The sequence below is a fragment of the Achromobacter sp. RTa genome, from assembly GCF_000757485.1.
Lineage (GTDB): Bacteria > Pseudomonadota > Gammaproteobacteria > Burkholderiales > Burkholderiaceae_B > Achromobacter.
Genome location: NZ_JPYO01000042.1, coordinates 721,844 through 833,532, shown reverse-complemented (window position 1 = coordinate 833,532; position 111,689 = coordinate 721,844). Strand labels below are relative to the sequence as shown.

The window sequence follows — 111,689 nt, the reverse complement described above, 5'->3', positions numbered from 1 at the left end:
GGGGCGGTGAGCCGCGACAGTTCGCGCCTGAATTTCACGCCTTTCCTGCGCGCCGATGTCGTGGCCATCGCGCATCGCGACCACCCCTTGGCGGACCGGGACGTGGTCGCCGTGGGCGAGATTCCGCCCGAGACCTACGTCAAGCCCTTGTGGTCCGACTACGTCGTCGCGCAGGGCGATATCGCGGATTCGCTCATCCTGCGTTCCGGCATGCGGGCGCACATGTCGCTCGTGCCGGGCACCGTCCGCGCCGTGAAAGGCATCAGCCTGGTGAACGCGCTGTCCGCATGGGACATCGCGGCCGCCTACCCCGACCTGGTGGTGCGGCCGCTCGCGTCGCGCCAGTGGTTCGATTTCCTGCTCATCACGCGCCGGGAGGCGCAAAACCAGGACCTGGCCGAGCGGCTGCTGGACGCGCTGCGCGCCACCGCCCAGGAGCGGCGCAGCGGCATCTACGCCCAGGCCATCGAGCTGCTGGGCTAGGGCCAGGGTCAGTCCGCCGGGGGCTGCCAGGGCAGGGATTGCAGATCGCCGTCGATGCTGATCGCCTGCCCGCTGACCATCGCCCCGAACGGGCTGGCCAGAAACAGCGCCATGTTCGCGATGTCCGCCGCCCGCACGAACTGCCGCAGGCTGACGCCGGACAGCTCCAGCCGGGTTTCTTCGTCGACGGTCAGGCCCATGTTCTTTGCCCGTGCCTCGATAACCCGTTCGATCCGTGGGCCCGCGACCAGCCCCGGCAGCAGCGCGTTGACGCGTATGCCATAGCCGCCCAGTTCCACCGCCAGCGAGCGCGTCAGGCCCACGACGCCCCATTTGGTCGCGGCATACGGAGTGCGCATCGGCACGCCCATGCGGCCCGCCACCGAGCTGATGTTGATGATGCTGCCGCCGCCGGAGGCGCGCAGCGCCGGCAGCGCGTGCCGCACCGTGTGGAATTGCGAGGCCAGGTTGATGTCCAGCGTCGCGTCCAGTTCCTGCGGCGCGATGTCGGCGATGCCAGCGGTGGGGCCGGCGATGCCGGCGTTGTTCACCAGCACGTCCAGCCCGCCCAGGTGCGCCAGCGCTTCCTCCATATAGCGGTCGAGTTCCTCGCGCCGGCTCACGTCGGCCCGCGATTTCGGATGAGGGCAGGACGCCAGCGCCTGCTCGTCCACGTCGCAGATATGCACGCGGGCGCCGCGTTCCGCGAATGCGGCGGCGATCGCCGCGCCGATGCCGGCCGCGCCCGCCGTCACGATGGCGCGCTTGCCGGAAAGGTCCACGGGCAGCGCGGAAATATCGCCCGGGATGTGGCTCTTCATGGTCATGCCTATTCCTTCGTGTGTCGCGGGTACCGCGGGGTCAGGGTTTCATCAGGCGGCAGGCCGATTCCTGGGGCGAGGTGTAGATCTGGTCGCCAGGCACGCGCGCCACGAGCTTGTAGTAATCCCACGGGCCCTTCGATTCCGACGGCTTCTTGACCTGCATCAGGAACATGTCGTGCACCATCAACCCGTCGGCGCGGATCTTGCCGTCCTTGGCGAAGAAGTCGTTCACGGGGTTGGCCTTCAGCCACTTCATGATCGTGTCGCCATCGGTGCTGTTGGTGGCCGCGACCGCCTTCAGGTAGGTCGACGTTGCGGAATAGTCACCGGCCTGCAGCATGGACGGCTTTTTCTTCATGCGCTCTTCGAAGCGCGCCGCCCACTGCCGCGAGGGTTCGTCCTGGTCCCAGTACCAGGCCGTCGTCAGGTACATGTCCTGGGCGGCCTGCAAGCCCAGCGCATGGACGTCCGTGATGATCACCAGCAGGCCCGCGATCTTCATCGCCGGCGTCAGGCCGAACTCGGCGGCCGCCTTCACCGCGTTGCTGGTATCGCTGGCGGAATTCGCCAGGCCCAGCACCGAGGCGCCCGAAGCCTGCGCCTGCAGGATGAACGAGGAGAAATCCGCGGCGTTCAGCGGGTGCCGGACCCGGCCCTTCACATTGCCGCCGTCAGCCTGCACCACCGCCGACGCGTCGCGCTCCAGCGCGTGGCCGAATGCATGGTCCACCGTCAGGAAATACCAGTCCTTGTTGCCTTCCTTCATCATGGCCCGCGCCGTGCCCCGGGCGAGCGACACCGTGTCGTACACGTAATGCACTGTATACGGCGTGCACTGCGCGTTGGTCAGCTCGGAGGCGCCGGCGCTGACGACGAAGAACGGCGTTTTCTTCTCTTCGGCCACTTTGGCCATTGCGAGCGCGGCCGCGGAGTTCGCGCCGGCGATCAGCATGTTCACGCCTTTCTGGTCCAGCCATTCCCGCGCGCGCGAAGAAGCGATGTCGGCGCGGTTCTGGTGGTCGGCCACCAGCACTTCCACCTTCTTGCCCGCCACCACGCCGCCCAGGTCCGCCACGGCCATCTTGATCGCCTCGGCGCCGCCGGGGCCGTCCGCGTCCGCCGACAGCCCCGACATGTCTGTGATGAAGCCGATCCGGATGACGCCGTCGTCGGCCTGCGCGGGCCCCGCGATTCCGAACAGAGCGGCCAATGCGGTCGCGCATAGTGTCTTTTTCATGTTTGGTCTCCCCACTGGGTGATGTTTTTCGTCAGAACGCGACGTTGTCGCGGCCCTTGAGTTGCAGCGTTTCGCGCGCGTCGTCGGGCGTGGCGACCTGCAGCGACAGGTCCTCCAGGATCCGCCGTATCCGCCGAACCTGGTCGGCGTTCGACCGCGCCAGCTCGCCCGGGCCGTCCCACAGCGAATCCTCCAGCCCCACGCGCACGTTGCCGCCCATGGTAGCGGCCATCGTCGCCAGCGGCGTCTGCTTGCGGCCGGCGGCCAGCACCGACCAGATGTAGTCGTCTCCGAACAGCCTGTCCGCCGTGCGCTTCATCATCATCACGTCTTCCGGGTGCGTGCCGATCCCGCCGCGTATGCCGAATACCGACTGGATCAGGAAGGGCGGCTTCAGCAGCTTGCGGTCCACGAAGTGCGCCGCCGTGTACAGGTGGCCGATGTCGTAGCACTCGATCTCGAAGCGCGTGCCGTTGTCGCTGCACGAGGTCAGGATGTTCTCGATGTCCTTGAACGTGTTCTTGAAGATCAGGTCGCTGCTGCCTTCGAGATAGGGGCGTTCCCAGGCGTGCTTGAATTCCTTGAAGCGTTCCAGCAGTTCGTACATGCCGAAATTCATGGATCCCATGTTCAGGGACGCCACTTCGGGCTTGAACTGCAGCGCCGGCGCCATGCGGTCGGCCAGCGGCAGCACCGGCGAGCCGCCCGTCGTGATGTTGATCACCACGTCCGAGGCCTGTTTGATGCGCGGCAGGAATTGCGCGTAAAGCGCGGGGTCCTGTGTGGGCTGCCCCGTGTCGGGCTTGCGCGCATGCAAGTGCACGATGGCGGCGCCCGCCGCGGCGGCATCCAGCGCGGACTGGGCGATTTCGTCGGGCGTTACGGGAAGATGGGGCGACATGGACGGCGTGTGGACCGAACCGGTGATCGCGCAGGTGATGATGACCTTCCTGGGTTTTTTCATGGGGCTTGGGCGCGCGCCGCGCACGCGGATCTATGGGTTTTCGTGGCCCCGGTCGTCTCCTCCGGGCGTGGCTCATTCTGTCGCAGGCCCTCGGCCCCTGTCACCTGAACAGAAATAATCAATTGATAGGGTTTCCGGTGCTGCGGTGCAGCGAAAAACGGCCGGCCGCGGCCGATCGGCGCCGCCGGCCCGGCACGGCTGCAATACAATCTTTGCAAGGTCGAAACGCGGTTTCGACGACCTGACCGGATTACGCGGAACCCGCCTCTCATGCTTGATCGTCCGACTTCCCGCTTCTCGCGGGCCATGCCGCCCGCGCGCGGCCAGATTCGCCACCCCGGGACGCCATCATGAGCTACGTGCTGGCGGTGGACCTGGGCGGCACGCGGTTCCGCGCCGCGCTGGTGGACGGCAGCGGCGGCATCGCCCATGCCTGCTTCATCGATAGCCCGGCGGGCGCGGCGGCCCGCCCCGGCTGGGACGAGATCGACCCGGATGCCTGGTGGCGCGGCCTGCGTACGCTGGCCGACACGCTGGCCGCGCAGGCCGGCCCCGCGTTCGGCGCGGTCGAGGCCGTCGCGATCTGCGGCGTGACGCGCACGCAGGTGTTCCTCGATGCCCAGGGCTTGCCCATCCGGCCGGCTATCACCTGGCGCGATACCCGCGCCGCCGCGGACGTGGGCGCCTGGCTGGCGTCCATGCCGGCCTCCCATTCCGAACATGGCCATATCAACGCCTTCCACCCCTGGGCCCGCGTGGCGTGGCTGCTGCGTGCCGAGCCGCAGCACGCGGCTCGCGTGCGCGCGGTGCTGGAGCCCAAGGACTACCTGAATTTCCGCCTGACCGGCCGCGCGGCCAGCGACACGGTGTCGATGGCCCGGCTGGCTGCCGCCGCCGCCGCGTGCGAGAACGGACCGGACCTGTTGACCGCCGTGGGCGCCGACCCGGCCTGGGTGCCGCCCCTGCTGGATCCGCTGGCCGTCGTCGGGCCCGTGCAGGCCGGCTTGCCGGGCGCTCTGGCCCGGCTGGCGGGGCGCCCGGTGGTGGCCTGCGCCAACGACACCTGGGCGGCGGTGGCGGGCCTGGGCGCCTTGCGTCCGGGCTATGCCTACAACATCTCGGGCACGACCGAGGTTTTCGGCGCCGTGGGCGCCGAGCCGGTGCAGGCGCAGGGCCTGATGACGGTGGACTGGGGCGGCGGCCATCACCAGATCGGCGGGCCGGGCCAGAACGGCGCCGACACGGTCGCCTGGCTGCTGCCCCTGCTGGGCCGCCTGGGCGATGAAGGCATGGCGGGGGTCGGCGAGGCCATGGACGCTTTGCTGGACGCGCCGCGCGATCCGCAGCCAGCCCTGTTCCTGCCTTACCTGCAGGGCGAGCGCGTGCCGTACTGGGATCCGCACTTGCGCGGAGCCTTCCTGGGGCTGAACCGCCGCCATGGCCCGGGCGACCTGGCCTGGGCCGTGCTGGAGGGCGTGGCCTTTCTGAACCGCATCGTGCTGGAACGCGCCGAGGCCGCCCTGGGCAGCCCGGTAGGAGAAATCCGCTTCGGCGGCGGCGCCGCGTCCAACGCGCAGTGGTGCCAGGTCAAGGCGGACATCTGCGAGCGCGCCCTGGTCGTCGGGCAGGCCGAACAGCCCGGCGTGCTGGGCGCGGCGGTCGCCGCCTGGACGGGCCTGGGGCGCTACGACAGCTTCGCGGCCGCGCAGGAGCGGTTGGTGCGCGTGGCGCAGCGCTACGAGCCTCAGCCCGACCGGTCTCGCGCTTATCGCCGCATGTACGCCCAATTCCGCGCGGCCGAAGCCGCGCTGGCGCCGGTGTCGCGGGCGCTTGCCGGCATCAGCATGTAGCGAGGGCGGTCCCCGCCCGGCGCACCGGGGTATAAACTACGACGCCATCAGCACGGGCCATGGGCCCGGCGTCCGCATGCCGGCGACGGCATCCGCACAATAATCAAACGCAGCAAGGGTTGAGTCGATGCGCGGCATCCTGGAAAAGTACGGCACGGCAATAGCGGGACTGGTCCTGGTCGGTTTCTTCGCATTGGCCGCGCCGAATTTCGCGGCGCCCAACAACCTTTTGAACATCGCCAAGGAAACCAGCTTCCTGGCCATCATCGCGCTCGGCTTCACCCTCGCGCTGGTCACGGCCGAGCTGGACCTGTCGGTGGCCGACGTGGCCAGCCTGGCCGCCGTCGTTACCGGCGCGCTGGTCCACACCGGCCAGCCCGTGCTGCTCGCTGTCGGCGCGGGGCTGGGCGTGGGGCTGCTCTGCGGCCTGGTCAACGGCATCGCCGTGACGCGGCTGCGGGTTCCCTCGCTGATCGCCACGCTGGGCATGGCCGCCATGGCGCGCGGCTTCGCCTTCATGCTGACCGACGGCGTGTCCTACGTGGGCCGTTGGCCCGGGGCGTTCACGGACCTCGCCCGCGGCAAGCCTTTCGGAATTTCCGCCCTGGTGCTGTGGATGCTTGGCGCGGTGCTGCTCGCCTTCTTCCTCGTCAAAGGGACCCGCACCGGCGCCCGCATGACCGCCACCGGCGAAGCCGGCGAGTCCGCCCGCCTGGCCGGCATCAATATCCGCGCAATGAAAAGCATCGGCCTGGCCCTGTCCGGGCTTTGCGCCGGCCTGGCCGCCATCCTGCTCACGTCCAGCCTGTCGTCCGCGGCGCCCAATATGGCCGGCGACTACTTCCTGTATGCGATCGCGGCGGTGCTGCTGGGCATGACCATGTTCAACCCCGGCCACGCCAATATCCCGGGCACGCTCGTCGCCGCGCTGATCCTGAAAGTGCTGGGCAACGGCCTGGTGCTGATGGGCGCGCCGTACTACGTGCAGGACATCGTGCTGGGCTTCATCATCATCGCGTCCGTCGCGGTGTCATCGGCCGTGCTGAAGAAAGCGGCCTTCAAATTCTGATCGGAAGGGGAGAGATCCATGCGTAAATCCTTGATGCGCCACTTGCTGTTGGCCGCGTTTTCCGTGCAGGCGCTGGCCATGGGCGCCGCCGCACATGCCTTCGACGTCGGCGTCGTCGCTTTCCAGATGTCTTCGGAAACCCATGCCCGCGTGGCCAACGCCGCGGCCGAAGCCGCCCGCGCCAAGGGCTGGACGGTCACCCAGCTGAACGCCGAGGGTTCGCTTCCCAAGCTGGCCGAACAGCTGGACACCCTGGTCAACAAGAAGGTCGACGCCATCGTCATCGCCATGGGCAAGCCCGTCGAAACCGACGCCCAGCTGCAGGCCGCCAAAGAGAAGGGCATACCCGTGGTCGGCGTGATGTCCGGCGCCAGCCCCCACATGCTGTTCGACGTGGAAGTCAACGAATACGCCACCGGCGCCCAGTCCGTGCTGTACCTGCTTGGCAAGATGGGCTACCAGGGCAATATCCTGTCGGCCCGCTTCGACGGCAACTCGGGCACCCGCATCCGCGGCAAGATGCTGGATGCGGTGCTGACCGAGAATACCGCCGTCAAGGACCTGGCCAAGTTCAGCATGGCCCGCACGCAAAGCTGGCGCGACGACGTGCGCAACGGTATGCAGGCCCTGTTCCTGCGCCACCAAGGCCAGTTCAAGGGCGTCTGGGCCTCGTTCGACGGCCAGGCCTACGTCATCGACGACCTGCTGCAGGCGCAGGGCCTGAAGAAGGGCGACATCACCCTGGTGTCCGTCGACGGCAGCCCGGAAACCTACCGCCGCATTGCCGATCCCGACAGTCTCGTCACCGCCACCATGATGATTCCCTTCGAGCAGATGGGCGCCAAGGCCATCGACTCCATCGACCGCATCGTCGTCAAGAAGGAGCCCAAGGAAACCGTCGTCGCCGGCCCTTATCTCTTCATGGACTCGGTATTGGTCGACGCCAGCAACGTCCAGAAATTCCTGCAACCCGCCAAGTAAGAGCCAGCAGCCATGTCCGCCGCGTTGTCGCTACGCCAGATCAAGAAATCCTATGGCGCCGTCGAGGCCCTGAAAGGCATAGACCTGGACGTGCCGCAGGGCAAGGTCATGGCCATCTGCGGCGACAATGGCGCGGGCAAGTCCACGCTGATCCGCATCATCTCCGGCGCGCAGGAACCCAGCGCCGGCGCGCTCAGCCTGCACGGCAAGTCGGTCGTGTTCGGCTCGCCCCACGACGCCCTGGTGCAAGGCATCGCGACCATCTACCAGGACCTGGCCCTGGCCCCGCGCCTGTCTATCTGGGAAAACATCTTCATGGGCGCCGAACTGGTGCGCCGCGTGGGTCCGCTCAGCATCCTGGACAAGCGCCGCATGGCCCAGGACGCGCGCGGCTACCTGCAGCGCCTGTCCGTGCCCATCGACGATATGGACCGTCCCGTCGAGCGCATGTCCGGCGGCCAGCGCCAGGCCGTCGCCATCGCCCGCGCCCTGCGCTGGGACGCCCGCGTCGTCATCATGGACGAACCCACGGCCGCGCTGGGCGTCAAGGAGACCGCGCTGGTGCTGAATCTGGTGCGCAAGCTGCGCGAAGAAGGCCGCACGGTCATCCTCATCAGCCACAACATGGCGGACGTGGTGGCGCTTGCCGATCGCGTGGCGATCCTGAAAAGCGGCGAGAAGGTGATCGAGCGCGAAGTGGCGGGGCTGGATGCCGACGCGCTGGCGCACATGGTGATGACGGGCAGGGAATAGGCTGTTGGCGCATCGCTCATGAAAAAGCCGCCGCCAGGGTAGACGTGGCGGCGGCTTTTTTCATGTGGCGGCGGAGTCAGACCGGGGCTTCGTCTGCGTTGTAGCTGAACAGCCATTCATAGCGTTCACGCACGCGAGTTTCGTTCCACTCGCGGTCCACGTAATCGGCGGCGCCCTGCGCGTGCGCCAAGGCCGGATTGTGGAAGCGCCGGGCGTTTTCGGCCGAGCCGCGCACCACGCGCGATGCCCGTTCAACGCGCGCCGCTTCGTAGCGCTTGAAGGCCTGTGGAATATCGCCCGGATGCGCCGCCAGAGCGCGCGCCAGTACGTAGCCATCCTCGATCGCCATCGCCGCGCCCGAGGCCAGCATGGGCAAGGTGGGGTGGCAGGCGTCGCCCAGCAGCGTTACGCGGCCCTGCGACCACACGGGCAGCGGCTCGCGCAACATCAGCGCCCATTTGTAAGGTTGGTCCAGGGCGTGTATCAGCGTTTGCACATCCTCGTGCCAGCCCGCGAAATCCCGCGCGCATTCTTCTACACTGCCGCGCTCGGTCCAGGACTCGACCTGCCAATCGTCGCGCTCCAGGATGCCGACGAAATTCACCAGCTTCCCATGCCGCAGGGGATAGTGGATCACATGCGCGCCGGGGCCCACCCAGTTGCACGCATAGGGCTCGCGCAGGTGCGCGGGCAGTTTCTCGGCCGGGATCACGCCGCGCCAGGCGACGGTTCCGGAAAACGCTGCCGCGTCGGCGCCGAACAGTGCGGCGCGTACACATGAGTGCACGCCGTCGGCCCCGATGAGCGCGGTGCCGTCGATGCGTTCGCCGGATTCCAGCACCGCCGCGACGCCATGGTCGTCCTGCGTGAACTGCGTCACTTTAGCGTCCAGCGAGATGGCTTCCGGATCATTGGCTTGCACAGCCCGCGCCAGGATCCGGTGCAGGTCGGCGCGATAAATCGTCAGATAGGGGTAGCCATAACGCGCCACGGACTCCGCGCCCAGATCGAAGAGCGGCCAGGTACGTCCGCTGGACCACAGCCGGATGCGCTTGCCCGCGGTGGGGCGTGCCACGTCCATCAACGCGTCTTCCAGGCCCAGCTGGTAGAGCACGCGGTTGGCGTTGGCGCTGAGCTGGATGCCCGCGCCGACTTCGCGCAGCTCCTGCGCCTGCTCCAGCACGCGCACGCGCAGGCCGCGCCGCTGCAAGGCCAGCGCGGCGGTCAGCCCACCCAGGCCGGCGCCCGCGATGAGATATATAGGTGTGGATGTCGATGTATGGGACATAGTGCTGCGTCGAGATGAGTTAGTCCGGCTTGATGCCGGCTTGTTTGACGACCTGGGTCCATTTGGCCAGATCGGTCCGGATCGATTGCGCGAATTGCTCCGGCGTGTCGCCGACCGGCTCCAGGCCCAGATCCGCAAGTTGGCGTTTGACCTCGGGATCGCGCGCGGCCGCAGCCAGCGCTTTGGTCAGGCGGTCGATAGCCGGTTGCGGCGTATTGGCCGGGGCGAGCAGGCCGAACCAGGAATACGCTTCGAAAGGTTTGCCCAGCACTTCCGCCACCGTGGGCACATCCGGAAGCCGCTGGTAGCGCTGCGCGCCGGTGACGGCATAGGCACGCAGCTTGTTCGCCGTGATCTGCGGATACAACAGCGTCACCGTGTCAAACAGCAGATCCACCTGGCCGCCCAGCACGTCGCTCAAGGCCGGCGCGCCGCCGCGATAAGGAATGTGCAGGATGTCTACGCCGGCGCTGCGATCGAACAGCTCGGCGGTCAGATGGCCGACGGACCCGGTGCCCGCGGACGCCACCGTCAACGATTGACGCCGCGCCAGGTCCAATAGCGACTTGAGGTCCGTGCTTGGGAGGGCGGGACGGCTCACCAGGATCAGCGGACCGCGTACCGCCATGCCGATAGGCGTGAACGAGCTGATGGGGTCATAGTCCAGCTTGGGATACAGCGCCGGCGCAACCACTATGCTGCTGGTGCCGCCCCACAACAGCGTGTAGCCATCGGGCTGCTCGCGCGTTACCGACGTAGTGCCGACCGAGCCGCCCGCGCCCGCCCGGTTCTCCACAATGACGGGCTGGCCCAACTGCTCGGACATCGTCTTGCCGAACAGGCGCGCGCTTGTGTCGGTAGGGCCGCCTGGCGGAAACGGCACCACCAGCTTGATGGGTTTGTCGGGAAAGCCGGTCTGGGTTGCGAAGGCGGGGGCGACTGCCGTGCACGCAATACTGAATGCGGCGGCAAACCGCAGGGGAAAACGGAACATGCTTGTCTCCTGAAGGGCAAGTGCGCTTTTGTTGTGAGCCTTTTCGCTTGGAAGGCTGCGCATTCCGCAATTGCAACGCAAACGGATAAACAAGTAAAACTACGATATCTTGTTCATTAACAAAGACTTGTTATGAGTTTTCTGCTAGGTCACGTATGAACTGCTCTTTACGCCAATTGCGCGGCTTCCTGGCCGTCGCTGAGCACGCCAGCTTCACCAAAGCCGCCACCCAGCTGCATCTGACGCAGGCGGGGCTGAGCGCGATGGTGCGCCAGTTCGAACAAAGCATCGGCAGCCGCCTGTTCGAACGCAGCACCCGGGCCGTGCTCCTGACGGAAGCGGGCCGTACCTTGCTGCCCGTGGCCCAGCGCATGGTCGATGAATTAGGCGGCACCCTACGCCAGCTGGCCGCCGCCAGCGCGTCGCAGACGCGCGTGCTTCGTGTGGGCGTCACGCCACTCATTGCCAGCAGCATCCTGCCGCAAGTGTTGCGCGCTTGCTCCGTGGCGCAGCCGGACTGGCGTGTGGAGGTGGCAGACATGGACCGCAGCCTGATCCAGCAGGGTGTGGAAGACGGCACTCTGGACGCGGGCTTCGGCGCCTTCTTCCAGAAAACAGCAGGCCTGCGTCGCCGCCAGTTGTTCCCGGCCGAATTGGTGCTCGCGCAATCGGCAGAATATGCTGCCAAGCCCCCCCGCGCTCCATTGCCATGGCAGCGCGTGGATTCCCTCAGCCTTATTGTTCTGCCCGCCAGCAACCCTATCCAGCAACTGATAGACCGGCATGTCCCGCGTTTGCCCGACAGCGCGGCAAGCCCGCCGCGCCGCGTCTACAGCCATCTGGAGACCATACTGGCCATGGTCGAGGCCGGGCTGGGCCAGGCCGTCGTGCCCTCGTTCGCCGCGCTGACAGGCACGCGCTGGCGGGTTCACCTCAGGGCGCTGGCCCCCCGCGTTGCCCTGGACTATGCCATCGTCACGCGCAGCGGCCGCCGCGACAGCGCCGGACTGGCCGCGTTCGTGGATAGTCTGCGGATCGCTGCACAGGTCGGCGGCTCATGAAAAAAAGCCGCCGCCAGGTTTATCTGGCGGCGGCCTTTTTTTGCGTGCAGCTACAGAACTCAGTCCTTGCGGCTGGTCACTTCGACCAGGTGGTAGCCGAACTGCGTCTTGACCGGGCCCTGGACCACGCCGACCGGGGCGCTGAACACCACGGTGTCGAATTCCTTGACCATCTGGCCCGGGCCGAAGGTGCCCAGGTTGCCGCCGTCGCGGCTGGACGGGCAGCTGGAGTTTTCCTTGGCCAGCTGGGCGAAGTCGGCGCCGCCCTCGATGGCGGCCTTGAGTTCGTTGGCCTTGGCTTCGGTGGAGACGAGGATGTGACGGGCGGAGGCTTGTGCCATGTAGGGCTCCTTGCGGACTTGATAAGGGGAGGGGAGAGTAACGCATTCAGCGGGAGAGCGCTGTGACCGCTAGGGTAACCTGCGTCTGTAAGTCCGTTGATGACGATTACGTATCCCTTCAATACAAGTGGGAACAGGTATCCCTAGATATCCCGCCCGTCAATCGGCCATTTGGGCCGTTGCGCGCGCCGGTAGGGCAGAGTGCGTAGATCGAGCGCCGCAGAGCCCGGCGCATCCGCGTAGATGATGTGCCGGGCCACCTGCGAAAAGGCCGCATGGAAGTGTTGCGCCGACTTGACCACGATCAGCGCCTTTTCGTCGAGCCGACAGCCCAGTTGGGTGAACACGTCCGTATGCAGGGCCTGAGCGCGTACGCTGATCAGCACGATTTCGATGCCGTCCGCCTCGACCAGCGCCGCATTTCCCACGGCGGCGGGAGAGCCGGAAAGCCCCGTCATGATCATGTCCGGAACCAGGGCCTTTACGGCGCAGGGCAGATCGATGGGCTCGCCCGACATGGGCCCGATCTTGCCGCCGATGCGCAGAGGCAGGCGCGCGCCCACGCCCGCGCTGAAAGCGACGCGCACGGCAACGGGATCCCACAGCGGGCCCACGGCCACGTCCTGGATGCCGCGTTCGTGCAAACGCCGCAGCATGAAGGTGGCGTCGCCCGCGCCGCCGCCGCCGGGATTGTCGGCCGCGTCCGCGATAACCACGGGCGTCACGCCGCAGGCCAGCGCCTGGTCTATGGCCTGGTCCATATCCGGGCAGGCCGGCGTGAGGCACTCACGCATGCCGATCAATTCGTCGGCGAGGCGCCGGGCGAGGGACTGGGCGACGCCCGCGTCCCCGTCGGCGTAGACCAGCAGCTTGGTGCCCATGTTGGGCACGTCGCCCCAGGGAAAGCCGTGCATCAGCGAGATGGAGAGAATGCCATCTTTGCCCTCCAGCGCGCTCAGCCGGTCGATATAGCTGCGCGCCGGCTCTTGCGGAGTACGTATCGTGACGACCATCTCGCAGTCGACGACCGCGGCCACGGGCGCGATGCGCCGTTCGACGATCGCCGCGCAGAAGTCCACCAGTTCCAGCGCGCGCTCGCGGATGTCGGTATGGGGATATTCCTTATAGGCCACCAGCATGTTGGCGTTGGACACCATGGCGTCCGACAGATGGCAATGCGGGTCCAGTTCGGCGCCCACCGCCACATCGGGGCCGACGATTGCGCGCACGCGGGCGAGCAGGTCGCCTTCGCAGTCCTCATAGCCGTCGGCCACCATCGCGCCATGCAGGCCCAGCACCACCATGTCCACCGGCAGCGCCTGGCGCAGGTCGCGCAGCAATTCGTCGCGCAGCGTTTCGTAGGCGTGGCGGGTGGTGATGCCGCTGGGCTGGGCGCCGGCGGCCATGCCTTCGATCACGGTCCAGCCGTGTTGCGCGCCGCGCTGGCGCGCCGCCCACAGCGGTCCGCTGAAGATCGTCATCTCGGGAGGATGGGTGCCCGCGGGGTAGTAGCCCCGGTCGGCGAAATCCTCCAACGAGGTGGGCAGCGGAGCGAAGGTATTGGTTTCAGTGGAAAGCGAACCGGTAAAAACGCGCATGGTGTCAAAGCCTAGTCCGCGGTGGCGCCGGACGCCTTGACCACTTCGGCGTACTTCGTGATTTCCGCCGCCACGTGCTGACGCAGTTCTTCAGGCGTGCCGCCGCCCGGCGTCGCCACCATGCCGGCGAGTTTCTCCTGGGTGTCCTTCTCTTCCAGGATCGCGTTGACTTCCTTGTTCAGCTTTTCCACGATGCCTGCCGGGGTGCCGGCGGGCGCGAACAGCGCATACCAGGACGTCATTTCATAGCCCTTGACCCCGCTGGCGTCGATGGTGGGGATTTCCGGCGCGAAGGGCTGCGTGCTGGCGCTGGTGACGCCCAGCGCGCGCAGCTTGCCGCCCTTGATGAGCGGCATGACCGAGGGCGCGGTATCGAACATCACCTGGATCCGACCCGCCATCAGGTCGGTGAGGGCCGGCGCGCTGCCCTTGTACTGGACGTGTTCCATCTCCACGCCCGTCATCATCTTGAACAGTTCGGCCGACAGGCGCGTCGACGAACCGGCACCTGACGACGCGAAGAAGATGCCCTTGGGATTCGCCTTGGCATAGCTGATGAACTCCTGCACCGACTTCGCCGGCACGGTGTTGTTCACCACCATGACGTTGGGAAAGCGGGTCAGCAGCGCCACGGGCGTGAAGTCCTTCTGGAAGTCGAAGGACAGTTCCTTGTACAGCGACACGTTGATGGTGCTGGCGTTCGAACCCAGCAGAATGGTGTAGCCATCGTTGGGCGAGCGCGCCACCGTGGCGGCCGCGATATTGCTGGCGGCGCCCGGACGGTTCTCAACCACGAACGTCTGGCCCAGTTTCTCCGACAGGCGGCCGGCGACCAGCCTGGCCACGGCATCGGACGAGCCGCCCGGCGCATAGCCGACGACGATCTTGACGGGCTTGCTCGGGTAGGCGGCGTCCTGCGAGGCAAACGCGGCCTGTTGACACAATACGCTCAGGGTTGCAGTTGCGAGGATTGAAGCGAAGGGTTTCATGCTTTAAGGCTCGAAATGGGCGTTACCTCGCATTGCCGCCGATGCCGGCATCTCGCCATCGACCGCAACCGAGCGGATTTGAAGTACGCGCATTATTCGCAATCGGCGGGCCGCAAATCAATGTAAGCTCATGGGAATTTTGTTGCCTAAAAGGCAACGTTTTTTTAAAAATCACGAAAACCGAAAATGGGAATGGGCATGGACGGGGGGTTGAGCGCGCGGCGCTTGCGGTATTTCTTCGAAGCGGTCACGACCGGATCGGTGCGCGGGGCGGCAGAGCGCCTGGGTGTCGAGCCGTCCATCGTCAGCAGGCAGATCCAATTGCTTGAAAAGGAACTCGGCGTGGCGCTGCTGGAGCGCAAGGGGCGGGGCATCGTACCCACCGACATGGCCGCCATCGTCATGGACCATTGCCGTGACCGCCAAGCCAGCGAACAGGCCCTGCGGGCCCGGCTCGACGAAGTGAACGGCCTGCAGCGCGGCGATATCCAGATCGTGGCCAGCGAAGGCTTTGTGGATATTCTGATGAGCGGCGTGGTGGATGAATTCTGCCGCCGGCACCCACGCGTCCGAGTGTCGCTGAAGGTGGCCGGCGCTTCCGATGCGGTGCGCGCCGTGGTGCATGACGACGCGCACATCGGGGTGGTCTTCGGCGCGCCCGCCGATCCGGGCATACAGGTGGTCCATGCGCGCACGCATCCGCTATGCGTGATAGCCTGGCCCGACCATCCGCTGGCGCGCCTGCGCAAGCGCCCCGCGCTGAAGGACGTGGCGCGCTACCCGGTCGCGCTGATGGGGCCGGGCTTCGGCCTGCGTCAGCTGATCGAAATGGCGGAATTGTCGGAGAACATCGTGCTGGCTCCCAGCTTCGTCGCCAACTCGGTGTTGACGCTCAAGCGCTATGTGGAGAGCCGTCTGGGGCTGACCTTCACGTCGGCGAATTCCGTGGTGAAGGAAGTCGCCCGGGGCGAGCTGGTGGCGCTGCGCACCGCCAATCCCATCTTCGAGGCAGCGCAGACGCGCCTGATCGTGCGGGCCAACCGGCCGCTGACCAGCGCGGTGCGCGGCATGCTGGAGCGGATCCAGGCGTCGCCGTTGTTCCAGGGCGAGAAGCCCTGATGGACGATGCCCGGACCGCGCCGTCCGCCTACCGCACCGGCCAGCCGTACATCAGGCCGCCGTCGCGATACGAGGCGTTCAGGCCGCGGGGCAGCTTAAGAGGGCTGCTGGGGCCCAGGTTGCGTTCGAAGCTTTCGCCGTAATTGCCGATCTGCTTGATGATGTTGTAGGCCCACTTGTCGTCCACGCCCAGGTTCTTGCCCATGCCCGGGGTCGTGCCCAGGATGCGCTGGATGTTGGGGTTGGTGCTCTTGAGCATTTCATCGACGTTCTTGGACGTAATGCCGTATTCCTCGGCTTCCAGCATGACGTTCAGCGTCCAGCGGACCACGTTGAACCATTGTTCGTCGCCCTGGCGGACCATCGGGCCCAGCGGTTCCTTGGAGAAGTCCTCCGGCAGGATGTCGTATTTTTCCGGATTTTCCAGGCCGCTGCGGGCGGCGGCCAGTTGCGACTTGTCGCCGGTGAAGGCGTCGCAGCGGCCGACGGCGAAGGCGCGGATGATTTCATCCATGCGGTCGACGACGATGGGCTTGAATGTGATGTTGTTCGAACGGAACCAGTCCGCGAGGTTCAGCTCCGTGGTGGTGCCGGGCTGGACGCAGACCGTGGCGCCGTCCAGTTCCTTGGCGCTTTTGATGTTCAGGGACTTGTTCACCATGATGCCCTGGCTATCGTAGTAATTCACCCCCACGCCGATGAGGCCCAGGGTGGTGTCGCGCGTCAGCGTGAGCGTCGTATTGCGCGGAAGCACGTCGACTTCGCCCGATTGCAGGGCGGTGAAGCGCTGCAAGGCGCTGATGGCCATGATCTTGGCTTTGGAGGCGTCGCCGAACATGGTGACAGCCAATGCGCGGCACAGGTCCACGTCCAGGCCCATCCAGCCGCCCTTGCTGTCGTTCACTGAGAATCCCGCCACGCCGGTGGAAACGCCGCACTGGACGAAACCTTTGTTCTTTACGCTATCGAACGTCACGCCCGCGTTGGCGGTCCACGACGAAATAAATAACGCGGTGCCTGCCGCAACCAGTTTCAATGCTTTCATGATGTCTCCGCGCGGTCGGCGCAATACTGTAGGGTGTCCGTCGCCCGGTAGGCGCAGGTGCGCGGAATGGTAGCCATCGGCCATGGGTGGGAATATCAGGGAATTCCCGTTAAATTCGCCCATCGGAATTTACTGGGCGCGAGGCGAAAATTGCCTGCAAGGTTGAACCATGAAACAAGACCACGACCCGAATAGCGGCGGCAGCAATGATCCGTGGTATTCGTCTGCCTTCGCGAAGAGCCGGCTCCTGGCCGTATGGCGGGACCTGATCCGCGTCAATTCCAGCGACCGGCCCTGGGAAATGCCCCTGGCCGCCGCCCTGTCGTCCGGCCTGCCCCTGATGGTCGGGGCCTACTTCGGGCGCATGGACTACGGGCTGATGTCCAGCCTGGGCGGCATGGTGTTCCTGAGCCTGCCCAATTCTTCGCTGCAGCATCGGATGATGATGCTGCTGGCGGCCTCCTTCGGCATGGTTGCGTGCTATGCCGTGGGCGCGCTGACGCAGTTCTGGCCCGCCGTGATGATCGCGGCGCTCACCCTGATCGCCATGGTGGTGAACATGATCTGCCGATGCTACAGGCTGGGCCCGCCGGGCAGCCTGTTCTTCATCATGGCGACGGCGATCGCGGCCTACACGCCGGGCCGCGTGGAGGACGTTCCCCTGCGAGTGGGCATGGTGGCGTTGGGCTCGCTGGTAGCCTGCCTGGTCGCTTTTGCGTATTCCCTGCACATGACGCGTGTGGCCCCGCCTCCGCCTGAAACCCAGCCGCCCAAGCCCACCTTCGATTTCGTCGTCTACGACTCGGTGATCATTGGCCTGTTCGTAGGCGTTTCCCTGCTGGTGGCCGAACTGCTGCAATTGCAGCGTCCCTACTGGGTGCCCGTCAGCTGCCTCGCGATCATCCAGGGCGCGAGCCTGCGGGCCGCCTGGAGCCGGCAGATGCACCGCATCCTGGGCACGGCCGTGGGCCTGGTCGTGGCGTGGGCCTTGCTCAGCCTGCCGCTGAACGTCTGGACCCTGAGCCTCGTGATGATGGCGCTGTCGTTCGGGATCGAAACACTGGTCGTGCGGCACTATGCCAGCGCGGTGGTGCTGATCACGCCCCTGACGATCTTCCTCGCCGAAGCCCCGCACCTGGGGCAGGGCTACCCAGCGGCCGTCATCGAAGCGCGATTCCTGGATACGGTGACCGGCGCGTTCATCGGCGCCCTGGGCGCGGTGCTCTTGCACAACCAGCGCATCCGACCCCTGCTTTCGCGCTGGATGCGGGCCGTGTTGCCCAGGCGCGTGAATTAAAGCGTGAGGCGGCGATTTTCGAACGAAATCGTAGCCTCATACGCTTATTTCCCACTGGCCGCCCGTTGCTGTTGCAGTTGTTGGGCGCGCAGTATGGCTTCAGCCTGGATTGAAATTTGTTCCTCTCGCGCAGCGTCATAGGCGGCGATGGTGTCGTTCCGGTTTGCTTTTGCCCCGCGAAAGGCGATCCACGAAAACGCGCCGACATAGAAAATCGACATCACTAAACCCGCCCAGCTCTGGAACTGGCCAGTGGTGAAGGCTCTTTTTCCTTCTGCATAGCCCAGTGCGATGAAGAGCAGGATGACGAAGTAAATGAACTTCTGAGAGCGAGCACCGATTTTGCGAAGGCCAAGATAGATCGCCATATAGATCAGCGGCAGGGCGACGACGTTTGCCACTATCGCGGTCGTCGACTGGGCATTCTTGGGCAGTTGTTCGACCAGCCATTGAATTGCGAAAGCAGGCACCAGGAGGAGTATCAGATATATCAGCGCTCTTCCTGCCCAATGCCAGACAAGCGGATACATGGTGATAGTGCTGCGATCGTTTCGCATCATCGCGTCCTTGTAGAGGTGGTCAATACTCTTTGAGGAAAATATCAGGCTAGAATTTTCGAGCGAAATTGTAGTCTCACACTTTATCCCGGCGGTATGGAAAAGTCCGATATCGAATTGCCCGGCAAGCACGACTGGGTGCAGCGCGCGTCTTCCACCCGCAACGTAGAGCGCATCGAGGCCTACTTCGGCGGGCATGGCTACGACATGCACCGGCACGATACCTATGGCATCGGCCGCACCCTGGCGGGCGTGCAGAGCTTCCACTACCGCAGCGGCATGGCGCACAGCCTGCCCGGCGGCACGATCGTGCTGCATCCCGACGAGCCCCACGATGGGCATGCGGGAACGGACGCGGGCTTCCGCTACCGCATGGCCTACATCGAGCCCGCGCTCATCCAGCGCGTGCTGGGCGGCAAACCGCTGCCCTTCATCCCAGGCGGCCTGTCGGCGGACCCGCGCCTCTACGCGGCCTCCGATGCCTTGCTGCGGTCCCTGGACAGCCCGGACCCGCTGGAAGAAGACGACGCGATCTACGAGCTCGCGCATGCGCTGGCCACAGCGGGGGGCGTTCGTCGCGGGCGGCAGGCCGTGGATTACCGGGCCGCCGAGCTGGCGCGGGCCTGCCTGCTGGACCGGCTGGAGCATCCCGTCACGCTCAGCGAACTGGAACAGGCCAGCGGGCGCGATCGCTGGCGCCTGTCGCGCGATTTCCGCGTGCTATATGGAACCAGCCCCTATCGCTACCTGACGATGCGGCGGCTGAGCAGGTGCGCCGCCTGGCCGCGGCGGGCCAACCCCTGGCCCGGGCGGCGGTGTGGGCCGGTTTCACCGACCAAAGCCACATGACCCGGCATTTCCGCCGGGCTTACGGGCATTCCCCGGGCCGCTGGCTGCGCGCCCTGAAGGGCGGGCCAAGCGCCGCTTGAGCTTGCACGATCGTACAAGACCTGGCGGGCGGATCGCGGGACACTATGCGCATACGCCAAGCACAAGGAACCGATCATGCCGATCCATCAATCCACAGCCTCCGCGCAACGCGCCCAGCACCCGATCAACTTCGGGCAGAAGCTCTCCCTGATCACCGACCATTGGCAGCCGCGCGTCGTCGCCGAGATGAACGACTACCAGTTCAAGCTCGTCAAGATCTCGGGCGATTTCGTCATGCACTCGCATGCCGATACCGACGAAACCTTCATCGTGCTGCATGGCCAGCTGCGCATCGATTTCCAGGACGGCCATGTGCTGGTCAATCCCGGCGAGATGTACGTCGTGCCCAAGGGCGTGGAACACAAGCCCTACGCGGCGCAGGAAGTGCAGATGCTGCTGATCGAACCGCGAGGGGTCGTCAATACCGGCGACCAGGGCGGGGAGCGGACGGCTCCGAACGATGTGTGGATCTGAAGGGAAGGGGGAAAGCCCTTCCGTCAGGCGGCCTTCGATCTGTTGGCTAAGGCCGCCTCGTCGAAGCGCGGCGTCGGCGCAAAGGCCGTCCGGCGCTTCGCGCTTCCGGGCGCTTCAGACCGGCAGCAGCGCCGCCAGCAGCGGCCTGCCATAAGGCGAGCCCAGTATCAGGAACGCCGTCACGTTCGCGCCAACCGTCGCCCAGAACACCGCCCGGAAAACCGGCTTGACGGACTTGTGCCTCAGCCATTCCTGGGCGATCAAGGCGCCGGGCCAGCCTCCGGCCAGCGCTAGCAGATGCAGGGTCTTCTCGGAAATCCTCCACCGATCGGCCCGGGCCGCGGCTTTGTCGGCGGCGTAGACCGCAAAGGTCAGCACGCTCAGCGCCAGATAGCCCAAGCCCACGGCGATCGGCACCCGCCACAGCATGGCCGTCAACGCATATAGGGCGATGAACGCAGGCACCAGCCAGATCAGCCCGCGATGCCGCCGCCCCGCGCCCCGCGAGGGCGTTTTCCGCACCGCTTGAAGCCTGCTCAAAGCCGCTCGACCAGGCGCAGGACCTCGCCCAGCGATTGCAGCGACCCATTGCCCTGCGCCTGCGTCGCGCGCCGGTCGAGGTGATAGCCATGCATGCCGAACTCCCGCGGACCGGCCATGTCGGCGTCCGGCGTGTCGCCAACCATAAGGACCTCATGGGGTTGGCAGGCCAGGCCATCGCACAAATATTGATAGATCGCCGGCTGCGGTTTCACCGCCCCGGCTTCATACGACCACGCGCAGAACTCCGGCTGCACGGGCAGCAACGTCAGCACGGGCGGCCCGTAGGGCGCGGCCAGGTTGGAGCAGAGCGCAACCTTGATGCCCTTGTCTTTCAAAGCGGCCAGGGTGGGCGCGGCGTCCTCGAAGAGCTTGATGGACTGGATTTCATCGCGCAGGTCCGCTTCCAGCGCGCGCAGCTCGTTCTCGCCGACCATGCCTCCGAACAGGCGGGCCGCCTGCCTCAGGTCGAGGGGGCTGCTCATCGCCCGCGCGCCGTCGTCGCTTTGCCGGGGTCGGCCCGCCTGGCTCAGCAGCCGGACCAGCTTCCGGAAAGGGCGAGCCGGCCGCTCGATGCGGACCAATGTCCCGAATACGTCAAACGCCACGGCCTTGATCGCCATTGGGCCTCCTGTGTCAGAAACGCGCTGCAGCGTTCGAGGATGGGAACCGGCTGCATCGTGATCAGATTCTAACGGCAGGCATGCAGCGAGCGGCTACCATGGGCCGATGAACCCCGTACCCCCAATCCCCATCCAGGCCGGCCAGGCGCTGGCCATCATGCAGCATCATTTGGGCGATACGCTCGTCGCCTGCTACCTGCACGGTTCCGCCCTGAGCGGCGGCTTGCGGCCGCAAAGCGATGTGGACGTGCTGGCCATCGTCGACAGGCCGCTCGCCCGCACCGCCCGCGGCCCGCTGGTCCGCGAACTGATGACGATATCCGCCTATCCCGCGCGTTCCGGCGCGCTGAGGCCGCTGGAAGTCATGGTCTTCTGCCTGCGGGATCTCGACCCCTTGCCTTACCCCGCGCGCAGCGAATTCCTTTTTGGCGAATGGCTGCGCGCCGAGTTCGAAGCGGGCGGCGTCCCCTTGCCCGTCGCCGATCCGGAATTGACCATCGTGCTGGCGCAGGCGCGGCAACAGGCGTTGTCTTTATTCGGCCCCGACCCGCAGCGCCTTCTTCCCTCCGTTCCGGCGCAAGACCTCTCTCGCGCCATGGCCGACGCGCTGCCGGCGCTGATGGCCTCCCTGGAAGGAGACGAGCGCAACGTGCTGCTGACCCTGGCCCGCATGTGGCGCACAGCCCGCACCGGAGAAATCGTCTCCAAGGACGAAGCCGCCGCGTGGGCCGCCGCGCTTATGCCGGCCCCGGCCGCCCGGCTTATGCAAGCGGCGCGCTCGGCCTACCTGGAGGGCGGGAACGAGGACTGGACCGCTCGCCGAGAAGAAGCCGCGTGTGTCGCGCGGGAGTTGCGCGCGGAGGTGGAAAGGGCATTGCCTCGGGATGTTGAGTGAGGCGCCGCGGAGCGTAACGGACCGTCGCCCAGGCGCGACTCGAATGAACGAGCCACCCGGAGGTGGCTTGGATTGCGCTGGCTAGCCTTGGTATTCGAGATGGATCAGCGGATAGGGCCTGCCTTGATCGTCCAGCGGCGAGCGTCCCGTGCGCTTGAAACCCATCTTTTCATAGAAACCGATGGCCTGGGCATTCTGCTCGTTGACGTCGGTGGTCATCCGGGGATGCAGCGCAAGACCATGACGAACCAGCGCCGCGCCGATTCCGGTGCCGCGGCCGTCCGGATCGACGAACAGCGCCTGCATGTGGCCGTTGTCGATGAGCATGAAGGCCATGGGATAGTCTTTGCCATCCACGGCAAGCCAGAGCGGCACCTGGGGCAGGAAGCCGCACACCATCTCGTCGATAGCCTGGCGGTCTTGCGGGGTTAGGAAGTCATGGGTGGCGTCAACCGCGGCTCGCCAGATTTCAACGGCGCGCGCGCCTTCGCCAGGGCGGGAAGGTCTGATTTTGATCATCCGCGCATAATATACCGAATGGAATCCAGTTCTCGCAGCCTGCGCTGGCGCGGGGCCGTTCCCTTGCGCGGCTTGGCGAGATTATTCGGTCTTCGACGAGGAGAAAGAATATGCTCACTATCCTGCGTGCCATCCATTCGGATATTACGAAGCTTCAGGTGGAAGCCATCGTCAACGCTGCGAACTCCTCATTGCTAGGCGGAGGCGGAGTCGATGGCGCCATACATCGCGCCGCAGGCCCCGAGCTGTTGCAGGAGTGCAGGGGGCTGGGTGGCTGCAAAACCGGCGATGCGAAGGTGACCAAGGGCTACCGGCTTCCTGCTCGATACGTCATCCATACTGTGGGCCCGGTATGGAGGGGCGGAGACAGAGGAGAGCCGGAGTTACTGTCCAGTTGCTATCGCAGTTGCATGGAGTTGGCGGAGGAGAACGCGGTTGCTTCGATTGCGTTTCCCAGTATCAGCACCGGGATATATGGCTATCCCATCGAATTGGCGGCAGAGGTGGCCGTCAAGAGCGTTCGCGAAAGCCTGTCCAGGGACTCGCCGGTTCAGGAGGTGGTTTTCTGTTGTTTTTCAGCGGAAGACCTTGCCCGGTATGAGCAGGTGTTGAATGGGTCGGTTGCTTGAGTCGAATTAGCTGACGTACGACAGCCGCGGCGGCGGCACCCGTTGCTGTACCAGGCCAACCCGCTCGACCACCTTCTCGCACGACGCTTCCAGGTGGAGCCTCAGCGCCTCTTGCGCTTGCGTCAGGCTTCCCTGTTCCAGCGCCTCGATGATTTCCAGGTGTTCCTGCATGAACGGATCGAGATTCGGCATGGGCGCCGCCGCGCCCAGCACGTGCTTGCTGAGCGTGAGAATGCAGCGGGTTCGCTGCAGGCTTTCGAGAATGCTGTCGTTGGGGCAGTGGCTTAGCAGTTCGACGTGGAGGTCGTGCTCCATGCCGTCCAGCGCTGCGCGCGTGAGCCTGGGATACCGGGACTTGGCTTTGCGCAGCCGTTCCGCCATGCCGGCAAGCTCCTTGGGCAGAATCTTGCGGGCGGCGCCCGCCAGCGCTGCGGGCTCCAGCAGCCAGCGCAGCTCATAGAGATTGCGGATGCGGCGTTCGTCCAGCGGGGTCACGGTCCAGCGCTGCCGGTCGTCCTTGCCTACCAGCCCCAGGCCCTCCAGCCGTAGCAGCACGTCGCGCGCGGCGGTTCGGCCTGCCCCAAAGTGCCGCGCCAGTTCGACCTCGTTGAGTCGATAGGAACCGAATACCGACAGATGCACGACGTCATGCTCGACGGCGTGATAGATGTTCTCCCAGCCTTGCGGCTTGCGCACCGGTTCCGAAGCGGCTTCCAGGCCCAGCATGTCGGCGGACAAGGGGAGACGAACCGGGGAGTTGCTATCGGCGTCGCCACCCGCGAGAAGACCCCGACCGTCAAAGCGCCTCGCCAGCCCCTCCGCTTCCAGTTCGCGCAGCGCCTGGCGTACAGGACTGCGCGTCACGCCCAGCAGCTCGGCCAGCGGTCCTTCAAGCAGGACGATGCCTTGCGGAAGCGTGCCCGTGGCCAAGGCGGCGCGCAGCAGGTCTGCGACTCGGGCATAGAGAGGAGTCCGGGAATTGGCCCCGGGAGGGGACGTTTCAAGAGAGGCGGCGGTCGGATTCTGCTTCACGGTGGCGAACGATTGTGTATCTGCTCACATCGTACGGTAGTCCGTCCCCGTCAGGTTCGACGCTAGGGAAAACGCGAATGGCTGTTGCCGGCAAAGTTCGTTTACTTTGGTTTTTGTCGGCATTGTTCATTTACGCGAGACAGCCGCAATTCCCTTTCGTCACGACACCATGGCCTACGACTTCGATTTCAGCTTCCTGCCTACGCACTGGGATGTACTGCTCGCCGGGGCCTGGTCTACGGTGCGCATGTCCCTCGCCACCATCGTCCTGGGGTTTGCGCTTGGCGCCATTCTGGCGGTGCTGCGCACGCACGGCCCGAACTGGGCGCGGCGGGCCGTCACCGCATATGTGGATGTGATCCGCAATACGCCCCTGGTGATCCAGGCGTTCTGGCTGTTCTTCGGTCTGGCGTCCTTGCAGATTCGCGTGCCGGCGATCGCGGCCGCGGTAATCGCGCTGACGATCAACGTTTCGGCCTATACGACCGAGATCATGCGCGCCGGCATCGAATCAATCCCCCGCGGCCAGATCGAGGCGGCATCCTGTCTGGGAATGAGCCGCTGGAAAGTCCTGCGCCTGGTGATCCTGCCGCAGGCCGTGGAACGCATGTACCCGGCGCTCGCCAGCCAATTCGTGCTGATGATGCTGGCGACCTCGATCATGTCGCAGATATCCGTAGAGGAACTGACCTCCGCCGGTTACGGCGTCCAGTCGGAGACCTTTCGCGGTTTCGAGATCTACCTGGTGGTCGCCGCGGTCTACCTGGTCATGTCCTGGTTGCTGCGCCTGCTGATGGCTGGCCTGGCGCAACTGGCTTTCAGCCGTCGCCGCCGTCTCGGCACCTCTCTGTAAATCCTCCTCTTTCTCCCTCCAAGGAGCAGGCGATGCTCGGCATTTCCCTCGAACAACTGCAGTTCATCCTGCGGGGCGCTGGCTGGACTTTGCTGCTTTCGTCCATGGGCTTTCTGGGCGGGGCGGTGGTGGGCCTGCCACTGGCGCTTGCCCGCAGCCGTGGCGGGCGCCTGCTGAGGGTGATGACGGGCGGCCTTATCCAACTGGTGCAGGGCATTCCGTTGCCCGTGCTGATGTTCCTTTGCTACTTCGGCATCAGCATCGCTGGATACGACTTGCCGAGCTTGGTGGCTGCCGGGCTGGCGATGACCGCGTATTCCGCCGCGTTTCTCGCGGAAATCTGGAAGGCTTGTATCCAGGCGGTCTCGAAGACCCAATGGGAAGCGGCCGAATGCCTGGCGCTGCGCCCGCTCCAGCGCGTGTGGTACGTCGTGCTGCCCCAGGCCGCGCGAATCGCCGTCGCGCCCACGGTCGGCTTCCTGGTGCAGATCGTCAAGAACTCCTCGTATGCAGTGGTCATCGGTTTCTTCGACCTGACCTATTCGGCACGGGTGGTGAACAACTCGACGTTCGAACCCTTCGCGGTGTTCAGCATCGCGGCCGTTCTCTATTTCGCCATCTGCTACCCCCTGTCGGTGCTGTCGTACCGATTGGAAAAGCGCCTGAAGCGCGCATAGGCGCACATCAAAAAAACAAACAGAGGAGACCGGTCTCATGGACGAGATCATTTGCTTCAAGCAGGTCAACAAGTCCTTCGGCGATGTGCAGGTGCTGAAGGGCGTCAGCTTCTCGGTCGGGCGTGGGCAGGTGGTCGCCCTGATCGGCCGCAGCGGCTCGGGCAAGACCACGGCATTGCGCTGCATCAACGGGCTGGAGGAGATCCAGGGCGGCCAGTTGCAGGTCTGTGGCCGGTCCCTGGAGCGGGGTAATGTCGACCTGCTGGCGCTGCGCCAGGAGGTGGGTATCGTCTTCCAGGCCTACAACCTGTTCCCTCATCTGACGGTGCTGCAGAACATCACGCTTGCGCCGCGCAAGGTCAAGGGAATCGCGGCGTCCGAGGCCGAGGCTCTGGCCATGCAGATGCTGGGCAAGGTCGGGCTGCAGGACCGCGCCCATTACTACCCGGAGCAGCTTTCCGGCGGACAGCAGCAACGCGTTGCCATTGCCCGGTCGCTGGCGATGCAACCGAAGCTGATGCTGTTCGATGAAGTCACGTCGGCGCTGGATCCGGAGCTGACCGGCGAGGTGCTGCGCGTTATCGAAGACCTGGCCAGCGACGGCATGACCATGGTCCTAGTCACTCATGAAATGGCCTTCGCCAAGTCGGTCGCCAATCAGATCCTGTTCATGCACCAGGGCGTCGTCTGGGAGGAGGGCGATGGCCAGATGCTGTGCCAACCGCGTACCGCCGAATTGCAGCAGTTCGTCGCCAACGGCCTGTAGCCGCCCTGAAGCGGGCCGCGGACCACTCATTGCACCACCAAAAAACTCTTGGGAGACTCCCTATGAAAGCCTTGCCCCGTTTCCTCGCCGCTTTTGCGGCGTCTCTCCTGCTGGCTGCGCCTTTCGCCGCCCGGTCCAATACCCTGGAAGCGATCAAACAGCGCAACAAGATCATCGTGGCCGTCGACATCAGCGCGCCGCCATACGGCATGCTGGATGGGCAAGCGCGCCAGACGGGCTCCGACGTCGAGGCGGCCCAATTGCTCGCCAAGGACCTGGGCGTCGCGCTGGAGATCGTTCCGGTCAACGGTCCCAACCGCGTCCCGTTCCTGCTGAGCCGCAAGGTGGACGTGGTGCTGGCCTCCTTCTCCATTACCGAGGAGCGCAAGAAGGTCGTTGCGTACTCCGCGCCGTATGGGGTGGTTCCGGTACTTGTCGCCGGGCCCGGTTCGGCCTCGGTCGCCAGCTTCAACGATCTTGCCGGCAAGACGATCGCTGTCACGCGCGGAACCACCAGCGACCAGGAACTCACCCGGGGCCTGAAAGACATCCCCGGTGCGCAGATCGTCCGCTACGAGGATGACGCCACGACGAACACCGCGGTCGCCACCGGCCAGCAGGACTTCCTGGTTGGCGCGCCAAGTGTGCTGCCGGCCATCAAGAAAGCCAATCCTGCGCGCGACATCGTGCCCAAGTTCATCGCGAAGTCGTATCCCTACGCCGTGGGCCTGCGCAAGAACGAACCCGAACTGAAGGAGTGGCTCGACGGCTGGGTCGAGACCAACCTGAAGAACGGCAAGTTCAACGAGATCTACCAGCGTTACTTCGGCATGCCCTTGCCCGCCGAAATGCAACGCTGACCGCCAAGGAGAATCCCATGCTCAGCAACCATGCGGGAAACCTGCAGCCATCAAGAGGTACGGCGCGAGTGATCCGGCTGCACCCGCAAGACGATGTGGTCGTCGTGCTGGACCAGATGATCGCCGGCACGCCGGTGGCCAGCGAAGGCCTGACCGTGGCGGGCCTGATCCCGCCCGGCCACAAGATGGCGACCCGCAGCATCGCGCAGGGGGAGGCCGTGCGCCGCTACGGCCAGATCATCGGCTTCGCCACCCAGCCTATCCGCCCCGGACAGCACGTGCATACGCACAACCTGTCCATCGGAGATTTTGCGCGCGACTACGCCCATGGCGCCGACGCCCGTCCCACTGTCATGGCCGCCGAGCCCGCCACATTCCAGGGTATTGTCCGGGCCGACGGCAGGGTCGCCACACGCAACTACATCGGCATCCTGACCAGCGTCAATTGCTCGGCCACGGTCGCTCGCGCCATCGCCGACCATTTCCGCCGCGACATTCATCCGCAAGCGCTGGCCGACTACCCCAACGTCGACGGCGTCGTGGCCCTCACGCACCACAGCGGCTGCGCCATGGACGCCGCAGGCGACGGCCTGAAGATGCTTCAGCGTACCCTGGGCGGATACGCAACCCATCCCAATTTCGCCAGCCTGCTCATCATCGGCCTGGGCTGCGAGACCAACCAGATCCCCGGCCTGCTCGCCACCCAGGGATTGAGCGACGGCCCCAACCTGCATACCTTCACCATCCAAGACACCGGAGGCACCACGCGCACGATCGCCCGCGGCATCGAACTCATCCGCGAGATGCTGCCTCAGGCCAACGCCGTCTCGCGGCAATCCGTAGCCGCCAGCCACCTGCGCATCGGCCTGCAATGCGGCGGCTCGGACGGCTACTCCGGCATTTCGGCGAACCCGGTGCTGGGCGCGGCCGTGGACCTGCTTGTGCGGCACGGCGGCACCGCCATCCTGTCGGAAACGCCGGAAATCTACGGCGCCGAGCATCTGCTGACCCGGCGCGCACAAACTCCCGATATCGGCCGCAAGCTGGTCGAGCGCATTCGCTGGTGGGAGGAATACTGCGCCCGCAACGGCGCCTCGATGGACAACAACCCCTCGTCCGGCAACAAGGCGGGCGGCCTCACCACGGTGCTGGAGAAGTCCCTGGGCGGCATCGCCAAGGCAGGCTCCACCAACCTGATGGAGGTGTACCAATATGCCGAGCCGGTGCGGGCGCGCGGCCTGGTCTTCATGGACACGCCTGGCTATGACCCCGTGTCGGCCACCGGCCAGGTGGCAGGCGGCGCGAATCTCATCTGCTTCACCACCGGCCGCGGCTCGGCCTACGGCTGCGCACCCGCGCCCTCGTTCAAACTGGCCACCAACACCGCGCTCTGGCAGCGGCAGGCCGACGATATGGACCTGGACTGCGGTGGCGTGCTGGACGGCTCGCGCAGCATTGCCGAACTTGGCGAAGTGTTGTTCCGGCGCTTGCTCGAAACCGCCTCCGGCAAGCAGTCGCGCAGCGAGCTTCACGGCTACGGACAGCAAGAATTCGTTCCCTGGCAGATCAGCGTCATTACCTGATCTGCCCACTTCCATTGCTCACGGAGGAGCCTCATGGCCCGACACAAGAACCCTCGCCATCGCGGCATCTATCCCGTCGTTCCGACGATCTTCAAAGAGGACGGCTCCCTCGATCTCGAGGGGCAGCGGCGCTGCGTCAACTTCATGCTCGATTCGGGCGCCGACGGGGTGTGCGTCCTGGCGAACTACTCGGAACAGTTCCTGCTGGCCGACGACGAGCGCGAAGTCCTGACCCGCCACGTACTGGAAACAGTCGGCGGGCGCGTTCCCGTGATCGTGACGACCAGCCACTTCAGTTCCCGGCTATGCATCGAACGCAGCCGCCGCGCCCAGGAGATGGGCGCGGCCATGGTGATGGTGATGCCGCCCTATCACGGCGCAACTTTCCGCGTGGGCGAGGCCCAGATCCACGAGTTCTACGCGCGCCTGTCCGACGCATTGGGTATCCCCATCATGATCCAGGATGCGCCGGCGGCCGGAACCCCCATGTCGCCGGCATTTCTTGCCCGTATGGCCCGGGAGATCGAGCACGTCTCGTACTTCAAGATGGAGACGGCGGGCGCCGCAGGCAAGCTGCGCGAACTCATCGAACTCGGCGGTGACGCCGTCGAAGGCCCGTGGGATGGCGAAGAGGGCATTACGCTGCTCGCGGACCTCGACGCGGGCGCCACCGGCTCGATGACGGGCGGCGGCTTCGTCGACGGCATCAAGCCCATCATCGAAGCCCACCGCGACGGCGACCATGACCGGGCCTTCGCCCAATACCAGGCCTGGCTGCCCCTGATCAACTACGAAAACAGGCAGGCCGGCTTTCTGGCGGCCAAAGCGCTGATGAAGGAAGGAGGCGTCATCGACTGCGATGCCCCGCGGCATCCATGGCCGTCCCTGCATCCCGAAACCCGCAAGGGGTTGCTGGAGACCGCCCGCCGGCTGGATCCGCTGGTGTTGCGCTGGGGGAGATGACGGGGGCGGTCGGGGGCAGTTCTGGAAAGGTGCCGGGCTACAGAATCCAGTAATTAAAAATGTAGTCTGGCATCTTTTCTGTGCCGTCATGCGGAGTAATCGCTGCACAAATCCGTGGTGGCGACGCTGGTGGAAAATTTTCGGGATCATGCGTTCCAAGCACGGCATACAACATCAAAAGCGCCGTTCAACGCACGCGAGGAGATCCCGAAGAAAGGCGCCGGATTACAACTTCACTCGTTAAGTTTATAGTCTGACGCCTTTCACCATTTTGCGTGGCCGCCGCACAGCGGCCGATCAAGGAGGAGACAAACATGACAATGCTATCCGGCGCCAAGCTGGGCAGGGCGGTACTGGGGATGACGCTGGCTGCCGTGGCGTTTGCTGCATCGGTTCCCAACGCGCACGCGGACGACTATCCTTCGCAGCCGATCAAGCTGATCGTGCCCTTTGCCGCCGGAGGCGGCAATGACGGGATAGCGCGTCTCCTCGGACAGGTGCTGTCCGAAGGCCTGAAGCAGCCCGTGGTGGTGGAGAACCGCCCAGGCGCGGGCGGCAAGCTGGGCGTGGAGCAGGGCCTGAGGGCAGCGCCCGACGGCTACACCCTGATCTTGATTTCCAATAGCTATTCCGTCAATCCCAGCCTGTACAAGCTGCCGTTCGATCCGGTGGAAGACATGACGCCGATCGGCATGATCGCGCGCGCGCCATTCTTCGTGTCCGTCAATCCCAGCGTGCCGGTGGACACCCTGGGCGAACTGGTGGCCTTGGCCAAGAAGAAACCGGGCGGGCTGACCTATGCTTCGTCGGGCACGGGCGGGATATCGCATCTGGCGATGGAAGCCTTCTTGAAGACGGCCGGTATTTCCATGGTCCACATACCCTACAAGGGATCCGCACCAGCTCTGACGGACACTGTCTCAGGCCAGGTCAATGCGATGCTGACCACGGCGGGCTCGACGCTGCCCTACCGCGAGGACAAGCGCCTGAAAGTGCTGGCCGTGACCTTGCCGCAGCGCGTGTCCTCGGCGCCGGATATCCCGACGGTGCGCGAGGCCGGCGTGCCGTACGACGTAACGGTGTGGTACGGCATCATCGCACCCAAGGGCGTGCCGCCGCAGGTGCAGGCCAAGCTCAACGCCGCGATCAATGCGGCCGTCGTGACGCCCGAAATGGCCGACCGTCTCAAGGTAACCGGGGAAGAAGCCGCGCCAGGCAGCCCGCAGGCTTTTCGCGATCAGATCGTCAAGGAGATTTCTTTGTGGGGCGATGTGGTGCGCGAAGCGGGTGTGACTGTTAATTGACCGATTTTGCCGCTTGGGTTTGCGCCGAGGCGGCGAAGGGGTATCAGTGAACGCGTGCTGATGAGGCCGCGCGAGGCTGTGTACAGGACTGAAGACCGTCTAGGTGGTCTGTGCCAAGGTCGAGAAAAAAGCCGTTGACGGCGAACGTCAACGGCTTTTTGAATTCTGGTGCCCGGGGCCGGAATCGAACCGGCACGCCTTGCGGCGGGGGATTTTGAGTCGGTGAGTTACAGTGTTTCTACCGGGAAATGGGGCGAATTCTAGCGTAGGTTGAAATAAGTAAAACCAGTTTCAAATCAGTAGGTTAGCGTATCTTAGCTGAATTGGTGAAAGCTGGTCGCTGTACCTGTGCTGTACCGAAACTTAGGTACAGTACTTAAGTGGTTCGGCGATTAGTGCCCCATGGCTACGGCTCTGTGCGTCGCCTGGATGCCGGGATGTGCGTCTTTCCGGAGGAGCCATATAGAATAGCCAATGGTGGTTCTTTAAGCTATACAATACAAATTGTGACTTTAAGTTTGTGTTGGTAGTCCTGCCCGTCTTGTTGCTTTGATATTGCGCTCTAGTACTGTGCTTCCCACTGAAAGCCAAATCATCATGGTCGGACGGAGACTTACATGCGCCGAGGGATATAAAAATGACAAGGATAAGCAAGCCGTTGCTTCGGGTAAACCAATGGCTACAGACATGGGATATTGCGACTTGGGGAGGAAATCGCCCCCGGCCACCAGCGCATTTCTACGTCGGATCGCTTTCACTGAAAACGCTCCGAGCCCTCAGCGGCGTCCAACCCCGAACAGTCGAGGATCGGCGAGCCAGCAAAGTTGCTGGTTATCAACGTACGCATGATGAGGACAGGCTGGCGAAGATCGGCCGCTATCTTGAGTATGGATTTCCCTTGTCGACTGGAGCTGGGCTAGACCCACACATGCACACGGAGTTGGTGAACCCGGGTTGGTTGCCAACCAGCATTCTTGTCAATGTCCTTGGACCCAACGAGGTGCGATCTCGAAAGGGCAAAGAAAGAACCGTCGCAACTGACGATATAGTCAGCATTTCTGGTGATGGAACACATTACGAACTGAATTTCTCTGCTTCGAATGTAGATCCATCCCAGGCATTGCCGCCCCTAGAAATAGTCGACGGGCAGCATCGCTTGCTCGCTACGGACCTTATTTCCTTGCCAGACGATTATGAAGTGCCGGTCGTCATATTCGATAACTTACCCCTCACGTGGCAAGCCTATTTGTTCTGGGTTATTAACGTCGAGCCCAAACGCATCAATACAAGTTTGGCATTTGATTTGTACCCGGAGCTTCGGGATCAAGAATGGCTCAAAAGAGGCGAGTCAATCAAGATTTATCAAGAGCATCGATCTCAAGAGTTAGTCGAGGTCCTTTGGCGAAACCCATCTAGCCCCTGGAAAGATCGCATTGAGCTTTTCGGCAAGCGTGTAGATGGGCATGTTTCGAACGCTGCGGCGATTAGATCATTAATGGCGACGTTCGTACGGACTTGGGCGAAAGGGAATGATGCGGATGCCGACCCGGAAGATATTACTAAACTTGGTGGACTGTTCGGCTCGATCGACAAAAACGGAAATCGCTACATTATTCGTTGGAGACGGCCGGAACAAGCTGCATTCCTCATACTTTGCTGGAATGCCGTGCGCACAGCCGCTGCATCATCAAAGGCAGCTTGGAAGCGCTTATTAGGCGAGAATGGAGGAAAATCGGGGGACGATTTGGCGGCCTACGCGTTTGAGGGCCCATATACCCTTTTGGCGACTGATCAAGGCTTTCGTGCAATCAGCTTTGCCTACAATGCACTTGCGCAGTTGGTGTATGACAGAATCGGATTGCTAGAAATTGAAGGGTCTGAGGAAGAATCCGAGCCCGCTGATGAATTCGTTGCAAAGGCGCTGGAACAACTTGAGTCAAACCGAAGCCTCACGACTTTTGTCAGTGAAGTGGCTGTCGCATTAGTCGATGGGGTGGACTGGAGAACTAGCGCCGCCCCCGGCATTGCTGAGCAAGACAAAGTTGTACAAGGTCAATATCGCGGAAGTAGTGGTTACAAAGCACTGAATAAGGCAGCTTTGACAGCCGCTTCAATGTCCAAAGATGTTAATGTTCGCGATGCTGCTACTCGCGCTCTTGCTATTTTGGGTTGGAGCAATGAGTAGTCGACATCGCCGCAAGCGCGGTAATCACGCTAAACAGACTCCGTCTCAGAATCGGCAGCCACAGGGTGCGACGGCGACAGCGCCGCCTAGTCCGATCCCCGCCGATTTGTGCGCTCCGAGTTTAATACAGAGTAGCTACGCGAGCTTCCAAAGAGTAGCGTCGACTTTTGGAGCTCCGCTATTGCTAGCGACAGAGCCGCATACAACCCCAACGTCTCTCGCCGTAGACGCCCTTGTGCATTTGACTGAAGGTTGGAGGTTTTTGTCCGCTGCGCTATCGTCAATGCTGGGCAACGCCCCCGCACAGGCAGTCCACTTTGCATACTATGCCGAACTACGTGCCGCTATATCCCTGCTGTCGTCCCACGGCATGCGCATCAGTAACGGAGACAACAGTTATTTGGAGCGTAGCGGAGCATCAAAAGTGCCTTCTTGGCGGGCGATGCGAACGCACAGCGTGGTGTGGAAGCTTTGGGAGGCTTGGGCTAAGACCCCTGCAGCTGAGGCGCTATTACTGGATCAGTTAAAGATCCTTCCATCTATCACGATTGGAGATCTCAAAGCGTCTGTCGGTAGGGTCGCCGCGAACCCTACGTTAACTCGTTGGGCGCTTGATCTGTCCATGGGTAAGGAACATGAGGCCCGCAATAAGGCAAGTTATGAGACGCCAACGGCTAGGACTGCGCTGCATCCGATGCAAGCTGCTGACTTTGAATTTGTACGTGACTTGTGGGCGTTAGCCGAGCCTACCGGCTTCGGCTTGAGATTCGAGCAGGAGCTTGTCAGATATTTGGTCCATGCGGAGTTAAATGACGAAACCGTTGTGGCGGATGAAGCAGCTAGAACTGCTTGGTTGCAACGTCTGATTGGTGACCTTGAGAAATCAACAGGTACCCCGCGCATGACACTTGAATCTTTCTTTAATGGTGAGTCGTCGTCTTCGTCAATTTTTCAACTGGCGTTCGCTCCTGATTTGAATCCGTCAAATATGGTGGCTCGCGCATTCTTCTTGCTCCGCTTAGCAACACTTATGCCAAATGGTGCGCTTGCTAGCTATCCATCGACACCGGCTAAAGAATGGCTTAAGGATTGGTTGGAGCATGTGGGGCTTTTCGATCCCACCGACGGTGGGAGACCTGAAGACAAATGGATGGATTTCGAACATCTTAGTCAACTTCCTGTTCCCCCAATGCCGTTACCCGCACAATTGACTGCTACGCCTTCACGTAGTACGGATACTCACCTGCTGGCCAGAGCAGATGCGATGCTTGCATGGAGTACTAGTCTTTGAAATACATGGGTTCGAAGCGAGCAATGCTCGGAAATGGCTTAGGCGACGTTTTAGAGGATATGGTGGGGCGGCACAGGCGTTTTGTAGATCTCTTCACAGGCTCTGCATCAGTTGCTTGGCACGTAGCGCAACGCTATCCGATAGCGACTTTCGCATTCGATCTACAGCGATACAGTGCGGTGCTCGCTGCCGCAGTGGTGCAACGAAATAATCCAGTTAATCCGGTCAGACTTTGGAATGACTGGGTCCGTCGAGCGACTCCAAAATTTGAAGCATTCTGCGCGCCAGATGCTACAGTCGTTAACGCAGCTTTTGTGATAAAGGCTCGTAAATGGGCATGCCAGTTTGATCAAACCAGTTTAGTGCATGCCTATGCCGGGCACTACTATAGTCCCGTCCAAGCATGTTGGATTCAGGCGCTTAGGGATACTGTTCCCACAAAATCGCCGAATCGGGAAGTGTGTCTTGCGGCACTTGTAATGGCTGCTAGTAAGTGCGCAGCATCTCCCGGCCACACTGCACAACCTTTTCAACCCACTGACACCGCGATCAAATATTTGGAGATAAGCTGGCATCGCAATTTTTGTGCAGATGTGCAAGCAGCTCTTGCTCAGCTTGCTCCTATTCATGCTCGAGTGTCTGGCAAGTCAGACGTGGGTGATGCCAACGAGATAGCTTCTCAATTGCAACCCGGCGATCTTGTTTTTATAGACCCGCCTTACTCGGCTGTTCAATATAGTCGCTTTTATCATGTGCTCGAGGCGATTGCCGTTGGCGCTACAAGCCCGGTGTTTGGCGTGGGCCGCTATCCCCCTCTTCATGAGCGCCCTAGTTCGAAGTACAGCCAGAAAACAACTGCTAAGCTGGCAATACAGGATCTTCTTGTAACGTTAGCCGCGCGAGAAGTATCGGCGATCATCACGTTCCCAGACCACGAATGTTCGAATGGCGTTGACGCAGATATGATCAAAAACTATGCGTCAGAAATTTTTGAGGCGAGAACTCAAATCGTTTCTAGTGTGTTCAGTACCTTGGGTGGTCCGGCTTTGAGCGGGCAAGGTCCTCGACTCGCACGCTTGAATGCCGACGAAATGATCTTGTGTCTTGAGCCGAGATAGAGTGATTCCGTGAGCTTCCTCAGGATTAAACGCATCTCGATAGCATGATTGTGCAATACAAATACCGGCGACAGCCTATCCTGCACTAGTCCCCAAATCCTAAATTTCTTCGTCATGACGAAGACTTTGGGAGCGCTAATGCGTCAGCGCGCGGCTGCACAAACTCTTGCAGGCTTATCTGACCATCGACGAAACGCTGAGCGTGGGCCTCATCTGCTTCACTGAGCGAGAAACCTTCTAGACCGACGGAGGCCCGCGCATAGTTAACTGCCGATTGCCGGCGGCTGCGTTCGGTATCCGATATGGTTTTGCGGGGCTGTTGTCTGCATTTACCCTTGCCAGCCATGGTGTCTCCTTGCCGTAGGTAACTCGATCTTACAAGAAGTATGGGTAATTTGGTTTAGGTACGCGCAGCCACAGAGGTGGTGCGCTGAAATTGTCTTGTTTTACCTGCTATGGACGCCAATATCGGCTGCGTACTGGCCGTAGTTTCCAAAGAGGCTTTGCCTCTCTGGACTCTCCACCCTCGCCGGCGGGAGCCTCGGGAGCAGGGGGTTGCGGGCCTTTGGCCCGGAACTCCTGCCCCCGGCATAGCGTGGGGCGCTCCTGCCGCGTCAAGGGGCCGTGTCCTCGCCCTGTGGGCTGCGGGCCGCACCAACCCCTTGACCCGTCATCCGCTTGACAGCACCGCTACTGACGTCGTTTGGCCGGAAGAGGCGTCAAGGGCGGGACCGGAAGCCGCAGCCCGAAGCGCAGCGTAGGGAACGGGTGAGGATCCCGGGCGAAGCCTTTACCCTTGATGCCTCTGGAAGCTATGCAGCCTGTCGGCCGGGGGGAGGAACAAGGCGAAGCCGCTGGGCCTGCCCCCGCGGCCAGTCCGGCAAGAACGGACGCGGGATGCAACCGAAGGGGTTGCCCAAGCGTAGCGCGGAGATATGTGCGGTCATAATTGAAAAGGCCTCGCTGATGGCGAGGCCGATGCGGACGCAACATGCACATCACTTACCGTTGACGGAGCCGCCCGTTGCCGGTCCCCAGTTCTTGCCCATGTTCTGCAAGACGTGTTGCCGATAGGCTGGGTTCCACATGGTGTTGCCTGCAATCATGTGGTTGGTTCGGCCAGCAGTAACCATCATGCCCGACTGCATATCGCGGCGAGTCGTCTTGGGATTCACCACGTTGCCAATACCCTGCGCCATGCTCCTGAATGTCACCGCGTCAAAGGCGATGCCACCAGCCAATCTCGCTCCTAAGCCGCTCGTTTTTCTCTGCGCGAAGAAGATGATCAAGGCAAGAACGATGATCTGCACAAACGAACTGATGGGATTGTCCGTGGTCGTGCTTATTACCCTGTCGAATAGCGCCTTAAATAACGCCACGCCGACAGATACGACAACCATTGTGATGGCAATTTCAAGGATGTAGGCCAGCGCCTGCTCAAACCATTTATCGAACCATTTTGCGGTGACCGGAAACATTAACGCCGCGATAAACAGTGGTCCGAGACCAAGCATTATTCCGAGACCGAGCTTTGCCATGATGATGGTCGCGGCCGCAGGCAAATGAATAAGAAACACTGCAATGGCCATCATGAGAGCATTCAGGGCATCCCAGAACATATGACCTAGTTCGTAGAACTCGCGCTTTGCGACTTTGCCTAGCATGTCGTAAGCCACGTTAAGCCCTTTGTCCGCCGAGTTATCCAGCACCTGATAAATGCTTGTCGCTTGAGCGTTAGACGTGGACATGATGTCGGCGAGACCCGTCTCCAGGCCTTGAATGGCCGACACAACAGTGGCGGTGTAAGAATCAGCCGTCATGCAGAATGCCGTGATGATGAGGATCTTCATGCACTGTTTGATGAAGGTCTGAAACGGAGCTTCAACCGCGCCCGTGCTGATGGCGTAGCCAGTCAAGGTGATGTACAGCGTAACGCCGGTCAGCATCAGCATTTGAAAGCCGAGGATGACGTTTGAAGCGGTTTCCGATACGAAGGTGTTCAGCATCGCATCGACGCTGCTGCCTATCCACTGGAATAAGGCGAATCCCATGTTATTGACCTCCCTTGAGCGGATTGATCGGTGTCAGGTCGAAATAGCCCCGCTTGTCGACAGCCAGATGGTTTGCCGCTGTCTTGGCGTTGATGCAGTTGGCGGATTCGGCGAACTCGCCAGGACTGGCTTCGCACTTCGCGATCATCGCGTTGCGTTCGGGGGCATGCGCCTTGTACCAATCGACGGTTTGAACGGGGGTGTTTTCGCCGCAAGCTGCCAGCGCGAGCGCGATGAAGAAAGGGAAGAGGATGTTTTTCATTTGTGTGCCTCACGTGCGTTGATGATGTCGAGTGCGTGGGCCACTTCGGCGGCCTCAATGATGCGTAACGCTACAAGGGTTCGCACGACGCTTTCGCGCATGCCGCCCCATGTCGGCTGTGTGAAGCGATTTGGCGCGTTTGTCCAAACGATGCCGATGCACGCAATGGATGTGACGGCAGACAGGATGATGTTCATCCAAGGCGGCAACGGTTCTTCATCAATGAACGGCAGCGTGAATCCAAACCAGCCCATAGCCGCGTAGTAGGCAGTGAAAGCAGCCATACCGATAGCCACGACATCAAGGGTTCTCATCAGCGGCGCACGCCGCAAAAGCTCTCGGAAATACTCGGGACTCAGGCGGCGAGCGCAAGCCCAGAAGCGATAGATGGCAAGGCATAGCGTTACCACTGGAACGAGTGTGATTGCGTAGAACGGAGCCATGATGTTCTCCTTAGCGTGCAAGCGGGTTGAAGACTTGAAGAATGGGGTAGCCCCGTTGATCAACAATCTTTGCGTTGATCTCCTTCCGCCGTTGCTGCTGTAGGCGGTCTTCGGCTGCCGCGACCATCTGGTACATCTGTAGCTTGGTCTGCTCGTTCTGAATCATGGCCTGCTCGGCTGCGATGCGGCCTTGCAGTTCGGCAATGGCTTTCGGGTCCTGCGTTTGGTTGATCTGCTGCATCAGCAGGTCGATTTGACTGAGGCGGTTTTTCGCCGCGTCGTAGGCATCGAGCGCAAAGGCTTTGTCTTGCGCGCCTTTGACGGCTTGCGCTTCGCAATTGGTGCGCTGCTCTGTCGAGGAAAAGCCGGTGCATGCGTCATACACCTTGTTGTTGTGGTATATGGCTTCAGCGCGCCCGCTCAGGCCGGCATAGCCGCCTGATTTCACGCTGTCATAGACGTCTTGCCAGTCTTGCGGCAGGTAGTCACGCAGCTGCGGGTTGTTGAACAGTTCTCCCATGCCGCGCGCGCCAGTGACCGCAGCGTATTGCTGCTTCATCTGGTCGATCTGGCTGACCATCTGGTCGTACTGCATCTTCCACTTCGCCATCGTTTCGATCTGGTTTTCCACGCTCTTGGCGATGGAAGCGCCATCTGTCACGGGGATTTGTGCGAAGGCGGCCGACGACGCGGCAATGCCGAGGGCCAGAATGCAAGAGGCTGATAGTTTCTTCATGTTCGCCACTCCTGAGAGGTTGAGGGCGAACGTAGGACCGTGCTGTCCGGTCTGTCGGTCTGTTCAGGGACCGTGCCCAGTACGACAAAGCGTTCTTGGGGCGACTAAACGGCCGATCTGCTCTCGGCGGTCGGAACCCTTCTTTTCGGGTCGGCACCCGGTACGCTAGGCGTCCTTGGGGCGGTGCAACGTTCGTTGTGGTTAAAGGTACAACCGAAGTTGATTGTACTTACGGTTAATGCAAAGTAGTTTCCGACTACGGCCACCACATGCGACGGTCAATGATGATGCGGTCCGACAGGTACGAGATGTTCGCCAGTTCCGCCAGGGCCATTTCTACGGTTCGGAACCGGTACGGTCGGCCTTTGTCGTCCATGACGGGGTGCTCTGTAGTGCCGTCCTGCACGGCCAAGGCAAAGCCCGTCCAGTAGTGCGCATACAGAATGACCTGCACATCACCGGTGCGCGCTGGATCATCGCAGTAGTCTTGCAGCGCGTCGTAGCGTAAAGCCATCTTATGGTCCTTCTTGCGCAATCAATCAACGGCTCAGGTCGCCTTTGCCTGGGTGGTTGGTCTTGTCCTGTTGCTGGGTATCCTTGGTCACTTCTGTGCTGCGCTGGCTACGCTGTGGGACCTGTAGCGTCCTGTCCTGCGAGGGATCAAGGAAACGGACAATTTCCAGGGCAAGCGATTTGTCCTCTATGTCACCAGTGGCCAAGGCTTTCGCAATGTGCCCGTAGCCATTCCTGATGGCACGTGAAACGCCGGAAAGCCCGCGTTGTTCCCGCTCGGCCGCTTTGGTGCTCTTGCCACGCTTGGCGGCATGTCGCGTCGCCTGCTTGACCGTAGTCTGCGTGTTAGACCGTGCCCTACGCGGTGTGGCATTGGCCTCGATGCCTTGTTCACGCAGTGCCTCGGCGAAGCGCTCCCTCCAGCGTTGCAGGTCCGCTTTTCGTGGATTGAGCCGGCTGCCGTCGAGACCCAGCGCCTTAACGCAAAGGTGGCCGTGGGGATGGGCTTCATCGTCATGGATGGCGAAGACATACGCGTGGTTGGCGCCGAACTCCGTTTTCGCGAATGCACGGATAGCGTCATTGACTGCGCGTCGGTCGGTGCCGGGTGGCATGGACAGCACGATGTTGAACGTTTCGCGGCGCAAGCCGTTATCCGGCAACCCGTACTGACCGCTTTTCCATTCGTCGCGAACGTCCTGCACTGCCTCACGGCCAAGGATCATTTCACCGTCTTCGTTCTCCAACGCTACCAGGCCGTTGCGCGATATGTAGTCGAGGTGCGCTTTCACCTGCGCGATGCCTTTGCCGCCGCCGGAGATCTTCACCATGACTTCGGGCGCTTTGCGAGTGGTCAACATCAACTTGTCACGGACCCGAGCGCTGCCGGTCAACAGCAGAGGCTTAGAGGGTGGCGAAGTGCGTGATCGCGTCACCGTGCGCTTTACGCCTAGGCTGATGACGGGCTTGGTATAGATGCGTTCACCCCAGTCCTTCAAAATTCCATCAATGACCAGACTCATTCCAGCCTCCAGCGGTCAATGTTGGCGCGCATGATGTCTGCCACCCGCGCGGTGTGGGTTTTGATATGACGGGTCAGTGTGTCGATACGCTCAGCGGTCACCACCGTCTCCAGCGCGCGTCCCGCGTTCATATGCCGGGCGATCTGGTTCAGGTTGCGGCCGATGGCCAGCAGCCGTGAATTCGATTCGCCCAGCGTCCGTAGCTCTGTCATGCCGAACTGTGGTTCTCCGCTGAGATTGGCCCGTATCAGGTGGATGACCCAGCGATTGGCGGACATGCCCTGCTGCAAGGCCAGTGCCTCGATACGGGCGTATTCCGTCTCAGTCAGGCGGAGTTCCAGGCGGCGACGCGAAGTATCGGGATGCTCATGTGTTGATGGAGTGGGCGAACCGGCTGTTGTTGAACCGTTGAGTAATCGAACGATGACCTGTCTCAGTGCGTCGCTGGGGGTGCTGCCCTGGCGGACGCAGAACACCTGCCAACGCCGCTTCAGATCGCTATCTAGTCGAACACTTAGTGTGGCCTTGTTGTTTTTCATTTTGGCGTCCTCGCGTGCATGCTCAACTTGGCCTTCAGGTCCTGAAGCCGGGCTAGCGATTCAGCTTTGCTGAGCGGTACAGATTCCGATGTGGGCGACATATCCCGAGCCGCGGTCAGACGTTCCCTTCTGGTTGCGATCGGGATGCCAGCAGCCGGCACGAATCCGCCTGTGCGGTGGCGGTCAACAAGTCCTTTGAGGTAAGCGACCTTCGTTGTTCTGATGGTGCCCGGTTTCTTGATTGCACCTTCCAGTTCGTCAAGCAAAGCCTGGGCGCTTTCGGCGGGAATGTTGGCGATCAGATTCTGTATCGACATCCTTTCAGCAGGAGCCAGCGAGCTAGGATATTGCAAGCCGTTGCTGGTTCCCGTTGTAGTAGTAGTGTTATAGATAGAGTTAGTGTTAGTAGTAGTGTTACCCGGCCCCCTATTCATACCGTTTGGGTAGGGTGTGCATAGGGTATCGGGTTCGCTAACTCCTTGATTAATAAGCGCGTCGTGTGGGGCGCTGTGAATCGATGATTGGCTATCGCTAGGGTCGGCATAGGCTGTCGATACCCTATCGCTAGGAGAAGCCAGTGCACTGGCTACCGTATCTCGCAGCGGGTCGTCGGCCGGCAGTCGATTGATGAGGTCGTCCACATAGTCGTTGCGCCAGCGTTCGGGAAGGGCTTCGATCTGTTGGAATGTCTTCTTCCTGAGTGTGGATGCGACAGCCATCTTGGCGGAGTTGTGATCCCACCAGGCCTTCACCCAGACGTAGTTCGCGTCTGCGTCGAAATAGATAAGGTCGGCGTCGACAAGCCGGCGGATCACGTTTATCAGTTGAGACTCGACATCCCAACCCATCTCCGAGGCTGCAACGCGCAGGACGATTTCATACGCGCCGATGACGTTGCTGAATGGCGAGGTCAGGAAGTAGAACAATGCATAGCGATCTTCGACCGTGCAGCCTGACAGGCGATTTGAGCGCCATATCTGGTCGTTGATGGTTCTTTGTCGACTCATGCGCGAGGCCCTCGCGTAGCGGCCTCTGCGGGCGTGACTTCGCCGTCTGCCGGCTGTTCCAGACTCAGCGCTTCCGTGACCTGCAACGTCCGAAAATAAACGCGGCGACCGACCCGCAGCATGGCTGGCTTCAGCTTGCGCGAAAAATCGGTATCGGTATAAAGCGCAACGCGGACGCCATCGGGAGATCGGCCTAGCAAGGTGGCAACGTCAACGATGCTCATCAACGGCCCAAACCGTCCCAACAGATATTCTCCAGTAGTCATTCATATGCCTCACAAGTTCACCGTAGGTGAGGCCAGTCTTTACTGTGAAGGAATGAATGTCAAAGGCCAAAATAGCGCGTCTGCGAAAACCAAAATTTGGCATCGTCAAGTGCCAAGATAAGGCATATTGGTTTTTTTCGATGCAGCGATCAAGCGAAATAAATCTGTAAATCAAAGGCTTAGAAATGGTCAGAGACAGAGCTTGATTTGGGCCTCTGAAACCTCTACGGGAAAAGAAAAAAATTGTGAAAAATTGCCAGCGATGTGGGCGTGATCAAACTATTGGCTAGTATCCGAGGTTGATGACATCAGGAGCAGTGAATCGGGGATCACGCTACCTTGGAGAGCCAAGTATCATGATGGGCATGTAGGTCGAGTCGCTAGGAAGTTATATGGAACTTAGAAATGACGCCCGGTAATGCTCGAGTCCGGCGCTTTCAATTGAATGCAAACGGCCGTGATTTTGCGGTGGGTGATATCCACGGTCATTTTGGTCGGCTTGAGGTCGCGCTGGCTGCCGTAAAGTTTTCGCCAGAAAAGGACCGATTGTTTTCCGTAGGCGACCTTGTGGACCGAGGCCCTGAATCGGCCGATGTTCTGAAATGGTTGGAGCGCCCGTGGTTTCACGCGATCTGCGGGAATCACGACCTGATGACGTGGCGACGGGCGATGGGCGATCCGATTCCGGACGTCGATCACCGCGCCCACGGCGGTGGATGGTTGGACGCCTGCGCTGGCGATATTCGTGAACGCATTGCGACCAGCTTGAGCGCCTTGCCGCTGGCTATCGAGGTGGAAACGCCGAGGGGCGTGGTCGGTATGGTTCACGCCGACTTCCCCTATGACGATTGGCAGGCTATTCATGGCGCTACTTTCAGCCCGGAGGATGAGGATGCCTGCCTATGGTCCGTAGACCGCTATCAAATGCAGTATTCCCAGCCTGTCCGCAATGTACGTGCGGTGGTCCATGGACATATGACGCTACGCAAGCCTGCGCAGCTTGGCAACGTTTACTACATCGATACAGGTGGATGGCAGGACACAGGGAGGTTTACGTTGCTGGACTTGCATACGCTTAAGTCGTGGCCGCGCTAATTCCATTCTCCTACCTCTGAATACATGGCACAGCCTTTAAAGGCCCGACATACGGGCAGATGAGAGAAGTGATCAGACAGGGCACAAGAAAAGGATCATCGCCTATTTCCGGAGAAGGTTTCGCGCGTGACGTTTTCGAGATTGCGCAATAGCAGCCAGCGCGAGGAGCTGATGATCTTGCGCGCCTCTCGGTCGCCGCGTAGGTGGGGATGATTCGCTCAGGAAGACATAAGGCCGAGTTCGGCCAAAAGCGGCCGGTCGTTACGCCTTCCTCCCAACAGCTGTCATTGGCTCGCTAACCAATCCCTTGAGCATAGTGCGAAACAGACGCATACTCGCTTTCCTGTCTATATCCAGTGAGTCAGCGAGCATGTGTGCGGCAGAAACCTGTGCAAAACTCGATGCAGGCTGGTTACTTTAAACATTACTCTTTCCGAATATGGTTACTCCGAGAGCCCTCGTTAGCAGCATTACATCCTCGATTGATGAAGATTTTCGTGTCAATCACCTCAAGCTGTGCTTTCTCTGGTACGAAGAAATTCTCATTGAAACCCTTGGGAAATTTGATGAGCGACGCTTTTACGCAAAGCTGCTCGGAAAAGAGTCGGACAACAGAAAAATTTCTCATACACTTTCCGACATAATTGTTCCGTTGGAAAAACGGGTGCAAAAGGACGTGATAGGCGACGTGCTAAGTCGAAGCGGGCCCGGCTACCCCCGCTGGGGCGATGAGTACGAAAACTATACGTACCCCGAGCCCGAAAATGGTGAGCAATTTGCACACAACCAACTACTTCAGCACATAGCAAATGAGCGTGGGTTTGAACGATTTGAGGACGGGTACGACATTGAACAAGCCGAAGGTAGGGCAAGAGCTGCGGTAGATGCGGTTCTCCTTTGGGAGCGCGTCAATAATGAGCTGCCATGTATGCTCCAAACCAATGGCGATGAGAAGCTTGCCATGGTATCTGCCCAGCAGTTCTCAGCAGGCGAAAACGGGTCACCCAATCCATTTATCCTCTTCGATACAGAAATTCCATGTCTTGAAAGCGTAAGCTGGGAGCAAATTATTCAGTTCAGAAAAAACGGCTCTCTGAAATCTCTGCGAGATAAGTTCGGCGACTCTTTTAGAATGGCGGGAGGCAATCTCGACCAGGCCAAGGTGTTATTTGATCAAACTGAGCAAGATGCCCTCACTCGATTGTTGACAGCTCAAGGCCGAGGCCAGTAAGGGTGGCAGTTGAGTCCATTCTTGCGAACATCCCTGGCTTAACAGTGAATCCATTTAGCGTACTTTTCGGGCTGCGCGATACTGTAAAATCGATCACGAAAGGGAACGATCATGGCTGGTTGTACCTTCTCAGGGACATCAGAAAATCAGCATCCGACATCAAAAAATAATATTCCACAATTGATTTCCGCGGACCGCCAAAAAATCGCACTTTGTGGCGTCCGCCGAATTTACATGTTATTGATCGCCTGCTTTTCGAAGTTCGCTATTCCCGCTTCGGGCCATTCCGCCGACCCCCAACCACCTCGCAGATCGGCGTAGAATGAAAGAAAAGGCCCTTCACTCAGGGTGAAGGGCCTTTCGTTTTACAGCTTGCTCAGGGTTATTATCCTCGCTTGAACAGCCGCTCGTGCATCCATCCATCGTTGGTCAGGATGACAGCCGCCTTACCCTGTATATCTCCCTGAGTCTGTTCCGCAAAATTCTTGTAATTGGCACGCATGCCTTCCGATTTGGCCCAGTCATCTGCGCCCTCTACCTTGTAGCGGTAGTTCACCTGCGACAGCTTTACGCCCATCATGTCGCTGGGTTCAGTGAAGTTGTTCACCTCCACAACGGTGTACTTGCCGGTGCAGAAGGCATCTTGCCCAGCCATCGTATTGGCACCATTGGCGACGAGGAATTTCTTGCCGGTGTCAGTGATTTGGTACTCGGTGGCCGGCTCCATCTTGTTGCCAAACATGGCTTTGACTTCGGTGTCTCGCTTCGTCAGCAGTCCGGCATCGACCAGCGCGTCGGCGCGCTTCTTGCTCTGACCGCCCAGCATGTCTTGATTCGCTAGGGTGAACGGCAAGCCCTTTGCAGGAATCGCAGCGCACAGGCCCTTCTGAGTGTCCAGGTATGCCTGTATGGCCTTGCTGAAGTTGCTCTTGTTGGCGTCCTTGGCGCTGCCGCACGCGGCAAGGGTAAGGGCAAGGCTGCTGATGGCGACGATCTTGATAGCGGTATGCAAAACTAGCTTCCTCCGTAGGTTAAGACAATCGGTTATTCATTATGGCAACGCTATGGAGCGATTATGCGTTGTTCTCTGTTTGGGAGTCGGCCTCACTCCGTTGTTTAGAAGTGGAGGGCGCGCGACCCGCGAGGCGGTCCAGCTTCTGCACCAGGTCTTCGGCCCGCAGGTGTGTATAGCGCTTGAGCATCTGCATCGACTTGTGGCCGCTGATGGCCGACACCTCCTGATCGCTCAAGCCGGCTTCCACGAACCGGCTGACAGCCTCGTGCCGCAGGTCGTGAAAGCGGAAGTCTTCAAGGCCCGCTGCTCGCTTGGCATCGGTCCATGCTTTGTCGAACAGGTAGGGGCGTCGTATGCCATCCCGGCCGGGTTCGCCGAAGAACACCAATTCGGTTTCGGCCGGGCGCACTGGGTTGGCAAGCGCCTCGGTGAACACGCGCGTTGCCTCGGCAGTCAGCGGGACGGTGCGGGGCGAAGAGTTCTTGGTGTGCTCCAGCCGCACGACGCGCCGCTCGATGTCCACTTGCCGAATGCGTAGCGTCGCAATCTCGGACAGCCGCATGCCGGTCTGGACGGCAATGCGGACGATCCATCCGAACATCGGGTTCGAGTGCTTATCCACGGCTTGCAGCAGGCGGTTCTGTTCATCCGGGGTCAATCGCCGGTTGCGGCCTGAGCCGGGGGCCGGGCGGCGGATGTTGGACACTGGATTGAAGGGCAGGCCGATGCCCCATTCTTTGATCGCGACGGTGAACAGGTGGCCCAGCAGTGCCAGTTCCAAGCGTACCGTGTTGTTACTGCGAGGCCGTAGCTTGCCATTCTTGTCCGGGTCGCCGGCCAGTCGCATGTCGCGGAACTGCGCCACGATCTCGGCGTTCAAGGCGGCCAGCGAGTACTTGCCAAGATGCCGGATGATGACCTGCGCCTTCTTGTGCTCGCCGGTTTGGGTCGAGGCCCGCTTGGTGGGCGTGACTTCCTTGAGGTAGCGGGTCAGCGCCGCTTCGACGGTCATGCGCTCGGCCGGCGCCCGCTGGATATATACGCCGCGCACCATTTCGTCTTCGGTACGGCGCGCCCAGTCTTCGGCATCCCGCTTGGTGCGGAACGTCTTGGCCGTGGCCGGCCAGCCAGTCTTGCGAATGAGGGCTTTCCAAGTGCCCGAGGACGTCTTAACAATCGTAGCCATGAGTACTCCGTATGAGGCTAGCGCCGCATCACTGTACCGAAACTGTACCTGACCACAATTTTAGGAAAATCCCCCGGTGCGGGGCTTGTACTGCGAAACCTTCTAATGGCTTGAATTACCAGAAGATTTGGGGATGGTGCCCGGGGCCGGAATCGAACCGGCACGCCTTGCGGCGGGGGATTTTGAGTCCCCTGCGTCTACCAATTTCACCACCCGGGCAGGCTGGTCGCGGACACGTCCAGATGACGGTCGCGGGAGAAGCGAAGACGGCGATTATATGCGGTCTGGGAAAAATTGTCAGGCAAGGGGCGGATCCGCCCCTTGCCGGGCCGGGGCTTACTTCTTCTCGGGCAGGAACCAGTTCATGACCAGCGCGCAGATGCCGCCGGTGGCCACGCCGGATTCCAGCACGTTCTTCACGGCGTGGGGCAGGTGCGAGAGGATTTCCGGCACTTGCGAGACGCCCAGGCCCAGGGCCAGGGAGACGGCGATGATGAGGAGCGCGCGGCGGTCGAGCTGGATGCCGGCCAGGATGTTGATGCCGGACGCGGCGACCGCGCCGAACATGACCATGGCGGCGCCGCCCAGCACGGGTTCGGGCACGGCCTGCAGGATGCCGGCGACGGGCGGGAAGAGGCCCAGCACGATCAGCATGCCGGCGATCCAGATGCCGACGTGGCGGCTGGCGATGCCGGTCAGCTGGATCACGCCGTTGTTCTGCGCGAAGACGGAGCTGGGGAAGGTGTTGAAGACGCCGGCCAGGAGGGAGTTGGCGCCGTTGACCAGAACGCCGCCCTTGATGCGCTGCATCCAGAGGGGGCCTTCGACGGGCTCTTTGGAGACCTTGCTGGTGGCGGTGACGTCGCCGATGGCTTCCAGCGAGGTGACCAGGTAGATGATCAGCATGGGCACGAACAGCGACCACGAGAAACCCAGGCCGAAGTGCAGCGGGGTGGGGATCTGGAACAGCGAGGCTTCGCGGGCGCCGGTGAAGTCCAGGCGGCCCATGTAGGCGGCGGCGATGTAGCCGACGGCCAGGGCGAGGACCAGGGCGGTGCTGCGGACCCAGACGACGGGCACGCGGTTCAGCAGAATGATGGTGCCCAGCACCAGGCCGGACAGGGTCAGGTTCTCGGCGCTGGCGAAGGTGCCGTTGCCCATGGCGCTGTAGCCGCCGCCCATGCTGATGAGGCCGACCTTGATCAGGGTCAGGCCGATGAGCAGCACGACGATGCCGGTGACCAGCGGGGTGATCAGGCGCTTGACGAAGGGCAGGATGCGGCTGATGCCCATCTCGATGAAGGATCCGGCGATGACGACGCCGAAGATCGCGGCCATCACGGTCTCGACCGGAGTGCCTTGCTTGACCATGACGGAGCCGCCGGCGATCAGCGGGCCGACGAAGTTGAAGCTGGTGCCTTGCACGATCAGCAGGCCGGCGCCCAGGGGGCCGAAGCGCTTGCACTGGACGTAGGTGGCGATGCCGGAGATGACCAGCGACATGGAGACGATCAGCGTGGTGTCGCGGCTGGAGACGTCCAGGGCCTGGCAGATGAGCAGGCCGGGGGTGACGATGGGGACCAGGATGGCCAGCAGATGCTGCAGGGCGGCGACGAAGGCGACGGGTGGGGCGGGGCGGTCGTCGGGGCCGTAGACCAGGTCGTAGCTGGGTTCGTCGGCGTCGGAGGCGCCGCGGGGAGCGGGTTGGGTGAGGGAGGCGGGTTGCATGGCGGAATGGCCGGCCGGGGCGGGATGGGAGAGGAAAGTGCGGGATTTTAGCGGGGAAGGCCCCGCGCGTCCCAGGCGGCGCTCCGGCGGCCGCCGCGTGCTAGTTAGAATCCCGTGTCGCCAACAACGGGCCCGCCGGACCCCACGCCATGCAAAAACGCGCCAAATGGATAGTGATCGCGCTGGTTCTGATCTTCTCCGCGCTGCCGCTGGTCCTGCTGTTCTGGCTGATGGACGGCGACGATTTTTCTGCCGTCGATCGCGGGCGGTCCTACGGCAGCAGCATCTACAAGAACTATCAGGGCGGCGTCTACGCCGCCGTCCCCAGCAACGGTTATTACCGTGTGGCGGAGGCCGACGCGGCCAGTTTCGAGGCGTTCGATACGGGGGCTTTCGATGGCAGGCAGGCGGCCAGGGACCGGCGCAATGTGTATTGCGGCAACCGGATCCTGCCGGACATGAAGCCGGCGTCGGCGCGCTACCTGGGCAATAGCCATTTCACGGACGGCGCCGTCACCTATTATTGTTCGATGCACAGCGTGCTCAACCGGGAGCTGGGCAGGCTGGACGAGTTCTGGCAGAAGGTCCTGTTCCGGGCGGACGCCGGCCCCAAGCCGCAGACCTACCTGTATCCGTTCACGGCCTTGCCGGCCAGCGCCCGGCCGTACCGGCCGCTGCTGGATCGCGACCTGGTCACGGATGGGGCGCGCGTGTTCTACCGGGGCCGGGAAATGGCGCAGGCGGATCCGGCCTCGCTGCGCCGCCTGCCGGCGGGCCGGGACGGCGATGTGCGGGCCAGCGATGACTTTTTCGCCGATGGCCGCAGCGTCTATTTCCACGAGCAGCTGCTGCCGCTGTCGGACGATCCCGCGCTATATACCTTCATGGTGGGAGATCTGTACCGCCAGCCCTATCTCCATGACCCGCGCGACGGCATGGTGTACGTGGGCGCGCAGCCCTTCGACGCGGCGCATGCGCCGTACCGCTTGCTGAGCGAGCAGGGCCGGCATGTGTACCAGGCGCTGTTCCGCGGCAAGGACGGCATGTATTTCTACAACACGCAGACGCGTCAGGTTGAACGGGCCGGCGACGATCCCTACGCCTCGGGAACGTACACCGCGCTGTCGCCGTACGTGTACACGGACGGCAGGCAGGTGCTGTTCCTGCAGGCCAGGGAAGTCTGGGCCCGCTCCTCGAGGGGCAGCGGCGGCGGGCTGGTTTCCCGTTCTACGCTGATCAACCGGCTGGAAGGCGCGCCGGGCGGGGAATGGCAACAGCGCGGCGTGGTTTATCACAACTTCGGCACGGTCTGGCAGAAGGGCGATGCGCTCTATTACCTCGATGAACTGGGCCCATCGCAACTGGTCTTCCACCCGGTCTACAGGATTCTGGACCGCGCCGCGGCGGACTTCCTGCTGCGTTCGCAAGAGACGCGGCAGATCACCACCGCCGATATCCGCAAGCTGATCCGGGACGGCAAGCTGGCGGCGCCGCAGAGCGAGACCGTGCTGGAAGCCAAGACGCGCTACCGCAAGATTTTCTCGATCTTCTGAGACGGGGGCGGGAATTCGGGAGCGCATCGGGCGGGGCTTGTCGGCCGGGCCTTGAAATGCGCGCGATTGGCCCCCACATCAGTAGGGTTTCCCGGCGGCCGCGCGGGCTGAACGTCCCGGTCGCGGTTAATTGTCCCTAATTTATTTACCTAGCCACGTAGAACCATGAGCCAAACCGCCACGCCTTCCACGTCCGAAACCCTGGGATTCCAGGCCGAGGTGAAGCAGCTGCTGCACCTGATGATCCATTCGCTGTACAGCAACAAGGAAATCTTCCTGCGCGAGCTGGTGTCGAACGCGTCGGACGCCTGCGACAAGCTGCGCTTCGAAGCCATCGACAGTCCGGAGCTGCTCGGCGGCGACGGAGAGCTGGCCATCACCGTCAGCTACGACAAGGCCGCCCGCACGATCACGATCTCGGACAACGGCATCGGCCTGTCGCGCGAAGAAGCGGTGGCCAACCTGGGCACCATCGCCCGCTCCGGCACCCGCGAATTCTTCTCGCAGTTGACGGGCGACAAGCAGAAGGATGCGCAGCTGATCGGCCAGTTCGGGGTGGGTTTCTATTCCTCGTTCATCGTGGCCGACAAGGTCACGGTGGTAAGCCGCCGGGCCGGCGCCGCCGACGCGATCCAGTGGGAATCGGACGGCCAGGGCGAATTCACGATCGCCGCGGCCGAGAAGGCCACGCGGGGCACCGACGTGACGCTGCACCTGCGCGCCGACGAAGATGAGCTGCTCAACGGCTGGAAGCTGCGCGAGATCCTGCGCCGCTATTCCGACCACATCTCCCTGCCCATCCGCATGGCCAAGGAAGAGTGGGACCAGGAAAAGGGCGAGCAGGTCAAGACGGACGAACTGGAAACGGTGAACCAGGCCAACGCGCTGTGGGCCCGCAGCAAGTCCGACGTCACGGAAGAGCAGTACCGCGAGTTCTACAAGACGGTTTCGCATGACTACGACGATCCGCTCGCGTGGACGCACAACCGCGTGGAAGGCCGCAGCGAATACACCCAGCTGCTGTACGTGCCCAAGCATGCGCCGATGGACCTCTGGGACCGCGACGGCCGCCGCGGCGTGAAGCTGTACGTGAAGCGCGTCTTCATCATGGACGACGCCGATCAGCTGCTGCCTTCCTACCTGCGTTTCGTGCGCGGCGTGATCGATTCGGCGGACCTGCCGCTGAACGTGTCGCGCGAGATCCTGCAGGAAAGCCGCGACGTGCGCGCGATCCGCGAAGGCTCGGCCAAGCGCATCCTGTCGCTGCTGGAAGACATGGCCGAGAACAAGGCGGAAGACTACGCCACGTTCTGGTCGGAATTCGGCCAGGTGCTGAAGGAAGGCGCGGGCGAAGACCACGCCAACCTGGAACGCATCGCCAAGCTGATGCGCTTCGCGTCCACGAACACCGGCGACCAGGCCCAGACCGTGTCCTTCGCCGATTACGTGTCGCGCATGAAGGAAGGCCAGGACAAGATCTACTACGTCACGGCGGACACCTTCGCCGCGGCCAGCAACAGCCCGCACCTGGAGATCTTCCGCAAGAAGGGCATCGAAGTGCTGCTGCTGTCGGACCGCGTAGACGAATGGATGCTGTCCTACCTGCGCGAATTCGACGGCAAGTCGCTGGTGTCGGTGGCCAAGGGCGGTCTGGACCTGGCCGAGCTGGCCGACGAGGAAGAAAAGAAGCACCAGGCCGAAGTGGCCGAGGACTTCAAGCCGCTGGTCGAGCGCCTGCAGAAGACGCTGGAAGAGCAGGTCAAGGAAGTGCGCGTGACGCTGCGCCTGGTGGATTCGCCGGCTTGCGTGGTGGTGGGCCAGAACGAACTGAGCCCGCACCTGCTGCGCATGCTGAAGGCCGCCGGCCAGGAAGCGCCCAACGTGAAGCCCGTGCTCGAGATCAACCCCGAGCATCCGCTGCTGGCGCGCATCCGCGCGGCCGAGGACGGCGAGTTCGACCAATGGGCCCGCCTGCTGCTGGACCAGGCCCTGCTCGCCGAAGGCGCGCAGATCGCCGACCCGGCCGCGTTCGTGAAGCGCCTGAATGCGCTGCTGTTGAAGTAAGCGGCAAGCAGCCGGCACGCAAGAGCCCCTGGCATGGCGCCAGGGGCTTTTGTTTTTTTCGCCGCCTTCGCGCGAGGCGATGGCGCCTGGAAAAAATAAACAGGGGCTTATGCGGGCGCAGGCGTTAACCTTCGGGCTGACGCCTTGTCGGACCTTGCCGAGCCTTCCATGCCCCACACCCGCGCACCCATTGCAGAACTCAAGATCGGTTTCATCGGCGCGGGCCGCCTGGGCCGCGCCCTGGCGTGGAGCCTGGATGCGGCCGGCTGCCGGGTGCATGCGGTGGCCAGCCGCGGCGCCGCGCGCGCGGCCGAGCTGGCGGCGCCGATTGCGCATTGCGCCCAGTATCCGGCGCAGCGGCTTGCCGACGAATGCGACCTAGTGTTCATTACCACGCCCGACGGCGCCATCCAGGCGACCGCGGACGGGCTCCAATGGCGCGAGGGCCAGGGCGTCGTGCACTGCAGCGGCGCCACGGAAGTCTCGGCGCTGGCCAAAGCCGCCGCCGACGGCGCCATGATTGGCGGCTTCCATCCCATGCAGACGTTCGCCGACCCGGCCGCGGCAGCCAAGTCCCTGCCGGGCTCCACGATCACGATAGAAGCGCAAGGCGAGCTCAGCCGCATCCTGCTGGGGCTGGTCGAGCGCCTGGGCTGCACCGCCAACCAGCTGCCTCCGGGCATGCGGGCCAGGTACCATGCCGCGGCGGGGTATGCCTCGCAGTACATCAACGTGGTGCTGGGCGAGGCCGTGCGCATCTGGCAGTCGTGGGGCGCGACCGAGGCGCAGGCCCTGCCGGCGCTTGTGCCCATGGTGCGGGGCACGCTGGCCTCCATCGAGGCCGCGGGGCTGGCCAAGGGCATGCCGGGCCCGGTATCGCGCGGCGACGCGGGCACCGTCGAGAAGCACGTGGCCGCCCTGGGCGAGCTGGACGGCGATACGGCGCGGCTCTATCGCGAACTGTGCCTGCGCAGCGTGTCGCTGGCGCTTGCCGCGGGCGGGATCGACGCGGACAAGGCCGCTCGCATCGAAGCCATCCTGCGCGCGCCCCAGGCCTAGCCCGGGCCGGACGCGTCCAGCCGCCGGGTTGCCGGCAAGCCATCGCCGTTTGCCATAGCGGCCCGAGAATTTACGATGCCATCCGCGATGCGAATTGCGCGATTATTGCTGCCACGGTAGCGGCCGGCCGCCTGCGGCGGCCAGCCTCTTCCGCCATAAGAATCCCGCGGGCCATGCGGGGCATGGAGAGAGACATGACACATCGCGCATTCATGGAGGCGCGGCGCCAGGTCGTGCGCGGCCTGGCCCTGGCGCCTTGGATGACCGGCGCCATCGCCGGTTCGCTTGCCGCGGGGGCAGCCCGGGCCAGCACCGGCGGTGCCGGCAACTTTCCTTCCCATCCGCTGACGTTCATCGTGCCCTGGGCCGCGGGCGGCGGCGGGGACATCGTCGTGCGCATGCTGACTTCCAAGCTGAGCGACCGGGTGCGCCAGCCCATCGTCGTGGAGAACCGCGGCGGCGCCACCGGCACGATAGGCAGCGCCCAGGCGGCGCGCAGCAAGCCCGACGGCTATACCGTGGTGTATGCCACCGCGGACTCGCACTTCATCTTTCCGCAGCTGTACAAGCAGTCTCCCTACGATGCGCTGCGGGATTTTTCGCCGGTGGCGCCTATCGGCTATTTCCAGTTCGGGCTGGCCGTGCATCCGTCCATTCCGGCGCGCAACGCGCAGGAGTTCCTGGCGCTGGTCCGCAAGTCTCCGCGCAAGTACACCTATGGCACCTGGGGCATCGGCAGCACGGCGCAGCTGGTGATGGAGAACTTCAAGGCCGAGAATGGGCTGGAGATCCTGCACGTGCCGTATCAGGGCACCGCGCCGGAGCTGCTGGGGCTGGCCTCCGGGCAGGTCGACGCCGCCATCCTGCCCATGCAGATTACCGACGGTTATGTGAAAGAGGGCAAGATCCGGATGCTGGGCCTGGGCTCGCCCGAGCGCTACGCCACCTTGCCGGACCTGCCCACGCTCAAGGAGCAGGGGATGGACCTGGACCTGCGCAGCGCCGTGGGCCTGCTGGGCCCGGCCAACATTCCCGCGCCCATCCTGGCGCGCCTGAACGACGAGCTCGGCAACGTGATGCGCGACGCCACCGTCCAGGAGAACCTGCGCACGCAGTACATCGTGCCCCAGATCATGAAGACCGAGGAATACCGCGCCTTCCTGCAAAGCGAATACCAGCGCTGGGGCGGCATCGTGCGCAACTCCCGCGTCCAGATCGAGTAGAGCGGGCCGTTGCGCGCCGCGGAGGACCGCGGCACCCGTTCACCTGGAGAATCCATCGACATGACAGTCCTGCAGCAGCCCCTGCCGCTCATCGGCAATCATCTGAACCGGCCCGAATCGGTGATCGCGCTTGCCGACGGGCGCCTCTATGCCTGCGACCGCCAGCGCGGCGTGGTGCGCGTGGACCGGGACCCGGACGGCCAGCCGGCGGTGCAATGGCCGGCAGACGAATTCGTGGCCAACGGCATTGCGCTGCTGGATGACGGCAGCTTCCTGATCGCCAACGTCGGCCCGCGCGGCGGCGCTTGGAAGCTGGTCGCGCCCGGCCAGCTCGAACCCTTCCTGACCGAGGAGCAGGGCCTGCCGCGCTCGCCGCTCAACTTCCTGTTCCCGGACGAGCATGGCAACGTCTGGCTGTCGCTGTGCACGCAGCGGGAGCCGCGCAGCCTGGCCTTCCATACGGAGAATGCCGACGCCATGATCGGCGTGATGCGTCCGGGCGGCAGCCGCGTCGAGATCGTGGCGCGTGGGCTGGGCTTCAGCAATGAGTTACGGGTGGATCCGACGGGCCGCTGGCTGTACGTGAACGAGACCATCGCCCGCCGCATGTCGCGCTTTGAAATCCTGCCTGGCCCCACCCTGGGCAAGCAGGAGCTTGTGTGCGAATTCGGGCGCGGCACCTGGCCGGATGGCCTGGAGTTCGACGAGGAGGGCGGCATCTGGCTGACCAGCGTCGTCAGCAACCGAGTGCTGCAGGTGGACCGGCACGGCCATTGCACCGTCCACATCGAAGATTGCGACGACGGCGCCATCGACGCGGCGGAACGGGCCTTCGCCGCCAACGCGTTCGGCTTCGAGGAAATCAGCACTGGCAAGCACTACGGCTTGCGCAATATTTCCAGCATCGCGTTTGGCGGGCCGGACTTGCGCACGGCCTACCTGGGCAGCCTTTTCAATACGGGAATTTCAGTCTGGCAGGCGCCCGTGGCGGGGGCGAAACCGCTGCATTGGAATGTGGGCAAGACCGTGCTGGATTGAGCTTCCAAGAGAGAAGGAAATATTACCGATCGGTAACTATTTGGCTTGGCAGCAGATGCCGGATATTAATTATTCCCGATCGGTAATTTTTTTGGGCGATATGGCGATTTATTCGCTTAGAATTACCGAACGGTAATTCTGGAGGCGCCCATGGCCGCGAACGATATTCCCGCCGCTCTCGCAGGCGAATCCGGTGTGACTATCCGCAGCTCGGCCCAGCTGGGAGCGCTGGTGAAGGAGGTCCGGCGCTCTCAGGGCCTGTTGCAGGCGGATCTGGCTGGCCTGTCTGGCACGGGCAATCGTTATGTGGTGGATCTGGAGCGTGGCAAGCCGACACTGCAGCTGCAGAAGGTGTTGGACATGCTGGATCTGCTGGGCCTGGAAGTGCGGGTGGTGCCCAAGCGCGCGAGCCTGTCATGAACGCTGCCGATGGGCTGGACATTTATCACGCCGACCGCAAGGTCGGCCGCTTGTTCGACGAGCGGCCCTTGCGCTTCGTCTACGACGATGCCTGGCTGGGCCTGCCCGGCGCGCATGCTATCTCGCCGTCGATGCCAATGCGTAGCGGTGATCACGTGGGCGGGGCCGTCCATGCCTTTTTTGAAAACTTGTTGCCCGAAGGGCAGGTCCGTAAGTTCCTGCAGGCCAGCCGTCATGCCACGACCGTGTTCGGGCTGTTGCGCAGTGTGGGGGGCGATACTGCCAGCGGTTTGACCATATTGCCGCAGGGCGAGCGGCCAGCACCGGCGCGCTATCAGCCTACCACCTGGCAGGAAATCGCGGCTCGCCTAAAGGATGCGGCGGTGCCGGCGCTGGTCGCGGAGAACGCGGACGGAGCGCGGATATCCCTGGCGGGCGCCCAGGACAAGCTGCTGTTGATGGTAATGCCGGATGGGTCGCCTGCGCTGCCCGAGGGGACGTCGCCATCCTCGCACATCCTGAAGCCGGACATACGGGGTTTCGACAAGGTCTGGTCGTCGGCTCTCAATGAAACCCTGGTGATGCTGTTGGCGGACAGACTGGGCCTGGGCGTGGCGCAGGCCAGTTATCAGCGCGACACGCGAGCCTGCCTTATCCGGCGCTATGACCGCGCATTCGACGATACGGGCGGTTTGTTGCGCATGCATCAGTTGGACTTATGCCAGCTGGCCGGTAAACCATCCGACGTGAAATACGAATCGGACGGCGGCCCGTCACTGGCTCAGTGCCGCGAATTGCTGGGCAGGATGGGAGTCGGCGCTGCGGATTTGAAGCGATTGCTGCAATGGGTGCTGTTCAATCTGTGCGTGGGCAACAACGATAGCCATGCCAAGAATCTGTCCGTATTGCAGATGCCTGGAGGCCACTACCGTTTGGCGCCCTTCTACGACTTGATGTGCACCTCGATCTACCCAGGGTTGGCCCGCAATTTTGCCTTGTCGATCGGTGGGCAGGCGAGGCCGGGCGCCATCGGACCGGAGCAGTTGGAGACGATGGCGCGAGAGCTGGGTTTTGCTTGGCGATATATCAACGCGGTGGGCGAGGCGCTGACGAATGAGCTGCCCGCGGCGTTGGAACAGGTGCAGGCGGCGCTGTTGGAGCAGGTCGCCGCCGGCACGGAGCGCGCATTGGTGGAGCGCCTGGGTATGTTGATTCGGAAAAACACCCAAAGGCTCGCGAAGCGCTGGGGCTGGAACCCTTAAGCGCCGCTCCGTATCACCACCGCGTCCAGCGCCAGCGCGCCCTGGCCCTCGGGCAGCGCCAGCAAGGGATTGATTTCCACCGAACTGAAATCGGCGCGTCGCGCATCGGCGAAGCGCGAGAGGGCGGCCAGCGCATCGGCCAGCGCGCCGATGTCGCAGGGCGGCGCGCCGCGCGCGCCTTGCAGCAGCGCATATCCCTTGATCTCGCGGATCATCGCCAGGGCTTCGTCGCGGCCGAAAGGCGCCAGGCGGAAGCTCACGTCCTTCAATACCTCGACGAAGACGCCGCCCAGCCCGAACATCACCACCGGCCCGAAGACTGGATCGCAATGCACGCCTGCGATGCATTCCACGCCCTTGGGCGCCATGGGCGCGACCAGCACGCCGTCGATGCGGGCCTGGGGGCAGCGCCTGCGCACCGCATCCATGATGTCCGCATGCGCGCGCCGCAGCGGGTCTTCGCCAGCGACGTTGAGCTTGACGCCGCCCACGTCGCTCTTGTGCACGATGTCGGGCGACACCACTTTCAGCGCCACGGGGCAGCCCAGGGCCGTAGCGGCCCGCACCGCTGCGCCGGCATCGGCGGCAAGCGTGCAGGGCGTGGCGGGAAGCCCGGCATGGCGCAGCAGCTCCATGGCCTGGACTTCGTTGTAGGCGTCCAGCAGGGGCGGGGCGCCGTCTGGCGAGGCTGAGGGAGCGATAGCGCTGGCGTCCATATCCGCGCGGTCCGCCAGGCTGGCCACGGCGCCGATGGTGCGGATGGCGGCGCTGGGGTCCGGGAAGACCAGGCAGCCCAGGCGTTCCAGTTCGCGGCGGCGCGCGGGCGGAAACAGGGCGCTGATGGCCAGCGGCACGCCGGGGTGGCGGGCCTGCATCTCGCGCGCGAAGGCCTCGAAGGTGGGCCACAGCGTTTCGGACGAACCGGCGGCGGCCAGGAATACCGCCAGCGCGTCGTAGCGGCCATCCGCCAGCATGTCGTCGGCGGTCGTCAGCAGCAGCCCGGGTTCCGAGACGGCCTGGCCCGTGACGTCCACGGGATTGCGTCCGCTGGCGAAGGGCACGCGCTCCAGCAGGCGCTCCTGGGCGGAGGCGGCGGGTTCCGGCAGGGCCAGCCCGGCGTCCTGGGCCTCGTCGGCCATCAGCGCGCCCACGCCGCCCGAGATCGTGAAGATGCCCAGGCGCCTGCCGGCGGGAGGGCGCTTCCAGGTGTCCAACGCGTAACCCAGGTTGAAGAAGTCCTCGATGCTGCGGGCGCGCAGGGCGCCGTATTGGCGGAACAGAGCGTCATAGACGGCATCGTCGCCGGCCAGCGCTGCGGTGTGCGAGGCGGCGGCCTGCGCCCCGGCCTGGGTGCGCCCGATCTTCGTGACGACGACGGGCTTGCCGGCGGCGCGCGCCGCGGCCAGGGCGCGGCGCAGCTTGGCGCCGTCGCGGCAGCCTTCCATGTAGGCCATGATGACGCGCGTGTCCGCGTCGTGAGCCAGCCATTCGATGCAGTCCGCGACGTCGATGTCGGCCTCGTTCCCCGTGCTGATCCAGTGCGACAGCCCCAGGCCGCGGTCGCGGGCCATGCTGTAGGCATAGGCGCCGAACGCGCCGCTTTGCGACACCATGCCGATGCCGCCCGGGGGCACGATGCCGTTGGCGGGCGCTGGCGAGAACGTGGCGTAGACCTTGCGCCGCACGTTCATGAAGCCCAGGCAGTTGGGGCCCAGCAGGCGGATGCCGCGTTCGCGGGCAATGGCGCAGAGCCGTTCCTGCTGCGCGGCGCCGGCCGCGCCCGTTTCCGAGAAGCCCGAGGTGAAGACCACCGCCGCGCCGACCTGGCCGGGGCGCGCGCGCTCCAGCGCCTGCGCGGCATGGGCGGCGGGCACCGCCAGGATGGCCAGGTCTATGTTCCCGTCCAGGGCATCCAGGGACGGCACGGCGGCCAGGCCCTGGATGGCTTCGGCGCGCGGGTTGACGGGAACGATGCGGCCTTCGTAGCCGTGCTGGCGCAGCAGCGTGACGGGCATGGCGCCGATCTTGCCCGGCGTGGCGGAGGCGCCCACGATGGCGATGCCTTGCGGGTCGAAGAGGCGGGACAGGGAGGAGTCGGGAAGCTGGGTCATGATGCGGGCAAGAAGGTTCAGGAAAAGCGCGCCACGCTGCGGCCGATGCTGCCGCGTTCCAGCATGGAGGCCAGCGCCTGGGGCAAGTCGGAGGGTTCGATGACGTGGGAAATCAGGTCCAGCCGCGCGGGGCGGTATTCGGCGGCCAGCTTGTTCCATACCAGGCGGCGCAGCGGCATGGGGCTGTTGGCGTTGATGCCCAGCAGCTTGACGCCGCGCAGGATGAAGGGGATGACGGAGGACGGCAGCTCCGCGCCGCCGGCGTTGCCGAAGGCCGCGGCCACGCCGTCCGGACGCAGGCTCGCCAGCGCATGGGCCAGCAGCTTGCCGCCCACCGAATCGACGACGCCGGCCCAGCGGGCGCTCATCAGCGGCTTGATGGCGGCCGACGGGTCGGGCGGCGCGATCACTTCCTGCGCGCCCAACGACCGCAGATAGCCTTCCGCCTCCGGCTTGCCGGACATGGCGCACACGCGGTATCCACGCTGGCTCAGGATGTCGATGGCGATGCCTGCGACGCCGCCCGTCGCGCCGGTGACCAGCACCTCGCCTTGCTCCGGCGTCAGCCCGCAATGCTCCATCCAGTGCAGCGACAGCGCGGCCGTGTAGCCGGCCGCGCCCAGCACCGCTGCGTCGCGCAGGCCGATGCCGGCGGGCAGGGGCAGCACCCAGTCGCGCGGGACCCGCGCGTATTCGGCATAGCCGCCGTCGCAGTCCACGCCGATGCCGAAGCCGTGCACGACGACCTCCTGCCCCGGCGCCAGTGCCGGGTCGGCGGAATGCACCACGGTGCCCGAGAGATCGATGCCGCCAATGCGCGGGTACGCGCGGATGATGCCGCCACGGCCGGCCTGGGCCAGCGCATCCTTGTAGTTGAGGCCGGCGTAGGCCACCTTGATGAGCGTGTCGCCCTCGGACAGCTCGTCCGCGCGCAAGGTCTCGAAGCGGCCCTGCGGAGGCGCGTCCGCCGCGCCGGCGTGCAGGCGGTAGGCCTGGAAAGTGGGGTTATCCATCGTGGTCTCCTTTGGAGTCTCAAGCACGCGCCAGCAGCCGGCGCGCCAAGGTGGCGCGATGCAGCTCATTGGCGCCGTCGTAGATGCGGAAGGGGCGCATTTCCTGCCAGACCATGGCCACGGGCGTGTCGTCCGAAAGCCCAGACGCGCCCATCATCTGCACGGCCCGGTCCGCCACGCGGTTCACGGCCTCGGACACGAAGACCTTGGCCATGGCGCTGTGCTGCTTCACGGGCAGACCCTCATCCATGCGGCCGGCGCAGTCCAGCGTCATGAGGCGGCTGGCGTGCAGATCGATGTGGGAATCGGCCACCATCGCCTGGATCTGCTGCAGGTCCGCCAGCCGCGAGCCGAATGAATCACGCTTCACGACATAGGCTTGCGCGGTTTCCAGGGCGCGGCGGGCGCGGCCGATGTAGCGCATGCAATGGGACAGGCGGGCGGGCTCCAGCCGCAGTTGCGCATATTCGAGGCCGCGGCCGGGTTCGCCCAGCACGGCGTCGTCGCCGAGCTCGCAGCCTTCCAGCAGGATCTCGGCGTGGCCGCCGATCTGGTAGCCGGTGACCATGCCGATATCGCGCACGACGCGGTAGCCCGGCGTGTCGGCAGGCACCAGGAACAGGGTGGCGCCTTCTTCCGTCCGCGCCAGCACCAGCGCGAAATCCGCGCCCACGCCGCCGCTGATGAACTGCTTGTGCCCATTCAGTATCCATCGGCCGCCGTGGCGCCCGGCGCGCGTTTGCAGCATGGAGGGATCGGAGCCCGCGCCGGGGGCGGGCTCGGTCATGGCGAAGCAGGCGCGTTGCTCGCCGCGCACCAGCGGCGCCAGGAAGCGCTGCTGCTGGGCGGGGCTGGCCAGCCGCAGCAGCGTCAGCATGTTGGGCTGGTCGGGCGCGGCGCAGTTCAGCGCGGCCGGCCCCAGGAAGCCGCGTCCGGCCTCTTCCAGCATCTGGGCCAGCGCGCGCCATCCCAGCCCCAGCCCGCCCCATTCCCGGGGCAGCTGCGGCGCGTACAGACCGGCGTCGCGGGCCTGCGCGCGCAGCCGGGCCACGCAACGGTCCAGCGCGGCCACGTCGCGCGCAATGGCGGGAGATTCCGCGGGTATGGCGACGTCATCCACGAAGCGGCGCATGCGTTCGCACAGTTCCGGGACGTCGGCGGTGTCTTGCTGCTTGCGATCCATGGCTTATTCCTCGATCTTCACGCCGGCCTGTTTCACCACGGCGCGCCAGCGGTCGGTTTCTTGCGCGATGTGCTGGCCGAAGGCTTCGGGCGTGCCGCCCGTGGGCTGCATCCCCAGGCCGGTGAAATAGCTGCGCACCTCGGGGTCGGCCAGCACGGCGTTGACCTGGCGGTTCAACAGGGCGATGACATCCTTCGGCGTGCCGGCCGGCGCCATGACGCCCCACCAGGACGAGGCCGACAGCGGCACGCCCAGCTCCGCCAGCGTGGGCACGTCGGGCAGCTCGGGGTTGCGCGCCTGCGCGGCGATGGCGACGGCGCGCAGCCGGCCCGCCTTGACCTGCGCGTACACCGGCGGCAGGTTGTCGAAGCTCATCTGGACCTGGCCGCCTACCAGCGCGGTGGCGGCTTCGCTGCTGCCCTTGTAGGGGATGTGCCGCAGCGCGATGCCCGTCCGGTGCGAGAACTGTTCGCCCGCCAGGTGCGGAATGCTGCCAGTGCCGGCGGTGGCGAACGTCAGGCCCTGCTGCTGGGCCGCGGCGCGTTTCAGATCGTCCAGCGTGCGCCAGGGGCTGGCGGCCGGCAGCAGCAGGTAGACCGGCACGTCGGTCGCCCAGACCACGGGGGCCAGGTCGCGCTTCACGTCGTAGGGCAGCTTGGAGTACAGCACGCTGTTGGTCGCCAGGTTGGCCGTGCCCATCAGCAGGGTATAGCCGTCGGGAGCGGCGGACGCGACATAGGCGGTGCCGATCTGCGTGGCGCCGCCGGGCTTGTTCTCCACCACCACGGGCTGGCCGAGCAGCGGAGCGAGCTTGCGGGCGATCATGCGTGCCGCGGTGTCGGTGCCGCCGCCCGCGGCATAGGGCACGATCAGGCGGACCGGCTTGTCGGGATAGGCGGCGGCCGCCGTGCCGGCCATCCCGGCCAGGGCAAGCGCGCACAGGGCGCGCAGTGTACGGATGAAGGAATGCATGGCTGTCTCCCGGCTTGCGCCTATTGGATGCGGGTGCCGGTGGACTGCACCAGCTTGCCCCACCAGGCGGTTTCATCCGCGATCTGCTTGGCGAACTCGGCCGGGGAGCTGCCCAGCGGTTCGGCGCCCAGTTCCTGGAAGCGGGCGCGCAGCGTCGGGTCTTGCAACGCCTTGACCACTGCCGCATGCAGCCGCTCGATGACCGCGGCGTCGGTGCCGGCGGGCGCCATCAAGCCCTTCCATGCCATCACCACGAAGCCCTTCTGGCCCGCTTCGTCGAAGGTGGGGATGTCGGGCGCGGCAGTGGCGCGCTGGTCGCTGGGCACGGCCAGCGCGCGCAGGCTGCCGGCCTTGACCTGCGGCAGCAGCGCAGGCATGTTGTCGATCATGAAGTCGATATGGCCGGCCACCAGGTCGGTGATGGCGGGCCCCGTGCCCTTGTACGGCACGTGTTCCGCCTGCAGCCCGGCCTGCTGCTTGAGCAGTTCGCCGGCCAGCTGCGCGGGCGAGCCGTTGCCCGGCGATCCGAAAGACAGCTTGCCGGGATGGCTGCGCGCGTATTGCAGGAACTCCTGCAGGTTCTTCACCGGCATGGATTTCGTTACCACCATCAGGTTGTGCTCGCGCTCCAGGCAGCTGATGGGCGCCAGGTCCTTGGCCGGATTGAACGGCATATTGGCGTACAGGCTGGGATTGATGACGGTGGGGCCCGCCGCCGCCAGAAGCAGCGTGTAGCCGTCGGGCGCGGCCCGGGCCACGAAGTCCCCGCCGATGTTGCCGCCGGCGCCGGGCTTGTTCTCCACGATGACGGGCTGGCCCAGGATCGGATGCAGCGCTTCGGCGAGCAGCCGTCCGAGGATGTCCGTGGAGCCGCCCGGGGCGAACGGAACGATCAGCCTTACGGGCTTGTCGGGATAGGCGGCCGCGGCCTGGGGCGGCAGCGCGGCGCAGGCGAACGCGGCGGCCATGGCCGCGATCCATTTAGGCAGGTGCTTGTGCAGCATGGAACTCTCCTTTGGTCTGGCGGGCCGCCGGCTTCTCGCGGCTGCGGTCCCGGTGTGTCCGGCCTAGCGGCCGGGCGTGTAGCCCGCCTGGGTCAGCGTATGGCGGGCAATGGTCAACTGGTGGATCTGGCTGGTGCCCTCGTACAGGCGGAACAGGCGCACGTCGCGGTAGAAGCGTTCGATGCCGTGGTCGGCGATGTAGCCGTAGCCGCCGTGCATCTGCACGCAGCGGTCCGCCACGCGGCCGCACATCTCCGACGAGAAGTACTTGCAGATCGACGCGTTCAGCGTCACGTCGCGGCCTTCGTCGCGTTCGCGGGCGGTCTGCAACACCAGCGCGCGGGCCGCCTGGATTTCGGTCTGGCAATCGGCCAGCATGGCCTGGATCAGCTGGAAATCCATCAGCGGCTTGCCGAATTGCTGGCGTTCGGCCACGAAGCGCAGCGTGTCGTCCAGCATGCGGATCGCCGGGCCGATGCACAGCGCCGCCAGATGGATGCGCTGCTTGTTCAAAACCTTCATGGCGGTCTTGAAGCCCATGCCCTCGCTGCCGCCGATGATGTTCGCGGCCGGCACGCGGCAATCCTGGAAATGCACGGCGGACACGGGCGATCCGGCCTGGCCCATCTTGTCGTAGGGCTGCCCGGTGGACAGCCCGGGCGTTTCGCGTTCCACGATGAAGGCGGTGATGCCCTTGGCGCCCGGCGCGTCGGGATCGGTGCGCGCCATGACCGTGAAGAGGCCGGCCAGCGGCGCGTTCGTGATGAAGCACTTCTCGCCGTTCAGCACGTAGTGGCCGCCGTCGCGCACGGCGGTCGTGCGCAGCGCGGTGGCGTCGGACCCGGCCTGCGGCTCGGTCAGCGCGAAGCAGCCGGTCAGTTCGCCGGAGGCCAGCCGCGGCAGGTAGCGGGCCTTCTGTTCATCGGTGCCGTCGGCCACCAGCGCCTCGGACCCGATGCCGGTATTGGTGCCGACCCGGGCGCGGAACGCCACCGAGCATTGCGACAGTTCCATGGCGGCCAGGACCAGCTCCTCGGTCGTCATGCCCGCGCCGCCATACTGCTCCGGGATCGAATAGCCGAACAGGCCCTGGGCGGCCATGTCGGCCACCAGATCCTGCGGCACCTCGTCCAATCGGGCGACCTCGGCCTCGCGCGGCGCCAGCCGTTCGCGCACGTAGCGGCGCAGCGAGTCGAGGAATTGGGGGAATCCGTTGGGGTCCCTGATCATGGCTAGTCTCCGTGTCATGGGGCGCCGAGCCGTTCTTGTCCGCGGTGGCGCCGTGTTGAATCCAGGCTAGCAAAAGGCCGGCGGATGCGAGACAAATGTTTCTATATCTTGAACGCCGCTTGCGCGTGGCGGGCGGCTCCTGCTCTATCATCGGCGGGACGGGCCGCGCTTTCCGGCGGCCCCGCCACCAGGAGCGCGACCATGACCTCCAGCCCGGGCCAGCGCCATGCCGACCCCGCCTTCGCCACCACGCTGGCGCATGGGCTGTCCGTGCTGCAGGCGTTCCGCCACGGCGAGCCCGCGCTCAGCAACCGCGAACTGGCGGACCGCACCGGCCTGTCCAAGGCCACCATCTCCCGGCTCACCACCACGCTGATGCAGCGCGGCCTGTTGCGCTACGACGGCGGCCTGCGCCGTTACCGCCTTGGGCCGGCCGTGCTGTCGCTGAGCTATCCGCTGCTGGCCAGCATCAAGGTCCGCCAGCTGGCGCGCCCGCTGATGAAGCGCCTGGCCGACGCGGCGGGCGGGTCCGCGTCGCTGGGGATGCACCACGGGCTGAACATGGTCTATCTGGAGACCTGCCGCGGACACGACGCCGTGTCTTTCCGGCCCGACATCGGCGCCTTGCTGCCCTTGCTGCCGTCCGCCATGGGCCGCGCCTGGCTGGCGCAAGGCGCCGGCGGCGAGGCCGAGCCCGTGCTGGAAACCTTGCGGCGGCAGGACCCGGCGGCCTGGCGCCGCTACGCGCCGGACTGGGAGCAGGCGCGGCGCGATTACGCCGAATACGGGTATTGCGTCGGGCAGGGCGATTGGCATTCTGACGTGCATGCGGTTGCGGTGCCCATGCGCTTGCGGGTCGACGGCCAGGCGCTGGTTTTCAATTGCGGCGTGCCGGTGGCGCGGCTGCGCCCCGGCGACCTGCGCGGCCGCATCGCGCCGCGCCTGCTGACTCTGGCCGCGCGCGTCGAGAAAATGATGGAGCGCGGCGATGGGGCATGAGCGCGACCGTGAATTCACCACCACGCTGGCGCGCGGCATCGATATCCTGGCCTGCTTCCGGGCGGACCGGCCCGTGCTGGCCAACAAGGATTTCGCGCAGCAGACCGGCCTGTCGCGCAGCGCCGTGGCCCGCCTGACCCACACCTTGGTCGAGCTGGGTTTCCTGCAGCGCGAAGGCGAGCCCGCCCGCTACCGCCTGGGCGCGTCGGTGCTGGCGTTGAGTTATCCCTTGCTGGCCAGCATGCAGATCCGCCAGTTGGCGCGCCCGCTGATGAAGCAGCTTGCCGATCATGCGCGCGGCGCGGTGTCGCTGGTGGTGCGCGACCGCCTGCAAATGGTGTACGTGGAAACGGCCCGGTCGAACGAGGCCCTGCAGACCCGCCCCGATATCGGCGCCTCGCTGCCCCTGTTGTCCAGCGCCGCCGGCAAGGCCTGGCTGGCCCGGGCTTCCGACGAGGAGCGCGCGGCGGTGCTGAACCAGTTGCGCGTTGCCGATCCCGCCCACTACGAAGCCCATTTCCCCACGCTGGCCGCGGCCCGCCGCGACCTGGAGCGCAAGGGCTATTGCGGCAACAACCAGCAATGGCGTCCCGACGCCTACGGCTTCGCCGCCCCGCTGGGCCGGCCTCACCAGTCGCTGCTTTACGTCTTCAACTGCGGCGTGCCGGCCAATGACGGGCCCTACCGCGAGCGGGCGGCCGACATCGGCCCCAGGCTGGTCGCGCTGGCCCGCGAGACGGAACGGCTGTTGGGATATTCGTGACTCCAAGTCAAAAGTGTTTCGCTGGTTTACCCCTATTTCCGCAAGGATGGACGCGGCATACTGGCCGCCTGTCTTCCGACCGGGCCCTTCCCAAGCGCCAGCCTCTCTTGCGGGCGCGCCCCTGAACCCCCGGTCGGCGCTTTCGAACCGAGGAATCCGCATGAACCCCCAAGATACTCAACCGGTGAAGGCCGGCCTGCCATTGCTGGCGCTCGCCGTCGGCGCGTTCGGCATCGGCGTGACCGAGTTTTCCCCCATGGGCCTGTTGCCCGTCATCGCCGAGGGCGTGAACGTCTCCATTCCCAGCGCCGGCATGCTGATCAGCGCCTACGCGATCGGCGTGATGGTCGGCGCGCCTCTGATGACCCTGGCTTTCTCGCGCTGGTCCAAGCGCAAGGCGCTGATCCTGCTGATGGCCATTTTCACCATCGGCAACCTGCTGTCCGCGCTGTCGCCCAACTACACGACGCTGCTGCTGGCCCGCCTGGTGACCAGCCTGAACCACGGCGCGTTCTTCGGACTGGGCTCGCTGGTCGCCGCCAGCGTGGTGCCGCGCCACAAGCAGGCGAGCGCGGTGGCGACGATGTTCATGGGCCTGACCATCGCCAACGTGGGCGGGGTGCCCGCCGCCACCTGGCTGGGGCAGGCGATCGGCTGGCGCATGTCGTTCGTCGCCACCGCCGGGCTGGGCCTGATCGCCATGCTGGCGCTGTGGCGGGCCCTGCCGGCGGGCGAAGCCGGGCGCCGTCCCAACGTGGGCCACGAACTGGCCGTGCTGAAGAGCCCGGTCGTGCTGATGGCCTTGCTGACGACCGTCCTGGGCGCGGGCGCCATGTTCACGCTCTATACCTACATCGCTCCGACGCTGGCCGAAATCACGGGCGCGTCGCCCGCCTTCATCACCGGCATGCTGGTACTGGTGGGCCTGGGCTTCACGCTGGGCAATGGGCTGGGCGGACGCATGGCCGACCGCTCGCTGGACGGCACGCTGATCGCCTTCCTGGTGCTGGTCATCGCCGATCTGCTGGCCTTTCCCTGGGTCGCGGCCACGCCGGCCGGCGCGGCGGTTTCCCTGCTGATCTTCGGCGTGGCGACCTTCGCGGTGGTGCCCCCGCTGCAGATGGGCGTGATGCGCGCCGCCAAGGACGCGCCCGGCCTGGCGTCTTCGGTGAACGTGGGCGCCTTCAACCTGGGCAACGCGGTGGGCGCGGCCGCGGGCGGCGCGGTGATCTCCGCCGGCCTGGGCTACGCCGCCGTACCGATCGCCGGCGCCGTCATCGCCACGGCCGGCCTGGCCCTGGTGCTGCTGCAGCGGGCCGGCAACGTCCGCCGCCGGAAGGTGGCCATGCAAGGGTGCTGAGCGTCGACTGTCCTTCGGTCCGAGATTTTTCGCTCGTAGCGGGTAAGTCAGGTTTTCCCTAGGTTGTCGTCATCGCCGCCATGTCTATTCTTGTATATACAAGACGGAATGGCGGCGATGCTGCGTATTGCCGCCGTATTTCTCGCCGCCTCCGGACGGCGGGCATGCGGATGGCGTCGTGCCAACGATCAGAATGGGAGAAACCGTGGAAAGAATGGCGGCAGCAGTCGCAGTCGGAGGAATCGAGGCAGCCTCCGGCCGTAAGGGAGGCAACCGCCGGGTGATCGTCGGTGCCAGTCTGGGTAACGGCCTCGAGATCTTCGATTTCACGGTCTACAGTTTCTTCGCCACCGTGATCGGCAAGCTGTATTTTCCCAGCGACACGGCCTATGGTTCGCTGCTGATGGCGGTGGCCGTATTCGGCGTGGGCTTCGTCATGCGGCCGCTGGGCAGCATGGTGCTGGGAGCATACGCGGACCGCAAGGGAAGAAAGGCCGCCATGCTGGCCACCATCATGCTGATGGGGTTGGGCACCGCGTTGATCGCGTTCGCTCCCACCCATGAGCAGATCGGCGTTTGGGCTCCCATACTGATCATCGCGGGGCGCCTGTTGCAAGGTTTTTCGGCGGGCGGAGAGGTAGGCGCGGCAACAACGCTATTGCTGGAATCGGCTGGCGCCAACCAACGCGGGGCGTTCGTGAGCTGGCAGGCCATCAGCCAGGGGATTGCCGCCTTGCTGGGCGCTTCGCTGGGCCTGCTGCTGACCTCCGTCCTGTCGGAAGACGCGCTGTATTCCTGGGGCTGGCGGGTGCCGTTCATCCTGGGCTTGCTGATCGTGCCGGTCGGCGTCTATATCCGGCGCCACATCGAAGAAACCCATGTCGGGAGCGACAGCGCCGCTGCGAAACAGGCGCCCGTCCGTGAGATGTTGACCCGCCACGCGAGCGATCTCGTGCTAGGCATTCTGATGATCATGTCGGGCACGGTAATGGTGTACATCGTGCTCTTCTACATGCCGACATACATGATGCAAACCCATCACGTCGCGGCGCCCACGGCGTATCTGCTCAACTGTCTGGCGGCCGCCGTGCAGATTGTTGCCGTCTATCTGTCCGGCAAATACGTCGATCGCTTCAAGCGTAGCAAACGGGCCATGCTGTTCTCCATCGTGGCGGGCATGGCGCTGTCCTACCCCACGTTCTGGATGCTCGGCGTTCCGGGCCATTTATGGCTGGCCGTGGCCTTCCGGATGCTGCTCATCGTGGCGATCGGCATCAACATGCTGACCAGCACCATGCTCATCGTCGAGGCGCTGCCCCGAAGCGTGCGGGCCACGGGCGTCTCGATGATCTATTCGTTCGGCGTCACGATCTTCGGCGGCTCGGCGCAGGTCGTCGTCACGTGGTTGCTGAAGGCGACTGGCAACCCGATGGCGCCCGCTTGGTACCTCATCGGCATGCTCGCGGCCAGCCTGGCCGCCACCTGCGTCTTCCAGGAGCGTCGTCATGCATGACGCCCGGAACTTATTTTCCCAAGTACAGGAGGCCCCTCGCCATGAATGAACTGGATCGGAACATCGTGCCCGGCCTGCGCGATTCGTTCGACGAAATGAAGAGCATTCGCCACGATATCCACCGCCATCCCGAACTGGGTTATCAAGAACAACGCACCGCCGCCATCGTCGCGCATTGCCTGGAGCGCTGGGGCTACCGGGTGCGCCGGGGCGTGGGGGGAACGGGAGTCGTCGGTACCCTGCAGGTCGGGGACGGCAATCGATCCATCGGACTGCGCGCCGATCTGGATGCTCTGCCGATTTCCGAAGCCAGCGGGCGGCCGTATTCCAGCGAACATGATGGCGTGATGCACGCCTGTGGCCATGACGGCCACACGGCGATACTGCTGGCCGCGGCCAAGCACCTGGCGCAGACGCGCGCATTCTCCGGCACCTTGAACCTGATCTTTCAGCCTGCGGAAGAGGGCGGCGCCGGCGCGCTAGCGATGCTGGATGATGGGCTGTTCGAACACGCGCCTTGCGATTCGGTATACGCCCTGCACAATTATCCGACGCCCACCCTGGCGTTCGGGCAGATGACCATCGGTTCCGGGGCGGTCATGGCCTCGGTCGACAGCCTGGTCATCGAGGTCCGCGGCAAGGGCGGGCACGCGGCGTCGCCGCAGTTCACCTGCGACCCGGTCGTCGTTGCGGCCGCCATAATCCAGGCGCTGCAAACCATCGTTTCGCGCAACGTCAGTCCCCACGATTGCGCCGTCGTCAGCGTGACCGGCATCCATGGGGGCGGCACGTTCAACGTGATTCCTGGCGAAGTCGAGATGAAGCTGTCGGTCCGCGCTTACGACGAGGCGCAGCGTAGCCTGATCCGGTCGCGCATCCAGGACATCGTCCAGTCGCAAGCCGCCAGTTTCGGCGCAAGCGCGCAGCTGCGGGAAGCCGCGGTTTCCTATCCCGTGCTGGTGAACGCCGACGGCCCCGCGCGCGCGGCCCGAGAGGTTGCCCGACGGTACTTCGGCGAGGACAGCGTCGTGGACCATCCGCCTATCCTGGCCGCCGACGATTTCGCGTTCATGGCGCAGCGGGTGCCGGCCTGCTACATCAATATCGGGGCGGGCCAGGGAGCGGCGCTGCATAACGCGCACTACGATTTCAATGACGATCTCATCCTGGTGGGCGGCAGCTTCTGGGTCTATCTGGTGCAGACGCTATTGCGTTAGCATGCGCAGCATCTAGGCTGCCAGCCGCAGATAGTTCTCGCCCAGGATCCCCAGGATCTCCTCTTGCCCGAAGCCGGCCCGCTCCAATTCTCGACCAGATCGCCCATCTGTTCCGGTTGCAGGAAGTCCCAGGGCGGCGCCGGAGCCGCTGGCCTTGCGCCAGGCCCTGCCGCGAATCACGGCGGAGCACGTGGCGCGGCTGCCTGGACTCGGCCAGGCCAGGCATGGACGTGGCCGAACTCGAGGCCATCAACCAGCGCTTGCACGATCTGCTGGCGCAGCCTTGCGGCATGCCGCGGCTGCTGGCCACGTTGGGCGACCTGCACAAGGCCTGCTCGCTGCTGGCCGGGCACATCATGGCCGCGGGCGAGGCGCTGGCGGAGGCCCTGCGCGGCACCCAAAAAGAAAAGGCACCCGCAAGGGGCGCCCAGGTTCAGGCATAAGGCGCAGGCAGGATCAGGCCTCGATCCGCTCCACCTTGCCCACCAGCAGGATGTACGACAGGGCGCCCAGCAGGGCCAGCGACGATACGTACACGATCGCCGGCGCGAAGCTGTCCTTCGTCACCAGGAAACCGATCACGATCGGCGTGCAGATCGAGGACAGGTTGCCGACGAAGTTGAACACGCCGCCCGTCAGCCCCAGCAGGCGCACGGGAGCCAGGGTCGACACCAGCGACCACGTGATCGACGCCAATCCGTTGCCGAAGAACGCCACGGCCAGGAAGAAGATCACCCACGGCGTGGAGTCCGTGAAGTTGGCGCCGATCATGGACGTGGAAATCAACAGGCCCAGGATGATGGGCAGCTTGCGCGCCAGGCCCACGGTGGCGCCGCGGCGGATCAGGAAGTCCGACAGCACGCCCGAGCACAGGACGCCGACGAAGGCCGCCAGGAACGGCACCGAGGCCAGGAAGCCGGACTTGATGAAGTCCATGCCGCGGTACTTCACCAGATAGGTGGGGAACCAGGTCAGGAAGAACCACAGCGTGGACGTCAGGCAAAACTGGCCCAGGTATACGCCCCAGAGCTTGCGCTTGCTCATGACCAGGCCCAGGTCGTTCCAGTTGAACGGAGCCTTTTTTTCTTTGACGCTGCGGTCCAGGTCGACGACCCCGCCGCCTTTCTGGATCAGCTCGATCTCGGCGGCGTTCGCGCCCTTGAACTGGCGCGGCTCGCGGTAGACCATGAACCAAAGCACGCCCCAGACGATGCCCAGCAGGCCCGTGCTGACGAACACCATGTGCCAGCCGTAGTGATGCTGCAGCCAGGCCAGCACGGGCGTCAGGAACGCCAGGCCGACGAACTGGCCCGAGGTATAGAAGCCGATGGCGGTGGCCCGCTCGCGTTCCGGGAACCAGGTCGTGACGACGCGGTTGTTGATGGGGTAGGCGGGGGCCTCCAGCGCGCCCACGGCAAGGCGCAGCACGAACAGGATGACGAAGCTGCCGGCGAAGCCCATGAAGAACGTGGCCGCCGACCACAGGATCAGCGCCGCCGCGTACAGCACGCGCGGCGACACGCGGTCCACCAGCCAGCCGCCGGGGATCTGCATGGCGGCGTAGGTCCAGCCGAAGGCCGACAGGATCAGGCCTTCGTGCACGGTGTCCAGGCCGAATTCGTCCTTCAGGGCGGGCGCGGCGATGGACAGGTTACTGCGGTCCAGGTAGTTGATGACGACGGTGATGAACAGCATCACCATGATGAGGTACCGGCTGCGCGTGGGGCGCTGGGCGCCCTGCAGGCCGGCGTGGGTAGCGGTGGACAAGGGAAGTCTCCTCTTTCTCTCTTTATCGGCTTACCACTCGGCGAAGCTGCCGTCGGCGTGGCGCCAGATGGGGTTGCGCCAGCGGTGGCCCACGGCGGCGCGCTCTTTCACGTATTCCTCGTTCACTTCGATGCCCAGGCCCGGGCCCTGGGGAATGGCGACCATGCCGTCTTCATAGGCGAAGACTTCGCGGTTGCTGACGTAGTCCAGCAGGTCGTTGGCGGCGTTGTAGTGGATGCCCAGGCTCTGCTCCTGGATGAACGCGTTGTAGCAACCGGCGTCGATCTGCAGGCAGGTGGCCAGCGCGATGGGGCCCAGCGGGCAGTGCAACGCCAGCGCCACGTCGTAGGCCTCGGCCATGGCGGCGATCTTGCGCGTTTCCGTGATGCCGCCGGCGTGCGAGGGATCGGGCTGGATGATGTCCACGTAGCCTTCGGACAGCACGCGCTTGAAGTCCCAGCGCGAGAACAGCCGCTCGCCCAGCGCGATCGGCGTGGAGGTCAGCGGCGCCAGTTCCTTCAGCGCTTCGTAGTGCTCGCTCAGCACGGGCTCTTCGATGAACATGAGCTTGAACGGGTCCAGCTCCTTCATCAGCACCTTCGCCATGGGCTTGTGCACGCGGCCATGGAAGTCCACCCCGATGCCGACATTCGGGCCGACCGCGTCGCGCACCGCGGCCACGTTCTCCAGGCACTTTTCCACCTTGTCGAACGAATCGATGTACTGCAGTTCTTCGGTGCCGTTCATCTTCACGGCGGTGAAGCCGCGCTCGACCGCGCTCTTGGCGGCCGCGGCGGTGTCGGCGGGGCGGTCGCCGCCGATCCATGAGTACACGCGGATGCGGTCGCGCACATTGCCGCCCAGCAGCTGCGACACCGGCACGCCCAGGTGCTTGCCCTTGATGTCCCACAGGGCCTGGTCGATACCGGCCAGCGCGCTCATGTGGATGGCGCCGCCGCGATAGAAGCCGCCGCGGTACAGCACCGTCCAGTGGTCTTCGATGTTGCGGGGATCCTTGCCGATCAGGTAGTCGGACAGTTCTTCGACGGCCGCGGCCACGGAATGCGCGCGTCCTTCGACGACGGGCTCGCCCCAGCCGACGATGCCTGCGTCCGTTTCAATCTTCAGGAAGCACCACCGGGGCGGCACGATGTAGGTGGTGAGCTTGGTGATCTTCATGCTTGGGTCTCCTGGGCGGGATAGGCGCGTTGCCAGGCGGCGATGAAAGCACGCGCGTTCTGGCCGACTTCGTTGGCCGACAGGCCGGGTTTGTACAAGGCGGAGCCCAGGCCGAAGCCGCTGGCGCCCGCCTGGGCGTAAGAGGAAAGGTTGTCGGGCGTGATGCCGCCCACGGGAACCAGCGCGATGGGCGGGCGCATCACGGCGCGCCAGGCCTTCAGCACGGCGGGGCCCAGCTGTTCGGCCGGGAACATCTTCAGCACGTCGGCGCCGGCCGCCAGCGCGGCGAAGGCCTCGGTGGGCGTGGCCACGCCGGGGCAGGACGCCATGCCCAGCCGCTTGGCCGCGCGGATCACGGCGGCGTCGCTGTGCGGCATCACGATGAGCTCTCCGCCCGCTTGCTGGATGCGCGCGCAATCGTCGGGATCCAGCACGGTGCCGGCGCCGATCAGGCAATCGGTGGGCAGGGCGGCGCGCATGGCGCGGATGCTGTCCAGCGGCTCGGGCGAATTCAGCGGCACTTCGATCAGGCGGAAGCCCGCCTCGTACAGCGCCTGGCCGACGGGCTCGGCCTCGGCGGGCGTAATGCCGCGCAGGATGGCGATCAGGCCGCAGTGGGCCATGGCGGATTGCAGACCAGGATGGTTCATGTTCGATTCCTAGGCGTGAGCCGATGAAGGGGAGGCGACTAGCCCCGCGCTGACGGCCAGGTGCCACAGGCCGCGCTCGGTGGCGTCCTGGGCCTGCTCGGGCGTGCCCAGGCCGTAGTGCCGCATGGCCTGGATGTAGCGCCGGCACAGCGCGGGTTCGCCGCAAAGCACGATGCGGGGCTGTTCGCCTTGCTGGCGCAGCATCTCGGCCAGCGTGGCGATTTCGTGGCCGATGAGCAGGCCCGACAGGTAGTCAGCCTGCGATTCGGGCGCGAGTTCGCCGGTCAGCCCCAGCGCGCGGGTGCTGAAGATGGTGGACAGGACGCCCGCGCGGCCCGCCGGGGCGCCGGCCACCTTCAGGCCGCGTTCGAAGGCGGCCATATCGGCGCTGGCGGCGTCCGCCATGGTCCGGCCCAGAATGGTGTGGCCGCGCAAGGCGGCGTAGACCTCGCCCGTCATGAAAGTGTCGAAATGCGTAACGCGGCCGCGGCGTGCGTTCACCCACTTGGAATGCGTGCCCGGCAGGCCGATCAGCACGCTGTCCGCGCCGGCTTCCGCCTGGTCGAACAGCACGCCGAAAACCTGGGTTTCCTCGCCCCGCATCACATTGGGCAGGCCATGGCGCTGGATGAGGCCGGGCACGATGTGCACGGGGGTGGAGCCGTTGCGATCCACCACGGTCAGCAGCGTGCCGATGCGTTCCAGGTCGACGGGCACGTCCAGGTAGGCGGCTTCCTTCCAGCCCTGGGCGCTGCCCACCATGCCGCAGGCGATAACCGGCAGCGAAGGCTCGGACCGCAGCCAATCGCCGCAAGCCTGTTCGAAGGCCAGTTCGAAGCCCGACAGCGCGGCGGTGGCCGCTCCGTCCTGCAGCGGCTGCGGCAGGCGCATGATGCCCCAGGGCAGATGGCGGGTGTCCAGGGTGCGGCCGGCCTCGTCCAGGCGGTAGGCGCGCAACGATGAGGTGCCCCAGTCCAGCGCGATGAGCGCCGCGCGGGCGGGCAATCCGGTAGTCATCAGAATCTGTCTCGGCTCTGGCCGCGGATCCGGCTGCCGTTGCGGCAGGGTTCTGCGGACCTTGTTGTCTGAGGCCCGCCGGCGCCCGGGGGGGGCACGCGAGGGCGATGGGAAAAATTCTAGATCAGCGCTTGAAAAATCTCAAAATATAGAATTAAATCCCACATAGAGGGAATTAGGGTGCGAGAAAATGCGTTGCTCATCTCTCCGCCAGCGCCCGGTATCGCCGGGAAATGGCGTCTTTTTCCCGCATGTCCGCCCGGCTGCGCCGGGTATGCTTCGTCCCTTGCTTGCCGCGCCGCCCTGACTTTCATGACCGCCACGCTTACTCCCGATCGCTCCTCCACCCTGGACCCTGACGCCGCCGCGCCCGCCGGAACGCAGACACTGATGCGCGGCCTGGCCGTGGTGCAGGCCGTATCGGAAGGCGCGCGCGACCTGAAGGAGATCTGCGCCCGCATCGGGGTGGCGCGCAGCACCACGCACCGGCTGGCCAGCTGCCTGGTGCAGGAGCGCTATCTGCGTTCCTTGCCCGGCGTGGGCTATGTGCTGGGCCCGAAGCTGATCGAATTGGGATTCCAGGCGCGCGAGGCCTTTCCGATGGCGACGCTGGCGCGCCCCTACCTGGACGACCTGGCGGAGCTGACGGGCGACACCATCCACCTGGCCGTGCGCGACAACGACGAGGTGCTGTACCTGGAGAAGATCCCCGGCAAGAAGGGCTTGGAAATGCGTTCGCGCGTGGGCCACCGCATGCCGCTGGCCGCCACCGGGGTAGGCAAGGCGCTATTGCTGGATGCCGAAGAGCCGCAATGGAAGGCGCTGCATCGCATCGGCGCGCCGGTATCGTCGCGCGCGCCCGGCGGCAGCCAGAACTGGGAAGCCTTCCGCGAACGGATGCGCGAATATGCGGCCAACGGATATGCCTTCGACCTCGAAGACAACGAGCCGTCGATCCGCTGCGTGGCCGCGCCCGTGCGCGACGCATCCAGCGGCATCGTGGCCGCGATCAGCGTGTCCAGCACGGTGCCGTACATGTCGCTTGAGCGCATGCGCGAAATGGTCGCCGTCGTGCAGGGCGCGGCAGCGGGGATATCCGCGGAACTGGGATGGAAGGTGGAGCGCGCCTGAGCCGGCGCGCCCGGGCGCCTTTTACTCCAGCGGCAGCGTCAGCACGCCCTGCGGCGCGGGGCGCATCATGACGCGGCGGTACCAGGCGGACAGCGCGGGCGTGTCCGGACGCTCGATCGGCAGCGCCAGCCAGCGGTGCGCCGAGCAGACCAGCGCGATGTCGCCCATGGTCAGGTGGCGGCCGGCGATGAATTCGCGGCCTTGCAGGGCCTGGTCCAGGATCAGGGCGCGCGCATTCGAGCGCTTCACCGAATTCTCAATGGCGGCCTTGTCGCGCTTTTCTTCCGGCGTGCGGATCAAGCCCAGGAAGGCCGGGCCCATCACGCTCTGCCATTCCGTGGCCTGCCAGTCCATCCAGCGATCGGCATCCGCGCGCAGGCAGGCGTCTTCGGGCCACAGCGTGCCCACGCCGTAGCGCGAGGCCAGGTAGCGCACGATGGCGTTGGATTCCCACAGCACGAAGCCGCCGTCGTCGATGACGGGAACGGTGCGATTGGGATTCAGCTTGGCGAATTCGGGCGTGTCGACCACGCCGAACGGCCCGCCGGCCTGCGTGAAGGAGTGCGGCAGCGCGAGCTCGCGCACGGCCAGCATGACTTTCTGAACGTTGACGGAAGTCAGGCGTCCCCAGATCTTCAACATAACCAGTCCTTTGGTATCAGGCGGGCGGCAACTGCCGCCGCGCAAAACCGCAATCGCGCGAAAAGCGCGTCCAGTTGAAAGCGGGCCCGGGGTCCGTCTTGCGCCCCGGGGCGATGTGCTCGTGGCCCCAGGCCGCGGCCAGGGGATAGCGCGCGCGCAGCGCGGGCGTCAGCTTGCGCAGCGCCAGGTACTGCCCGTCGGTGTAGGGCAGGGTGTCGGTGCCTTCGAGCTCGATGCCGATGGAAAAGTCATTGCAGCGTTCGCGGCCCGCGTAGCGCGACACGCCCGCGTGCCACGCGCGTTTCTCGGTGGACACGAACTGGACGATGCGGCCGTCGCGGCGGATGAAGAAATGCGCCGACACCCGCAGCCCGCGCAAGCGTTCCAGCCAGGGGTGCGAGCCATAGTCCAGCGTGTTCAGGAACAACCCGGCGACTTCAGGCCCGCCGAACTGCCCGGGCGGCAGGCTGATGTTGTGCAGCACGAGCAGCGACACCTGCGCGCCCGCGGGCCGCGCGTCGCGGTTGGGGGAGGGCAGGAGCGAAACGCCCGGGGCCGGCGCCAGCCAGCCATGACGATCCAGTAGCAAGGCCATGGGAAGAACGCATGTGTGTAGTCCAACATGCATTATGCCGTGGGAAAAGGCAGGGTTCTATTTGCGGTGGCCGAGGGGGTGTCAGACACCCTTTGGGCGCTCGCGCAGTGCGAAGGCTGTCTCGCCAGGGTGTCAGACACGGGAGAGTAGTGTCAGATGTCAGACGTGGAGAGCGAGAGGCATCAGGTGTCTGCCATGGAGAGCGCGAGGTGTCTGACACCCCAGGAGAGGCGCTACAAGCCGCGCCGCCGCCCCAAGGGTGTCAGACACGCTCCACGGGCACCAGCCGTGTCAGACACCCTCCACGGGCGCCAGCCGTGCCTCCTCAATGCTTCCCTGGCCCCAGCCGCGCATGTTCCGCGTTGCACCAGGTCTGGCCGCCCTGCAGCAGCGCCTCGGAACGCGGTAGATGGATGCCGCAGTGGGCGCAGCGCACCATGGATTCCACTTGCCGGGGCTGGGACGCCCGGCCGCGGGTGGCGCGTCCGCCCTGGGCGCCGGCCTGCTTGGCTGCCGCCATGCGGCCGGCGATGCGGGCGGCGAACAGCACCACGATGACCAGAAAAATCCAGAACAGCAACTTGCCCACGTCAACCTCGGTGCAGAATCATTTCCAGCACGAACCGGCTGCCGGTATAGGCCAGAATCAGGAAACCAAAGCCCGTCAGCGTCCAGCGCAGGGCGACGCGGCCGCGCCAGCCCCAGACGTGGCGGCCCGCCAGGAGCACCCCGAACGTCAGCCAGGACAGCAGCGTGAAGACGGTCTTGTGGTCGAAAGGCAGGACCTTGCCCGTCAGCTTCATGGACGCCACCGATCCCGTGGCCACGGCCAGGGTCAGCACGACGAAGCCGATCCAGATGATGCGGAACAACAGCTGTTCCTGCACCAGCAGCGGCGGCTGGGAATCCAGGACGCGGCCCACGATGCTGCGTTCGGCCGGCGCGTCCAGCGGGCGGTGCAGGTGGCGGTCCAGCAGCGCCATCAGCATGGCATGCAGGGCGGCGATGGTGATCAGGCCATAGGCCGCCAGCGCGATCATCAGGTGCACGCGCAGCCAGGTGTCGTTGGCGTGGGGCACGTATTGCCCCTGCGGGAAGAGGGCGGCCAGGCCGCTGGCGAGGGTGGCGGCGGGCAGCAGCAGCAATTGCAGGCCGTCTATGCGCACCACCAGGCTTTCCAGCCAGAACACCACCATGCCCAGCCAGATGGCGGCGGACAGGGCAAGCGCCCATCCTATGAACAGATGCTGGGCGCCCAGCATCGATTGTTGCAGCCCGATTCCTTGGAGGACCAGGGCTCCCAGCAGGCACATCCGGGCTATCCTGCCCGTCTGTTCCACGCCGCCGGCGCCGGCCAGGCGGATCCAAAGCGACCCCCCGAGCACTGCGTACGCCAGGGCAGCCGCCGTGTGAAATACAATGCCTAGTGACATAGAAACCGTTGTCTGGATGGGGCCTTGGGGTGCGTGCCACCCGAAAGCGCGCAATCCGCGCCTGCGGCCACCGTTCAATCGACTAGTTTAAGCGGAAACGCCTCTCATGCTCGATAACCTAACTCAACGCCTGTCGCGCGTCGTCAAGACGCTGCGCGGGGAAGCCCGCCTGACCGAGGCCAACACCCAGGAGATGCTGCGCGAAGTGCGCATGGCGCTGCTGGAAGCCGACGTGGCCCTGCCCGTCGTGCGTGAATTCGTCGCCAGGGTGAAGGAAAAGGCGCTGGGCGAAGAAGTCGCCGGCAGCCTCAGCCCCGGCCAGGCCCTGGTGGGCGTCGTCCACAAGGAACTGACCTCCCTCATGGGCGGCGACCTGGGCGCCGATTCCGGCGAGCTCTCGCTGGCCGTGCAGCCGCCCGCCGTGATCCTCATGGCCGGCCTGCAGGGCGCGGGCAAGACCACCACCACCGGCAAGCTGGCGCGCTGGCTCACCGAAGGCCAGCACACCCAGCACGGCCGCAAGACCGGCAAGAAGAAGGTGCTGGTGGTGTCCGCCGACGTGTACCGTCCGGCCGCTATCGACCAGTTGAAGAGCGTCGCGGCGCAGGTCGGCGTGGATTTCCTGCCGTCCGACCCCAGCCAGAAGCCCGAAGACATCGCCCGCAACGCCGTGGACCACGCGCGCCGTCATCATTACGACGTGCTGATCCTGGACACGGCCGGCCGCCTGGGCATCGACGAGGCCATGATGCGCGAGATCCGCGCGCTTCATGACCTGGTCAAGCCGGTGGAAACGCTGTTCGTCGTGGACGCCATGCAGGGCCAGGACGCGGTCAACACCGCGCGCGCCTTCGCGGACGCCCTGCCGCTGACCGGCGTGGTCCTGACCAAGCTCGATGGCGACGCCCGCGGCGGCGCCGCTCTCTCGGTCCGCCACGTTACCGGCAAGCCCCTGAAGTTCGTCGGCGTTTCGGAAAAACTGGACGGCCTCGAGCCTTTCCACCCCGAGCGCATGGCGCAACGCGTGCTGGGCATGGGCGACATCGTCTCGCTCGTCGAGCAGGCGCAGAAGAACATCGACATCGCCGAAGCCCAGAAGCTGGCCGCGAAGATCAAGTCGGGCAACAAATTCGACCTGAACGATTTCCGCGACCAGCTCGGCCAGGTGAAGAAGCTGGGCGACATGGGCTCCCTGCTGGAAAAGCTGCCTGCCCAGTTCCAGCAGGCCGCCGGCCAGCTTCAGGGCGGCCAGGCTGAGAAGCAGCTGCGCCGCACCGAAGGCATCCTGAACTCCATGACGGCGGCCGAACGCGCCAAGCCCGAACTCATCAAGGCGTCGCGCAAGCGCCGCATCGCAGCCGGCTCCGGCGTGCCCGTGCAAGAGGTCAACCGCCTGCTGGCTCAGTTCGATCAGATGCAGGGCATGATGAAGCAGATGAAGAAGGGCGGCATGGCCAAGATGATGCGCGCCATGGGCGGCATGAAGGGCCTGGGCCGCTTCCGATGATTCCGTGTGTCTGACACCTCGCGTGTCTGACACCGGCAAACTTCAGGGCCATCGCCAAAAAAATGGCCAGACGTTGCATCTGGCCAAGTGATCGCGGCAAGCAGGGGGCGCTGCCGCGATGCAAGCCGGAAAGCGCATGGGTGCCTTCCGGCTTGTTCGCGTTGGGTGTCAGGCCAAGGGCGGAATGCGCAGGACCTGGCCCGGATAGATCTTGTCGGGGCTGGTCAGCATCGGCTTGTTGGCTTCGAAGATCAGCGTATTTTTCGCGCCCTGGCCCTTGCCGTACTGCGCTTCCGCGATCTTCCACAGGTTGTCGCCCTTTTGCACCGTGTACATCTTGGCTTCGGGCGCGGCCTGCTTCACTTTCAGTTGGTTGTCCACCTGGGCGACGCCTACGGTATTGCCCAGGGCAAGCGTGATTTTCTCGGCCGCTTCCGTGCTGAGGGCCTCGCCCGCCACCGTGACCTTGTCGCCGTCGACCGAGATCTGCAGACCGTCGGCATTCAGGCCGTGCTTGTCCAGCTCTTTCTTCAATTCATCCGCCGTCGCGGCCTTGGCCTCGCTGGCGCCGAAGAGCTTTTCCCCAACGTCCTTAATGAAATTGAGCAGACCCATAGTGTTTCCTTTATCTATGTTGCGGTGAGAAAACGAAGTGCCATCAGGGCTTGTGGCCCACGAACATCTTGCGCACGATGCCGGCGATCAAGGTAAGCACGGCCCCACCGACGCCGCCGCCGACCACGCTACCGGCTATCGCTGAAAGATCCAGCCCCGCATTGCCTGCTGCAACCGCTCCGGCTCCCGCGGTGATCATGGGGGCCAGCCAGGAACCCCCCGCCAGGCCGCCGATGGCGCCCGCGATGGTGTTGCCCAATGGCCCCAGATTGAACTGCTGAAGCATTTTCCCCAGACCGTTGCCCCCGGCGGCGCCGGCGACAAGCTGGATGATCAGGTTGACGATGACTGCGGTGTCCATGATGCCTCCTCTGCCCCGTGGGGCGATGTGCAACGCTAGAACAACAGCAAGACAATAGTGCGAAACCAGCAGGAACGATTATGACTCGCAGATTCCCCATGCGACGAGGGGTTAACGTGTAACAGGTTGCTAGCCTGTTGGCAGACTACGCAAGAATGCTGGCCACTTTGCAGGGAATGCGCATGCGTGGACCTAAACCGCATCCGGCAGCGGGCTACATGCGACGAGGGCCGCTATATCAGCGGCCCTCGTTTGCAATGCTTCGGCGCGCGACAAGGCGCGTGATGCGCGGGCTTCAGCCCCCGCCCACGGCCACCACGATCTCGATCTGGTCGCCATCGGCCAGCGGGGTCTGCGCGTGCTGGCTCTTGGGCACGATCTCGCCGTTGCGTTCCACGGCCACGCGCTTGCCGGCATAGCCCAGGGTCTCGAGCAGTTCATTCACGGTCGTGTCCAGGGGGAACTCCCGGGCGTCTCCGTTCAGGGTGATGTGCATGCAGGTCTCCTTGCCGGTTAGCGCGCGTAGGCGTCGGTCGCGCCGATCAGCCGCGCCAGCGTGCCGGGTTCATCAAATGCGTGGCCCGCGTCCGGGACCAGGTGGAAGTCCGCTTCGGGCCAGGCTCGGTGCAGGTCCCACGCCGTGCGCGCGGGAGTGCAGACGTCGTAGCGGCCCTGGACGATGGTGCCGGGGATGCCGCGCAGCTTGTGGGCGTCGCGGATCAACTGGCCTTCTTCCATGAAGCCGCCATTCACGAAATAGTGGTTCTCGATGCGGGCAAAGGCTAGCGCGGCCCGGTCGGCGGCGTGGCTTTGCTGGTGGCGGGGGCTGGGCAGCAGCGTGATGGTGCTGTCCTCCCATTTGCTCCATGCCTTCGCGGCGCGCAATTGCTCGGCCGGATCATCGCCCGTCAAACGCTTGTGGTACGCCGCCACGAGGTCGCCCCGTTCGCTTTCCGGAATGGGCGCCAGGTATTCTTCCCAGCGGTCGGGGAACAGCCACGAGGCGCCTTCCTGGTAGAACCATTGGATCTCGGCGCGGCGCAGCCCGAAAATCCCGCGCAGCACCAGCTCGCTGACATGGGGCACATGCGTTTCCGCATAGGCCAGCGCCAGCGTCGAGCCCCACGACCCGCCGAACACGAGCCACTTCTCCGCGCCCATCACCTCGGTGCGCAGGCGCTCGATGTCCGACACCAGATGCCAGGTGGTGTTGTTTTCGAGGCTGGCATGCGGCTGCGAGCGGCCGCAGCCGCGCTGATCGAACAGCAGCACGTTATAGCGCTGCGGATCGAACAGCTGGCGATGCACGGGCGAGCAGCCGCTGCCCGGGCCGCCATGCAGGAACACGGCCGGCTTGCCCTGCGGATTTCCGCAGAGCTCCCAATAGATCTGGTGGCCGTCGCCGGTATCCAGCGTGCCTTGGCGGTAGGGTTCGATGGGCGGATAGAGCATTAGGCGACTCGCTTGAAGATCAGGTCCCAGACGCCGTGGCCCAGCCGCAGGCCGCGCGTCTCGAATTTGGTCAGGGGGCGGTAGTCGGGGCGCGGCGCATAGCCGTCCTCGGTATTCGCAAGCAGCGGTTCGTTGCTCAGCACTTCAAGCATCTGGACCGCGTAATCTTCCCAGTCCGTCGCGCAATGGATGTAGCCGCCGGGCGCAATGCGGCTGGCCAGTAGCGACACGAATGCCGGCTGCAGCAGGCGGCGCTTGTGATGCCGCTTCTTCGGCCACGGATCGGGGAAATAGACATGCACGCCGGCCAGCGAGTCGGGCGCGATCATGTCGCGCACCACCTCTACGGCGTCGTGCTGGATGATGCGCAGGTTCTGGATGCTGGAATCTTCAATACGGCGCAGCAGCGAGCCCACGCCGGCGTTGAAGACCTCCACGCCCAGGAAGTTGTCGCCAGGGCGGGCCAACGCGATTTTCTCGGTGGTCTCGCCCATGCCGAAGCCGATCTCCAGCACTGTCGGGGCCTGGCGGCCGAACGCCGCGGCCGGATCCAGCCAGCGAGGCGCGTAGGGGATGGACCACTGGCCCATCAGGCGTTCCAGCGCGGCCTGCTGACCTTGCGTGATATGGCCACGGCGATGCACGAAGCTGCGGATATGCGTGGCGCCCGGGCTGTTGGGCGCATGCGCGGCGCTGGCCAGGGCGGCCTGCGTCTGGGGGGAAACGGCGGCGGGCGCTTCGCCGCCGCCGGGCGTTTCGGCGGGCTTCACGGAAGCCGGGGCCGGCGCGGCCGCGGGCGTCGCGGGGGGATTCTCGGGGGTGTTCGTATTCATAGCCCGAATTGTAGTGGGAGGCTGGGGCGACGGGTGTCGCCCAGACGCACTAAATTAGGGACATATTTAGCATGGCGGCCGAAAAGCCGTACGGCCATCGCGCCCGGCAATGAAATTCCCGCGCTATAATCGCCGCCTCTGCTCTGGCTTTGCGCCACGGGCACGACACCCGAGCGGGTGTAGTTCAATGGTAGAACGGCGGCTTCCCAAGCCTCAAGCGTGGGTTCGATTCCCATCACCCGCTCCAGATCATCTTTCCACGGAAAGCACCAAGTCACTGAATCGACGGGTCGTTGAGGCTTTTTGATTATCCAGTGGCCCATTCCTACGCTCTTCATCACCGCGATGGCCCATATGGATGCTGTCCGGGGAGTGCGGGCTACCCCATCGAGCATGATGGGCGCCTCACCGAGTTGGCTGGATCGCCGTTCGCTTCGAAAGAACAGAATTATCTGCATTTCATCGCGGCGGATGCAAACGGCAGATTCGTTTACGTCGCCAATCAGAAAGAGGCTTCAGAAGGCAGGAAACGAGACTATATCCTGGCCTTTGCGATTCAGGCAGACGGGTCCTTGGCCGAAGTTCCAGGTTCGCCGTTTCCCACGAACGATTTTCCTGGGCCCCAGACCGTCAGCCTGGCCGCCTCCATGAGGTGCCGGACTAGGTCCGATTTTTAAGAATCTTCCTAGTTAAGGCCATTGCTGTCCAAAATAAAATATTCCAGTAAAAACCAAACTGGACCGCCGATGCGTTTCGCAATCCATGCACTGAAAAAAACAAGATCGATAATTGCGCCGGCTTGTTTTTCATTATTATTGTCCTCGCTATCCGCGACGGCAAGTGCGCAACAGGATTTTTGCTACGTTAAACGCAGCGACGGGCAAATCGTCAAGATGCTGGAATACGTGTTCCCAACCTTTAATACGGAGGAATTCGATCCAAATCTTCCCGACGGCCACGTCATCCATAGAAGCGCCGGCAATGCCATCGGTCTCGGCGGCACAGCCTATTGCAAGGGTCGGATTGGTCAGGTTGCTTATTATGTCGCCACGTCCATCCATCAAGACCGTTACAACACCTTCAAGACCAACATAGCCGGCATCGGCATGCGGATCAGGGGCGGCATCAATAGCAGCGAATGGTGGCCTCAATACGACGTAGGAGTGGGAAACAGCTGGGACATGATTCCTGCCGCCAACTTCACGGTCGAACTGGTAAAAACCGGCAAGATTACCGCCGGCGGGGAAATATCCGGAATGATCGGCGGAACCATGTTCGTTGAAACCGGTTATCTGGCCAGAAGCCTGCGGCTGTCGGCGCCCATCGTCATCAAGCCCAGGGTGCCGACGTGTGAATTGAAAACCACCGTAGTCCGGGTGGACATGGACAAGGTTCTCGTGAGCGATTTGCAGGATGGCCGGACGGGTCCGCTGAAGGACTTCGAGCTGAAGCTGTCTTGCTCGGGAGGCGATCCAGACACCACCACCCGGATGTACATCACCTTCACCGATGCAAGCGACTCCAGCAACAGAACCAGCACGCTGTCTTTAAGCAAGGATTCCACCGCGAAGAACGTCGGCCTGGAAATACTCCGCAGCGACAACACCCTGGTCCGCTATGAATCCGAATTGGGGGGAGCCAACCAGTGGCTGGTTGGCGAATACGGGAATGTCGAGGTAAACATTCCGCTTCGGGCCCGATACATTGGAACCTCCGCGAATCAGGCGCCCACGCCGGGCAGCGCGAACGCCTATGCAATCTTCACCATGAACTATAAGTGATCGCTTGATACTCGCCCGCTCCCTGGCTGGCGCAATTGCCAGCCTTCGGGCATCGCGGCATGTAGCTTATCGCCCCGCTGATTGCGCCCACCTCCTCAAGAGGCCGGGCGCGATTTTCATGTGCCCATGAACATTGACCGGACATAAAAAAAGGCGGGAAATTTCCCGCCCCGCCCCGCCTAGCCTTTACGATGCTTCGGGCGCTGCCCTGCCGGGCTTGCGTATCGCAAGCGAGCCCGGCACATCCTGATCCAAGACGGGGGGAATGGGCTGGGCGCATTCCAGCGTGAGCCGCTGGTAGTTCTCGCCCTCGACTTTGGGCGGCAGCGCATAGGCGACCCGGCAGGTTGCGCCGCTCCAGCGGACGTCGATCTCACCATGTTCGCGGTCACCCGGCAGCAATGTAAGGACGCGCCCCCGCGGGTCGGTAATGCCAAGCCGCCGGCCATCCCAATCATCGACCGTTGCGCCGAATGGCAGAGGCTTGCCTTCGGCAGTGCGTAACTCGAACTGCACCCGGCGCCCGGTATCCGCCTTGAATTCTACGAGACCCGCCGCGCCGCGCGTGGGCACGGCCAGCTGCATGCCGTTGTGGATATCGATATTCTTGGCAAGGCCTTCAGTATTGATGCTTACCCAGTTGCCCCGGAAGGGCGTGGCGCTGGGAATGATCGCGTAGCCATTCCGGCCCGTTTCCACGCCGGCAAAACTGGAAACCGCCACGCCCGAGACCGGCGGCTCGACCTTGGCGAGCAGGAACGTTTCGCCCAGCCCCTGCCCGAGGTTGACCCCGCCCGCATGCGCCACAACGGAGCCGGACGCGGAAAAATTGCTTGCACGGTATTGGCTGCCCTGGGTATAGCTTGCGCTCAAGCGGCCGAACGACGTTGCCGTGCCCATGCCGATCGATCCATCGTACTGCCCGTCGGCATCGCGGCTGCCGGTAACGGTATAGGTCACTTCACGCTCGATGGGTAACAGCCCGGAAACGCCGGCCTGGGCGCTGGTCCCCTGGCTTTGCCGGCTCATCGTGGCGAACGCATGCGAGGAGTTTCCCTGGCTGCCAAGCGGAATGCTGAGCGTGAGCATCAAGGTATTATCGCGACGCGCCGTCGAGCCGCCGCGCCAGGAAGCATAGACATTGCGAGACTGGCTGTATGACAGGTTGTAGGTGACTTTCCCTACCGTATTGTTATAGGCCAGCGAGAGGCTTCGGGACGAGGTGTCGTCCCAGTTCTTTCCATAGGATCCATTCAGATAGACATAGCCGCGCCCCACCGGTTGCGCCAGGCTCGCGTCGACGCGCTGGCGCGTTCCCGATCCAAGGTTCCATCGGGATCCGGCACGGTTCTGCCTTCGCTGCACATGATCCGAGAGCGTGCTGAATCCTTCGCGCAAGCCGCGTTGGACATTGACCGACACGTTGGAACCCGTAGCCTCGACAAATTTGGCGTAACGCAGATTGACGCGGTCTCCGCTCGTTTTCGCCCCGGCCGAATCGCTGCGAGAGTGAATGCCATCCACGGAAATGGCGCCCAGCCGAGTATTGAGCCCGGCTCCCAAGGAAATGGACTGGTATCCCGAAGACGCCTGCGCTCCGGCGGCTATGCTTGTGTCCGCCGTCACGCCATATATCATGGAGCCGCCGAGGAAGTTCGGCCTTTCGCGCAGCCTGTCATTCAGGCGGATCTGTCCGGCCGCGACGTCATACTTTACGCGGCCTTGCCGCACCATCAGCGGCGGGCTGGAAAAAGCTTGCCGCAACGTTCGACGGCTGCCGTTTGCTTCAATAATCGTGATTTCAAGATCGCCATTCGCGCCTGAGGGCTGCAAATCGGTAATGGCAAACGGCCCCGGCGAGACGCTCGTGGTATAGATCAAATAGCCGTTCTGCCGGATTTCGATGGTGGCGTTGCTGTCCGCGCTGCCTCGGACCACAGGCGCGTAGCCTTGTTCGTCGTCGGGACGCATGGCGTCGTCAGAGGCCAATTGCATGCCCAGGAAGCGAAAGCTGTCGAACAAGGAAGAATACGTATACGTTTCTCCTAGCACCATCTGGCTCTTGATGGAGCTGAACCCTCGCTGCAGGTAGGTGTTCTGACTTTTGAAGCGAGTCTGCCGCCCGCTGCCCGACGTGAGAAAAGAGTCGTTGCGCAAGCGCCAAGCGCCAATGTTCACACCGGAGCGCAGGCTTGCGGTGAGATCGCGCCCCGAATGGCGGCCGCGCGCGTGATTCTGACGCACATTGAGGCTGTAATTGAGAAAACCCACATTGGCGCCCGAATCCCAGAGAGAGGGATCGATATAGCCGCGATGCAGCGACGTCATGTACGTCTGCGGCATGCTCGCGGTGAGCCGCAAGTTGGCCATGTCATACACCACGCTCGCATCCGGCGCCACATCCGGCAGGCGAATGCAGGTCTCGGTTTTGTCTGGGGGATTGGGCAGCTTGGCCAGATCCACCCCGGCTTGCACCAGCATCTGCGCGGTAAAACACGGCTCGACGTCCCCGGTCTTTTCATTGAGGGAGAACTCGACGTCCAGGCGGCCGGCCAGCGTCTGGTTCATGTACAAGTCGACGCGCTGAATGCCGGGCGGCACGCCGGTGCCTGCCAGCAACGACCGCAGGTCCGCGGTGGATGTCATTCCGTACAGGAAGGCCGTGTTGAAACCCACCGTCACGGGGGTGTCCAGAGCCGCCACTTGCACGGGCCGGCCCTGCTCGTTCTGCGATACGGATGGCTTGCCTTCGGGCTGCGCGGCCGGCGAGGGCGCGGCCCATGCCGCGCCGCCCATTGCCTGGAGCGCGCACACTACCGCGCTCAGCAAGGGGCGTAAGTGAAAGCGGCTCGGCGGGTAGTGGCAATAGCTCGGCATAGGGTACGACCGAAATCAGGAACAGAGCCAAAAAAAAGGCGCAAAAAGGCCTTCCCTCGCCGCAATGCGGCGAAAGCTCCGTTTACAGGTAGTGGATAGGTGACGGACGGATTACGCAGGCATGGCGCGGCGCCCGGCAGGATCTAGTCGGCGTTCACCACGATGGGTACGCCCGCCGAGGCGCCGGAAAATTCGACCCGGTAGTCCTCGATACCGCCAAAATCGTTGATGATCTTGTAAGCCAGCTTGGAACCATGCCCGACGCCATCGGCCGGGAGCATTCGCGTTTCGCCGGGCTTGATCATTCCCGGAGCGGGCAGTTCCTTTCCTCCGGCAATCCCGAGATAGCTGAACGACACGTGATACATGCTGGGATTCGTAACCTGCAGCGCGGCGCGCCCAGATTCCTGAACCAGCTCCCATCGCAAGGCGCCAGGCGCGTCAGCGACAGCGCCGGTCATGGAGGCCGGGCGGAAGAAAACCTTGATGCGTTGGCGTACCGCGATTTGCAATTGGTTTTCCTGATTTGTGGACTGGGGAATTTCCTGCACGTTCAACCACACCACCGATTCCCGGTCGGCGGGCAAGCGGCTATCGCCACCGGCGTACAGCACGCGCATCAGCTGTTGGCCATTGGGCGCAACCTTGGCCAGCGGTGGCGTCACAGCGAACGGCAGGTCATCGGTGGCGTTGGAGGCATCGGAATCCAGCCAGGCCTGGATGAGAGTGGGACTGCCGCCGTTGCGCACCGAAATGGAGGCTTCCTGCTTGCTCTCCTGAACCACCAGTCGGGTAGAACTCAAGGAAATCGAGGCCTCGGCAGGAACGGCCAGCAAAGCGCCACCGGCAACGAGGCTGCCGGCCATTACGCGTTGGAATAGGGGAAAGAATTTCATTGCGCTCCTTTCTTGCCGCTGTATGCCGCCATGTCGTCATACAGCGGCGGATCGTGATTTACTCGTACTTCAGGGTGTAGGCCACCGTAGCGTTGGCGGTACCCGCGACGACGTCTGCCACGGTCTTGGTGTTGACCAGGGTGTAGTACGCCTTCAGGGGCACGCTGTACTTGCCAGCAATCGGACCGTCAGCCAGGACGTCCACGGAGCCGGTGGCGAAGTCCAGCGGCGTGTCGTTGCGAACCAGCATGACCTGCACGTTCTGGGCGCCGCCAGTCACGGCGATACCCTTGCCGGACTTGGCGCTGGGGGTCAGCGTCATCGTGACCTTGGTGCCGGTGGCGCATTGGATTTCCAGGTCCAGGCCCTTGGCGACGGCGCCGATCAGCGTGCCCGAGGAGCCAGGATTGGCTTCGGTGCCCAGCGAGCTGGCGGAAACCTCGCCCATGTCTACCGACAGGGTCTTGTTGGTAGTGTTGCCGCTCGAGCTTGTCATGACGCACGTATCGGCGTTGATGCTGCCCTTGAACTCGATGTAGCCTTTGGCGCCCTCGGTGGGAGCGGCATGCACGCTTGCCGCGCCAAATGCGGACAGAATAGCCATGCCGAGAAGAATTTTTTTCATGATGATGATTTCATAGAAAAAGTGACGGACGCACGTGCGAGAACGTGCACGGAGAACACCGGCATACCTATGCATGCAAAACCAGGCTGCCGGCACGCTTGTTGAAAGCGTGGCCAAATTCTATTTAGATGGGCGGGAAAATAATCTAGGAATATTCTTAAACTCATGTATGAGCAGCGAGAGATAACTCTGCTTTAAATCCAAAATTCCATCTAATTATTTCGGTGCAAAGAAACAATTCAACCCATTAATTTCAAGAATCAAGGATTCGCCCGAGATACATCCAGGCATGTGGAATATGGAGGCTCATGCAAAACGAAACTCGCAGGGGCGTCCGGCCTACCGTATTTGAGGAGGCGTTTTCCGGTTTTGTATTCCTGGTTTACCGCTACATTCCAGGGCGGATCGCTGCAGCGTCCAGCAGGTCCTGGAAGTGCTGGCCGTACTCTTGCGGCACGGCCATCAGGGGATAGGCGTCGCCTCCGGTGTCCAGGCTGACCAGTGGAGCAGCCAATACAGCGTCAGCGGCAGCATGAAGGTTCCCTACATGCTTGTTGTTGGCCGCGATGGTGATGGAAAGCGCGGCCCCGTCATACCTTACGAAGGCCAGCGCGCCTGATCGGTGAGCCTCGAACTACAGGTGGAAATCACCTGCGGCTTCCGGCTGGTAAAGCACTTTCCTGATCCCGATCCGGCGGGTGCGGTCCGAAATCCGCCAGTCGATGGCGTCGCCTTCCTGATAGCCCAGGATGGCTGCGCCGACGTCGGAACACACGGAAAACTTCCCGGCGCGGCTGTCAGCGTCTTCAGGGTAGACCAGGGCCACTTCCATTTCTTCGTCGTCCAGCTGCAGCAAGGCCCTGGAGTTCATCGTGACGACATTGCGCGCCACCTGCTGCGGCTTGACGACAATGGCTCGCTCGAGTTCGTGCTCGAGTTCGACAATAGCCGGGCCTTGCTCCAGCTCGATCAGGCCCTGGAGCCTGGCCTTGTCGATTTCGGTGATGTAGATATCGGTGGAGTCGCCGACGGCGCCTTCGCGCAAGAGCCTGAGATAGCGCCCCGCAGTCATGGAAAGCGACTTCAGTGTTGGCGTTTCGCCTTCAGGCAGAAAGCCGATGCGCAGAAAGGCTTTCAGAGAGCGCGCGTTGTCAGGGTGGATCCTGGCGATGAGCTTTTCGGACCGCATGTCGAGGAAGGCCAGCTTCATGCCTTCGCGGATCGTGCTGGCGCCAAGGTTCCGACCCCAGTTGTCGCAGTCGCCGATGACCAGGACTATCTCGCAGTCCGGGCCGGTCTTGATGAGGCGGACGAAGCCCACCGGCGCGTCATTCCGGTCATAGGCCATGAAGAATCGGCCGCCCTGGTTGAACAGATGGGTCAAGATCGGCAGCTGGGTCCGATCGATGGCTTGCTCGATGAAGCGGGAGACATGGCGCGAATCGCTCAGATAGCAGGTGACGCGCTCGTCTTCCAACCAATCCATCAGAGTCAGCGCATGCGCCCGCGTAATTTCTGGGCACAGCGAAATGAAAGGCTTGTTCATCTTCACCACACTTATTTGTAAAGGATGAAAGCCCTTCATGGCTATGGCCATGACGGTTCTTTCGGCAAAAGCCGCCATTTTAAGACGGAACGCGCGTGAATGCCGAACGGCCGGTCCGGCGAGCAAGCCCGGTATGTCTTTTGCTCACCAACGTGGCGCGCCGTATTTTCGCTGCTTGCCGCGCTTCCGAGTCAAAGATAATCAAGCGGCAACGCCGTGGTGTATTTCAGTTCTTCCATCGCAAAACTCGAACTGACGTCAAACAATTCGGCCACCTGGATGAGCTTCTTGTAGACGAGATCGAATCCCGCGATATCGGGCACCACCACCTTGAGAAGGTAGTCGGTTTCGCCGGTCATCCGGTAGAACTCCATGACTTCCGGCATGTCCTTGACGCCGAGCGAGAATTTTTCAAGCCAATTGAGGTCATGGCGGTTCGTTTTTATCGAGACGAACACCGTCAGGCCCAGCCCCGCCTTGTTGTTGTCCAGCAGGCAAACTTGACGGCGAATAAGCCCGGACGCCTGCAATTGTTGGACCCGCTTCCAGCAGGCGGTGGGCGAAAGGTGGACCCGTTCCGCGATTTCATTGTTCGAGAGGCGCGCGTCTGCCTGAAGCAGCGCGAGGATGCATCGATCTTTCTTGTCCATAGCGTTGACCCCCGCGCTTGGCCCGAGCCGCGCACAAGGCGACTGCATATTTTTGTCAGAGTGTCAGCGACGGCTGTCGGTGGCTCACTCTACTTACCCTCCTTTTTGCGCGGCAAGCATGTAGCTGCCGCGCGGTCAGGAGGCCAAACCTGCAGTCGATGTTATAGATGGCCTCGGATTGGAGCGATACAATTCATCGATCCAAACCTACAAGAAATTTTATATTTGAGCCGGGAAGCTGGAGGCGCGATGAAAGAGGTGGACCTCACTCTCACACAGACTTTCTTCCTCGTCGCGCAGGAGGGTACCTATTCCGCCGCGGCGCGCAGGCTGAACATCACCTACCAGTCGGTGGCCAACCACATCCGGCGCCTCGAACAGCGCGTCGGCGAGAAGCTGGTGGTGGCCGGGCGGGGCTCCAAGTCGATCAAACTCACTCCACGCGGCACCAGCCTTTACCGGCTGCTGGCGCCGGAGTTCGACGTCATGCTGACGCGCCTGGGCAGCTTGATCGACAAGGAGCGGCCGGTCGTCCGTATCGGAATGCCACACGCGATTTTTTTCTACCTGCTGCCGCCGGTGCTGACGCAATTCCGGCGGATGTATCCCAACGTCGAGATCGTGGGCTACGAAAAGGACGTCTCGCTGCCGGAGCTGATCCGCAATGGCACGCTCGATGTGTGTTTGAGCGAACGCTATTTTGGCGACACGGTGATTCCGCAGCGCGTGATCTGCCACTATCAGCCGGCGCTGGCGTTCCCGTCGAGTTGGCCCGCGCCGTCCGACGAGACGGCGGTTCCGGAATGGGCGCTCGAACGGCCGCTGGTGACGTATGAACCCGGCCAGATGCTGCGCAACATCGCGCTGGACTATTTGTCGGTCGGCAACGAGCAGCCAAGGGTGGCGGTGTCTACCTCGACCAGCATGAGCGTCAAGCGCTGCGTCGACGAGGGCCTGGGTTTCGCCTTGCTGCCCACCTGGTGCATCGACGAGTCGGACAGGCGCCTGAGCTGTATCGTGCTTCCCAATGCGCCGCGGATCCCCATCTACTTCGGCGAAGCCATGTTCCTGAAATCGAATCCCTTCGTGCGCGCGCTTCACAAGCTTTGCCTGGAGATATTTCCCACAATCATCGAAGAGCGCGCGGGCCGCTGGAGTTTTCTCGACACAAGCAAGCCGGGACGAACCCGGTCCCGGTCCGCTGCGCGAGGCTGACGGATTTCGTCCGTGCCGGGCGCCATGGCCGCGATGGCGCCCGCCACGGGCGGAGCCGGTCAGGCCCTGAGCGCGGACAGCACCTCGTCCAGCATCTTCTTCGCATCTCCGAACAGCATGCGGTTGTTCTCCTTGTAGAACAGCGGATTGTCCACGCCCGCATAGCCGGATGCCATCGACCGCTTCATCACGATGGAGTGCCTGGCTTTCCATACTTCAAGCACCGGCATGCCGGCGATGGGGCTCGTCGGGTCTTCCGCCGCGCTGGGGTTGACGATGTCGTTGGCGCCGATCACGATGGCCACGTCGGCGTCCGGGAACTCCTCGTTGATTTCGTCCATCTCCATCACGATGTCGTAGGGTACCTTGGCCTCGGCCAGCAGCACGTTCATGTGGCCCGGCATGCGACCCGCCACCGGATGGATGGCGAAGCGCACGTTCACGCCTTTTTCGCGCAGGGCCTTGGTGATCTCGTACACCGTGTGCTGCGCCTGGGCCACGGCCATGCCGTAGCCGGGCACGATGATCACGCTCTTGGCTTCGCGCAGCATTTCGGTCGTTTCGGTGGCGCTGACCGGAACGACCTCGCCCTGCGGCTCCGAGGCCTTGTCGCCCGAGGCGGCTTTCTTCGGCGCGCCGGAACCGAAGCCGCCGGCGATCACGCTGATGAAGTTGCGGTTCATCGCCTGGCACATGATGTAGGAGAGGATGGCGCCCGAAGAGCCCACCAGCGCGCCGGTGACGATCAGCAGGTCATTGCTCAGCATGAAGCCCGTGGCGGCGGCCGCCCAGCCGGAGTAGCTATTGAGCATGGAAACCACTACCGGCATGTCGGCTCCGCCGATAGCCATGACCATGTGCACGCCGAACAGCAGCGCGATCACCGTCATGACGACAAGCGCCGTCATCCCCGCGCCGGGCTCGGCGGCGTTCAGGAACTGTTTGCCGAACCAGACCACCACCAGCAGCGCCGCCAGGTTGAGCCAATGGCGGCCCGGCAGCAGCACCGGCTTGCCGCCGATCCTGCCATTGAGCTTGCCGAAGGCGATCAGCGAGCCGCTGAACGTGATGGCGCCGATCAGGATGCCGACATAGATCTCGATTTCGTGGATGGCTTTCTCCACGCCCTGGAACTGCACCGAGGTATCGACATAGCTGGCGTAGCCGACCAGGCAGGCGGCCAGGCCCACCAGGCTGTGCATGAGCGCGACCAGCTCGGGCATCTGGGTCATCTTCACGGTTTTGGCAGCGTAGAGACCGATGCCGCCGCCGACGACCAGCGCGCCGACGATCCAGGCAATGCCGGAGGGGCCGACGCGCGGGCCAAGCACCGTGGCCAGCACGGCCAGCGCCATGCCGATCATGCCGAAGAGGTTGCCGCGGCGCGAGGTTTCCGGGTTGGACAGCCCCCCCAGGCTGAGGATGAAGAGAATGGCCGCGCCCAGGTAGGCGACGGTAGCGAGCGATTGGGACATGTTCGTTTTCCTTGTGCTCTGGTCGTTATTACTTGCGGAACATGGCGAGCATGCGGCGTGTGACGGCAAAGCCGCCGAACATGTTGATGGCCGTGAGCACCAGAGCGGCGAAAGCGAGCCACAGGATCAGTCCGTCCGGCCGGCCTCCTGTGCCGGCTTCGGGCGGCGCGATCTGCACCAGTGCGCCGATCGCGATGATGCTGGAGATGGCGTTGGTCACGCTCATGAGCGGCGTATGCAACGCGGGCGTGACGTTCCACACCACCATGTAGCCGATGAAGCAGGCCAGCACGAATACTGTGAAGTGGCCCAGGAAGGCCGCGGGCGCGTAGGCGCCTACGCAGGCGAACAGCCCGGCCGCCACGAGGAAGACCACGGCCAGCGCCTTGGCCGACATGGGCGCGCGGGCGCCATGGCCGTGGCCGCTCTTCTTCTCGGCCACCGGGGCGGCGGCCGCCTTGGGCGCGGGCGGAGGCGCTTGTTTCAGTGGCGGTGCGGGCCAGGTGATGGCGCCGTCCTTGATCACCGTCAGGCCCCGGATCGCATCGTCTTCCATGTTGACGATCGCCAGTCCGTCCTTGGCTTTGCACAACTCCTCGGCCAGGCGCAGCAGGTTGGTGGCGTACAACGTGGATGATTGCTTGGCCAGGCGCGAGGCCAGGTCGGTGTAGCCGATGATGGTCACGCCGTGGCGCACCACGGCCTCGCCTGGCACGGTGAGCTCGCAATTGCCGCCCTGTTCGGCGGCCATATCCACGATCACGCTGCCGGGCTTCATGCTCTGCACCATCTCGGCCGTGATGAGCTTGGGCGCCGGCTTGCCGGGGATCAGGGCGGTGGTGATGATGATGTCCGCGTCCTTGGCCTGTTGCGCATACATCTGGCGCTGCGCGGCCTGGAAGCCCTCGCTCATGACCTTGGCGTATCCGCCGCCGCCCGCGCCGTCCTCCTCGTAGTCGACCTTGACGAATTCGCCGCCCAGCGACTTGACCTGGTCGGCCACCTCGGCCCGGGTGTCGTTGGCGCGCACGATGGCGCCCAGGTTGGCGGCCGTGCCGATGGCCGCCAGGCCCGCTACGCCCGCGCCGGCGATGAAGACCTTGGCCGGGGGCACTTTGCCCGCCGCCGTGATCTGGCCGTTGAAGTAGCGGCCGAAGGCGTTGGCCGCCTCGATGACGGCGCGATAGCCGCTGACGCCCGCGGTGGAGGTCAGCGCATCCATCTTCTGCGCGCGCGAAAGCGTGCGCGGCAGGCAGTCTATGGCCAGTACCGTGGCATTCCGGGCGGCCAGCTGCTGCATCAGCTCGGGGTGCTGGGCCGGCCAGATGAAGTCGACGAGAATGCCGCCTTCGCGCATCAGGCCGACCTCCTCGGGGCTGGGCGGCCGGACCTTGAAGACAATGTCCGAGGCGGCCCAGAGGGCCGCGGCGCCATCGATGATCTCGGCTCCGGCGGCGCGATAGGCGTCATCGCTGAAATTCGCGGCTTCGCCGGCGCCGGATTCGACGGCGACCTTGAACCCGAGCTTGATCAGTTTCTCGACGACGTCGGGCACCGTGGCGACGCGCTTTTCCAAGGGGAAGGTTTCCCGGGGCACGCCTATGCGCTGGGCCTCGCTACGTTGCGGAGGATGGACGGAAGTATTGGACATTGATTGATCCCATCAGGTTTGAAAATCGGCTGTCGCGATACATACACTGACCGCAATATACTGAAAATAGGGGGCGGATCCAGATCCGAGTTGAACCTGATCTTGCTACGTCCGGCCCGCCGTCGCAAGAATTGTCGGAATTCGACGGTGATTATTTTTCTCTTTTTTCCGCCGGAAGCGGTAAAAAATCGAAGAGTTTTCACCGGCCGACCTCATAAACTTGATCACGTCATCAGTGGCCTTCGACTTCCTGCGGAAGTGCTGGCCGAGTATCCACGGAGATTGAAGTCCATGAGGGAAAACACTCAACTCGTCAGCGCAGGCCGGCATCCGGAGCGTTTTGGTGGCCTGGTGAATACCCCGATCTGCAGGGCATCGACGATTCTCGCGGGCAGCATGGCGGAATGGGAAGGCATGAAGCGCGCCCGCGCCGCGCAAGAGCCGGGCGCCACCACCTATGGCCGCTATGGAACCGCCACCGCCCATGCGTTCGAGGAGGCCATGGCCACCCTGGAAGGCGGCCACCGCTCGCTGGTCTTTCCCTCGGGCCTGGCGGCCATCGCCACGGCGCTCACCGCATTGCTCAAGGCCGGCGACCATATCCTGGTCTCATACAGCGCCTATTCCCCGACCCGTTCCTTCCTCGATCGCGTGCTCAGCCGCTACGGGGTCGAAGTACAGGTATACGACCCCGCCTGCGGCAAGAGCATCGAATCGCTCATGCAGCCCAATACCCGCGTCGTGTTCGTCGAATCGCCAGGCTCCGAAACGCTGGAAATCCAGGATATTCCCGCCATTGCGGCGGCCGCGCACGCGCACGGCGCTTTCGTCGTCATGGACAACACCTGGGCCACGCCATTGTTCTTCAAGGCTTTCGAGCATGGCGTCGACGTGTCGATCCACGCCGCCACCAAGTACATCGTGGGCCATTCGGATGCCATGCTCGGCGTTGTGACCTGCAACGAAGCCACCTGGCCCAAGGTCAAGGAGACGACGCAAGAAATGGGGCAGACGGCCAGCCCCGACGATATCTTCCTGGCATTGCGCGGACTGCGCACCATGGGCGTGCGGCTGCAGAAACATATGGCGTCGGGAATCCGCGTGGCGCAGTGGCTGGAGCAGCAAGCCGAGGTCGAGGCAGTGGTGCATCCGGCGCTGCCGTCGCATCCGGGCCATGCCATCTGGAAACGTGATTTCAGGGGCGCGAGCGGCCTGTTCACCGTGGTCCTGCGCGCAAGCGATGACGAATCAGTGGCAGCTTTCGTCGATACGTTGCATCATTTTGGGATCGGCGTGTCCTGGGGCGGCTATGAAAGCCTGGCCATACCGTTCAGTCCGGGGAAGCACCACGGCGACCGGTGGCCCTACAAGGGCAAGGCGGTACGCGTGCACGTGGGGCTGGAGGATCCGGAGGACCTGATCGCCGACCTGAAGCAGGGCTTGGCTGCGATGGTTGCCTGCAAAGAGGCGCGGCAGGATGCTCGGAAAGAAGTCGTTCGTTCGGCTTGAGCCTCTGCCATTTTTGACTTTTCCATTACTGGAGTACACATGAGCAAGATGAAGATCACCGGGTCCTTCGTGGCTCTGATTACGCCCTTCAACAAGGACGGCAGCCCCGATTACGAAGCTTTCCGCGAATTGCTGAAGTTCCAGGAAGACAACGGCACCAGCGCGGTCCTCATCATGGGGTCCACGGGCGAGGTGTCCATGCTGTCGCAGAAGGAGCGCCAGGACATCATCGTGGAAACCGCGAAGATGAAGACCGGCAAGATGAAGCTTTTCTATGGCTGCACCGGCAACAACACCGAGGCCACCATGGATTACCTGCGCTTTGCGCGGGCCAACGGCGCGGATGGCGCCATTCTGGCCGCGCCCGCGTATATCTGCGCGTCCGAATCGGACATCGAAAGCTATTTCCTGGAAGTCGCCGACGCAACCGACCTGCCGCTGGGTATCTATAACAATCCGCCTCGCGTCAAGAGCGATCTGCACTGGGACCAGTTGCTGCGTATTTTCAAACACCCGAACTATGTGGTCCACAAGGAATCCACCACGCGCGTGGGCCAGGTGGCGCAAGTCCTGTATGGCGCGCCCGACGTCTCCGTGATGTGCTGCGATTCGCCCAATCTGGGCCTGGTCGTGCCGACGATGAGCCTGGGCGGCCACGGCACGGCCAACATGACCGGCAACATCGCTCCGGCAGAGTTGGCGGAGATTTCCCAGCCCTGGACGTCGCCCGAGGTCAGCACCAGCTTCCGCGAATCCTATCTGCGCAATCTGCAATTGCTGCACTACTCGTACTCGGCCATCAACCCCGTGGCCATCAAGTCGCTGATGAAGGCCGTGGGCCTGCCGGCAGGCGAACTGCGCAAGCCGCTGCGCGCGCTGGAAGGCGAGCCCTTGCTCAAGGGGCTGCGCGCGGTCAAGGCGCTGGGCCTCGACAAGAAGTACGGCTGGACCTCGCTGCAACTGAAGGCCGCCTGATCCGAGGCAGGATGGGGCCGGAAAGGAATTGCGTCGGAAGAAGGTTCGCCTTGCGGCTTCCCACTGACGGAACTCTTTCCGGCCTCATGTCATGGCTTGGGCTGCGCTTTTGGAATAGGAAACGCTATGGATTTGGGAATTCGAGGCCGCCATGCGCTGGTTTTCGGCGGCAGCAAGGGAATGGGCCGCGCCTGCGCCCATCAGTTGGCGAGCGAAGGCGTCAACGTGACCATTGCGGCGCGCACGGAAAGCACGTTGGCCAAGGCGGCTGACGAGATCACGGAGGCCACGGGAACCCGGGTCCGATATGTGGTTGCCAATATCACCACGGATGAAGGGCGGGAGGCGGCTCTTTCGGCTTGCCCCGCGCCCGATATCCTCGTCAACAACGCGGACGGGGCGCCGCCCGGCGACTTTCGCCAGTGGACCCAGGCCGACTGGCATTCGGCCCTGGACGCCATGGCCCTTGGGCCGATCGATATGATCCGCAGGATCGTGGACGGCATGATGGAACGCCGCTTCGGCCGCATCGTGAATATCGTTTCACGCAGCGTGAAAACCCCGCAGCTTGAGCTCGGCCTGTCCAATGGCGCGCGCTCGTGCCTGGTCGGCTTCGTTGCGGGCCTGGCCCGCCAGACGGTGCGGCATAACGTCACCATCAACAACCTGTTGCCGGGCGTTTTCGCTACCGATGCGCAGCGGCATCACATAGAAGGGATGCTGGAGCCGGGCGGCAAGACGTTTGACCAGCTATGGGCGGAGCGCGGGTCCAATAATCCGGCTGGCCGCTACGGCGAGCCCGAGGAGTTGGGCGCGCTTTGCGCATACATCTGCGCCGCCCAATCCGGCTATATATGCGGCCAGAATATCTTAATAGACGGCGCCGCCTATCCGGGCACCTACTGATTCGCTTACGATCATTCCTCTTTCCACGACCCTCTCTCATGGATTGCGGGTCCGAGGAGGGGGGCGGTATTCGTTGCATAACTACTTCCAGTGAGACCGTTCGTCATGCGTAATACCCCTTTTCGTTCTCGCCGCTTTTGCATCAAAGGCATTGCGGCCGTTGTCGGTGGCTTGGCTTTGCTGGGTTCGGCGCAGGCGCAAACGAAGTCGGACGACTCCTATCCCAGCCGTCCGATCACCATCGTGGTGCCTCATCCCCCCGGCGGTTCCGTCGATGGCCTGGCCCGCATATTTGCGGTGAAGCTTGGCGAGGAGCTGAAGCAATCGGTCATTATCGACAACAGGGCGGGCGCGTCCGGGATGGTGGGCGCAGGCGTGGTCGCGCGCGCGGCGCCGGATGGCTATACGCTGTACCTGAACGCGTCGATCCACAATATCAACCCCTTGCTTTATGGGAAGAAGATGACCTTCGATGCGGTGAAGGATTTCACTCCCGTCAGCGGTCTCGCCCAGGGCGCGTTGATATTCAGTGTGAATAACGATGTTCCCGCGAAGACCGTGCAGGAATTCGTCGGCGTGGTGAAGGCAGCCCCCGACAAATACAATTTTGCGACCACGGGTTTTGGTTCGGCGGGGCACCTCGCCATCGCGCAGTTCGCATATGAAGCGGGCCTTTCCGATCTGCAGGTCCCGATCGTCCTGTACAAGGGCGGCGGCCCTGCCTTGACCGATTTGATCGGCGGGCAGGTTCACGCGCTCGCCGATCCGATGCTCTCTTCGCTGCCCATGGTCAAGTCGGGCAAGATACGCGCGTTGGCGGTAACCGGCGATAAGCGCAGCCCTTTGCTTCCGGATATTCCGACGATGCGGGAAGCCGGGCTGAAGGATTTCGAGTTCTATTCCTGGTATGGCTTGTGGGCCCCCGCCAAGCTGCCGGAGCCGATTCTCAAGAAGCTGGACGCCGCCACGCAGAAGATCACGACGTCCGCCAGCATGAAGGAGCAGCTAGAGAACCTCGGCTTTGAAAGCTCCTACAGGAACAGCGCGGACTTCGCGCAGTACATACAGGCCGAGACGGCCAAATACGGCGCCATCATCAAACAGGCCAATATCACCGCGGACTGAGTCGGTTGCCCATAAGCCAGAGCGCCCCATCGAGGGGCGCTCTGGCCGCTTCAGGGCAGCACCGCTTCCGGCTCAGGATCATGCCTATGTGGCGCCGCCCGATCTGACAATAGCCGGCACCTCAAGGGCCTGGACCAAAGGCGCGGCTTCTTCCCACCGCACCACCTCCACCAGCGCGGACTGGGCGCTGCTTCCCTGGGTCAGGCGGGACGTGCCTACGTCGATCGTCAACACGTTGGGATTGCCGTGTAGTTCCAGGCTTTCGCCGACTGCGTCAAACCAGGCTCCGGTAGGCAGGGCCACCACGCCGGGCTTGAGGTCGGCGTCGACGAGCGCGGTTGCAAGGCATGCGCCCCGATCGTTGTAGACCTTGACGAGATCATGTTGGCCGATGCGCCGGGCTTGCGCATCCGGCGGCGAGATGCGCAGGGCTTCCCGGCCATTGATCTTCAGATCCACCGATGCTTGGCCGCCGTCCATTTGGGAATGGAGCTTGCCCGCGGGCTGGGGGGTGAGCAGGTGCAGCGGCCACCGGGCTGCTTTGGGTGATCCTAGCCATTCTTCCGGCGTCAGCCAGGTGGGGTGGGGCGGGCAATCGGCATAGCCGAACCCGGCGATCTTTTCCGAATACAGCTCGATGCGGCCCGACGGCGTGCGCAGCGGATTTGCCTCGGGATCCCGACGGAACTCTTCGAACAGCACGAATGGTCTTTCCGGCTCGGGGATCTCCACGAAGCCCCGGTTCCAGAATGCATCGAAATCAGGGGCCGTATGGCCACTGCCGCGCCACGCCCGAGCCATGGATTCGAAGATATGCCGTATCCACTCCATCTCGCCACGGCCTTCCGTAAAACTCTGCTCATAGCCGCCCAGCGCGGCCAGCTCCCGGTATATGTCGAAGTCATTGCGGCTGGAGCCGATCGGCGCCAGGGCCTGGTGCATGGCGAATACATGGCGATCGCGCGTAGAGCCGCCGATATCGTTTCTTTCCAGCGTGGTGGTGGCCGGCAGCACGATGTCCGAGCGGCGCGCCATGGGCGTCCACCAAATCTCGTGAGCGACTATCGTTTGCGGCCGGCTCCATGCCCGGCTGAGGCGATTCAGGTCCTGTTGGTGATGGAAGGGATTGCCGCCAGCCCAGTACACCATCTTGATGTCCGGATAGACGCCTTCACGCCCATTGAATTCGTAGTGCTGGCCTGGATGCAGCAGCATGTCGGTGACCCGGGCAACGGGGATCACCGAGCCGGTGGGATTGCGCCCCGATTCCATGGCCGGCCCCGCAATCTCCATGCGCGGGTTTCCGGCGCCGTTCATGGAGGCATGCCCAAACGCAAAACCGCCGCCAGGCAGCCCGATATGCCCCAACGCAGCGGCAAGCGCAATGCTGGCCCAGTAAGGCTGTTCGCCGCGATGGGCGCGCTGCAATGACCATGCGCAAGTGATCATCGTGCGGACGCTGCGCGCCTGGCGCGCGAGCGCGCGGATCGTCTCGGCGGGGACATCGCAGATCGCCTGGGCCCATTCCGGCGTCTTGGGGATTCCGTCCGTCTTGCCTTCCAGATAATCGCGCAAGGCCGGAAATCCGACGCAATGGACCCGGAGGAATTCTTCGTCGTGAATGCCATCGGCGACCAGCGCCTGGATCATCGCCAGCATCAAGGCGGCGTCCGTATTGGGACGAATGGGAATCCACCGCGCCTGAACGCCGGGAGGAACATCCCCCCGGGTTGGGCTGATGACCACAAACTCAATGCCCGCCGCTGCCGCACGCTCGAGCTGCCCGCGCAAGGGATGGTCCCCGGCGCCGCCCGACGTAATCTGCGTGTTGCGTAGCGGCATGCCGCCGAACGCGATCAACAGGCGTGTGTTGCCCGTGACGCTGTTCCAGTCGGTCACGCGGCCAGTCACCGGCGTGTAGGTGCCGATCACATGGGGAAGCAGGAACTGCGCGGTGCCCCAGCTATAGTTCCCCGCCTGATTCGTAAAGCCGCCGCCGGCGTTCAGGAACCGGTGCGTCTGGGTACGCGCGTGGTGCAGCCGGCCCGCCGAGGACCAGCCATATGAACCACCGAAAATGGCTTCGCCGCCATGCTCCGTCCTGACTCGCTGGAGTTCTGAATGGACGGCAGCAAGGGCCTCGTCCCAACTGACCTCCACGTAGTCGTCACGCCCGCGCTCGCTCCCGTCGGACAAGTGCCGATCGCGCAGCCATCCCTTGCGAATGGCTGGTCGGTCCACCCGTAGCGGCGAGTGGACCATGGCAGGCATCGATCGCAGGATGTCCGAGGGGGCGCTGTCGTGGGAGAACGGCTCGCAATCTATCAGCCGGCCGCCCTGCGTGACCGCGGTGAATGCGCCCCAGTGGGAGAGCGAGGGGAAGCGGCGAATCTGTTTAGACATGATTTCACAAGGTTTTGGCCCAGGGATCGCGCTTTCCAAAGACCTGGATCGACTGCGGATAGCCAACGCACCGTCAATGCTAACAACAGAGCGGGTGAATTTTTTTCCCATTCGCACGGTTTGACGCCGAAACAATGAAATAAATTTCCCTTCGATACCCTTTAGTCTTGGATCCGGTCAGGCATGGCATTGCCGGCCCGCGCATTCCGCCAACGCCGCAGATATAGGGATCGACCCGGACAACCATGAAAGTTCTCATCCTCGGAGCCGGCGTGGTCGGGGCCGCAACGGCCTACTATCTTTGCCGAGAAGGCCATGAAGTCGAAGTCGTGGAGCGCCACTCGGCGGCCGGAATGGAAACCAGCTTCGGCAATGCGGGCGGCTTATGCCCAAGCTTCGCTGCGCCGTGGGCCGCGCCGGGAATGCCGATCAAGGTATTGAAGATGGCGTTGAAAGCCGACGCCCCTGTGCGGTTTTCGCTTTGGCCGGAACTTGAAAGGCTCCGTTGGACGAGGCGATGGCTGATGGAATGCAATGCGACGCGATTTCGCGTCAACAAGCTGCGCATGCAGCGCGTGGCCCACTATAGCCTCGCTTGCCTGACGCGGCTGATGGCCGAGACGCCGATCGCGTTCGATTTTCATGCGGGCGGCGTGTTGCAGTTGTTCCAGACCGAAGCGGAGTGCCAGTACGGCAACATCGCTGCCAGCGCGCTGGAGGAATTCGGCATTCCGCACAATGTGTTGAACGGACGCGATGCGCTGGCGGTCGAACCGGCCTTGCGTGACGCCACCGCCAAGGTGGCGGGCGGCCTTCATTTGCCGTCCGATGCATCGGGCGACAGCCACATTTTCTGCCAGGCATTGACCACCTGGCTTCTGGGCCAAGGCGTGAAATTCCACTTTGGCGCCCAGGTAAGGCGCTTGCTGCATGAAGGCGGCCGGGTGGTGGGCTGCGAGACCGCTTCCGGCGCGCTGAAGGCCGATGCCACGGTGGTCGCCTTGGGCAACCAGGCTCCGGCATTGCTTGCTCCGTTGGGGATCAAGCTTCCCGTATATCCGCTCAAGGGCTTTTCAATTACCGCGCTGGTGACCAATCCTGATCAAGCGCCCAATATGTCGGTCATGGATGAACACAACAAGGTCATGATTTCTCGGTTGGGCAACAGAATCCGCGCGGCGGGCATGGCCGAACTGGTTGGCCATGACCTGTCATTGAAGGCGGATCGTAGAGATGTGCTGGTCCGGGTGGCGCGAAGCCTGTTCCCCAACGGAATCGACTACGGGAACGCTACGTTCTGGACGGGGCTGCGCCCCATGACGCCGGATGGCCCCCCCATCCTCGGAATCTCTGGCTGGGACGGGCTGTTTCTCAATAGCGGGCATGGCTCCAACGGCTGGACCCAGGCGTGCGGAACGTCCCGGGTCGTGGCGGACCTGGTATGTGGCCGCAAGCCTGAAATCGACCTCGATGGGCTCACTATTGAGCGCTTCCGGCGGTAGGGGCGTTATAGGCGCGTGCTGGGCTGCCTTGAGCGCTACGTCAGCGCGATCCCGCCATCCACGCGCAGGTCCACCCCCGTGACGAAACTACTGTCGTCCGAAGCCAGGAATACGGCGGCGCGTGCAAGTTCTTCTGAATGCGCCAGGCGCCCCAGGGGGATGGCCGAAGCCATTCCCTGCTCGAAAGCGGGGCGGTCCGATTCGGACACGCCCAGTTTTTCCAGGATGGGGGTGTCGGTGGGCCCGGGGCTCAGCACGTTGACGCGTATCTTCCTCGCCTTGAACTCCAGCGCCCAGGCGCGCGCGAACGCGCCGATGGCGGCCTTGGAGCCAGCGTAGACCGCGTGGTTCTCCAGCACCTTCGCGCTGGCGATGGAACCGGTGAGGATGATGGAGGCGCCGTCGCGCATCAGGGGCAAGGCCTTGGTCACGCCGAAGAACACGGCCCGCGTGTTGGTGGCGAACTGGGCGTCGTAGCTGTCGACGCTCACGGCCGACGAGGGCTCGATGTTGTTCATGCCGGCGTTGGCCATGTAGATGTCGATGGCGCCGAAGCGTTCGCGGACTTCGGCCAGCAGGCTATCGTGGGAGGACAGGTCGCCAACGTCGCCCACCACGCCGAAGGCGGAGGCGCCGAGCTGGGCCACCGCGTCGTCCACGGCTTGCCGCCGGCGTCCGACGATGGCGACGCGCGCGCCTTCGGCCACGAAGGCCTGGGCCGCGGCGAAGCCGATGCCGCTGTTGCCGCCGGTGATGACGGCGGTCTTTCCTGAGAGCTTTTGCATGGGTATCCCTTCATGGGCGCGGCGGTCGGCGTCACCCGCCTCCAGCCGCCGCGCGAGCGTTATATGGATCAGTAGTCCCAGATGACCGGGACCCAGCGGAAGGCGTCGCCATCGACCGCCACCCTTCCAACGGACGGGAAGGGCAGGTGGGCTGCCACCAGCAGTCCGCGGTTCTGCGCCAGTTCCTGGAAGAGCGCGATACGGACGCGGGCGGATTCTTCGGGATCGTGTTCGAAACCGTTGTGCCACTCGGGATGGTCGAAGCCGACCGGGAACATGGCGTCGCCGGCGAAGGTCAGCCGTTCGCCGCCCGACACCAGGTCTACCACGCTGTGCCCCGGGGTATGGCCGCCGGTAAGGCGGACGATCACGCCCGGCGCGACCTCATGCCGGTCCTGGAATATCCGCAGCCGGTCGCGGTATTCGTTGTAGAAGCTGGTGGCGGTGGAGCGGAGCACGGCCGGTACGGGCTTGGGCATCACAGTGTGGGAGAAGTCGGGCGACGTCCAGAATTCGACTTCGGTCGCCGACACGTGGACGCGCACGTCGGGGCTCAGGCGATCCTTCACTCCGGGCACGAGCAGCCCGCCCACGTGGTCCATGTGCATATGGGTGATGATGATGTCCGTCACGGATTCCAGCGCGATGCCGGCCGCTTCCAGCCGCTGGGGGAACTGCCCGGCGCGCGGGAAGCCCGCGAACTGTCCGCCCAGCCCGGCGTCGATAAGAATGGTCTGGTCGCCGCTGCGCGCCACCATCACGTTCAGCGGCCAGTCGAACGCGTCGGGCGGCATGAACATGTGCTCGAGCCAATTCGCCAAATCGGCCGGATCGGCGTTCGTGGCCATCGTTGCGGTCGGCAGCGGCAGCACTCCGTCGCTGACCACCAGCGCATCGATCTCTCCGATCTGCACTGCGTAGCGGGAGGGGACCAGGTCGATGGGCGTTTCGACGCTGGGGGGCAAGGCGTTGTCTATGGCGAGCATGGCGGAATCTCCAGGAAAATGGGGAGGTCAGGCGGGGGAGCGGAGGAAGGCGAGCAGGTCGGCGTTGATCCGGTCCTGCATGGTGGCGGTGAGGCCGTGGGGAGCGCCGGGGTAATAGATTTCCTTGGCGTTCTTCACCAGGCGCGCCGCCTTCTTCGCCGAGTCGTGCACGGGAACGATCTGGTCGTCTTCCCCATGCATGAACAAGGTCGGCACATCGACCTTCTTCAGGTCTTCGGTGAAGTCGGTTTCGGAAAAGGCCTTCACGCATTCGTAGGCGTTCTTCTGGCCGCTTTGCATGCTCCACAGCCAGAACTGGTCCAGCATGCCTTGCGAGACTTTGGAGCCGGGGCGGTTGGCGCCATAGAAGGGAATGGCCAGGTCCTTGTAGAACTGCGAGCGGTCTCCCGCCACGCCGCTGCGGATGCCGTCGAAGACGTCGATCGGCAGCCCTTCGGGGTTGGCGGCCGACTTCAGCATCACCGGCGGCACCGCGCCGATGAGCACCGCGCGGGCCACGCGCCGGGTGCCGTGGCGGCCGATGTAGCGCACCACTTCGCCGCCGCCGGTGGAATGGCCGACCATCGAGATGTCTTTCAGGTCCAGCGCTTCGATCAGCTGCGCCAGGTCGTCGGCATAGCCGTCCATGTCATTGCCCGACGACGGTTGCGACGAGCGTCCGTGCCCGCGGCGGTCGTGCGCGATGACGCGGAAACCGTTCTGCGCCAGGAAGTGCATCTGCCCGTCCCAGGCGTCCGCGTTCAGCGGCCAGCCGTGGGAAAAAGTGACGACCGGGCCTGCTCCCCAGTCCTTGTAATAAATCTGAGTACCGTCCGTGGTGGTGATGGTGTGCTTGGCCATGAGTGTGCTCCGGTTGGGGAAGAGGACTGCGCTGATGGTGAAGGCATCGTAGGTCTGGCGACTTGGGCGCGGTAGGCCCGGCGCCGGAAGCACTCTGTTGTGCTGCGCGCACCAATTGCGGCGTGGACGACGCCGGGCACGCGGCTTGCTGCTGGTGGTGCCTATCTGGACAGGGAGGATCGCCATGCCGAACCCGAACGCCTGTTTTGCCGCGCGGACATGAAGAAGACCATCCCGATCGTGCGCAAGGGGCAATACCCGGGCCCGCTCGCGCGCGACGCTTTCCGCGAGCGCTTCATGCGACGTTTCTACGACCCGGCCTTCCAGGCCGAGCGGGAGGCGCTGGAGCGCCTGGAGGCGATCGCCTGGGACGCCTACGAACAGGGCCGCAAGTCGCCCGTTACCGTGAAGGCGGGCCCCGAATTCTCCGATCCCGATTTCGACCTGTCGGTCGAATGGAAGGAGACGCGCGACCGGCTGGCGCGCGCCGCGCAAGTGCAACGGGATCCAGACACGCCGTCGCGTGTGCTGGTGATCGTCGGCGCGGCGCGCAATGACGGCACCTGTCCGGGCGAGGTCTCCAAAAGCTGGCGGCTGGCGCGTATCGTGGCGGAGGAATTGCAGGTTGCCCGCGTGCAAACCGATACGCTGGACCTCAGCCGGCTGGTGTACGAATACCAGTACCAGATCCACCCCTGCAAGGGCTGCGTCTCGACCGCGATGCCGCTATGCCATTGGCCTTGCAGTTGCTACCCGAATCATTCGCTGGGACAGGACAACGACGCCATGGCGGGAATCTACGAACAATGGGTGGCGGCACACGGCGTGATCCTGGTCGCGCCCACGTACTGGTATCAGTCGCCCAGCCCCTTGAAACTGATGATCGACCGACTGGTGTGCGCCGATGGCGGCAATCCCGATCCGACCCTGACCGGCGGCAAGGACCCGCTCAAGGCCAAGCAGGTTGAACTGGCGGGTTGGCCGTATCCCAAGCATCTTGCCGGCCGCGCCTACGGGCTGGTGGTGCATGGCGACGTGGCCGGCGTCGAAGGGCAGCGGCGCGCCCTGAGCGACTGGCTCGATTGGATGGGGCTGATCGACGCCGGCGCGGCATCGCGGCTGGAGCGCTATATCGGCTATTACCGCCCCTACGCCACCAGCCACGATGAGCTGGACCAGGACGGGGCGGTGCAGCAGGAGGTGCGCAACGTGGCGCGCGCCATGGTCAATTGCCTGCCGCGGCTACGGCGGGGAGAACTCACGGTGCCGGACCGGGGCATCGAGGATCCCAGGCCGAAGTGAGTATGGCGTTGAAAACGTAGCCCAGGGCGTTACAGTCGAGTCCCCGGGGTATCCTGCGGAACGGGTTCCGCTGACCTTCCGTGCTCCAGACCCAGGCTGAGCCGGTATTCATGCGGCGCCAGCCCGGCGGCGTTGCGGAATGCGCGGGCGAAATTCGCCGGGCTGGAATAGCCGAATTCCATCGCGATCTCCGTGATCGATGCGCTGGTGCCCGCAAGCAACTCCTTGGCCCGCCGCATACGGACGACGTTCACCAGCTCTCGGAAGTCGGATCCGCTATCGCGCCGCAGAATCCGTTGCAGCGTGCGCACGCTGGTGTCGAGCGCGCGCGCCGTGCTGTCGATGGATACGGAGCCGGCTTGAACCTGCGCGTGGATGTGCGCCACGACGACTCCCATGAAATTGCCCAGGCCGGCGGGTTCGAAAATCGCGCGCGCCACGTCTTCGACCGTTACCAGGCGCGGCTGGACGCGGCCGTGGGCGCGGCGCTCAAGCAGACGGGCGTCGATGCACACGGATACGGCATTGGTGTCGAACACGACCGGGCATTGGTATACGTCTTCGAACGGGGCCACGGCCGCCGGACGCGGGATGTCCAGTTCGATCCAATCCGGCAGAAAGCCCGGCCCCAGGTAGGTGCGCAGAATGCTGAGCAACACGATCGCGGTGCCACTTGCAATGTGTACGTAGCCGGGGCGCCCTCGCGTGGCAGTGAAATAGCTGGCGCGGGCGATGCCTCCCTCGACCGAGACTCTCATCCGGTCGCCGGTGCTGTGATACCTCAAGGAGGAGGCCGCGCGGGCCAGGGCCTCGCCCAGGCTGTCGGCGGCCAGGACATATTCGCCCCAGCGTCCGTACGTCGTCAGCGACAGGTGCGGAGCGGAAAACAGGCCGAGGTTCACGCCGCCGGAGCGTCGTTCGATCTCCCAGAGGAAATCGGTCATGAGCGCCTGCGGAACGAAGCACTCACGGTTTTCGATCAGCTCGAAGTCGAGCATCACGGCTTGCTTGGCTTGCCTCAGGATCTTGTCGCCAAAGGTATTTCGTATCAGTCCGGATATGCCGGCCAGGGTCGTGACTGAAATGACCGGCGGCGCGCGCGTTCCGAAGTGCAGGTCCGGCCGGGCGGGCGATGGCGTCAAATGAGTGGTGGCTTGATTCACTTACGACTACCCTTCCCCTGTAGTGGCGTGAATCTGCCGGCATTTTTCTGCCTTGCAGACGCCGGTTTTTTTTCTTGGTGGATTGATATTACAGGCGCCGGGACCAGCCGATGCTTCGTGCTGCCGTTTTACAACAACGGAAAAAGAGGGGGGCTTGGGCCGGGCCTTTTTTGGTGCTTTGCACAACGCCGACGGACCGGGCCGCGCCACGGAAATCGTCCCTGGCATAGCGGCGAAGAGTGCGGTTTAGCCCAAAGGGTGAACAGACACTCGCAAAAACCGCCTCTACAATTTCCTGTTGGTTTGAAGGGATACCTTGCGAGTCGAGCCGGGTGACGGGCCCGTCCGGGCCAGGAGGCGTCGCATGAGTTGGGAAGACGACTGGTTGTTGGGCCTGCCCTTGTTCGTCGCGACGATCGTCGTGCACGTGACGGCATTTCTGGCCATGGGCAGGTTGCTGGCATCCGCGCCAGCCCATCTGGCCCAAAGCAAGATCCTGTTTGGGGTTTCCGTCGCGATCTTTGCGTTGTTCGCCGCGGTCGTCCATGCCCTGGAGGCGCTGGCGTGGGCTTTCCTGTATGTGCATATCGGCGCCGTGCCCAACCTGGCCGAGGCGATCCTCTATTCATTGGAGGCGATAACCAGCTATGGGCACGCGCCGGCATTCCTGCCGCCTCACTGGCGGCTCATCGGAGCCATCGAAGCGGTGAACGGACTTGTTCTGTTCGGTCTTACCACGGCCTTCTTCTTCGCCGCGATCCAGAACGGCCGGTCGAGAAACTCGACACGGGCGGGTTCAGTCTGACACCATTTTTTCGCTTCGAAATCGGAGTTGCGGCCGGGTGGCCTTTATCATCGGACCTATGGCGGCCGCGCGCCGCTCCCTGGGCCTTGATCGTATAGGAGACTCTTTAGTGGTTAGATCCGCGACGACAGCATCGATTTCTTTCCTGCCCCGCACGCATGCCGCCAGTTTCTGGCGGCGCCGACGGGAAAGACCGTGGCTGGCGGCCCTGCTGCTGGCAGCGATGCTGTGTTGCGTATCGCTTGGCTGGCAGGCCAAGGCAGTGGCTGCGATGCCGTTGCTGGCGCAGGAAACGGCCGCGCCGGCCTCCGGGCTGACGCCGGCCGCGCTGGCCGACCTGCTGGAAAATCCCGAGGCGCGCAAGGCGCTGGTGGATGAGTTGCGGGGGCAGGCGTCCGGGACGAAGCCGGCTTCGTCCCGCACCGCGGGCGCGGCCGCGCCGCCCGCGCAGCCGGCAGAGCCCGGGCTGCGGGAACGCATGGCCGATGATGTGCAGCGCTTTCTGACTGGCCTGGCCACCGATATGGGGCAGGGCGTGGAAGACATGCGCGCACTGGCTTCGGGACGCAGCCTGCGCATGGACAGCGGCGCCGCGGGCCATGCCCTGCTGCCGTTGGCGCTGGCCGCCGCGGTCACGATCATTGCGTTCATCCTGCTGCGGATGATAGCCATGTACATCTACACCCGCATCGACCGCTG

The 111,689-nt window shown here is 63.9% G+C and carries 106 protein-coding genes, 2 tRNA genes and 2 pseudogenes (2 of these 110 running past the window's edge); 50 read left to right on the top strand and 60 right to left on the bottom strand.

Going from position 1 to position 111,689, the window contains the following annotated elements; translation table 11 throughout:
- A protein-coding gene (locus JL37_RS21340) for a LysR family transcriptional regulator (RefSeq protein ID WP_043546582.1) crosses the window boundary here: on the top strand, window positions 1-483 show its 3' portion. 447 nt of this gene lie to the left of the window's left edge; only the last 483 of its 930 coding nucleotides appear in the window; its start codon lies off the left edge, out of view; its stop codon occupies window positions 481-483.
- An 8-nt stretch (window positions 484-491) separates the two neighbouring features.
- On the opposite strand, the gene JL37_RS21335 is transcribed toward JL37_RS21340, so the two are convergent.
- Genes JL37_RS21335 through JL37_RS21325 form a run of 3 tightly spaced genes read right to left on the bottom strand, consistent with a single transcriptional unit; the run spans window position 492 to window position 3,508 of the window.
- Window positions 492-1,310 carry an SDR family oxidoreductase gene (locus JL37_RS21335; protein WP_052097493.1) on the bottom strand — a complete coding sequence of 273 codons (819 nt, stop codon included), beginning with the start codon at window positions 1,308-1,310 and terminating at the stop codon, window positions 492-494.
- A 34-nt stretch (window positions 1,311-1,344) separates the two neighbouring features.
- The gene (locus JL37_RS21330; protein WP_043546581.1) at window positions 1,345-2,544 is read right to left on the bottom strand and encodes an ABC transporter substrate-binding protein; all 1,200 of its coding nucleotides are present in this window, start codon (window positions 2,542-2,544) and stop codon (window positions 1,345-1,347) included.
- A gap of 31 nt (window positions 2,545-2,575) precedes the next feature.
- Window positions 2,576-3,508: a 3-keto-5-aminohexanoate cleavage protein gene (locus tag JL37_RS21325; protein WP_043547154.1), complete on the bottom strand. Its 933-nt coding sequence runs from the start codon at window positions 3,506-3,508 to the stop codon at window positions 2,576-2,578.
- A gap of 350 nt (window positions 3,509-3,858) precedes the next feature.
- Here JL37_RS21325 and JL37_RS21320 point away from each other — a divergent pair, with 350 nt between their 5' ends.
- From JL37_RS21320 to JL37_RS21305, 4 genes are all read left to right on the top strand, one after another.
- Window positions 3,859-5,358 (top strand): FGGY-family carbohydrate kinase, encoded by a 1,500-nt coding sequence (locus tag JL37_RS21320; RefSeq protein ID WP_043546580.1) that lies wholly within the window; start codon window positions 3,859-3,861, stop codon window positions 5,356-5,358.
- A 127-nt stretch (window positions 5,359-5,485) separates the two neighbouring features.
- Window positions 5,486-6,427, top strand: coding sequence for an ABC transporter permease (locus JL37_RS21315; protein ID WP_043546579.1), 942 nt, complete (start codon window positions 5,486-5,488; stop codon window positions 6,425-6,427).
- Window positions 6,428-6,445: 18 nt separating this feature from the next.
- Window positions 6,446-7,408: a sugar ABC transporter substrate-binding protein gene (locus tag JL37_RS21310; protein ID WP_043546578.1), complete on the top strand. Its 963-nt coding sequence runs from the start codon at window positions 6,446-6,448 to the stop codon at window positions 7,406-7,408.
- Between the two features lie 12 nt (window positions 7,409-7,420).
- The gene (locus tag JL37_RS21305) at window positions 7,421-8,161 is read left to right on the top strand and encodes an ATP-binding cassette domain-containing protein (protein ID WP_043546577.1); all 741 of its coding nucleotides are present in this window, start codon (window positions 7,421-7,423) and stop codon (window positions 8,159-8,161) included.
- A gap of 76 nt (window positions 8,162-8,237) precedes the next feature.
- Here the strand turns inward: JL37_RS21305 and JL37_RS21300 are convergent, their stop codons facing one another.
- Window positions 8,238-9,449: an FAD-dependent monooxygenase gene (locus JL37_RS21300; protein ID WP_043546576.1), complete on the bottom strand. Its 1,212-nt coding sequence runs from the start codon at window positions 9,447-9,449 to the stop codon at window positions 8,238-8,240.
- 19 nt (window positions 9,450-9,468) lie between these two features.
- On the bottom strand, window positions 9,469-10,443 hold the full coding sequence (locus JL37_RS21295; protein ID WP_043546575.1) for a tripartite tricarboxylate transporter substrate binding protein: 975 nt from the start codon (window positions 10,441-10,443) through the stop codon (window positions 9,469-9,471).
- A 155-nt stretch (window positions 10,444-10,598) separates the two neighbouring features.
- Here JL37_RS21295 and JL37_RS21290 point away from each other — a divergent pair, with 155 nt between their 5' ends.
- Window positions 10,599-11,504 carry a LysR family transcriptional regulator gene (locus tag JL37_RS21290; protein ID WP_043546574.1) on the top strand — a complete coding sequence of 302 codons (906 nt, stop codon included), beginning with the start codon at window positions 10,599-10,601 and terminating at the stop codon, window positions 11,502-11,504.
- A gap of 59 nt (window positions 11,505-11,563) precedes the next feature.
- On the opposite strand, the pseudogene JL37_RS21285 reads toward JL37_RS21290, so the two are convergent.
- The 3 genes and pseudogenes from JL37_RS21285 to JL37_RS21275 all read right to left on the bottom strand — a co-directional run.
- Window positions 11,564-11,848, bottom strand: a pseudogene (locus JL37_RS21285) (peptidylprolyl isomerase); the annotation flags it as partial.
- Between the two features lie 140 nt (window positions 11,849-11,988).
- A complete protein-coding gene (locus JL37_RS21280) occupies window positions 11,989-13,443 on the bottom strand; it encodes a M81 family metallopeptidase (RefSeq protein ID WP_043546572.1) in 1,455 nt (484 codons plus the stop codon).
- 11 nt (window positions 13,444-13,454) lie between these two features.
- Complete coding sequence (locus tag JL37_RS21275) at window positions 13,455-14,387, bottom strand: tripartite tricarboxylate transporter substrate binding protein (RefSeq protein ID WP_231570406.1); 933 nt, start codon at window positions 14,385-14,387, stop codon at window positions 13,455-13,457.
- 243 nt (window positions 14,388-14,630) lie between these two features.
- On the opposite strand from JL37_RS21275, the gene JL37_RS21270 reads away from it, so the two are divergent.
- On the top strand, window positions 14,631-15,551 hold the full coding sequence (locus JL37_RS21270; RefSeq protein WP_043547153.1) for a LysR family transcriptional regulator: 921 nt from the start codon (window positions 14,631-14,633) through the stop codon (window positions 15,549-15,551).
- A gap of 28 nt (window positions 15,552-15,579) precedes the next feature.
- On the opposite strand, the gene JL37_RS21265 is transcribed toward JL37_RS21270, so the two are convergent.
- Window positions 15,580-16,596: an amino acid ABC transporter substrate-binding protein gene (locus JL37_RS21265; RefSeq protein ID WP_043546569.1), complete on the bottom strand. Its 1,017-nt coding sequence runs from the start codon at window positions 16,594-16,596 to the stop codon at window positions 15,580-15,582.
- A gap of 169 nt (window positions 16,597-16,765) precedes the next feature.
- On the opposite strand from JL37_RS21265, the gene JL37_RS21260 reads away from it, so the two are divergent.
- A complete protein-coding gene (locus JL37_RS21260) occupies window positions 16,766-17,893 on the top strand; it encodes an FUSC family protein (RefSeq protein ID WP_043546567.1) in 1,128 nt (375 codons plus the stop codon).
- Window positions 17,894-17,937: 44 nt separating this feature from the next.
- Here JL37_RS21260 and JL37_RS21255 read toward each other — a convergent pair whose 3' ends face one another.
- A complete protein-coding gene (locus JL37_RS21255; protein ID WP_197064641.1) occupies window positions 17,938-18,450 on the bottom strand; it encodes a hypothetical protein in 513 nt (170 codons plus the stop codon).
- A 96-nt stretch (window positions 18,451-18,546) separates the two neighbouring features.
- On the opposite strand from JL37_RS21255, the pseudogene JL37_RS21250 reads away from it, so the two are divergent.
- A pseudogene (locus tag JL37_RS21250) lies at window positions 18,547-19,379 on the top strand (AraC family transcriptional regulator).
- A gap of 76 nt (window positions 19,380-19,455) precedes the next feature.
- Window positions 19,456-19,854 carry a cupin domain-containing protein gene (locus JL37_RS21245; RefSeq protein WP_052097489.1) on the top strand — a complete coding sequence of 133 codons (399 nt, stop codon included), beginning with the start codon at window positions 19,456-19,458 and terminating at the stop codon, window positions 19,852-19,854.
- A gap of 114 nt (window positions 19,855-19,968) precedes the next feature.
- On the opposite strand, the gene JL37_RS21240 is transcribed toward JL37_RS21245, so the two are convergent.
- Together JL37_RS21240 and JL37_RS21235 are read right to left on the bottom strand one after the other, a co-directional pair.
- Window positions 19,969-20,394 carry a DUF1294 domain-containing protein gene (locus JL37_RS21240; RefSeq protein WP_231570405.1) on the bottom strand — a complete coding sequence of 142 codons (426 nt, stop codon included), beginning with the start codon at window positions 20,392-20,394 and terminating at the stop codon, window positions 19,969-19,971.
- Window positions 20,391-21,017 (bottom strand): HAD family hydrolase, encoded by a 627-nt coding sequence (locus JL37_RS21235; RefSeq protein WP_043546561.1) that lies wholly within the window; start codon window positions 21,015-21,017, stop codon window positions 20,391-20,393. The genes JL37_RS21240 and JL37_RS21235 overlap by 4 nt, the downstream gene beginning before the upstream one ends.
- Window positions 21,018-21,123: 106 nt before the next feature.
- Between JL37_RS21235 and JL37_RS21230 the strand changes: the two genes are divergently transcribed.
- On the top strand, window positions 21,124-21,912 hold the full coding sequence (locus tag JL37_RS21230) for an aminoglycoside adenylyltransferase family protein (protein ID WP_052097488.1): 789 nt from the start codon (window positions 21,124-21,126) through the stop codon (window positions 21,910-21,912).
- Window positions 21,913-21,993: 81 nt separating this feature from the next.
- Here the strand turns inward: JL37_RS21230 and JL37_RS21225 are convergent, their stop codons facing one another.
- Window positions 21,994-22,431 carry an acetyltransferase gene (locus tag JL37_RS21225; protein WP_043546559.1) on the bottom strand — a complete coding sequence of 146 codons (438 nt, stop codon included), beginning with the start codon at window positions 22,429-22,431 and terminating at the stop codon, window positions 21,994-21,996.
- 110 nt (window positions 22,432-22,541) lie between these two features.
- Between JL37_RS21225 and JL37_RS21220 the strand changes: the two genes are divergently transcribed.
- A complete protein-coding gene (locus JL37_RS21220; protein WP_043546557.1) occupies window positions 22,542-23,060 on the top strand; it encodes an O-acetyl-ADP-ribose deacetylase in 519 nt (172 codons plus the stop codon).
- A gap of 6 nt (window positions 23,061-23,066) precedes the next feature.
- Here JL37_RS21220 and JL37_RS21215 read toward each other — a convergent pair whose 3' ends face one another.
- The gene (locus JL37_RS21215) at window positions 23,067-24,092 is read right to left on the bottom strand and encodes a GntR family transcriptional regulator (protein ID WP_043546555.1); all 1,026 of its coding nucleotides are present in this window, start codon (window positions 24,090-24,092) and stop codon (window positions 23,067-23,069) included.
- A gap of 169 nt (window positions 24,093-24,261) precedes the next feature.
- Here JL37_RS21215 and JL37_RS21210 point away from each other — a divergent pair, with 169 nt between their 5' ends.
- The 10 genes from JL37_RS21210 (at window position 24,262) to JL37_RS30570 (ending at window position 35,692) form a co-directional block, all read left to right on the top strand.
- Window positions 24,262-24,945, top strand: coding sequence for an amino acid ABC transporter permease (locus tag JL37_RS21210; RefSeq protein ID WP_043546553.1), 684 nt, complete (start codon window positions 24,262-24,264; stop codon window positions 24,943-24,945).
- A 32-nt stretch (window positions 24,946-24,977) separates the two neighbouring features.
- Window positions 24,978-25,622, top strand: a complete 645-nt coding sequence (locus JL37_RS21205; RefSeq protein ID WP_043546552.1) for an amino acid ABC transporter permease — start codon at window positions 24,978-24,980, stop codon at window positions 25,620-25,622.
- 37 nt (window positions 25,623-25,659) lie between these two features.
- A complete protein-coding gene (locus JL37_RS21200) occupies window positions 25,660-26,388 on the top strand; it encodes an amino acid ABC transporter ATP-binding protein (protein WP_043546550.1) in 729 nt (242 codons plus the stop codon).
- Window positions 26,389-26,450: 62 nt separating this feature from the next.
- Window positions 26,451-27,248 carry a transporter substrate-binding domain-containing protein gene (locus JL37_RS21195; protein WP_043546549.1) on the top strand — a complete coding sequence of 266 codons (798 nt, stop codon included), beginning with the start codon at window positions 26,451-26,453 and terminating at the stop codon, window positions 27,246-27,248.
- Window positions 27,249-27,265: 17 nt separating this feature from the next.
- Window positions 27,266-28,831, top strand: coding sequence for a UxaA family hydrolase (locus tag JL37_RS21190; protein ID WP_052097486.1), 1,566 nt, complete (start codon window positions 27,266-27,268; stop codon window positions 28,829-28,831).
- Between the two features lie 33 nt (window positions 28,832-28,864).
- Complete coding sequence (locus JL37_RS21185) at window positions 28,865-29,794, top strand: dihydrodipicolinate synthase family protein (protein WP_043546548.1); 930 nt, start codon at window positions 28,865-28,867, stop codon at window positions 29,792-29,794.
- A gap of 314 nt (window positions 29,795-30,108) precedes the next feature.
- Entirely contained in the window at window positions 30,109-31,098 is a 990-nt protein-coding gene (locus tag JL37_RS21180) for a tripartite tricarboxylate transporter substrate binding protein (RefSeq protein WP_052097484.1), read from the top strand.
- Window positions 31,099-32,026: 928 nt separating this feature from the next.
- On the top strand, window positions 32,027-33,283 hold the full coding sequence (locus JL37_RS30195; protein ID WP_369798585.1) for a hypothetical protein: 1,257 nt from the start codon (window positions 32,027-32,029) through the stop codon (window positions 33,281-33,283).
- A 283-nt stretch (window positions 33,284-33,566) separates the two neighbouring features.
- On the top strand, window positions 33,567-34,574 hold the full coding sequence (locus tag JL37_RS30575; protein ID WP_156124354.1) for a hypothetical protein: 1,008 nt from the start codon (window positions 33,567-33,569) through the stop codon (window positions 34,572-34,574).
- Between the two features lie 5 nt (window positions 34,575-34,579).
- Window positions 34,580-35,692, top strand: coding sequence for a DNA adenine methylase (locus JL37_RS30570; RefSeq protein ID WP_043546546.1), 1,113 nt, complete (start codon window positions 34,580-34,582; stop codon window positions 35,690-35,692).
- A 112-nt stretch (window positions 35,693-35,804) separates the two neighbouring features.
- On the opposite strand, the gene JL37_RS29800 is transcribed toward JL37_RS30570, so the two are convergent.
- From JL37_RS29800 to JL37_RS30185, 10 genes are all read right to left on the bottom strand, one after another.
- Window positions 35,805-36,038 (bottom strand): antitoxin VbhA family protein, encoded by a 234-nt coding sequence (locus JL37_RS29800; protein WP_052097482.1) that lies wholly within the window; start codon window positions 36,036-36,038, stop codon window positions 35,805-35,807.
- Window positions 36,039-36,690: 652 nt separating this feature from the next.
- A complete protein-coding gene (locus JL37_RS21165; RefSeq protein WP_043546545.1) occupies window positions 36,691-37,743 on the bottom strand; it encodes a type IV secretion system protein in 1,053 nt (350 codons plus the stop codon).
- Window position 37,744: 1 nt separating this feature from the next.
- On the bottom strand, window positions 37,745-38,005 hold the full coding sequence (locus JL37_RS21160) for an EexN family lipoprotein (protein WP_043546544.1): 261 nt from the start codon (window positions 38,003-38,005) through the stop codon (window positions 37,745-37,747).
- Complete coding sequence (locus tag JL37_RS21155; protein ID WP_043546543.1) at window positions 38,002-38,448, bottom strand: hypothetical protein; 447 nt, start codon at window positions 38,446-38,448, stop codon at window positions 38,002-38,004. Before JL37_RS21155 ends, JL37_RS21160 begins: the two co-directional genes overlap by 4 nt.
- Before the next feature lie 10 nt (window positions 38,449-38,458).
- On the bottom strand, window positions 38,459-39,184 hold the full coding sequence (gene virB5 / locus JL37_RS21150) for a P-type DNA transfer protein VirB5 (RefSeq protein ID WP_043546541.1): 726 nt from the start codon (window positions 39,182-39,184) through the stop codon (window positions 38,459-38,461).
- Between the two features lie 256 nt (window positions 39,185-39,440).
- Complete coding sequence (locus JL37_RS21145) at window positions 39,441-39,698, bottom strand: hypothetical protein (protein ID WP_231570404.1); 258 nt, start codon at window positions 39,696-39,698, stop codon at window positions 39,441-39,443.
- A 25-nt stretch (window positions 39,699-39,723) separates the two neighbouring features.
- On the bottom strand, window positions 39,724-40,719 hold the full coding sequence (locus JL37_RS21140; RefSeq protein WP_043546539.1) for a relaxase/mobilization nuclease domain-containing protein: 996 nt from the start codon (window positions 40,717-40,719) through the stop codon (window positions 39,724-39,726).
- Window positions 40,716-41,258: a plasmid mobilization relaxosome protein MobC gene (mobC, locus tag JL37_RS21135; RefSeq protein ID WP_043546538.1), complete on the bottom strand. Its 543-nt coding sequence runs from the start codon at window positions 41,256-41,258 to the stop codon at window positions 40,716-40,718. Before mobC ends, JL37_RS21140 begins: the two co-directional genes overlap by 4 nt.
- Window positions 41,255-42,265, bottom strand: coding sequence for a hypothetical protein (locus JL37_RS30190; RefSeq protein WP_081955139.1), 1,011 nt, complete (start codon window positions 42,263-42,265; stop codon window positions 41,255-41,257). The genes mobC and JL37_RS30190 overlap by 4 nt, the downstream gene beginning before the upstream one ends.
- Window positions 42,262-42,531 (bottom strand): hypothetical protein, encoded by a 270-nt coding sequence (locus tag JL37_RS30185; protein WP_081955138.1) that lies wholly within the window; start codon window positions 42,529-42,531, stop codon window positions 42,262-42,264. The genes JL37_RS30190 and JL37_RS30185 overlap by 4 nt, the downstream gene beginning before the upstream one ends.
- A 405-nt stretch (window positions 42,532-42,936) precedes the next feature.
- Here JL37_RS30185 and JL37_RS21130 point away from each other — a divergent pair, with 405 nt between their 5' ends.
- A complete protein-coding gene (locus tag JL37_RS21130) occupies window positions 42,937-43,626 on the top strand; it encodes a metallophosphoesterase (protein WP_043546537.1) in 690 nt (229 codons plus the stop codon).
- Window positions 43,627-44,065: 439 nt separating this feature from the next.
- Window positions 44,066-44,857, top strand: a complete 792-nt coding sequence (locus JL37_RS30565) for a hypothetical protein (protein WP_156124353.1) — start codon at window positions 44,066-44,068, stop codon at window positions 44,855-44,857.
- Window positions 44,858-45,242: 385 nt separating this feature from the next.
- On the opposite strand, the gene JL37_RS30750 is transcribed toward JL37_RS30565, so the two are convergent.
- From JL37_RS30750 to JL37_RS21110, 4 genes are all read right to left on the bottom strand, one after another.
- Window positions 45,243-45,869, bottom strand: a complete 627-nt coding sequence (locus tag JL37_RS30750) for a hypothetical protein (RefSeq protein ID WP_043546535.1) — start codon at window positions 45,867-45,869, stop codon at window positions 45,243-45,245.
- A gap of 61 nt (window positions 45,870-45,930) precedes the next feature.
- On the bottom strand, window positions 45,931-47,058 hold the full coding sequence (locus JL37_RS21120) for a site-specific integrase (RefSeq protein WP_043546534.1): 1,128 nt from the start codon (window positions 47,056-47,058) through the stop codon (window positions 45,931-45,933).
- Between the two features lie 134 nt (window positions 47,059-47,192).
- A tRNA-Leu gene (locus tag JL37_RS21115) sits at window positions 47,193-47,277 on the bottom strand.
- A gap of 117 nt (window positions 47,278-47,394) precedes the next feature.
- The gene (locus tag JL37_RS21110) at window positions 47,395-48,786 is read right to left on the bottom strand and encodes a uracil-xanthine permease family protein (protein ID WP_043546533.1); all 1,392 of its coding nucleotides are present in this window, start codon (window positions 48,784-48,786) and stop codon (window positions 47,395-47,397) included.
- A 149-nt stretch (window positions 48,787-48,935) separates the two neighbouring features.
- On the opposite strand from JL37_RS21110, the gene JL37_RS21105 reads away from it, so the two are divergent.
- The 7 genes from JL37_RS21105 (at window position 48,936) to JL37_RS21075 (ending at window position 57,405) form a co-directional block, all read left to right on the top strand.
- Window positions 48,936-50,339 (top strand): DKNYY domain-containing protein, encoded by a 1,404-nt coding sequence (locus JL37_RS21105; protein WP_043546531.1) that lies wholly within the window; start codon window positions 48,936-48,938, stop codon window positions 50,337-50,339.
- A gap of 165 nt (window positions 50,340-50,504) precedes the next feature.
- Window positions 50,505-52,403 carry a molecular chaperone HtpG gene (gene htpG / locus JL37_RS21100; RefSeq protein ID WP_043546529.1) on the top strand — a complete coding sequence of 633 codons (1,899 nt, stop codon included), beginning with the start codon at window positions 50,505-50,507 and terminating at the stop codon, window positions 52,401-52,403.
- Window positions 52,404-52,571: 168 nt separating this feature from the next.
- Window positions 52,572-53,462, top strand: coding sequence for a Rossmann-like and DUF2520 domain-containing protein (locus JL37_RS21095; protein ID WP_043547145.1), 891 nt, complete (start codon window positions 52,572-52,574; stop codon window positions 53,460-53,462).
- Window positions 53,463-53,656: 194 nt separating this feature from the next.
- Window positions 53,657-54,685 carry a tripartite tricarboxylate transporter substrate binding protein gene (locus JL37_RS21090; RefSeq protein WP_052097479.1) on the top strand — a complete coding sequence of 343 codons (1,029 nt, stop codon included), beginning with the start codon at window positions 53,657-53,659 and terminating at the stop codon, window positions 54,683-54,685.
- Between the two features lie 60 nt (window positions 54,686-54,745).
- Window positions 54,746-55,723, top strand: a complete 978-nt coding sequence (locus JL37_RS21085) for an SMP-30/gluconolactonase/LRE family protein (protein ID WP_052097477.1) — start codon at window positions 54,746-54,748, stop codon at window positions 55,721-55,723.
- Between the two features lie 150 nt (window positions 55,724-55,873).
- Entirely contained in the window at window positions 55,874-56,143 is a 270-nt protein-coding gene (locus JL37_RS21080) for a helix-turn-helix domain-containing protein (protein WP_043546527.1), read from the top strand.
- Window positions 56,140-57,405, top strand: a complete 1,266-nt coding sequence (locus tag JL37_RS21075; RefSeq protein WP_043546526.1) for a type II toxin-antitoxin system HipA family toxin — start codon at window positions 56,140-56,142, stop codon at window positions 57,403-57,405. The genes JL37_RS21080 and JL37_RS21075 overlap by 4 nt, the downstream gene beginning before the upstream one ends.
- Here the strand turns inward: JL37_RS21075 and JL37_RS21070 are convergent.
- The 6 genes from JL37_RS21070 to JL37_RS21045 form a co-directional block, all read right to left on the bottom strand.
- A complete protein-coding gene (locus JL37_RS21070) occupies window positions 57,402-59,516 on the bottom strand; it encodes an acetate--CoA ligase family protein (RefSeq protein WP_043546525.1) in 2,115 nt (704 codons plus the stop codon). The genes JL37_RS21075 and JL37_RS21070 overlap by 4 nt on opposite strands.
- 17 nt (window positions 59,517-59,533) lie before the next feature.
- Window positions 59,534-60,529, bottom strand: coding sequence for an acryloyl-CoA reductase (locus JL37_RS21065; protein WP_043546524.1), 996 nt, complete (start codon window positions 60,527-60,529; stop codon window positions 59,534-59,536).
- 19 nt (window positions 60,530-60,548) lie between these two features.
- On the bottom strand, window positions 60,549-61,712 hold the full coding sequence (locus JL37_RS21060) for an acyl-CoA dehydrogenase family protein (RefSeq protein ID WP_043546523.1): 1,164 nt from the start codon (window positions 61,710-61,712) through the stop codon (window positions 60,549-60,551).
- Window positions 61,713-61,715: 3 nt separating this feature from the next.
- Complete coding sequence (locus JL37_RS21055) at window positions 61,716-62,684, bottom strand: tripartite tricarboxylate transporter substrate binding protein (protein ID WP_043546522.1); 969 nt, start codon at window positions 62,682-62,684, stop codon at window positions 61,716-61,718.
- Window positions 62,685-62,704: 20 nt separating this feature from the next.
- The gene (locus JL37_RS21050; protein ID WP_043546521.1) at window positions 62,705-63,688 is read right to left on the bottom strand and encodes a tripartite tricarboxylate transporter substrate binding protein; all 984 of its coding nucleotides are present in this window, start codon (window positions 63,686-63,688) and stop codon (window positions 62,705-62,707) included.
- 63 nt (window positions 63,689-63,751) lie between these two features.
- On the bottom strand, window positions 63,752-64,918 hold the full coding sequence (locus JL37_RS21045; RefSeq protein ID WP_043546520.1) for an acyl-CoA dehydrogenase family protein: 1,167 nt from the start codon (window positions 64,916-64,918) through the stop codon (window positions 63,752-63,754).
- Between the two features lie 201 nt (window positions 64,919-65,119).
- On the opposite strand from JL37_RS21045, the gene JL37_RS21040 reads away from it, so the two are divergent.
- The 6 genes from JL37_RS21040 to JL37_RS21015 all read left to right on the top strand — a co-directional run bounded on the left by JL37_RS21040 (window position 65,120) and on the right by JL37_RS21015 (window position 71,213).
- Entirely contained in the window at window positions 65,120-65,917 is a 798-nt protein-coding gene (locus JL37_RS21040; protein ID WP_043546519.1) for an IclR family transcriptional regulator, read from the top strand.
- Window positions 65,907-66,680, top strand: coding sequence for an IclR family transcriptional regulator (locus JL37_RS21035; protein ID WP_043546518.1), 774 nt, complete (start codon window positions 65,907-65,909; stop codon window positions 66,678-66,680). The genes JL37_RS21040 and JL37_RS21035 overlap by 11 nt, the downstream gene beginning before the upstream one ends.
- 160 nt (window positions 66,681-66,840) lie before the next feature.
- A complete protein-coding gene (locus tag JL37_RS21030; protein WP_043546516.1) occupies window positions 66,841-68,040 on the top strand; it encodes an MFS transporter in 1,200 nt (399 codons plus the stop codon).
- Between the two features lie 214 nt (window positions 68,041-68,254).
- Window positions 68,255-69,553 carry an MFS transporter gene (locus JL37_RS21025; protein WP_052097475.1) on the top strand — a complete coding sequence of 433 codons (1,299 nt, stop codon included), beginning with the start codon at window positions 68,255-68,257 and terminating at the stop codon, window positions 69,551-69,553.
- Window positions 69,554-69,594: 41 nt separating this feature from the next.
- Window positions 69,595-70,770 (top strand): amidohydrolase, encoded by a 1,176-nt coding sequence (locus tag JL37_RS21020; RefSeq protein ID WP_043546515.1) that lies wholly within the window; start codon window positions 69,595-69,597, stop codon window positions 70,768-70,770.
- A 224-nt stretch (window positions 70,771-70,994) separates the two neighbouring features.
- Window positions 70,995-71,213: a hypothetical protein gene (locus JL37_RS21015; RefSeq protein WP_043546514.1), complete on the top strand. Its 219-nt coding sequence runs from the start codon at window positions 70,995-70,997 to the stop codon at window positions 71,211-71,213.
- A gap of 13 nt (window positions 71,214-71,226) precedes the next feature.
- Here JL37_RS21015 and JL37_RS21010 read toward each other — a convergent pair whose 3' ends face one another.
- From JL37_RS21010 to JL37_RS20995, 4 genes are read right to left on the bottom strand one after another with little or no spacing between them, the layout of a single operon-like run.
- Window positions 71,227-72,537, bottom strand: coding sequence for an MFS transporter (locus JL37_RS21010; protein WP_043546512.1), 1,311 nt, complete (start codon window positions 72,535-72,537; stop codon window positions 71,227-71,229).
- Between the two features lie 30 nt (window positions 72,538-72,567).
- The gene (gene dgoD, locus JL37_RS21005; protein ID WP_043546509.1) at window positions 72,568-73,716 is read right to left on the bottom strand and encodes a galactonate dehydratase; all 1,149 of its coding nucleotides are present in this window, start codon (window positions 73,714-73,716) and stop codon (window positions 72,568-72,570) included.
- Window positions 73,713-74,366 carry a 2-dehydro-3-deoxy-6-phosphogalactonate aldolase gene (locus JL37_RS21000; protein WP_043546508.1) on the bottom strand — a complete coding sequence of 218 codons (654 nt, stop codon included), beginning with the start codon at window positions 74,364-74,366 and terminating at the stop codon, window positions 73,713-73,715. The genes dgoD and JL37_RS21000 overlap by 4 nt, the downstream gene beginning before the upstream one ends.
- Window positions 74,367-74,375: 9 nt before the next feature.
- Entirely contained in the window at window positions 74,376-75,383 is a 1,008-nt protein-coding gene (locus JL37_RS20995) for a 2-dehydro-3-deoxygalactonokinase (RefSeq protein ID WP_043546506.1), read from the bottom strand.
- Between the two features lie 312 nt (window positions 75,384-75,695).
- Here JL37_RS20995 and JL37_RS20990 point away from each other — a divergent pair, with 312 nt between their 5' ends.
- Window positions 75,696-76,514 (top strand): IclR family transcriptional regulator, encoded by an 819-nt coding sequence (locus JL37_RS20990; protein ID WP_052097474.1) that lies wholly within the window; start codon window positions 75,696-75,698, stop codon window positions 76,512-76,514.
- Window positions 76,515-76,535: 21 nt separating this feature from the next.
- Here JL37_RS20990 and JL37_RS20985 read toward each other — a convergent pair whose 3' ends face one another.
- The 4 genes from JL37_RS20985 to JL37_RS20970 all read right to left on the bottom strand — a co-directional run bounded on the left by JL37_RS20985 (window position 76,536) and on the right by JL37_RS20970 (window position 79,184).
- Complete coding sequence (locus tag JL37_RS20985) at window positions 76,536-77,156, bottom strand: glutathione S-transferase family protein (protein WP_043546505.1); 621 nt, start codon at window positions 77,154-77,156, stop codon at window positions 76,536-76,538.
- A gap of 16 nt (window positions 77,157-77,172) precedes the next feature.
- Complete coding sequence (ampD, locus tag JL37_RS20980) at window positions 77,173-77,751, bottom strand: 1,6-anhydro-N-acetylmuramyl-L-alanine amidase AmpD (protein WP_081955136.1); 579 nt, start codon at window positions 77,749-77,751, stop codon at window positions 77,173-77,175.
- Between the two features lie 325 nt (window positions 77,752-78,076).
- On the bottom strand, window positions 78,077-78,340 hold the full coding sequence (locus JL37_RS20975; RefSeq protein ID WP_043546500.1) for a PP0621 family protein: 264 nt from the start codon (window positions 78,338-78,340) through the stop codon (window positions 78,077-78,079).
- 1 nt (window position 78,341) lies between these two features.
- Window positions 78,342-79,184: an inner membrane protein YpjD gene (locus JL37_RS20970; protein ID WP_043546498.1), complete on the bottom strand. Its 843-nt coding sequence runs from the start codon at window positions 79,182-79,184 to the stop codon at window positions 78,342-78,344.
- A 106-nt stretch (window positions 79,185-79,290) separates the two neighbouring features.
- Here JL37_RS20970 and ffh point away from each other — a divergent pair, with 106 nt between their 5' ends.
- Window positions 79,291-80,691, top strand: a complete 1,401-nt coding sequence (gene ffh, locus JL37_RS20965; protein WP_043546497.1) for a signal recognition particle protein — start codon at window positions 79,291-79,293, stop codon at window positions 80,689-80,691.
- A 168-nt stretch (window positions 80,692-80,859) separates the two neighbouring features.
- Here ffh and lysM read toward each other — a convergent pair whose 3' ends face one another.
- The 5 genes from lysM to trmB all read right to left on the bottom strand — a co-directional run bounded on the left by lysM (window position 80,860) and on the right by trmB (window position 83,952).
- Window positions 80,860-81,306, bottom strand: a complete 447-nt coding sequence (gene lysM / locus JL37_RS20960; RefSeq protein WP_043546496.1) for a peptidoglycan-binding protein LysM — start codon at window positions 81,304-81,306, stop codon at window positions 80,860-80,862.
- 43 nt (window positions 81,307-81,349) lie between these two features.
- Window positions 81,350-81,667: a hypothetical protein gene (locus JL37_RS20955; protein ID WP_043546495.1), complete on the bottom strand. Its 318-nt coding sequence runs from the start codon at window positions 81,665-81,667 to the stop codon at window positions 81,350-81,352.
- 295 nt (window positions 81,668-81,962) lie between these two features.
- Window positions 81,963-82,163 (bottom strand): sulfur carrier protein ThiS, encoded by a 201-nt coding sequence (thiS, locus tag JL37_RS20950; RefSeq protein ID WP_043546494.1) that lies wholly within the window; start codon window positions 82,161-82,163, stop codon window positions 81,963-81,965.
- A 17-nt stretch (window positions 82,164-82,180) separates the two neighbouring features.
- On the bottom strand, window positions 82,181-83,119 hold the full coding sequence (gene pip / locus JL37_RS20945; RefSeq protein ID WP_043546493.1) for a prolyl aminopeptidase: 939 nt from the start codon (window positions 83,117-83,119) through the stop codon (window positions 82,181-82,183).
- The gene (trmB, locus tag JL37_RS20940) at window positions 83,119-83,952 is read right to left on the bottom strand and encodes a tRNA (guanosine(46)-N7)-methyltransferase TrmB (protein ID WP_043546491.1); all 834 of its coding nucleotides are present in this window, start codon (window positions 83,950-83,952) and stop codon (window positions 83,119-83,121) included. The genes pip and trmB overlap by 1 nt, the downstream gene beginning before the upstream one ends.
- A gap of 173 nt (window positions 83,953-84,125) precedes the next feature.
- Here trmB and JL37_RS20935 point away from each other — a divergent pair.
- Window positions 84,126-84,199 (top strand) — tRNA-Gly (locus tag JL37_RS20935).
- Between the two features lie 499 nt (window positions 84,200-84,698).
- On the top strand, window positions 84,699-85,733 hold the full coding sequence (locus tag JL37_RS20930; protein WP_081955135.1) for a fimbrial protein: 1,035 nt from the start codon (window positions 84,699-84,701) through the stop codon (window positions 85,731-85,733).
- 186 nt (window positions 85,734-85,919) lie between these two features.
- Here JL37_RS20930 and JL37_RS20925 read toward each other — a convergent pair whose 3' ends face one another.
- From JL37_RS20925 to JL37_RS20905, 6 genes are all read right to left on the bottom strand, one after another.
- Window positions 85,920-88,547 carry a fimbria/pilus outer membrane usher protein gene (locus JL37_RS20925; RefSeq protein ID WP_231570403.1) on the bottom strand — a complete coding sequence of 876 codons (2,628 nt, stop codon included), beginning with the start codon at window positions 88,545-88,547 and terminating at the stop codon, window positions 85,920-85,922.
- Between the two features lie 206 nt (window positions 88,548-88,753).
- Window positions 88,754-89,506 (bottom strand): molecular chaperone, encoded by a 753-nt coding sequence (locus JL37_RS20920; protein WP_043546489.1) that lies wholly within the window; start codon window positions 89,504-89,506, stop codon window positions 88,754-88,756.
- A gap of 58 nt (window positions 89,507-89,564) precedes the next feature.
- Window positions 89,565-90,131: a fimbrial protein gene (locus JL37_RS20915; RefSeq protein WP_043546488.1), complete on the bottom strand. Its 567-nt coding sequence runs from the start codon at window positions 90,129-90,131 to the stop codon at window positions 89,565-89,567.
- Window positions 90,132-90,519: 388 nt separating this feature from the next.
- Complete coding sequence (locus JL37_RS30995; protein WP_255352924.1) at window positions 90,520-90,645, bottom strand: hypothetical protein; 126 nt, start codon at window positions 90,643-90,645, stop codon at window positions 90,520-90,522.
- 120 nt (window positions 90,646-90,765) lie between these two features.
- Window positions 90,766-91,728 (bottom strand): bifunctional GNAT family N-acetyltransferase/nucleoside diphosphate kinase regulator, encoded by a 963-nt coding sequence (locus tag JL37_RS20910; RefSeq protein WP_043546487.1) that lies wholly within the window; start codon window positions 91,726-91,728, stop codon window positions 90,766-90,768.
- Window positions 91,729-91,868: 140 nt separating this feature from the next.
- Window positions 91,869-92,327, bottom strand: a complete 459-nt coding sequence (locus tag JL37_RS20905) for an Lrp/AsnC family transcriptional regulator (protein ID WP_043546486.1) — start codon at window positions 92,325-92,327, stop codon at window positions 91,869-91,871.
- A 249-nt stretch (window positions 92,328-92,576) separates the two neighbouring features.
- Between JL37_RS20905 and JL37_RS20900 the strand changes: the two genes are divergently transcribed.
- A complete protein-coding gene (locus JL37_RS20900) occupies window positions 92,577-93,542 on the top strand; it encodes a LysR family transcriptional regulator (RefSeq protein ID WP_043546485.1) in 966 nt (321 codons plus the stop codon).
- Between the two features lie 59 nt (window positions 93,543-93,601).
- Here JL37_RS20900 and pntB read toward each other — a convergent pair whose 3' ends face one another.
- Complete coding sequence (pntB, locus tag JL37_RS20895; RefSeq protein WP_043546484.1) at window positions 93,602-95,017, bottom strand: Re/Si-specific NAD(P)(+) transhydrogenase subunit beta; 1,416 nt, start codon at window positions 95,015-95,017, stop codon at window positions 93,602-93,604.
- A 28-nt stretch (window positions 95,018-95,045) separates the two neighbouring features.
- The gene (locus JL37_RS20890) at window positions 95,046-96,668 is read right to left on the bottom strand and encodes a Re/Si-specific NAD(P)(+) transhydrogenase subunit alpha (protein ID WP_043546483.1); all 1,623 of its coding nucleotides are present in this window, start codon (window positions 96,666-96,668) and stop codon (window positions 95,046-95,048) included.
- Window positions 96,669-96,959: 291 nt separating this feature from the next.
- Between JL37_RS20890 and metC the strand changes: the two genes are divergently transcribed.
- From metC to JL37_RS20870, 4 genes are all read left to right on the top strand, one after another.
- Complete coding sequence (gene metC, locus JL37_RS20885) at window positions 96,960-98,177, top strand: cystathionine beta-lyase (protein WP_043546482.1); 1,218 nt, start codon at window positions 96,960-96,962, stop codon at window positions 98,175-98,177.
- 39 nt (window positions 98,178-98,216) lie between these two features.
- The gene (locus JL37_RS20880; protein WP_043546481.1) at window positions 98,217-99,152 is read left to right on the top strand and encodes a 4-hydroxy-tetrahydrodipicolinate synthase; all 936 of its coding nucleotides are present in this window, start codon (window positions 98,217-98,219) and stop codon (window positions 99,150-99,152) included.
- A gap of 126 nt (window positions 99,153-99,278) precedes the next feature.
- Complete coding sequence (locus JL37_RS20875; protein WP_043546480.1) at window positions 99,279-100,058, top strand: SDR family NAD(P)-dependent oxidoreductase; 780 nt, start codon at window positions 99,279-99,281, stop codon at window positions 100,056-100,058.
- Between the two features lie 105 nt (window positions 100,059-100,163).
- Window positions 100,164-101,183, top strand: coding sequence for a tripartite tricarboxylate transporter substrate binding protein (locus tag JL37_RS20870; RefSeq protein WP_043546479.1), 1,020 nt, complete (start codon window positions 100,164-100,166; stop codon window positions 101,181-101,183).
- Between the two features lie 84 nt (window positions 101,184-101,267).
- Here the strand turns inward: JL37_RS20870 and JL37_RS20865 are convergent, their stop codons facing one another.
- Complete coding sequence (locus tag JL37_RS20865; protein ID WP_043546477.1) at window positions 101,268-103,586, bottom strand: molybdopterin-dependent oxidoreductase; 2,319 nt, start codon at window positions 103,584-103,586, stop codon at window positions 101,268-101,270.
- A 245-nt stretch (window positions 103,587-103,831) separates the two neighbouring features.
- Here JL37_RS20865 and JL37_RS20860 point away from each other — a divergent pair, with 245 nt between their 5' ends.
- Complete coding sequence (locus tag JL37_RS20860) at window positions 103,832-105,088, top strand: D-amino acid dehydrogenase (RefSeq protein WP_043546475.1); 1,257 nt, start codon at window positions 103,832-103,834, stop codon at window positions 105,086-105,088.
- Window positions 105,089-105,123: 35 nt separating this feature from the next.
- Here JL37_RS20860 and JL37_RS20855 read toward each other — a convergent pair whose 3' ends face one another.
- From JL37_RS20855 to JL37_RS20845, 3 genes are all read right to left on the bottom strand, one after another.
- Entirely contained in the window at window positions 105,124-105,873 is a 750-nt protein-coding gene (locus tag JL37_RS20855) for an SDR family NAD(P)-dependent oxidoreductase (RefSeq protein WP_043546473.1), read from the bottom strand.
- Between the two features lie 68 nt (window positions 105,874-105,941).
- Window positions 105,942-106,859, bottom strand: a complete 918-nt coding sequence (locus JL37_RS20850) for an MBL fold metallo-hydrolase (protein ID WP_043546471.1) — start codon at window positions 106,857-106,859, stop codon at window positions 105,942-105,944.
- A 27-nt stretch (window positions 106,860-106,886) separates the two neighbouring features.
- Window positions 106,887-107,720 (bottom strand): alpha/beta fold hydrolase, encoded by an 834-nt coding sequence (locus tag JL37_RS20845; RefSeq protein WP_043546469.1) that lies wholly within the window; start codon window positions 107,718-107,720, stop codon window positions 106,887-106,889.
- Window positions 107,721-107,939: 219 nt separating this feature from the next.
- On the opposite strand from JL37_RS20845, the gene JL37_RS20840 reads away from it, so the two are divergent.
- Window positions 107,940-109,022, top strand: a complete 1,083-nt coding sequence (locus JL37_RS20840) for a flavodoxin family protein (RefSeq protein WP_043546466.1) — start codon at window positions 107,940-107,942, stop codon at window positions 109,020-109,022.
- Window positions 109,023-109,051: 29 nt separating this feature from the next.
- Here JL37_RS20840 and JL37_RS20835 read toward each other — a convergent pair whose 3' ends face one another.
- Window positions 109,052-110,185, bottom strand: coding sequence for an AraC family transcriptional regulator (locus JL37_RS20835; RefSeq protein ID WP_156124351.1), 1,134 nt, complete (start codon window positions 110,183-110,185; stop codon window positions 109,052-109,054).
- Between the two features lie 364 nt (window positions 110,186-110,549).
- Between JL37_RS20835 and JL37_RS20830 the strand changes: the two genes are divergently transcribed.
- Together JL37_RS20830 and JL37_RS20825 are read left to right on the top strand one after the other, a co-directional pair.
- A complete protein-coding gene (locus JL37_RS20830) occupies window positions 110,550-110,990 on the top strand; it encodes a hypothetical protein (protein WP_052097466.1) in 441 nt (146 codons plus the stop codon).
- Between the two features lie 223 nt (window positions 110,991-111,213).
- Window positions 111,214-111,689, top strand: the beginning of a protein-coding gene (locus JL37_RS20825) for a mechanosensitive ion channel domain-containing protein (RefSeq protein WP_043546465.1). It continues 1,894 nt past the right edge of the window; 476 of the gene's 2,370 nt are visible here — the first part of the coding sequence; the start codon lies at window positions 111,214-111,216; its stop codon lies beyond the right edge, outside the window.

Excerpts from the sequence above, each read along its gene's own strand:
- JL37_RS21335 (WP_052097493.1), bottom strand. The coding sequence starts at position 1,310 with ATGACCATGAAGAGCCACATCCCGGGCGATATTTCCGCGCTGCCCGTG.
- JL37_RS21330 (WP_043546581.1), bottom strand. The coding sequence starts at position 2,544 with ATGAAAAAGACACTATGCGCGACCGCATTGGCCGCTCTGTTCGGAATC.
- JL37_RS21325 (WP_043547154.1), bottom strand. The coding sequence starts at position 3,508 with ATGAAAAAACCCAGGAAGGTCATCATCACCTGCGCGATCACCGGTTCG.
- JL37_RS21320 (WP_043546580.1), top strand. The coding sequence starts at position 3,859 with ATGAGCTACGTGCTGGCGGTGGACCTGGGCGGCACGCGGTTCCGCGCC.
- JL37_RS21315 (WP_043546579.1), top strand. The coding sequence starts at position 5,486 with ATGCGCGGCATCCTGGAAAAGTACGGCACGGCAATAGCGGGACTGGTC.
- JL37_RS21310 (WP_043546578.1), top strand. The coding sequence starts at position 6,446 with ATGCGTAAATCCTTGATGCGCCACTTGCTGTTGGCCGCGTTTTCCGTG.
- JL37_RS21305 (WP_043546577.1), top strand. The coding sequence starts at position 7,421 with ATGTCCGCCGCGTTGTCGCTACGCCAGATCAAGAAATCCTATGGCGCC.
- JL37_RS21300 (WP_043546576.1), bottom strand. The coding sequence starts at position 9,449 with ATGTCCCATACATCGACATCCACACCTATATATCTCATCGCGGGCGCC.
- JL37_RS21295 (WP_043546575.1), bottom strand. The coding sequence starts at position 10,443 with ATGTTCCGTTTTCCCCTGCGGTTTGCCGCCGCATTCAGTATTGCGTGC.
- JL37_RS21290 (WP_043546574.1), top strand. The coding sequence starts at position 10,599 with ATGAACTGCTCTTTACGCCAATTGCGCGGCTTCCTGGCCGTCGCTGAG.
- JL37_RS21280 (WP_043546572.1), bottom strand. The coding sequence starts at position 13,443 with ATGCGCGTTTTTACCGGTTCGCTTTCCACTGAAACCAATACCTTCGCT.
- JL37_RS21270 (WP_043547153.1), top strand. The coding sequence starts at position 14,631 with ATGGACGGGGGGTTGAGCGCGCGGCGCTTGCGGTATTTCTTCGAAGCG.
- JL37_RS21265 (WP_043546569.1), bottom strand. The coding sequence starts at position 16,596 with ATGAAAGCATTGAAACTGGTTGCGGCAGGCACCGCGTTATTTATTTCG.
- JL37_RS21260 (WP_043546567.1), top strand. The coding sequence starts at position 16,766 with ATGAAACAAGACCACGACCCGAATAGCGGCGGCAGCAATGATCCGTGG.
- JL37_RS21255 (WP_197064641.1), bottom strand. The coding sequence starts at position 18,450 with ATGCGAAACGATCGCAGCACTATCACCATGTATCCGCTTGTCTGGCAT.
- JL37_RS21245 (WP_052097489.1), top strand. The coding sequence starts at position 19,456 with ATGCCGATCCATCAATCCACAGCCTCCGCGCAACGCGCCCAGCACCCG.
- JL37_RS21235 (WP_043546561.1), bottom strand. The coding sequence starts at position 21,017 with ATGGCGATCAAGGCCGTGGCGTTTGACGTATTCGGGACATTGGTCCGC.
- JL37_RS21230 (WP_052097488.1), top strand. The coding sequence starts at position 21,124 with ATGAACCCCGTACCCCCAATCCCCATCCAGGCCGGCCAGGCGCTGGCC.
- JL37_RS21225 (WP_043546559.1), bottom strand. The coding sequence starts at position 22,431 with ATGATCAAAATCAGACCTTCCCGCCCTGGCGAAGGCGCGCGCGCCGTT.
- JL37_RS21220 (WP_043546557.1), top strand. The coding sequence starts at position 22,542 with ATGCTCACTATCCTGCGTGCCATCCATTCGGATATTACGAAGCTTCAG.
- JL37_RS21210 (WP_043546553.1), top strand. The coding sequence starts at position 24,262 with ATGGCCTACGACTTCGATTTCAGCTTCCTGCCTACGCACTGGGATGTA.
- JL37_RS21205 (WP_043546552.1), top strand. The coding sequence starts at position 24,978 with ATGCTCGGCATTTCCCTCGAACAACTGCAGTTCATCCTGCGGGGCGCT.
- JL37_RS21200 (WP_043546550.1), top strand. The coding sequence starts at position 25,660 with ATGGACGAGATCATTTGCTTCAAGCAGGTCAACAAGTCCTTCGGCGAT.
- JL37_RS21195 (WP_043546549.1), top strand. The coding sequence starts at position 26,451 with ATGAAAGCCTTGCCCCGTTTCCTCGCCGCTTTTGCGGCGTCTCTCCTG.
- JL37_RS21190 (WP_052097486.1), top strand. The coding sequence starts at position 27,266 with ATGCTCAGCAACCATGCGGGAAACCTGCAGCCATCAAGAGGTACGGCG.
- JL37_RS21185 (WP_043546548.1), top strand. The coding sequence starts at position 28,865 with ATGGCCCGACACAAGAACCCTCGCCATCGCGGCATCTATCCCGTCGTT.
- JL37_RS21180 (WP_052097484.1), top strand. The coding sequence starts at position 30,109 with ATGACAATGCTATCCGGCGCCAAGCTGGGCAGGGCGGTACTGGGGATG.
- JL37_RS30195 (WP_369798585.1), top strand. The coding sequence starts at position 32,027 with ATGCACACGGAGTTGGTGAACCCGGGTTGGTTGCCAACCAGCATTCTT.
- JL37_RS30575 (WP_156124354.1), top strand. The coding sequence starts at position 33,567 with ATGCTGGGCAACGCCCCCGCACAGGCAGTCCACTTTGCATACTATGCC.
- JL37_RS30570 (WP_043546546.1), top strand. The coding sequence starts at position 34,580 with ATGGGTTCGAAGCGAGCAATGCTCGGAAATGGCTTAGGCGACGTTTTA.
- JL37_RS29800 (WP_052097482.1), bottom strand. The coding sequence starts at position 36,038 with ATGGCTGGCAAGGGTAAATGCAGACAACAGCCCCGCAAAACCATATCG.
- JL37_RS21165 (WP_043546545.1), bottom strand. The coding sequence starts at position 37,743 with ATGGGATTCGCCTTATTCCAGTGGATAGGCAGCAGCGTCGATGCGATG.
- JL37_RS21160 (WP_043546544.1), bottom strand. The coding sequence starts at position 38,005 with ATGAAAAACATCCTCTTCCCTTTCTTCATCGCGCTCGCGCTGGCAGCT.
- JL37_RS21155 (WP_043546543.1), bottom strand. The coding sequence starts at position 38,448 with ATGGCTCCGTTCTACGCAATCACACTCGTTCCAGTGGTAACGCTATGC.
- virB5 (WP_043546541.1), bottom strand. The coding sequence starts at position 39,184 with ATGAAGAAACTATCAGCCTCTTGCATTCTGGCCCTCGGCATTGCCGCG.
- JL37_RS21145 (WP_231570404.1), bottom strand. The coding sequence starts at position 39,698 with ATGGCTTTACGCTACGACGCGCTGCAAGACTACTGCGATGATCCAGCG.
- JL37_RS21140 (WP_043546539.1), bottom strand. The coding sequence starts at position 40,719 with ATGAGTCTGGTCATTGATGGAATTTTGAAGGACTGGGGTGAACGCATC.
- mobC (WP_043546538.1), bottom strand. The coding sequence starts at position 41,258 with ATGAAAAACAACAAGGCCACACTAAGTGTTCGACTAGATAGCGATCTG.
- JL37_RS30190 (WP_081955139.1), bottom strand. The coding sequence starts at position 42,265 with ATGAGTCGACAAAGAACCATCAACGACCAGATATGGCGCTCAAATCGC.
- JL37_RS30185 (WP_081955138.1), bottom strand. The coding sequence starts at position 42,531 with ATGACTACTGGAGAATATCTGTTGGGACGGTTTGGGCCGTTGATGAGC.
- JL37_RS21130 (WP_043546537.1), top strand. The coding sequence starts at position 42,937 with ATGACGCCCGGTAATGCTCGAGTCCGGCGCTTTCAATTGAATGCAAAC.
- JL37_RS30565 (WP_156124353.1), top strand. The coding sequence starts at position 44,066 with ATGGTTACTCCGAGAGCCCTCGTTAGCAGCATTACATCCTCGATTGAT.
- JL37_RS21120 (WP_043546534.1), bottom strand. The coding sequence starts at position 47,058 with ATGGCTACGATTGTTAAGACGTCCTCGGGCACTTGGAAAGCCCTCATT.
- JL37_RS21110 (WP_043546533.1), bottom strand. The coding sequence starts at position 48,786 with ATGCAACCCGCCTCCCTCACCCAACCCGCTCCCCGCGGCGCCTCCGAC.
- JL37_RS21105 (WP_043546531.1), top strand. The coding sequence starts at position 48,936 with ATGCAAAAACGCGCCAAATGGATAGTGATCGCGCTGGTTCTGATCTTC.
- htpG (WP_043546529.1), top strand. The coding sequence starts at position 50,505 with ATGAGCCAAACCGCCACGCCTTCCACGTCCGAAACCCTGGGATTCCAG.
- JL37_RS21095 (WP_043547145.1), top strand. The coding sequence starts at position 52,572 with ATGCCCCACACCCGCGCACCCATTGCAGAACTCAAGATCGGTTTCATC.
- JL37_RS21090 (WP_052097479.1), top strand. The coding sequence starts at position 53,657 with ATGACACATCGCGCATTCATGGAGGCGCGGCGCCAGGTCGTGCGCGGC.
- JL37_RS21085 (WP_052097477.1), top strand. The coding sequence starts at position 54,746 with ATGACAGTCCTGCAGCAGCCCCTGCCGCTCATCGGCAATCATCTGAAC.
- JL37_RS21080 (WP_043546527.1), top strand. The coding sequence starts at position 55,874 with ATGGCCGCGAACGATATTCCCGCCGCTCTCGCAGGCGAATCCGGTGTG.
- JL37_RS21075 (WP_043546526.1), top strand. The coding sequence starts at position 56,140 with ATGAACGCTGCCGATGGGCTGGACATTTATCACGCCGACCGCAAGGTC.
- JL37_RS21070 (WP_043546525.1), bottom strand. The coding sequence starts at position 59,516 with ATGACCCAGCTTCCCGACTCCTCCCTGTCCCGCCTCTTCGACCCGCAA.
- JL37_RS21065 (WP_043546524.1), bottom strand. The coding sequence starts at position 60,529 with ATGGATAACCCCACTTTCCAGGCCTACCGCCTGCACGCCGGCGCGGCG.
- JL37_RS21060 (WP_043546523.1), bottom strand. The coding sequence starts at position 61,712 with ATGGATCGCAAGCAGCAAGACACCGCCGACGTCCCGGAACTGTGCGAA.
- JL37_RS21055 (WP_043546522.1), bottom strand. The coding sequence starts at position 62,684 with ATGCATTCCTTCATCCGTACACTGCGCGCCCTGTGCGCGCTTGCCCTG.
- JL37_RS21050 (WP_043546521.1), bottom strand. The coding sequence starts at position 63,688 with ATGCTGCACAAGCACCTGCCTAAATGGATCGCGGCCATGGCCGCCGCG.
- JL37_RS21045 (WP_043546520.1), bottom strand. The coding sequence starts at position 64,918 with ATGATCAGGGACCCCAACGGATTCCCCCAATTCCTCGACTCGCTGCGC.
- JL37_RS21040 (WP_043546519.1), top strand. The coding sequence starts at position 65,120 with ATGACCTCCAGCCCGGGCCAGCGCCATGCCGACCCCGCCTTCGCCACC.
- JL37_RS21035 (WP_043546518.1), top strand. The coding sequence starts at position 65,907 with ATGGGGCATGAGCGCGACCGTGAATTCACCACCACGCTGGCGCGCGGC.
- JL37_RS21030 (WP_043546516.1), top strand. The coding sequence starts at position 66,841 with ATGAACCCCCAAGATACTCAACCGGTGAAGGCCGGCCTGCCATTGCTG.
- JL37_RS21025 (WP_052097475.1), top strand. The coding sequence starts at position 68,255 with ATGGCGGCAGCAGTCGCAGTCGGAGGAATCGAGGCAGCCTCCGGCCGT.
- JL37_RS21020 (WP_043546515.1), top strand. The coding sequence starts at position 69,595 with ATGAATGAACTGGATCGGAACATCGTGCCCGGCCTGCGCGATTCGTTC.
- JL37_RS21015 (WP_043546514.1), top strand. The coding sequence starts at position 70,995 with ATGGACGTGGCCGAACTCGAGGCCATCAACCAGCGCTTGCACGATCTG.
- dgoD (WP_043546509.1), bottom strand. The coding sequence starts at position 73,716 with ATGAAGATCACCAAGCTCACCACCTACATCGTGCCGCCCCGGTGGTGC.
- JL37_RS21000 (WP_043546508.1), bottom strand. The coding sequence starts at position 74,366 with ATGAACCATCCTGGTCTGCAATCCGCCATGGCCCACTGCGGCCTGATC.
- JL37_RS20995 (WP_043546506.1), bottom strand. The coding sequence starts at position 75,383 with ATGACTACCGGATTGCCCGCCCGCGCGGCGCTCATCGCGCTGGACTGG.
- JL37_RS20990 (WP_052097474.1), top strand. The coding sequence starts at position 75,696 with ATGACCGCCACGCTTACTCCCGATCGCTCCTCCACCCTGGACCCTGAC.
- JL37_RS20985 (WP_043546505.1), bottom strand. The coding sequence starts at position 77,156 with ATGTTGAAGATCTGGGGACGCCTGACTTCCGTCAACGTTCAGAAAGTC.
- ampD (WP_081955136.1), bottom strand. The coding sequence starts at position 77,751 with ATGGCCTTGCTACTGGATCGTCATGGCTGGCTGGCGCCGGCCCCGGGC.
- JL37_RS20970 (WP_043546498.1), bottom strand. The coding sequence starts at position 79,184 with ATGTCACTAGGCATTGTATTTCACACGGCGGCTGCCCTGGCGTACGCA.
- ffh (WP_043546497.1), top strand. The coding sequence starts at position 79,291 with ATGCTCGATAACCTAACTCAACGCCTGTCGCGCGTCGTCAAGACGCTG.
- lysM (WP_043546496.1), bottom strand. The coding sequence starts at position 81,306 with ATGGGTCTGCTCAATTTCATTAAGGACGTTGGGGAAAAGCTCTTCGGC.
- JL37_RS20955 (WP_043546495.1), bottom strand. The coding sequence starts at position 81,667 with ATGGACACCGCAGTCATCGTCAACCTGATCATCCAGCTTGTCGCCGGC.
- thiS (WP_043546494.1), bottom strand. The coding sequence starts at position 82,163 with ATGCACATCACCCTGAACGGAGACGCCCGGGAGTTCCCCCTGGACACG.
- pip (WP_043546493.1), bottom strand. The coding sequence starts at position 83,119 with ATGCTCTATCCGCCCATCGAACCCTACCGCCAAGGCACGCTGGATACC.
- trmB (WP_043546491.1), bottom strand. The coding sequence starts at position 83,952 with ATGAATACGAACACCCCCGAGAATCCCCCCGCGACGCCCGCGGCCGCG.
- JL37_RS20930 (WP_081955135.1), top strand. The coding sequence starts at position 84,699 with ATGCGTTTCGCAATCCATGCACTGAAAAAAACAAGATCGATAATTGCG.
- JL37_RS20920 (WP_043546489.1), bottom strand. The coding sequence starts at position 89,506 with ATGAAATTCTTTCCCCTATTCCAACGCGTAATGGCCGGCAGCCTCGTT.
- JL37_RS20915 (WP_043546488.1), bottom strand. The coding sequence starts at position 90,131 with ATGAAAAAAATTCTTCTCGGCATGGCTATTCTGTCCGCATTTGGCGCG.
- JL37_RS20910 (WP_043546487.1), bottom strand. The coding sequence starts at position 91,728 with ATGGCCATAGCCATGAAGGGCTTTCATCCTTTACAAATAAGTGTGGTG.
- JL37_RS20905 (WP_043546486.1), bottom strand. The coding sequence starts at position 92,327 with ATGGACAAGAAAGATCGATGCATCCTCGCGCTGCTTCAGGCAGACGCG.
- JL37_RS20900 (WP_043546485.1), top strand. The coding sequence starts at position 92,577 with ATGAAAGAGGTGGACCTCACTCTCACACAGACTTTCTTCCTCGTCGCG.
- pntB (WP_043546484.1), bottom strand. The coding sequence starts at position 95,017 with ATGTCCCAATCGCTCGCTACCGTCGCCTACCTGGGCGCGGCCATTCTC.
- JL37_RS20890 (WP_043546483.1), bottom strand. The coding sequence starts at position 96,668 with ATGTCCAATACTTCCGTCCATCCTCCGCAACGTAGCGAGGCCCAGCGC.
- metC (WP_043546482.1), top strand. The coding sequence starts at position 96,960 with ATGAGGGAAAACACTCAACTCGTCAGCGCAGGCCGGCATCCGGAGCGT.
- JL37_RS20880 (WP_043546481.1), top strand. The coding sequence starts at position 98,217 with ATGAGCAAGATGAAGATCACCGGGTCCTTCGTGGCTCTGATTACGCCC.
- JL37_RS20875 (WP_043546480.1), top strand. The coding sequence starts at position 99,279 with ATGGATTTGGGAATTCGAGGCCGCCATGCGCTGGTTTTCGGCGGCAGC.
- JL37_RS20870 (WP_043546479.1), top strand. The coding sequence starts at position 100,164 with ATGCGTAATACCCCTTTTCGTTCTCGCCGCTTTTGCATCAAAGGCATT.
- JL37_RS20865 (WP_043546477.1), bottom strand. The coding sequence starts at position 103,586 with ATGTCTAAACAGATTCGCCGCTTCCCCTCGCTCTCCCACTGGGGCGCA.
- JL37_RS20860 (WP_043546475.1), top strand. The coding sequence starts at position 103,832 with ATGAAAGTTCTCATCCTCGGAGCCGGCGTGGTCGGGGCCGCAACGGCC.
- JL37_RS20855 (WP_043546473.1), bottom strand. The coding sequence starts at position 105,873 with ATGCAAAAGCTCTCAGGAAAGACCGCCGTCATCACCGGCGGCAACAGC.
- JL37_RS20850 (WP_043546471.1), bottom strand. The coding sequence starts at position 106,859 with ATGCTCGCCATAGACAACGCCTTGCCCCCCAGCGTCGAAACGCCCATC.
- JL37_RS20845 (WP_043546469.1), bottom strand. The coding sequence starts at position 107,720 with ATGGCCAAGCACACCATCACCACCACGGACGGTACTCAGATTTATTAC.
- JL37_RS20840 (WP_043546466.1), top strand. The coding sequence starts at position 107,940 with ATGAAGAAGACCATCCCGATCGTGCGCAAGGGGCAATACCCGGGCCCG.
- JL37_RS20830 (WP_052097466.1), top strand. The coding sequence starts at position 110,550 with ATGAGTTGGGAAGACGACTGGTTGTTGGGCCTGCCCTTGTTCGTCGCG.